107 protein-coding genes and 1 tRNA gene (1 of these 108 only partly in view) are annotated in these 114,378 nt (G+C 61.7%); 35 read left to right on the forward strand and 73 right to left on the reverse strand.

The annotated features are described in order from the left end of the window. Nucleotides 1–50: 50 nt before the first annotated feature. The gene (locus DXH78_RS00005) at nt 51–494 is read right to left on the reverse strand and encodes an NUDIX domain-containing protein (RefSeq protein WP_347337750.1); all 444 of its coding nucleotides are present in this window, start codon (nt 492–494) and stop codon (nt 51–53) included. Between the two features lie 162 nt (nt 495–656). Here DXH78_RS00005 and mbfA point away from each other — a divergent pair, with 162 nt between their 5' ends. Both mbfA and DXH78_RS00015 read left to right on the forward strand, forming a co-directional pair. Next, the gene (gene mbfA / locus DXH78_RS00010; protein ID WP_115515137.1) at nt 657–1,616 is read left to right on the forward strand and encodes an iron exporter MbfA; all 960 of its coding nucleotides are present in this window, start codon (nt 657–659) and stop codon (nt 1,614–1,616) included. A 128-nt stretch (nt 1,617–1,744) separates the two neighbouring features. Continuing rightward, a complete protein-coding gene (locus tag DXH78_RS00015) occupies nt 1,745–2,623 on the forward strand; it encodes a metallophosphoesterase family protein (protein ID WP_115515138.1) in 879 nt (292 codons plus the stop codon). Here the strand turns inward: DXH78_RS00015 and DXH78_RS00020 are convergent. Together DXH78_RS00020 and DXH78_RS00025 are read right to left on the reverse strand one after the other, a co-directional pair. Then, nucleotides 2,620–3,195: a hypothetical protein gene (locus DXH78_RS00020; protein ID WP_115515139.1), complete on the reverse strand. Its 576-nt coding sequence runs from the start codon at nt 3,193–3,195 to the stop codon at nt 2,620–2,622. The two genes, DXH78_RS00015 and DXH78_RS00020, sit on opposite strands and share 4 nt — an antisense overlap. A gap of 81 nt (nt 3,196–3,276) precedes the next feature. Next, nucleotides 3,277–4,065 (reverse strand): hydroxypyruvate isomerase family protein, encoded by a 789-nt coding sequence (locus DXH78_RS00025; RefSeq protein ID WP_115515140.1) that lies wholly within the window; start codon nt 4,063–4,065, stop codon nt 3,277–3,279. A gap of 96 nt (nt 4,066–4,161) precedes the next feature. Here DXH78_RS00025 and DXH78_RS00030 point away from each other — a divergent pair, with 96 nt between their 5' ends. Further along, nucleotides 4,162–5,247 carry an isocitrate/isopropylmalate dehydrogenase family protein gene (locus DXH78_RS00030; RefSeq protein ID WP_115515141.1) on the forward strand — a complete coding sequence of 362 codons (1,086 nt, stop codon included), beginning with the start codon at nt 4,162–4,164 and terminating at the stop codon, nt 5,245–5,247. Between the two features lie 134 nt (nt 5,248–5,381). Here the strand turns inward: DXH78_RS00030 and DXH78_RS00035 are convergent, their stop codons facing one another. After that, the gene (locus DXH78_RS00035; RefSeq protein WP_115515142.1) at nt 5,382–6,551 is read right to left on the reverse strand and encodes an MFS transporter; all 1,170 of its coding nucleotides are present in this window, start codon (nt 6,549–6,551) and stop codon (nt 5,382–5,384) included. Between the two features lie 102 nt (nt 6,552–6,653). Between DXH78_RS00035 and DXH78_RS00040 the strand changes: the two genes are divergently transcribed. The 3 genes from DXH78_RS00040 (at nt 6,654) to DXH78_RS00050 (ending at nt 10,663) form a co-directional block, all read left to right on the forward strand. After that, the gene (locus DXH78_RS00040; protein WP_210209482.1) at nt 6,654–7,550 is read left to right on the forward strand and encodes a LysR family transcriptional regulator; all 897 of its coding nucleotides are present in this window, start codon (nt 6,654–6,656) and stop codon (nt 7,548–7,550) included. Between the two features lie 193 nt (nt 7,551–7,743). Next, entirely contained in the window at nt 7,744–8,703 is a 960-nt protein-coding gene (locus DXH78_RS00045; protein WP_168192653.1) for a TAXI family TRAP transporter solute-binding subunit, read from the forward strand. Nucleotides 8,704–8,707: 4 nt separating this feature from the next. Next, entirely contained in the window at nt 8,708–10,663 is a 1,956-nt protein-coding gene (locus DXH78_RS00050) for a TRAP transporter permease (protein WP_115515145.1), read from the forward strand. A gap of 142 nt (nt 10,664–10,805) precedes the next feature. Here the strand turns inward: DXH78_RS00050 and gtdA are convergent, their stop codons facing one another. The 6 genes from gtdA to egtB form a co-directional block, all read right to left on the reverse strand. Beyond that, nucleotides 10,806–11,870, reverse strand: coding sequence for a gentisate 1,2-dioxygenase (gene gtdA, locus DXH78_RS00055; protein WP_115515146.1), 1,065 nt, complete (start codon nt 11,868–11,870; stop codon nt 10,806–10,808). 131 nt (nt 11,871–12,001) lie between these two features. After that, on the reverse strand, nt 12,002–12,760 hold the full coding sequence (locus tag DXH78_RS00060) for an SDR family NAD(P)-dependent oxidoreductase (RefSeq protein WP_115515147.1): 759 nt from the start codon (nt 12,758–12,760) through the stop codon (nt 12,002–12,004). 18 nt (nt 12,761–12,778) lie between these two features. After that, the gene (locus DXH78_RS00065) at nt 12,779–13,345 is read right to left on the reverse strand and encodes an NADPH-dependent FMN reductase (protein ID WP_115517642.1); all 567 of its coding nucleotides are present in this window, start codon (nt 13,343–13,345) and stop codon (nt 12,779–12,781) included. 126 nt (nt 13,346–13,471) lie between these two features. Next, entirely contained in the window at nt 13,472–14,344 is an 873-nt protein-coding gene (locus DXH78_RS00070; RefSeq protein ID WP_115515148.1) for a fumarylacetoacetate hydrolase family protein, read from the reverse strand. A 147-nt stretch (nt 14,345–14,491) separates the two neighbouring features. Further along, nucleotides 14,492–15,478, reverse strand: coding sequence for an L-histidine N(alpha)-methyltransferase (gene egtD / locus DXH78_RS00075; RefSeq protein WP_115515149.1), 987 nt, complete (start codon nt 15,476–15,478; stop codon nt 14,492–14,494). Between the two features lie 44 nt (nt 15,479–15,522). After that, complete coding sequence (egtB, locus tag DXH78_RS00080; RefSeq protein WP_115515150.1) at nt 15,523–16,776, reverse strand: ergothioneine biosynthesis protein EgtB; 1,254 nt, start codon at nt 16,774–16,776, stop codon at nt 15,523–15,525. A gap of 264 nt (nt 16,777–17,040) precedes the next feature. Here egtB and mtnA point away from each other — a divergent pair, with 264 nt between their 5' ends. The 5 genes from mtnA to DXH78_RS00105 all read left to right on the forward strand — a co-directional run bounded on the left by mtnA (nt 17,041) and on the right by DXH78_RS00105 (nt 24,117). Then, nucleotides 17,041–18,150 (forward strand): S-methyl-5-thioribose-1-phosphate isomerase, encoded by a 1,110-nt coding sequence (mtnA, locus tag DXH78_RS00085; protein WP_115515151.1) that lies wholly within the window; start codon nt 17,041–17,043, stop codon nt 18,148–18,150. A 3-nt stretch (nt 18,151–18,153) separates the two neighbouring features. Continuing rightward, nucleotides 18,154–20,208 carry a bifunctional aldolase/short-chain dehydrogenase gene (locus DXH78_RS00090; RefSeq protein ID WP_115515152.1) on the forward strand — a complete coding sequence of 685 codons (2,055 nt, stop codon included), beginning with the start codon at nt 18,154–18,156 and terminating at the stop codon, nt 20,206–20,208. A gap of 14 nt (nt 20,209–20,222) precedes the next feature. Continuing rightward, nucleotides 20,223–20,810 (forward strand): D-sedoheptulose 7-phosphate isomerase, encoded by a 588-nt coding sequence (locus DXH78_RS00095; protein ID WP_115515153.1) that lies wholly within the window; start codon nt 20,223–20,225, stop codon nt 20,808–20,810. Further along, nucleotides 20,811–22,766, forward strand: a complete 1,956-nt coding sequence (asnB, locus tag DXH78_RS00100; RefSeq protein WP_115515154.1) for an asparagine synthase (glutamine-hydrolyzing) — start codon at nt 20,811–20,813, stop codon at nt 22,764–22,766. It abuts the gene before it with no gap. A 151-nt stretch (nt 22,767–22,917) separates the two neighbouring features. Continuing rightward, the gene (locus DXH78_RS00105) at nt 22,918–24,117 is read left to right on the forward strand and encodes an O-antigen ligase family protein (RefSeq protein ID WP_115515155.1); all 1,200 of its coding nucleotides are present in this window, start codon (nt 22,918–22,920) and stop codon (nt 24,115–24,117) included. Between the two features lie 14 nt (nt 24,118–24,131). Here the strand turns inward: DXH78_RS00105 and DXH78_RS00110 are convergent, their stop codons facing one another. The 54 genes from DXH78_RS00110 to DXH78_RS00375 form a co-directional block, all read right to left on the reverse strand. Further along, nucleotides 24,132–25,415 (reverse strand): nucleotide sugar dehydrogenase, encoded by a 1,284-nt coding sequence (locus tag DXH78_RS00110; RefSeq protein ID WP_115515156.1) that lies wholly within the window; start codon nt 25,413–25,415, stop codon nt 24,132–24,134. 49 nt (nt 25,416–25,464) lie between these two features. Then, the gene (gene fcl / locus DXH78_RS00115) at nt 25,465–26,433 is read right to left on the reverse strand and encodes a GDP-L-fucose synthase (RefSeq protein ID WP_115515157.1); all 969 of its coding nucleotides are present in this window, start codon (nt 26,431–26,433) and stop codon (nt 25,465–25,467) included. Further along, the gene (gmd, locus tag DXH78_RS00120; RefSeq protein WP_115515158.1) at nt 26,426–27,493 is read right to left on the reverse strand and encodes a GDP-mannose 4,6-dehydratase; all 1,068 of its coding nucleotides are present in this window, start codon (nt 27,491–27,493) and stop codon (nt 26,426–26,428) included. Before gmd ends, fcl begins: the two co-directional genes overlap by 8 nt. A gap of 12 nt (nt 27,494–27,505) precedes the next feature. Beyond that, nucleotides 27,506–28,675 carry a glycosyltransferase gene (locus DXH78_RS00125; RefSeq protein WP_115515159.1) on the reverse strand — a complete coding sequence of 390 codons (1,170 nt, stop codon included), beginning with the start codon at nt 28,673–28,675 and terminating at the stop codon, nt 27,506–27,508. Then, nucleotides 28,676–29,791, reverse strand: a complete 1,116-nt coding sequence (wecB, locus tag DXH78_RS00130) for a non-hydrolyzing UDP-N-acetylglucosamine 2-epimerase (RefSeq protein WP_115515160.1) — start codon at nt 29,789–29,791, stop codon at nt 28,676–28,678. Further along, nucleotides 29,788–30,984 (reverse strand): hypothetical protein, encoded by a 1,197-nt coding sequence (locus tag DXH78_RS00135; protein ID WP_115515161.1) that lies wholly within the window; start codon nt 30,982–30,984, stop codon nt 29,788–29,790. The genes wecB and DXH78_RS00135 overlap by 4 nt, the downstream gene beginning before the upstream one ends. Then, nucleotides 30,984–33,113: a heparinase II/III family protein gene (locus DXH78_RS00140; protein ID WP_115515162.1), complete on the reverse strand. Its 2,130-nt coding sequence runs from the start codon at nt 33,111–33,113 to the stop codon at nt 30,984–30,986. Before DXH78_RS00140 ends, DXH78_RS00135 begins: the two co-directional genes overlap by 1 nt. Nucleotides 33,114–33,145: 32 nt before the next feature. Beyond that, a complete protein-coding gene (locus DXH78_RS00145; protein ID WP_168192654.1) occupies nt 33,146–33,946 on the reverse strand; it encodes a class I SAM-dependent methyltransferase in 801 nt (266 codons plus the stop codon). Beyond that, entirely contained in the window at nt 33,943–36,093 is a 2,151-nt protein-coding gene (locus DXH78_RS00150; RefSeq protein WP_115517643.1) for a bi-domain-containing oxidoreductase, read from the reverse strand. The genes DXH78_RS00145 and DXH78_RS00150 overlap by 4 nt, the downstream gene beginning before the upstream one ends. Next, complete coding sequence (locus DXH78_RS00155) at nt 36,093–37,418, reverse strand: glycosyltransferase family 4 protein (RefSeq protein ID WP_115515164.1); 1,326 nt, start codon at nt 37,416–37,418, stop codon at nt 36,093–36,095. Before DXH78_RS00155 ends, DXH78_RS00150 begins: the two co-directional genes overlap by 1 nt. Next, a complete protein-coding gene (gene asnB, locus DXH78_RS00160; protein ID WP_115515165.1) occupies nt 37,334–39,163 on the reverse strand; it encodes an asparagine synthase (glutamine-hydrolyzing) in 1,830 nt (609 codons plus the stop codon). The genes DXH78_RS00155 and asnB (DXH78_RS00160) overlap by 85 nt, the downstream gene beginning before the upstream one ends. A 37-nt stretch (nt 39,164–39,200) precedes the next feature. Beyond that, nucleotides 39,201–39,923 (reverse strand): class I SAM-dependent methyltransferase, encoded by a 723-nt coding sequence (locus DXH78_RS00165; RefSeq protein WP_115515166.1) that lies wholly within the window; start codon nt 39,921–39,923, stop codon nt 39,201–39,203. Between the two features lie 20 nt (nt 39,924–39,943). Further along, on the reverse strand, nt 39,944–40,885 hold the full coding sequence (locus DXH78_RS00170) for a class I SAM-dependent methyltransferase (RefSeq protein ID WP_115515167.1): 942 nt from the start codon (nt 40,883–40,885) through the stop codon (nt 39,944–39,946). A gap of 24 nt (nt 40,886–40,909) precedes the next feature. Continuing rightward, nucleotides 40,910–42,541: a hypothetical protein gene (locus DXH78_RS00175; RefSeq protein ID WP_115515168.1), complete on the reverse strand. Its 1,632-nt coding sequence runs from the start codon at nt 42,539–42,541 to the stop codon at nt 40,910–40,912. Next, nucleotides 42,538–43,227, reverse strand: a complete 690-nt coding sequence (locus DXH78_RS00180; RefSeq protein WP_115515169.1) for an acylneuraminate cytidylyltransferase family protein — start codon at nt 43,225–43,227, stop codon at nt 42,538–42,540. Before DXH78_RS00180 ends, DXH78_RS00175 begins: the two co-directional genes overlap by 4 nt. Nucleotides 43,228–43,237: 10 nt before the next feature. Then, the gene (neuC, locus tag DXH78_RS00185) at nt 43,238–44,392 is read right to left on the reverse strand and encodes a UDP-N-acetylglucosamine 2-epimerase (protein ID WP_115515170.1); all 1,155 of its coding nucleotides are present in this window, start codon (nt 44,390–44,392) and stop codon (nt 43,238–43,240) included. 16 nt (nt 44,393–44,408) lie between these two features. Beyond that, nucleotides 44,409–45,410 carry an N-acetylneuraminate synthase family protein gene (locus DXH78_RS00190; RefSeq protein WP_115515171.1) on the reverse strand — a complete coding sequence of 334 codons (1,002 nt, stop codon included), beginning with the start codon at nt 45,408–45,410 and terminating at the stop codon, nt 44,409–44,411. An 18-nt stretch (nt 45,411–45,428) separates the two neighbouring features. Further along, nucleotides 45,429–46,664 carry a glycosyltransferase gene (locus tag DXH78_RS00195; RefSeq protein ID WP_115515172.1) on the reverse strand — a complete coding sequence of 412 codons (1,236 nt, stop codon included), beginning with the start codon at nt 46,662–46,664 and terminating at the stop codon, nt 45,429–45,431. Next, nucleotides 46,657–47,676 carry a DUF288 domain-containing protein gene (locus DXH78_RS00200; RefSeq protein WP_147292546.1) on the reverse strand — a complete coding sequence of 340 codons (1,020 nt, stop codon included), beginning with the start codon at nt 47,674–47,676 and terminating at the stop codon, nt 46,657–46,659. The genes DXH78_RS00195 and DXH78_RS00200 overlap by 8 nt, the downstream gene beginning before the upstream one ends. A 10-nt stretch (nt 47,677–47,686) precedes the next feature. Then, on the reverse strand, nt 47,687–48,727 hold the full coding sequence (locus DXH78_RS20330; RefSeq protein WP_115515174.1) for an FkbM family methyltransferase: 1,041 nt from the start codon (nt 48,725–48,727) through the stop codon (nt 47,687–47,689). Nucleotides 48,728–48,731: 4 nt separating this feature from the next. Then, the gene (locus DXH78_RS00210) at nt 48,732–50,531 is read right to left on the reverse strand and encodes an ABC transporter ATP-binding protein (protein ID WP_168192655.1); all 1,800 of its coding nucleotides are present in this window, start codon (nt 50,529–50,531) and stop codon (nt 48,732–48,734) included. Further along, complete coding sequence (locus tag DXH78_RS00215) at nt 50,528–51,886, reverse strand: TIGR04372 family glycosyltransferase (RefSeq protein WP_115515176.1); 1,359 nt, start codon at nt 51,884–51,886, stop codon at nt 50,528–50,530. The genes DXH78_RS00210 and DXH78_RS00215 overlap by 4 nt, the downstream gene beginning before the upstream one ends. Nucleotide 51,887: 1 nt before the next feature. Then, on the reverse strand, nt 51,888–52,961 hold the full coding sequence (locus tag DXH78_RS00220) for a glycosyltransferase (RefSeq protein WP_115515177.1): 1,074 nt from the start codon (nt 52,959–52,961) through the stop codon (nt 51,888–51,890). Continuing rightward, the gene (locus DXH78_RS00225) at nt 52,961–53,842 is read right to left on the reverse strand and encodes an NAD-dependent epimerase/dehydratase family protein (protein ID WP_115515178.1); all 882 of its coding nucleotides are present in this window, start codon (nt 53,840–53,842) and stop codon (nt 52,961–52,963) included. Before DXH78_RS00225 ends, DXH78_RS00220 begins: the two co-directional genes overlap by 1 nt. Beyond that, a complete protein-coding gene (locus tag DXH78_RS00230; RefSeq protein ID WP_115515179.1) occupies nt 53,842–54,570 on the reverse strand; it encodes an O-methyltransferase in 729 nt (242 codons plus the stop codon). The genes DXH78_RS00225 and DXH78_RS00230 overlap by 1 nt, the downstream gene beginning before the upstream one ends. A gap of 20 nt (nt 54,571–54,590) precedes the next feature. Then, nucleotides 54,591–55,628: an alpha-ketoacid dehydrogenase subunit beta gene (locus tag DXH78_RS00235; RefSeq protein ID WP_115515180.1), complete on the reverse strand. Its 1,038-nt coding sequence runs from the start codon at nt 55,626–55,628 to the stop codon at nt 54,591–54,593. Next, a complete protein-coding gene (locus DXH78_RS00240) occupies nt 55,625–56,608 on the reverse strand; it encodes a thiamine pyrophosphate-dependent dehydrogenase E1 component subunit alpha (RefSeq protein ID WP_115515181.1) in 984 nt (327 codons plus the stop codon). Before DXH78_RS00240 ends, DXH78_RS00235 begins: the two co-directional genes overlap by 4 nt. Continuing rightward, nucleotides 56,605–57,264, reverse strand: a complete 660-nt coding sequence (locus DXH78_RS00245) for a class I SAM-dependent methyltransferase (RefSeq protein ID WP_115515182.1) — start codon at nt 57,262–57,264, stop codon at nt 56,605–56,607. The genes DXH78_RS00240 and DXH78_RS00245 overlap by 4 nt, the downstream gene beginning before the upstream one ends. Next, nucleotides 57,257–58,132: an NAD-dependent epimerase/dehydratase family protein gene (locus DXH78_RS00250; RefSeq protein WP_115515183.1), complete on the reverse strand. Its 876-nt coding sequence runs from the start codon at nt 58,130–58,132 to the stop codon at nt 57,257–57,259. The genes DXH78_RS00245 and DXH78_RS00250 overlap by 8 nt, the downstream gene beginning before the upstream one ends. A gap of 2 nt (nt 58,133–58,134) precedes the next feature. Further along, nucleotides 58,135–59,421, reverse strand: a complete 1,287-nt coding sequence (locus DXH78_RS00255; RefSeq protein WP_115515184.1) for a UDP binding domain-containing protein — start codon at nt 59,419–59,421, stop codon at nt 58,135–58,137. Further along, on the reverse strand, nt 59,418–60,362 hold the full coding sequence (locus tag DXH78_RS00260) for a Gfo/Idh/MocA family protein (RefSeq protein WP_115515185.1): 945 nt from the start codon (nt 60,360–60,362) through the stop codon (nt 59,418–59,420). The genes DXH78_RS00255 and DXH78_RS00260 overlap by 4 nt, the downstream gene beginning before the upstream one ends. 19 nt (nt 60,363–60,381) lie before the next feature. Continuing rightward, nucleotides 60,382–61,953: a PfkB family carbohydrate kinase gene (locus DXH78_RS00265; protein WP_115515186.1), complete on the reverse strand. Its 1,572-nt coding sequence runs from the start codon at nt 61,951–61,953 to the stop codon at nt 60,382–60,384. Continuing rightward, entirely contained in the window at nt 61,946–62,971 is a 1,026-nt protein-coding gene (locus tag DXH78_RS00270; RefSeq protein WP_115515187.1) for an NAD-dependent epimerase/dehydratase family protein, read from the reverse strand. Before DXH78_RS00270 ends, DXH78_RS00265 begins: the two co-directional genes overlap by 8 nt. Nucleotides 62,972–62,989: 18 nt before the next feature. Further along, nucleotides 62,990–63,730, reverse strand: a complete 741-nt coding sequence (locus tag DXH78_RS00275) for a transaldolase (RefSeq protein WP_115515188.1) — start codon at nt 63,728–63,730, stop codon at nt 62,990–62,992. Continuing rightward, a complete protein-coding gene (locus tag DXH78_RS00280; protein WP_168192657.1) occupies nt 63,727–64,299 on the reverse strand; it encodes a D-glycero-alpha-D-manno-heptose-1,7-bisphosphate 7-phosphatase in 573 nt (190 codons plus the stop codon). The genes DXH78_RS00275 and DXH78_RS00280 overlap by 4 nt, the downstream gene beginning before the upstream one ends. Next, nucleotides 64,296–64,901: an SIS domain-containing protein gene (locus DXH78_RS00285; RefSeq protein WP_115515190.1), complete on the reverse strand. Its 606-nt coding sequence runs from the start codon at nt 64,899–64,901 to the stop codon at nt 64,296–64,298. The genes DXH78_RS00280 and DXH78_RS00285 overlap by 4 nt, the downstream gene beginning before the upstream one ends. Before the next feature lie 7 nt (nt 64,902–64,908). Continuing rightward, entirely contained in the window at nt 64,909–65,925 is a 1,017-nt protein-coding gene (locus DXH78_RS00290) for an NAD-dependent epimerase/dehydratase family protein (protein WP_115515191.1), read from the reverse strand. A 78-nt stretch (nt 65,926–66,003) separates the two neighbouring features. Continuing rightward, on the reverse strand, nt 66,004–67,470 hold the full coding sequence (locus DXH78_RS00295) for a glycosyltransferase family protein (protein ID WP_147292547.1): 1,467 nt from the start codon (nt 67,468–67,470) through the stop codon (nt 66,004–66,006). A 22-nt stretch (nt 67,471–67,492) separates the two neighbouring features. After that, nucleotides 67,493–68,386 carry a class I SAM-dependent methyltransferase gene (locus tag DXH78_RS00300; protein ID WP_115515193.1) on the reverse strand — a complete coding sequence of 298 codons (894 nt, stop codon included), beginning with the start codon at nt 68,384–68,386 and terminating at the stop codon, nt 67,493–67,495. Nucleotides 68,387–68,388: 2 nt separating this feature from the next. Beyond that, nucleotides 68,389–68,769: a hypothetical protein gene (locus tag DXH78_RS00305; RefSeq protein WP_115515194.1), complete on the reverse strand. Its 381-nt coding sequence runs from the start codon at nt 68,767–68,769 to the stop codon at nt 68,389–68,391. Continuing rightward, the gene (locus DXH78_RS00310; protein WP_115515195.1) at nt 68,766–69,884 is read right to left on the reverse strand and encodes an N-acetyl sugar amidotransferase; all 1,119 of its coding nucleotides are present in this window, start codon (nt 69,882–69,884) and stop codon (nt 68,766–68,768) included. The genes DXH78_RS00305 and DXH78_RS00310 overlap by 4 nt, the downstream gene beginning before the upstream one ends. 10 nt (nt 69,885–69,894) lie before the next feature. Then, on the reverse strand, nt 69,895–71,724 hold the full coding sequence (gene asnB / locus DXH78_RS00315; protein ID WP_115515196.1) for an asparagine synthase (glutamine-hydrolyzing): 1,830 nt from the start codon (nt 71,722–71,724) through the stop codon (nt 69,895–69,897). Between the two features lie 35 nt (nt 71,725–71,759). Continuing rightward, nucleotides 71,760–72,707, reverse strand: coding sequence for an NAD-dependent epimerase/dehydratase family protein (locus DXH78_RS00320; RefSeq protein WP_115515197.1), 948 nt, complete (start codon nt 72,705–72,707; stop codon nt 71,760–71,762). Then, nucleotides 72,704–73,843: a DegT/DnrJ/EryC1/StrS family aminotransferase gene (locus tag DXH78_RS00325; protein WP_168192658.1), complete on the reverse strand. Its 1,140-nt coding sequence runs from the start codon at nt 73,841–73,843 to the stop codon at nt 72,704–72,706. The genes DXH78_RS00320 and DXH78_RS00325 overlap by 4 nt, the downstream gene beginning before the upstream one ends. Next, nucleotides 73,843–74,562, reverse strand: coding sequence for a WbqC family protein (locus DXH78_RS00330; protein ID WP_115515199.1), 720 nt, complete (start codon nt 74,560–74,562; stop codon nt 73,843–73,845). The genes DXH78_RS00325 and DXH78_RS00330 overlap by 1 nt, the downstream gene beginning before the upstream one ends. Continuing rightward, complete coding sequence (locus DXH78_RS00335) at nt 74,559–75,461, reverse strand: class I SAM-dependent methyltransferase (RefSeq protein ID WP_115515200.1); 903 nt, start codon at nt 75,459–75,461, stop codon at nt 74,559–74,561. Before DXH78_RS00335 ends, DXH78_RS00330 begins: the two co-directional genes overlap by 4 nt. Before the next feature lie 4 nt (nt 75,462–75,465). Beyond that, nucleotides 75,466–76,473 carry a Gfo/Idh/MocA family protein gene (locus tag DXH78_RS00340; protein WP_115515201.1) on the reverse strand — a complete coding sequence of 336 codons (1,008 nt, stop codon included), beginning with the start codon at nt 76,471–76,473 and terminating at the stop codon, nt 75,466–75,468. Between the two features lie 16 nt (nt 76,474–76,489). Further along, on the reverse strand, nt 76,490–77,512 hold the full coding sequence (locus DXH78_RS00345) for an N-acetylneuraminate synthase family protein (RefSeq protein ID WP_168192659.1): 1,023 nt from the start codon (nt 77,510–77,512) through the stop codon (nt 76,490–76,492). A 16-nt stretch (nt 77,513–77,528) separates the two neighbouring features. Continuing rightward, nucleotides 77,529–78,215 carry a cytidylyltransferase domain-containing protein gene (locus DXH78_RS00350; protein ID WP_147292548.1) on the reverse strand — a complete coding sequence of 229 codons (687 nt, stop codon included), beginning with the start codon at nt 78,213–78,215 and terminating at the stop codon, nt 77,529–77,531. A gap of 9 nt (nt 78,216–78,224) precedes the next feature. Beyond that, on the reverse strand, nt 78,225–79,277 hold the full coding sequence (locus DXH78_RS00355; RefSeq protein WP_115517644.1) for an NAD-dependent epimerase/dehydratase family protein: 1,053 nt from the start codon (nt 79,275–79,277) through the stop codon (nt 78,225–78,227). Continuing rightward, a complete protein-coding gene (locus tag DXH78_RS00360) occupies nt 79,274–80,419 on the reverse strand; it encodes a DegT/DnrJ/EryC1/StrS family aminotransferase (RefSeq protein ID WP_115515204.1) in 1,146 nt (381 codons plus the stop codon). The genes DXH78_RS00355 and DXH78_RS00360 overlap by 4 nt, the downstream gene beginning before the upstream one ends. A 221-nt stretch (nt 80,420–80,640) precedes the next feature. Next, nucleotides 80,641–82,197, reverse strand: a complete 1,557-nt coding sequence (locus DXH78_RS00365; RefSeq protein WP_115515205.1) for a B12-binding domain-containing radical SAM protein — start codon at nt 82,195–82,197, stop codon at nt 80,641–80,643. Between the two features lie 250 nt (nt 82,198–82,447). Then, nucleotides 82,448–82,948, reverse strand: coding sequence for a transcription termination/antitermination protein NusG (gene nusG / locus DXH78_RS00370; protein ID WP_115515206.1), 501 nt, complete (start codon nt 82,946–82,948; stop codon nt 82,448–82,450). Further along, entirely contained in the window at nt 82,948–83,568 is a 621-nt protein-coding gene (locus DXH78_RS00375; protein WP_115515207.1) for a helix-turn-helix domain-containing protein, read from the reverse strand. Before DXH78_RS00375 ends, nusG begins: the two co-directional genes overlap by 1 nt. Nucleotides 83,569–83,715: 147 nt before the next feature. Between DXH78_RS00375 and DXH78_RS00380 the strand changes: the two genes are divergently transcribed. From DXH78_RS00380 to DXH78_RS00390, 3 genes are all read left to right on the forward strand, one after another. Beyond that, complete coding sequence (locus DXH78_RS00380; RefSeq protein ID WP_115515208.1) at nt 83,716–85,020, forward strand: glycosyltransferase family protein; 1,305 nt, start codon at nt 83,716–83,718, stop codon at nt 85,018–85,020. Nucleotides 85,021–85,046: 26 nt separating this feature from the next. Beyond that, nucleotides 85,047–85,739 carry a class I SAM-dependent methyltransferase gene (locus tag DXH78_RS00385; protein WP_168192660.1) on the forward strand — a complete coding sequence of 231 codons (693 nt, stop codon included), beginning with the start codon at nt 85,047–85,049 and terminating at the stop codon, nt 85,737–85,739. Between the two features lie 62 nt (nt 85,740–85,801). Continuing rightward, on the forward strand, nt 85,802–87,967 hold the full coding sequence (locus DXH78_RS00390) for a lysylphosphatidylglycerol synthase transmembrane domain-containing protein (RefSeq protein WP_115515210.1): 2,166 nt from the start codon (nt 85,802–85,804) through the stop codon (nt 87,965–87,967). Nucleotides 87,968–88,055: 88 nt separating this feature from the next. Here the strand turns inward: DXH78_RS00390 and DXH78_RS00395 are convergent. The 4 genes from DXH78_RS00395 to mnmA all read right to left on the reverse strand — a co-directional run bounded on the left by DXH78_RS00395 (nt 88,056) and on the right by mnmA (nt 90,659). Continuing rightward, nucleotides 88,056–88,132, reverse strand: a tRNA-Met gene (locus DXH78_RS00395). A 211-nt stretch (nt 88,133–88,343) separates the two neighbouring features. After that, on the reverse strand, nt 88,344–88,709 hold the full coding sequence (locus tag DXH78_RS00400; protein ID WP_115515211.1) for a hypothetical protein: 366 nt from the start codon (nt 88,707–88,709) through the stop codon (nt 88,344–88,346). A 75-nt stretch (nt 88,710–88,784) separates the two neighbouring features. After that, a complete protein-coding gene (locus tag DXH78_RS00405) occupies nt 88,785–89,453 on the reverse strand; it encodes a class I SAM-dependent methyltransferase (RefSeq protein WP_115515212.1) in 669 nt (222 codons plus the stop codon). A 21-nt stretch (nt 89,454–89,474) separates the two neighbouring features. Beyond that, a complete protein-coding gene (mnmA, locus tag DXH78_RS00410) occupies nt 89,475–90,659 on the reverse strand; it encodes a tRNA 2-thiouridine(34) synthase MnmA (RefSeq protein WP_115515213.1) in 1,185 nt (394 codons plus the stop codon). Nucleotides 90,660–90,926: 267 nt separating this feature from the next. Here mnmA and DXH78_RS00415 point away from each other — a divergent pair, with 267 nt between their 5' ends. The 10 genes from DXH78_RS00415 to DXH78_RS00460 all read left to right on the forward strand — a co-directional run bounded on the left by DXH78_RS00415 (nt 90,927) and on the right by DXH78_RS00460 (nt 101,197). Continuing rightward, on the forward strand, nt 90,927–92,438 hold the full coding sequence (locus tag DXH78_RS00415) for a flagellar hook-length control protein FliK (protein WP_115515214.1): 1,512 nt from the start codon (nt 90,927–90,929) through the stop codon (nt 92,436–92,438). Nucleotides 92,439–92,454: 16 nt separating this feature from the next. Next, a complete protein-coding gene (locus DXH78_RS00420) occupies nt 92,455–93,180 on the forward strand; it encodes a flagellar hook assembly protein FlgD (RefSeq protein ID WP_115515215.1) in 726 nt (241 codons plus the stop codon). A gap of 347 nt (nt 93,181–93,527) precedes the next feature. Next, nucleotides 93,528–93,803: a CtrA inhibitor SciP gene (gene sciP / locus DXH78_RS00425; protein ID WP_056912129.1), complete on the forward strand. Its 276-nt coding sequence runs from the start codon at nt 93,528–93,530 to the stop codon at nt 93,801–93,803. Nucleotides 93,804–94,019: 216 nt separating this feature from the next. Then, nucleotides 94,020–95,753 carry a flagellar basal-body MS-ring/collar protein FliF gene (gene fliF / locus DXH78_RS00430; RefSeq protein WP_115515216.1) on the forward strand — a complete coding sequence of 578 codons (1,734 nt, stop codon included), beginning with the start codon at nt 94,020–94,022 and terminating at the stop codon, nt 95,751–95,753. Further along, nucleotides 95,753–96,850 (forward strand): flagellar motor switch protein FliG, encoded by a 1,098-nt coding sequence (gene fliG, locus DXH78_RS00435; protein ID WP_115515217.1) that lies wholly within the window; start codon nt 95,753–95,755, stop codon nt 96,848–96,850. Before fliF ends, fliG begins: the two co-directional genes overlap by 1 nt. 12 nt (nt 96,851–96,862) lie before the next feature. Next, complete coding sequence (locus DXH78_RS00440; protein WP_115515218.1) at nt 96,863–97,480, forward strand: FliH/SctL family protein; 618 nt, start codon at nt 96,863–96,865, stop codon at nt 97,478–97,480. Between the two features lie 24 nt (nt 97,481–97,504). Next, complete coding sequence (gene fliN, locus DXH78_RS00445) at nt 97,505–97,864, forward strand: flagellar motor switch protein FliN (protein WP_115515219.1); 360 nt, start codon at nt 97,505–97,507, stop codon at nt 97,862–97,864. A gap of 52 nt (nt 97,865–97,916) precedes the next feature. After that, nucleotides 97,917–99,287, forward strand: coding sequence for a sigma-54-dependent transcriptional regulator FlbD (flbD, locus tag DXH78_RS00450; RefSeq protein ID WP_115515220.1), 1,371 nt, complete (start codon nt 97,917–97,919; stop codon nt 99,285–99,287). A gap of 102 nt (nt 99,288–99,389) precedes the next feature. Beyond that, nucleotides 99,390–100,307: a diacylglycerol/lipid kinase family protein gene (locus DXH78_RS00455; protein ID WP_168192661.1), complete on the forward strand. Its 918-nt coding sequence runs from the start codon at nt 99,390–99,392 to the stop codon at nt 100,305–100,307. Further along, nucleotides 100,304–101,197, forward strand: coding sequence for an inositol monophosphatase family protein (locus DXH78_RS00460; protein WP_245416686.1), 894 nt, complete (start codon nt 100,304–100,306; stop codon nt 101,195–101,197). Before DXH78_RS00455 ends, DXH78_RS00460 begins: the two co-directional genes overlap by 4 nt. 72 nt (nt 101,198–101,269) lie before the next feature. Here DXH78_RS00460 and DXH78_RS00465 read toward each other — a convergent pair whose 3' ends face one another. Further along, nucleotides 101,270–101,458, reverse strand: coding sequence for a hypothetical protein (locus DXH78_RS00465; protein WP_115515223.1), 189 nt, complete (start codon nt 101,456–101,458; stop codon nt 101,270–101,272). A 135-nt stretch (nt 101,459–101,593) separates the two neighbouring features. Between DXH78_RS00465 and DXH78_RS00470 the strand changes: the two genes are divergently transcribed. The 7 genes from DXH78_RS00470 to DXH78_RS00500 all read left to right on the forward strand — a co-directional run bounded on the left by DXH78_RS00470 (nt 101,594) and on the right by DXH78_RS00500 (nt 108,100). Continuing rightward, the gene (locus DXH78_RS00470) at nt 101,594–101,935 is read left to right on the forward strand and encodes a DUF952 domain-containing protein (RefSeq protein ID WP_115515224.1); all 342 of its coding nucleotides are present in this window, start codon (nt 101,594–101,596) and stop codon (nt 101,933–101,935) included. 86 nt (nt 101,936–102,021) lie between these two features. After that, entirely contained in the window at nt 102,022–102,288 is a 267-nt protein-coding gene (locus tag DXH78_RS00475) for a hypothetical protein (RefSeq protein ID WP_115515225.1), read from the forward strand. A 134-nt stretch (nt 102,289–102,422) separates the two neighbouring features. Further along, nucleotides 102,423–102,992: a sigma-70 family RNA polymerase sigma factor gene (locus tag DXH78_RS00480; protein ID WP_115515226.1), complete on the forward strand. Its 570-nt coding sequence runs from the start codon at nt 102,423–102,425 to the stop codon at nt 102,990–102,992. Then, nucleotides 102,989–103,705 carry an anti-sigma factor gene (locus tag DXH78_RS00485; protein WP_115515227.1) on the forward strand — a complete coding sequence of 239 codons (717 nt, stop codon included), beginning with the start codon at nt 102,989–102,991 and terminating at the stop codon, nt 103,703–103,705. The genes DXH78_RS00480 and DXH78_RS00485 overlap by 4 nt, the downstream gene beginning before the upstream one ends. Before the next feature lie 96 nt (nt 103,706–103,801). Beyond that, nucleotides 103,802–104,380 carry a fasciclin domain-containing protein gene (locus tag DXH78_RS00490; RefSeq protein WP_115515228.1) on the forward strand — a complete coding sequence of 193 codons (579 nt, stop codon included), beginning with the start codon at nt 103,802–103,804 and terminating at the stop codon, nt 104,378–104,380. 193 nt (nt 104,381–104,573) lie between these two features. Continuing rightward, nucleotides 104,574–106,694 (forward strand): flagellar biosynthesis protein FlhA, encoded by a 2,121-nt coding sequence (flhA, locus tag DXH78_RS00495; RefSeq protein WP_115517645.1) that lies wholly within the window; start codon nt 104,574–104,576, stop codon nt 106,692–106,694. 203 nt (nt 106,695–106,897) lie between these two features. After that, nucleotides 106,898–108,100, forward strand: a complete 1,203-nt coding sequence (locus DXH78_RS00500) for an MFS transporter (RefSeq protein WP_115515229.1) — start codon at nt 106,898–106,900, stop codon at nt 108,098–108,100. On the opposite strand, the gene DXH78_RS00505 is transcribed toward DXH78_RS00500, so the two are convergent. After that, nucleotides 108,082–108,315 (reverse strand): tautomerase family protein, encoded by a 234-nt coding sequence (locus DXH78_RS00505; RefSeq protein WP_115515230.1) that lies wholly within the window; start codon nt 108,313–108,315, stop codon nt 108,082–108,084. The two genes, DXH78_RS00500 and DXH78_RS00505, sit on opposite strands and share 19 nt — an antisense overlap. A 197-nt stretch (nt 108,316–108,512) precedes the next feature. On the opposite strand from DXH78_RS00505, the gene DXH78_RS00510 reads away from it, so the two are divergent. From DXH78_RS00510 to DXH78_RS00520, 3 genes are all read left to right on the forward strand, one after another. Then, on the forward strand, nt 108,513–108,761 hold the full coding sequence (locus tag DXH78_RS00510) for a hypothetical protein (RefSeq protein WP_115515231.1): 249 nt from the start codon (nt 108,513–108,515) through the stop codon (nt 108,759–108,761). 290 nt (nt 108,762–109,051) lie between these two features. Further along, nucleotides 109,052–109,261: a hypothetical protein gene (locus DXH78_RS00515; protein ID WP_115515232.1), complete on the forward strand. Its 210-nt coding sequence runs from the start codon at nt 109,052–109,054 to the stop codon at nt 109,259–109,261. Nucleotides 109,262–109,493: 232 nt separating this feature from the next. Beyond that, nucleotides 109,494–110,648, forward strand: coding sequence for a hypothetical protein (locus tag DXH78_RS00520; RefSeq protein WP_115515233.1), 1,155 nt, complete (start codon nt 109,494–109,496; stop codon nt 110,646–110,648). 42 nt (nt 110,649–110,690) lie between these two features. Here DXH78_RS00520 and DXH78_RS00525 read toward each other — a convergent pair whose 3' ends face one another. The 3 genes from DXH78_RS00525 to DXH78_RS00535 all read right to left on the reverse strand — a co-directional run bounded on the left by DXH78_RS00525 (nt 110,691) and on the right by DXH78_RS00535 (nt 113,571). Next, entirely contained in the window at nt 110,691–111,974 is a 1,284-nt protein-coding gene (locus DXH78_RS00525) for a TRAP transporter large permease (RefSeq protein ID WP_115515234.1), read from the reverse strand. A gap of 11 nt (nt 111,975–111,985) precedes the next feature. After that, entirely contained in the window at nt 111,986–112,504 is a 519-nt protein-coding gene (locus DXH78_RS00530; RefSeq protein ID WP_168192662.1) for a TRAP transporter small permease, read from the reverse strand. Between the two features lie 77 nt (nt 112,505–112,581). Then, a complete protein-coding gene (locus DXH78_RS00535) occupies nt 112,582–113,571 on the reverse strand; it encodes a TRAP transporter substrate-binding protein (RefSeq protein ID WP_115515236.1) in 990 nt (329 codons plus the stop codon). Between the two features lie 147 nt (nt 113,572–113,718). Here DXH78_RS00535 and DXH78_RS00540 point away from each other — a divergent pair, with 147 nt between their 5' ends. Then, nucleotides 113,719–114,378: the 5' portion of a FadR/GntR family transcriptional regulator gene (locus DXH78_RS00540; RefSeq protein WP_245416687.1), read on the forward strand. 78 nt of this gene lie beyond the right edge of the window; only the first 660 of its 738 coding nucleotides appear in the window; the start codon lies at nt 113,719–113,721; its stop codon lies beyond the right edge, outside the window.

A 114,378-nucleotide genomic window follows, 5' to 3' on the forward strand; every position in this document is an offset into this window, starting at 1 on the left:
GGGTTAAGCGGGAGTGCGCCCCGGAATGACGGGGTTCGGGCTGACGACGCTCACCACACCTCGCTCACGGCCTGCCCGTTGAACACCTCGGCGATACGGGCGCGGGTGGCGCGGCCGGTGTCTTCCGGCAGTTCGTCGATGGCGAAGAAACCGTGCGCCACGATCTCACGGTCCGGCACCGGCGCGCGCTCCTGCACGAAATCGCGCACGACATAGAGCATCACATGGTCGCGCCGGGAAACGCGGTGATTGTGAAACACGCCGTGCAGCACCGGCTCGCCGGTGAGCTTGATATTGCCTTCCTCGATCAGTTCGCGCGCCAGCGCCGTCTTCACGGTCTCGCCGGTCTCGACACCGCCGCCGGGCAAATGCCAGCCGCTGATGTAGGAATGGCGGATCAGGAACACCCGCCCCTGCCCGTCGATCACCAGGCCAAAGGCCCCAAGGGTCGCACCGCGGGCAAAGCGCCAGTAGAAATGGAACACGCGTCGCAACAGCGGCTCGAACCTGCGGCGTAGCTCTGACAAGCGCGATTCCCCCTGAAAACGCCCATAGTCGTAACAGCCGAACAGTCAAAAGTTAGGCGACAGCGGGCCTTTATTCTTTAGAATGGTTCCAATATATGGGGTCCCAGCGACCGACCGAAGGACCGTTCCGTGAAGCAATTTTCCGACCTGACCGAGCAGGAAGTGCTGGCGCTCGCCATCACCAATGAGGAGGAGGACAGCCGCATCTACCGCGGCTTCGCCGAGGGCCTGCGCGAGCAGTTTCCGTCCTCTGCCCAGGTTTTCGAGGAAATGGCCGAGGAGGAAGTGCATCACCGCGCGATGCTCTACGACCTCTACCGTCAGAGGTTCGGCGAATACCTGCCGCTGATCCGCCGGCAGGATGTGAAGGGCTTTCTGCATCCCAAGAAGCCACTGTGGCTGATGCGGCCGCTCGGGCTCGAGGAGGTGCGCAAATTTGCCGAGAACATGGAATTCGAGGCCGAGCGCTTCTACCGCAAGGCTGCCGAGAATGCGCGCGATGCGTCGGTGCGCGAACTGCTGATCACTTTGGCCGAGGCGGAGGCCGGGCACGAGTCGCTGGCGCACAAGCTGACCGCGAAAATTCTCACCGAAAACGCGCGCGCCGAAGAACACGAAACGGCGCGGCGCATGTTCCTGCTGCAATATGTGCAGCCGGGCCTCGTTGGCCTGATGGACGGTTCGGTGTCGACTCTGGCGCCGCTGTTCGCCGCGGCCTTCGCCACGCACAATACGTGGGAAACGTTTCTGGTCGGCATGGCGGCGTCGGTCGGCGCCGGCATCTCGATGGGTTTTGCCGAGGCTTTGTCGGACGACGGCTCGCTGACCGGCCGCGGCGCGCCGTGGCTGCGTGGCCTGGTGTCGGGCCTGATGACGACCATTGGCGGTGTCGGCCATGCGTTGCCTTATCTGATCCCGGATTTCTATATTGCGACCATCGTTGCGGTCATCGTGGTCGTGATCGAACTCGGGGTGATTTCCTGGATCCGCTACAAATACATGGACACGCCGTTCCTCAAGGCGGCGTTCCAGATCGTGGTCGGCGGCGTGCTGGTGTTCATCTCCGGCATCTTGATCGGGAGTTCGTGAGCTCACTCTGTCATCACCGGGCTTGACCCGGTGATCCCGCTTAGGGACGCACCGTGCCCACCTAAGCGGGATGGCCGGGGCAAGCCCCGCCATGACATCCCTAGTCGTGGCGTGCTTTACATACCGGCATGCCCTTTACCCTCGCCCATCTCTCCGACATTCACCTCGCACCGCTGCCGCCGGCGCATGCGCTCGACCTGTGCAGCAAGCGCATCACCGGCTATCTGAACTGGCAGCGCAAGCGCCGCTTCATCCATGACCCGGCGGTGCTGGGCACGATCGTCGCCGATATGAAGGCGCAAGCGCCCGACCACATCGCCGTCACCGGCGACATCGCCAATATCGGGCTGGAAGCCGAATATGCCGCCGGCCGCGGCTTTCTCGACATCCTGGGCAAGCCCGACACCGTGAGCTTCGTGCTCGGCAATCATGACATCTATGTCGCCGAATGCGCCGGCTTTGCCGCGCGCGCCTGGGGCCCATTCATGCTGGGCGATGACGGCGAGACCTTTCCTTACGTGCGGAGGCGCGGGCCGCTCGCGATCATCGGCCTCTCGACCGGCGTGCCGACGGCGCCGTTCCAGGCGACCGGCGAACTCGGTGACGGCCAACTGGGCGCGCTCGGGGCCCTGCTCCACCGCATGCACGACGAGAAACTGTTTCGCGTCGTGCTCATTCATCATCCGCCCGTGAGCGACGCGCCGGCCTACAAGCGCCTCACCGACGCCGGCGCCTTCATGCGCGTGATCGCGCGGCACGGCGCCGAGCTGGTGCTGCACGGCCACGACCACCGCGACATGCTCAACTATATTGACGGACCAAACGGCGCGCGTGTGCCGGCCGTTGGCGTGCCGTCGGCTTCGGTGCGGCCGGGCATGGACAAGGACAATGCCGGCTATCACCTCTACCGCATCGAGGGTGTGCCCGGCGCGTGGCGGTGCGAGATGGTGGTGCGGCAGATGAGTGAGGATGGGGACGTTAGGGAAGTGAAGCGCGAGGCGCTTTAGGGCACCGGCGCCGTCAGCAGCGCCCAGGTGAACAGCGCGGCCACCGCGACCACCGCACCGTAAACGAACATGCGCAGGCCACGCAGACGGCCGCGGCGCTGTTCATCCTCGATGGATTTCAGCGTCGCCGCCTGGCCGAACGGCACGTCATCGGCCAAAGCGCGGTCGCGCTCGAGCAGGCGCCGCGCTACATAGCGCGTCACCGCCGACACCATTTCCGGCACGTCATAGCTCTCGGTCAGCACGGCGCGGCCATAGCGCGTGTCCTGCACGAAACGGTACTGCCGCTTGTCGCGGCCCATTTCGACATGAGAGACGACGTCGACCCAGAGCCGCGGCGTCTCGCCCCGGCTGACGCCGCGGTCGAACAGCTCCACGTCTTTCGGGATTTCGGCAAACAGCGGATCGAGCGCTTCGTTCAGCAGTTCCAGCCGCGCCACTTCAGCATCGCGCAGATCAACGATAACCGCCGAACGCTCGGCGGCCTCGATGCGCGCCTCGCGCATAGCCTCCTTGAGCGGCGTCGGCGGCTGCGGCGTCTCGGAATCAGATTTCTTGCGGCGTCCCCACATGGCGCCCTTTTAGCAGGCCCCGAAAGCCCGGAAAAGGGAGAATCGTGAGGTTTTTCAGTCAGTTTGACGGTTAACCAGAGCTTACTGGCGGGGAACCACCCCATAGGAGCGAATCCAGCCCAGGCTGTCCTCGGTCCGCGGCGTCGAGGGGATGTATTCGCAGCCGACCCAGAACGGATAGCCGAGCCGGTCGATCTCGGCAAAGACGTAAGGGTAGTTGATCTCGCCATCCTCGTTGGGCTCGTGGCGCACCGGCACCTGCGAGCACTGGATGTGGGCGATCAGCGGCTGATACGTCCTGAAGCGCTCGATAATGTCGCCGCCGACGATCTGCACGTGAAAGAAATCGTACTGCATGAAGACATTGTCGCTGCCGACCTTGGCGATGATGTCCGCGGCGTGCTCGACCTGATAGAGAAAATAGTTCGGCACGCTGCGCTGGTTGATCGGCTCGATGTAGAGCTTGATGTTCTTCGCCGCGGCCTGATCGGCGGCGCGCTTGAGGTTGTCGACGAACACCGCTTCCGCTTCGCAGCGCTGCCCGGCGCCAACCATGCCGGCGAGGCAATGAATGGCGAGGCCGTTCACCGCCTCGACGTAATCGAGCGTCTGCGCGAAAGAGGCGCGCCACTCGTCCTGCCGGCCGGGCAGCGCGCCAAGGCCGAACTCGCCCTCGCGGCCCTGCGGCGTGTTGATGCCGAGTACCTTGAGATTGTTGCGCATGGCGGCGCGCCTGTAGTCGGCGGCGGCAACGCCATCGGGAAAGCGGCCCTCGATCGCGGTGAAGCCGGCCGCCGCCGCCGCATCGATGCGCTCGATGAGCGGGCGCTCCTTGAACAGATAATCGATGTGAGCGGAAAACCGCGGCATGCTTCTCCCCTTGCGCCCGTCCCTGCAGCCGTATTCATTAGCAGGCAAACCTAGCGCTCAAGTGCCGCAAAGGCCACCTGCATCGAGGAACGCCGCATGTCCGCCAACTCCGCCTTTCATATCTGCGTGCTGCCGGGTGACGGCATCGGACATGAAGTGATGAAACCGGCGCTCGACGTGCTGCGCCGCATCGAGGACACGACGCCGAGCCTCAAATTCCGGTTCTCGCAAGCGCCGGCCGGCGCCGAGGAATACAAGGCGACCGGCAAGTCGATGTCGGAGGCGACCATCAAGCTCGCCGGCGAGGCCGATGCCATTCTGCTGGGCGCCTGCGGCATGCCGAGCATCCGCTATCCCGACGGCACCGAGATCATGCCGCAGGTCGAACTGCGCTTCATCTACGACCTCTATGCCGGCGTTCGCCCGGCGCGGCTGGTGCCCGGCGTGCCCTCGCCGATCGTCGGTGCCCATGAGCACGGCATCGACTTCGTGCTGGTGCGGGAATCGACCGAAGGCCTGTTCGCCTCAATGGGCAAGGGCGTCACGACGCACGACGAAGCGCGCGAGACCCTGGTCGTGACGCGCAAGACTACCGAGCGGCTGTTCGACTTCTGCCTGCGCCTGGCCCAGCGGCGCAAGACGCGCGGCAAGCCGGGACGCCTGACGCTGGTCGACAAGGCCAATGTGTTCAAGGCGTTCAACTGGCAGCGCGAGATCTTTGACGTGCGCAAGGCGAAGTTTCCCGATGTCGCCACCGACAAGCTCTATGTCGATGCCTGCGCCGCCATGATGGTGAAGAAGCCCTGGGACTTCGACGTCATGGTGATGGAGAACATGTTCGGCGACATCCTCTCCGATCTGGCCGCCGGCCTCATCGGCGGCCTCGGCATGGCGCCGTCGGCCGATATCGGCGACACGCATGCGGTGTTTCAGCCCTGCCACGGCACCGCGCCGGACATCATGGGCCAGGGCAAGGCCAATCCGACGGCCATGATCCTCTCGACCGCGATGATGCTGGACTGGCTCGCCGACAAGCACGACCATCAGCCTGCGGCGGAAGCCGCGCTGCGCATCGAGAAGGCGGTGGACGACGCCTATCGCACCGGCCTCAAGCCGATGGAATATGGCGGCAGTGACGGAACGGCGACGATCTCGAAAGCTGTGATGACGGCGCTGGGGTAACTTCGCTTGTCCCGGACGCGATGCAGCACGCGAGTGGTGCATCGCAGATCCGGGACCGCGACAAAGCTGTGATGTGACGGTCCCGGTTCTGCGGCGCGTCATTTCATGCCGCGCCGCGCACGGGACAAGGCGCCTCAACACACCTGCGGCACGACCGCAGGCTTTCGCGCCCGCCGCACCAGCAGCAACATGACGAGACCGATGGCCGACATCGCCGCACCGGCGATCGACACCATCGGATAGCCCAGGTCCGCATCGATCACCACGCCGCCGAGCGCGGCGCCGACCGCATTGCCGAGATTGAAGGCGCCGATGTTCATGGCGGAGGCGAGGTTCGGCGCTTCGCGCGCTTCCTGCATCACGCGCATCTGCAGCGGCGGCACCACCGCGAAGCTGGCAATACCCCACAGGAAGATGAGAACGGCCGCGCTCGCCTCCCAACGCATGCCAACGGCGAAGGCCGCCAGCAGCACGACGAGGCCAATCAGCGAAGCGATCAAGGTGCCATCGACCGAACGATCGGCGAAGCGGCCGCCGATGATATTGCCGACCGTCAAGCCCACGCCATAGACGACGAGCATTGCCGTCACGAACAATGTGCCGACACCGGTCTCGTTGTTCAGGATCGGCACGATATAGGTGAAGACCGTGAACATCGCGCTGGCGCCGACCACCGTGAGCGCCAGCGCCAGCAGCACAGGACCGCGGGCGAGCACACGCAACTCAGCCTTCATGTCGGCGCCCTTCCCGACCGGCAATGGCGGCAGCGCGAGCCGCAACGCAACCATCACCACGGCGCCGATCGCAGCGATGCCCCAGAACGTCGCGCGCCAGCCCAGCACTTCGCCGAGCCATGCCGCGAGCGGCACGCCGCCGATGGTCGCAATCGTCAGCCCCGAGAACATCGCCGCGACCGCGGACGCTCGCCGCTCCGGCGCCACGACACTGGCCGCCACCACCGAGCCGACGCCGAAGAAGGCGCCATGATTGAACGAGGTAATGATGCGAGCCGCGAGCAGCATGCCGTAACTGTCGGACAGCGCCGAGAGGATATTGCCGAGCGTGAAAATGCCCATCAGGCCGATCAGCAGCGTCCGCCGCGGTACCCGGGCGAAGGCCAGCGTCATCACCGGCGCGCCGACCAGCACGCCCAGCGCATAAGCGCTGACCAGCAGGCCGGCGGCTGGAATCGAGACGCCGAGGCCGTCGGCGATCAGCGGCAGCATGCCCATGGGCGTAAATTCGGTGACGCCGATGCCGAAGGCGCCGAGCGCGAGGGCAAAAAGAGGCGGATTGAGCTTCATGGTGGGACGGCGCTCCTGATTATTGCGTCAGCATACATAGTGCATCGCAACAAACATGATTAGACGCTTTCGTGGTTCGGCATCTTTGCGTATGATTCACAAATGGATCGAACCGATCACTCCGGGGAGATGGCCGCCTTTGTCGAGGTCGCCCGCCAGGGCAGCCTGTCCGGCGCAGCGCGGGTGCTGGGGCTGACGCCCTCCGCCGTCAGCCGCATCATCGGCCGTATCGAGGCCCGGCTCGGCGTGCGCCTTATGGTGCGCACCACGCGCTCGCTACGGCTGACCGCCGAAGGCCAGAGTTATGTCCATGCCGCCTGCCGCATCCTTGCCGACATCGCCGAGACCGAGAGCGCCATCGCCGATCAGGCCTCGCCGCGCGGAAAGGTGCGCCTCAGCATGGCCTCGGCGCATGGCCGCATGTCGATCGTACCGCTGCTCGGCGAGTTCACCGCGCGCTATCCCGGCATTGCGCTCGATCTCGATCTGAGCGACGAGGTCGCCGACATTATCGGGGGCCGCGCCGACGTCGCGGTGCGATTCGGGCCGCTCGCCGACAGCGCGCTCACCGTCCGGCGCCTCGGCGAGACCGGCCGCACCGTGATCGCCTCGCCCGCTTATCTCAAGCGCCACGGCACGCCACGTCGGCCGGCCGACCTCATCAACCACAATTGCCTCGACTTCAGCTTCCGGCGCATCGAGCCGGGCTGGCCGTTTCGCGAGGACGGTCGCGACTACATTTTGCCCGTCAGCGGCAACATGGTCGCCAACAATGGCGAGACGCTGGTGCAGCTCGCGCGTGACGGCCTCGGCATCACCCGCGTCGGCAATTTTCACATCGAGGATGAGCTCGCGAACGGCCGCCTCGTGCCATTGCTCGAAGAGTTCAACCCGCAGGATCGCGAAGCCATTCACGCGGTCTTCATCGGCGGCGCCAACATGCCGGCGCGCGTGCGCGTGCTGGTTGATTTTCTGGCCGAGAAATTGCGCCCCGCGTAACGGCGCATGCACCATTCTGCGCCGATGGGCCGCCGCCCGCATGCACCGTATATTTTCCGGTCATCCGAAAGCCGTTTGCCAGGATTGGCTTTGCACTGACGCACGCCAGCGCCTACGCTGCCGCCACAGAAAACACGATCCGGCAGCGTTCACACCTGCGCGACAGACCGGATCGGCAGGGAGGAGAAAAACCATGTCATTCGAGACACGCGTCGCCCGTGCTGCGCGCAACACGCTCGGCGCCATTGCTGCGCTGACGCTCGCCGCCACGGCGGCGCAGGCCCAGACCTACGGCATCGCCACCATGCCGCCGGGCACACTCAGTCACACCACCGCCTCGGCGATCGCGAAGGTGCTCAAGGAAAAAGGCGGCATGAACGTGCTGGTGCAGCCGACGGCCGGCGAAACCACGCTGATCCCGCTGGTCGCGCGCGGTGAAGCCGATCTCGGCATCGCCAACATCTTCGAAACCGAAGCGGCCGTGAAGGCCAATCCCGATTTGCGCCTTGTCGGCTCGCTGCATTCGCTGCGCGGCGCCTTCTGGGTGCGCAAGGATTCGCCGATGAAGACCGTCGCCGATCTCAAGGGCAAGCGCGTCGTGCTCGGCTTCTCGGCGATGCGCACCATCGATCCGATGGTCAAGGCGATCCTCGCCGCCGGCGGGCTCAATGAAGGCGACATCAAGCCGGTGCTGGTGCCGAACGTGGTGCGCGGCGCCGACGATTTCGCCAACGGCGCGGCCGACATGTTCTTCTTTGCCTTCGGAGGCGCCAAGGTGCGCGAAGTCGACGCCACCGTCGGCGGCATTCGCGCCCTGACCATTCCGAAGGACGGCATGGCCGCCGCGCAGAAGATCGTGCCGGAAGGCTACCTCACGCCGGCCGTACCCTCGCCGTTCTTCGTCGGCGTCGAACAGCCGATGGAGGTCTACACCTGGGACAACATGCTGCTGACCAACGCCAAGGTGAAAGACGAGGTCGTCATCAAGATGATCGAAACGCTACAGGCCAACAAGGCCGACCTCGTCGCCGTGCAACCGGCGCTGCGCGATTTCGACGACAAGAAGCTCTACAAGACCTATAACCTGCCCTATCACCCCGGCGCCTTGAAGTACTTCAAGGACCACAAGCTTGAAGCCGTAAAGGTCCAGTAAGCCCGTGAGTGAAGTTCACGCCATTGACGAAACGGCCGGCCCCGCGCCGTCCGTTTCCCGCAGCGTTGCCGTCGCCACCGACATCCTCCAGGCCCTTCTGCTGATCTGCGTTGTCGGCTGGGTCATCGACCTGCCGCGCCGCCTGTTCGGCCTGTCGTTTTACACCGAGCAGCTGCTGGCCGTGTGCCTCGGTCTGGCGCTCGCCCTCTCCTTCATCAATGCCCGCTACCAGCGTCCGGTCATCGGCTGGATCGGCGCGGCGCTGGCGCTGATCATTTGCGGCTACATCGCCTATCGTTACGAAGACCTGACCCTGTCGATCGCCATGTTGCCGACGGAAGGCGTCATCGGCAGCGCCATCATCGTGCTGCTGGTGCTGGAAGCGACGCGGCGCTCCGCCGGCGGCGTCCTGGTTGCCATTATCCTCGTCATATCCGCTTACGTCTTCATCGGCCCGCACATGCCGGGCGACTTCGCCACGCGGACGGTGTCGCCGGAGCGCCTGCTGGTCTATTACGGGCTCGACACCAACGCGATCATCGGCAGCATCCTGTCGGTAGCGGTGCTCATCGTCGTGCCCTTTACACTGATGGGCCAGGTGCTCGGCCGCACCGGTGGCGCCGCTTATTTCGCCGACCTCGCAATGTCCGGCATGGGCAGCTTCCGTGGCGGCGCGGCCAAGATCGCCGTGGTCGGCTCCGGCCTGTTCGGCCTCATCTCAGGCGCCGCCGTCAGCAACGTCATGGCGGTCGGCATCGTCACCATTCCGTTGATGGCGCGCTCCGGCTTTACGCGCACGCGCGCGGCGGCGATCGAGGCGGTCGGCTCGACCGGCGGGCAGCTGATGCCGCCGGTGATGGGCGCCGCCGCCTTCATCATGGCCGAGTTCCTGCAGGTGTCCTATGGCGCGGTCTGCATCGCCGCCGCGATCCCGGCGTTGCTCTATTACGCGGCGCTGTTCTTCCACGTCGATCTCGAAGCCGCCAAACACAAGATCGGGGCGGCGCAGGTCGAGGACATGCCGCGTTTCTCCGAGGTGGTGAAATCGGGCTGGCATTTCCCGATCCCGCTCATCTTCCTCATTGCGACGCTTGCCTGGCCCGAAGTCTTCCAGATCCCGATCGAGCGCGCCGCCGTCTACGCGACCGCGATCATGATCGTGCTCTGCCTCGTCTTCGGCTATCGCGGCAAGCGCGTGACGCCGCGCGAAATGCTGCGCGCCATCCTCGACACCGGCAAAGCCGCGCTGGACATTATCCTGATCGGCGCTGCGGCCGGCATGGTAGTCGGCGCGCTCAACATCTCCGGCATTTCCTTCGGGCTGACGCTGCAGCTCATCTCGCTGGCCGGCGAGAACCTGTTCGTGCTTCTGCTGCTCACCGCGATCATCTCGATCATCCTCGGCATGGGCATGCCGACGGTGAGCGTCTATGTGCTCACCGCTTCGCTGCTGGCGCCGTCGATCATCAAGCTCGGCGTGTCGCCGATGGCGGCGCATATGTTCGTGATGTATTTCGGCATGCTGTCGATGATCACGCCGCCGGTGGCGATCGCCGCTTATGCCGCGGCCAACATCGCGCGCGTGCCGGGCTGGAATGCCGGCTGGACCGCGGTGGTGGTCGGCTGGAGCACATTCTTCATCCCGTTCCTGTTCGTCACCGAGCCATCGATGCTGATGAACGACACCTGGCCGGCGATCATCTGGAATCTGGCGCGCAACCTGCTCGGCATCTTCATCGGCACCGCCGGCATTGTCGGCTTCGCCGTGGCGCCGCTGTCGACGCCGCTGCGCCTCGGCTTCGTTGCGGCCGCCGTCGCCATCCTGATCCCGCCGCACGTTTTTGCCGGCGCGCAATGGCTCGACTGGGCCGGACTGACCGGCGCCGTGGCGCTGCTGGCATTTAACTGGATGCAGAGCCGCGCCCAAAAGCAAACGGCGCCGCAGGTGGCGGCGCCGTAAAAGCCTGACCCGGACGCGATGCAGCGCGAAGCGTCAGCGTAGCGATGCATCGCAAAGCCGGGACCGTCAAAAACTCCGATACGCAAAGGCCCCGGTTCTGCGGCGCGTCATTTCATGCCGCGCCGCGCCCGGGACAAGTGTCTCAATTCCCTTCGCGCCAGATGCCGAGCGCTTCCTGCGCCGGACGATCGGAGATCGAGAACAGCACGGCGTCCTCGGACCCTTTGACCTCATGATGGTAACGCTTCCACGGCGGGATGACGAAGACGTCGTTGACGGCCCACTCCAGCGGCTTGCCGTCAACGACTGTGACGCCTGAGCCCTCGGCGACACAGAACACCGTGCCGTCGGTCGAGCGGTAAGGCTCGCCCGTGAAGCCCTTGGGCAACAGCGACAGATGCGCGCCCATGGTCGGCAGCACCGGCCCGCCATTGATCGGGTTGGCGTAGCGCACGCGGGCGCCGAAGCGCTTGTCGATGTCGCCGGTCTTGCGCAGACGCTCGAGCACCGGCTTCATCTTGCGATACGGGTAATTGATGACAGGCGAGCGGTTGGTCACCGTCGGCATGCCGTCCGGCAGGACGCCGGTGGCATAGCGCTCGAACGAGTCGCCGTCCTCGTGATTCACGTTCTGCATCTTCTCGTCGAAGTGCTTGGCGAACGACGCCTGGAAATGATTGATCGTCGGCATGTCGAGCACGTCGAGCCACATCACCGGCTCCTTGCCGGTGTTGCCGTGGTCGTGCGGCGCCCAGTTGGCGGTGATGATGAAGTCGCCATGCTCCATGTTCGACTTCTCGCCCTCGACCGCCGTATAGGCGCCCTCACCCTTGAGCACGAAGCGGATGGCGGAAGCGACATGCTGATGCACGTCGGCGATTTCGCCGGGCATGATGAGCTGGATGCCAGCGAACAGCGAATTGGTGATCTTGGACTTGCCGGGATCGCCGGGGTTCTCGAGCACGAGCACGCGGCGCTCGGCCTCCTCGGCCGTGATGACCTCGCCGGCTTCGAGCATCAGCTTCTCGACCTGCGGGAACTTCCACACCGCCGGCACCATCTGGGTCTTCGGCTCCGGCGTCACCAGGCCCTTGAGCACCTCCCAGAGCGGCGCGAGGTTGTAGCCCTTGATCTTCTCGTAATAGGCCTGCCGCGAAGCCTGAATGTTGTGCTTGGAGCCAGGATTGGCTTCGGTCGCCATCGACATGCGCGCACTCCCTGGGGCGGTTTGGTTCGCCCGATCGTTCCGTTTGTAACCATTGTATAGCGCAAATCGATACCGGGCGAAACAACCCCACGTTACGGCGCTGTCCCGCGCCGGCCGATGGGCCGGCCCACTCAGTTATTCGCCGAGCCGCCGTCAACCACCAGGGACTGGCCGGAAACGAAATTGCTGTCGTCGGAGGCCAGGAACAGCAGCGCGCCGGTTAGGTCTTCCGGGTAAGCGTCACGCTTGAGGGCGCGGGACGCCCTCGCCTTCTCGCTTTCCTCCTCGACATGGACGGTGTTGGCGAGGCCGGTGTCCGACAAGGTGAAGCCGGGCGACAGCGTGTTGACGTTGATGTTGTGGACGCCCAGTTCGCGCGACAGCGCCCGGGTGAAGGCGATGATGGCGCCCTTCGAGGTCACGTAAGGCAACATGCGCGGGATGCCCTTGTAGGGTGCGCCGGAGGCAATGTTGATGATCTTGCCGGCCTTCTTCGCGATCATGTGCGGGGCGACGTGGCGACACGGCAGATAGGTGCCCTTGATGTTGATCGCCATCACCTTGTCCCACAAATCGGCGTCCCACTCGTCGAACGGGCGCGGCTTGAGCGTGGCGTAGAGCGCCGCGTTGTTGACCAGGATGTCGATGCCGCCGAACTGCTTGAGCGTTTCGGCGACCATCGCCTTCACCGAAGCTTCGTCTGCAACGTCGCAGATCGTGCTCGACGCGCTGCCGCCGGCCTTGGCGATTTCGGCGACGACCTCCTTGCCGTCGGCGATGTCGGCAATCATCACTCTCGCGCCGTTGGCGGCCAATGCCAGCGAATAATGCCGGCCGATGCCCTTGGCGCCGCCGGTGACGATGGCGACCTTACCCTGAAGCCGGGACATGGCTTCCTCCCTTCCCGTTCAGGCTTTCACGCGCTGGATGAAGCCGCCGAAGGCCGCCAGCTGCGTCTTGACGATGTCGCGGGTCGGCTGGTCGGTCAGTTCGAGCGTGTCCTTGTCGAACTTGTTCTGGGCGAAAGACACGAAAATCTCCGGCGTGCCGAACAGGAAGACGTTGAGATAAGTGAGCGACTGTCGCATGTGATATTGCATCCGCGAGCCGCCCAGCGGGCCGCCGCTGGCCGATTGCAGCGCCACCGGCTTGTCCTTGAAAGGCTGGTCCTTCAGGCGCGAGACCCAGTCGAACGCATTCTTCAGCGCGCCCGGAATGGTCCAGTTATATTCCGGCGTGACGATGATGACGCCATCGGCGGCGCGCACCGCGTCGGCAAATGTCACCACCGGAGCTGGGAAACCGGACGCGTCCTGGATATCCTGGTTGTAGAACGGAAAGCCGTCGAACGGCGGCGCTTCGGTGAAGGTCATGCCCGCGGGCGCCAGCGCCGGCAGCGCGCGCACCAGCGCGTGATTGTACGAATTCTTGCGCAGCGATCCGCAGATCGTCAGCACCTTGAGCTGGTCGGCCATTGCAATCTCCGTCACGTCGTCGCCCCGCAGCGCCCGCTTCATATGCGAGGAGGCGCGCCCCGCGGATTTCGCGGGACGCGCACTCTGTCAAATTCAGGGTGACAACGCCAGAGGAAGGCTCTTCGTTCACTTCTCGTCGGCGATCGTGTTCTTGAGGACGCCGATGCCGCCGATCTCGCACTCGATGGTGTCGCCGGCCTTCATCCACACCGGCTCCGGCTTGCGGGCATGGCCCACGCCCGACGGCGTGCCGGTGAACAGCACGTCACCCGGCTCCAGCGTCATGCCTTCGGTGAGATAAACCAGCGACTCCGCGACCGGGAACATGAAGTGGTCGGTGTTCGACGACTGCATCACATTGCCATTGAGGCGGCTCTCGATCTTGAGGCCCTTGCCGCCGCGCGGCAGCTCGTCCGCGGTGACGACCCACGGGCCGTAGCTGCCGGTCTCGTCGAAGTTCTTGCCCATGCCCCACTGCGTGGTGTGGCGCTGATATTCGCGGATCGAGCCTTCCATGCCGCAGGTGTAGCCGGCGACGCAATCGGCCGCGTTCTCCAGCGTGAGGTGCTTGGCGCGTTTGCCGATGATGACGACGAGCTCGCCCTCGTAGTCGAACTGGATCGACGTCTTCGGCCGGATCAACGGCGCACCGGGCGCCGTGAAAGACGACATCATACGGAAGAAGATCGATTGGAATTTCGGGATGTTGTCCTTCTGCGGACCTTCCTTGACGTGGTCCAGATAATTGAGGCCGAGGCAGATCACCTTGCCCGGGCTCGTCACCGGCAACGCGTATTTGATGCCGGCGAGCGGCACGCGCGCCGAGGCCGGCGCCTTCTTCACCACATCGGCCAGCGCCTTGACGTCGCCGCCGGCGCGCAGGAACGCGCCATATTCGGAGGGCAGCTTGTTGTCGGCCGCGTTCACGTCGACGACGCTGTCGCCATCGACCACGCCCATCCGCACGCCATTATTAGATTGGAAATTGACGATCTTCATCGCGTGCCTCACCCGAATTTGTCGCGCGCCGCGCGCGATTGCGCGGGCTGTCGGGGGAGGCTTAGCGCAGACCAAGGCTGTCGTTCAACAGCCAGAGTGCGCGGCCATTTTCGGATTGCGGGAGGGCGTGGGCTCAAGCCCCTCCGCTCAGGCCTTGGTCTTTTCGGGTAACGAAAACGCCTGGATCGAGAAACGGCAATCCGCATCGGTCCACACGCCGGCCGGCTCCCAGCCAACGCCGCGCGCCAAGGCCGCCAGCGAGTCCGCCGTGTACTTGTAGCTGCTCTCGGTGTGGATGGTCTCGCCGGCGCGGAAGTCGAAGGTCTCGCCCGCCGCCTTGACCTTCTGCCGCCTGGTGCTGGCCAGATGCATTTCGATGCGCTGACGCTCCCGGTTGTAGAAGGCATGATGCTCGAAGGTCGACAGATCGAAATTGCCGCCGAGCTCGCGGTTGATGCGCATCAGCAGATTGAGGTTGAATTTCTCGGTAAAGCCCGCCGCATCGTTATACGCGGCGTTGAGGACCTCGGCATCCTTCACCAGATCGGCGCCGATAATCATCTTGGCGCCGGGGCCGAGCGTCTTGGCCGCGTTGCGCAGGAAACTCGCCGCTTCATGCGGCTCGAGATTGCCGATGGTCGAACCGGGAAAGAAGCCGACGCGCGCGGTGGCGTCCCGCGCCTCCTGCGGCAATTCAAAGGCTTGCGTGAAGTCGGCCTCGACCGGCCGCACCTTGAGCGCGGGAAAGTCAGGCACCAGTTCGGCGGCTTCCTGCTCCAGCATCGGGCCGCAGATATCGACCGGCACATAGACCGCCAGATCCTTTACGGCGGCCAGCAGAATGCGCGCCTTCTGGTTCGAGCCCGAACCGAACTCGACCAGCGCCGCGCCGGGCGCGATCAGCTTGCCGATCTCCGCGCCCTGCTCGCGCAGGATGCTCATCTCACAACGCGTCGGATAATACTCGGGCTGCTCGGTGATGCGCTCGAACAGTTCCGAGCCAACGGCATCATAGAAATATTTGGGCGGCACACGCTTGCGCTGCGCGGACAGGCCCTTGACGACATCGGCAGCGAACGCCGAGGTTTCGGCGTCATCCGCGATAAAAGATTGAGTTCGTGCCAACGCGACCATAGGGCCTCACGATCCGATCATGTGTCTTCCGAGTGCCGTCCCGTTCAGGGAAATTCGGCAAGGCGCAGGCTTGAGAACTGCCAACGCGCCGACGGATAAAAGAAGTTGCGGTAGGTTAAACGCTCATGGCCGTCGGGAGTTGCCAGCGACGAGCCGCGCAACACCATTTGTCCGCTCATGAACTTGCCGTTATATTCTCCCAGCGCTCCTTCGGCAGCGCGGTAACCCGGATAGGACAAATAAGCGCTGCGCGTCCATTGCCAAGCCATGCCGAAGCCATCGGCGATCAGGCCGGCGCGCGCCGAAACTTCCCATTCCTGCTCGCTGGGCAGGTGTTTACCGGCAAAACGGGCAAAAGCGTCAGCTTCGTAATAGCTGACATGCAAAACCGGCGAGGCCGGATCCACGGGCCGAAGCCCGCCCAAGGTCATGACGTGCCAGGTTCCATCGACCTGCCGCCAGTATCCCGGTGCCTCCCAGCCGTCCGTCTGCACCGCCGCCCAGCCGTCCGACAGCCACAGCGACGGCGTGCGGTAACCGTCCGTCTCGATAAAGGCCAACCACTGCGCATTGGTCACGAGGTGGCGCGCGATGCGCATCCTCGGGATGAGCGCTTCGTGTCGTGGCAATTCGTTGTCGTAACAGAAGCCCGCATTGTCATGGCCGATCGGCTGGATGCCCGACGGCACATCGACGAAGTCGTTCACCTCCCGCGGTCCCGTGACGCCGCGCGGCATCTGCCAGTTGGAATCGTAAGACGGATTCGTCGGGTTCTGCGCGAAGGCGTGCAGGATGTCGGTGAGCAGCAATTCCTGATGCTGCTGTTCGTGATTGAGGCCGATCTCGAGAATTTCGAAAAAGCGCGGCGCCATGTCCTCCGGCACATTCTCAATCAGCCGCTCGACCGCAGCATCGACATGCGCGCGGTAGCGCATCACCTCTTCGCTGTTCGGCCGCGTGATCAGACCGCGCTGCGGCCGCGCGTGCCGCGGGCCGGCGGCGACATAGTAAGAGTTGAACAGGAACGGAAAGCGCTCGTCGAAAGGCACATAGGACTTTTCGTGTTCGCGGACGAGGAAGGTTTCGTAGAACCACGTCACATGCGCGCGGTGCCACTTGGTGGGCGACGCATCCGCCATCGACTGCACGATCTGGTCTTCCGCCGACAGGAAGGAAGCGCGCCGTTCGGTCTCCGCGCGCACGGTGCGAAACGCCGCCAGCCAGTGGCGGCGCCGTTCTTCGATCGTTTGATGTCGAGACAAGGCGCCGGAGACCGACGACATTGCGGTTGGGGCCATACGGGCCTCCGTAATGGTCTTCAAAGACAACGCGCCCCGGCGGGGAGCCAATCCATACATAGATAAGATCGGCGGCCGCAATTGTTCCATTGTCCCAACACACAGACAATCGCCCGGACTTCACTTTTGGGCGAGGCCCGCGAATGTGTCCATAGCTGGCACATTTACGCCTCCGGCAAGTTCGGATTCGCCCGCCAAAGCAATATGATAGCCGTCGATTGAAACCTCCTGGGCGCAACTCTATAAGGGCACATCGGGGGGCAGATGCGCGTCAGCGGCAAATCCTATCGTACGATCTGGGTTGCAAATGACGGCCGGTCCGTCGACATCATCGACCAGACCCGGCTGCCGCATCGCTTCGCCACTGTCTCACTGCGGACGCTGCAGGACGTCGCCCATGCCATCAAAACGATGCAGGTTCGCGGCGCGCCATTGATCGGCGCCGCGGCGGCCTATGGTATTTGCCTTGCTATGGCATCGGACGCTTCCGACGAAACGCTCGATTGCGCATATGGCATCCTTCTCGCCACCCGGCCGACGGCCATCAACCTTCGCTGGGCGCTCGACGAGATGCGCGCCCACTTGCGCAACCAGCCGCGCGAGGCGCGCGTCGCCGCCGCTTGGAAGCGCGCTGGAGACATCGCCAACGAAGATGTCACGCTCAACGCGTCGATCGGCGAGCACGGCCTGACGATCCTCCGCGATATAGCGGCCAGCAAGAAGGGGGAGCGGATCAATGTGCTCACCCACTGCAATGCCGGGTGGCTGGCCACCGTCGACTGGGGCACCGCGCTGGCGCCGATCTACAAGGCGCATGACGCCGGACTTGCGATCCATGTCTGGGTCGACGAGACGCGGCCGCGCAATCAGGGCATGAACCTCACCGCGTGGGAGCTCGGCCAGCACGGCGTACCGCACACCGTCATCGCCGACAATGTCGGCGGCCATCTGATGCAGCACGACATGGTCGATATCGCCATTGTCGGCACCGACCGCACCACGGCGCGCGGCGACGTCTGCAACAAGATCGGCACGTACCTCAAGGCGCTGGCGGCAAGGGACAACGATGTGCCGTTCTATGTCGCCCTGCCCTCGCCGACCATCGACTGGACGCTGAACGATGGCATCAAGGAAATCCCGATCGAGGAACGCGGCGGCGAGGAGCTGTCGCACATGAGCGGCCGCCTGCCCGACGGCTCGGTGGTCGAAATCAATATCGCCCCCGACGGCAGCGCTATGGCGAACTATGCTTTCGATGTGACGCCGTCACACCTTGTCACCGGCCTCATCACCGAGCGTGGCGTCTGCGCGGCTTCGGCACAAGGCTTGCGCGGACTGTTTCCCGAACGCGCGCCGAAGGGCCTGGGGACTTAAGCCATGGAAAATCTCTGGTCCGATGAGGCGGCGCGCGCGGCGGTGACGAAATACGCCGCTCAGGGCGTCAACGAGGATCTGGCGCTGCGCACCTATACGACACGCCTGCTCGGCGGCGAGCCCCGGCTCGTGCAGCACGGCGGCGGCAATACCTCGGTCAAGACCAAGGTGACCGACAGTCTCGGCCGGAAAGTCGATGTGCTTTGCGTCAAGGGCTCGGGCTGGGACATGGGCATCATCGAGCCACCCGGCCTGCCGGCGGTAAAGCTAACGCCGTTGCTCGAACTGGCCGCGCTTGATGCGCTGAGCGACGAGGACATGGTCAACCTTCAGCGGACCAATTTGATCGACGCAGGGTCGCCGACACCATCGGTCGAGACGCTGCTGCACGCCTTCATCCCGCACAAATTCGTCGACCACACCCATGCCAACGCCACCTTGTCGCTATGCGACCGGCCGGACGGCATGGCGCTGTGCCGAAAAGTGTTCGGCCCGAAAGTGCCTGTCATTGATTTCGTGCCACCGGGCTTCGCGCTGGCCAAGAAAGCCAAGGAAACCTTTAACGCCCATCCCGATTGCATCGGCCTGATGCTGCATAAGCACGGCATCTTCTCGTTCGGCGCGACGGCACGCGAAGCCTATGAGCGGATGATCGGGCTGGTCAGCCTCGCCGAGCAGGAACTGGCGAAGGGCGCGGACAGGAAACTGGTGCAGGTGAAGCTTCCGGCGAGCCTCGCCAGCGTCGGCGACGTTGCACCGATCTTGCGCGGTCTGCTCGCCTCGCCGATCGACAAGGATGAAGGCCGTTTCGCGCGCGTCATACTCGAGCATCGCGCCACGCCCGCGGTGCTGGACTATGTGAATGGCGCGGAGCTTGCCCGCTACAGCCAACTAGGCCCGGTGACGCCTGATCACGTCATTCGCACGAAGCCGAAACCGCTAATCCTGCCGGCGCCGGAGACTGGCAAGCTAGAGGATTTCGCCACAGCCGCGCGCGACGCAGTCAACAAATTCCGTGCCGGCTATCGCGCCTACTTCGAGCAGCACAACGCCAAGGCCAATCCGAAAAAGAAGCCGCTCGACGACACGCCGCGCGTCGCGCTGGTGCCGGGCCTTGGCCTGTTCGGTATCGGACCGACGGCGAAAGACGCCGCCGTAACCGCTGACATTGCAGAAACCTGCGCCGCGGTGGTGCTCGATGCCGAGAGGACCGGCCGCTTCGAGACCATCGACGAGGCCGCCCAGTTCGACATGGAATACTGGTCGCTCGAGCAGGCCAAACTCGGCAAGACGCAGCCCAAAGCCCTGCAGGGACAGGTCGCCATCGTCACTGGCGGCGCTGGCACTATCGGCAAAGCGACCGCCGCAGCCCTCAAGCGTGAAGGTGCCGAGGTCGTGCTCCTCGATCTCAATGAAGAGCAAGTCAAGGCGACGGCGAAATCGCTGGGCGCGCTGGGACTAGCCTGCGACGTCACCGATCGAGCTTCGGTCGATGCAGCCTTCAAGGCTGTCGCCACGACGTTCGGCGGCGTCGACATTCTCGTCGCCAATGCCGGCGCGGCGTGGCAAGGCCGCATTGGCGAGGTCGATGACGCTGTCCTGCGCAAGAGTTTCGAACTCAACTTTTTCGGCGCGCAGAATGTGGCGCAGGCCGCCGTGAAGCTCATGCTGACGCAGGCGACCGGCGGCACGCTGCTGTTCAACGTGTCGAAGCAGGCGGTCAATCCGGGCCCGAATTTTGGCCCCTACGGCTTGCCCAAGGCAGCGGCCATGGCGCTGATGCGGCAATATGCTATCGACTACGGCGCCGACGGCATCACGGCCAATGCCGTGAACGCCGACCGCATTCGCTCGGGACTGCTGACGGACGACATGGTCAAGGCGCGCTCCACCGCGCGCGGCGTCTCGGAGCGCGATTACATGAGCGGCAATCTTCTTGGCCGCGAAGTGCGCGCCGAGGATGTCGCCGAGGCTTTCGTGTCGTTGGCGCTGGCGCGCAAGACCACCGGCGCGGTGCTGACGGTCGATGGCGGCAATGTTGCCGCGGCGTTGCGCTAAAAGGAACGGTGCACATGTCCTTCGATGTTACCGCCTTCTACAAGGCCGAGTTCGCCGAGCAGCGCGCCGTCGCGCAGGCGACTGAAGCGGCATTGCAAAAGCCCTTCGCCGGCCTGCTCACAGCCTGCGTCACGTCGGTCCGGAACGGCGGCAAGATCATGCTGTTCGGCAATGGCGGCAGCGCCGCCGATGCCCAGCATCTCGCGACCGAACTCACCGTCCGCTACAAGAAGGACCGCCCTGCCATTGCGGCGATCGCCCTGACCACGGACTCCTCAGCGCTGACCGCGGGCGGCAACGATCTCGGCTTCGACCACATCTTCGCCCGCCAGATCGAGGCGCTCGGCCGGCCCGGCGACATCGCGCTCGGCATTTCAACCTCGGGCAAGAGCCCGAATGTCGTGCTCGCCCTGAAGCAGGCAAAGAAAATGGGCCTCATCACAGCGGCCTTCAGCGGCAAAGGCGGCGGCGACCTGCCCGGCCTTGCCGAGCATCTTCTCGTGGTGCCGTCCGACACCACGGCGCGTATTCAGGAGATGCACATCACGCTGGGCCAGATGCTGTGCGGCGCGATCGAGATCGAGCTGGGATACGTCAAATAGATGTGCGGCATTGCAGGGCTGCTGAACGCTTCGGCACGGGGCGCCAATTCGCTGGAGCGGCTGGCGAAGGCGATGGGCGATGCCGTGGCGCATCGCGGACCCGACGATTACGGCGTCTGGAGCGATCCGGATACCGGTGTCGCCATGACGCAGCGGCGGCTCTCGATTGTCGATCTCTCGCCCGCCGGGCACCAGCCGATGATTTCGGCCAACGGCCGTTACGTCATCGTCTACAATGGCGAGATCTATAATTTTCTTGAGCTGCGCGCCGAGCTCGAGGCGCGCGGCGTTGCCTTCCGCGGCCATTCCGATACCGAAGTCATGCTGGAGGCCTTTGCGGCCTACGGCATCGAGGCCACCGTGAAGCGGCTGATCGGCATGTTCGCCATCGCCGTGTGGGACAAGGGCGAGCGCACGCTGACTTTGGTGCGTGACCGGCTCGGCATCAAGCCGCTCTATTGGGCGAAGTTCGGCGGCCTCTTCATTTACGGCTCGGAGTTGAAAGCGCTGCGCGTCTGTCCCGGCTGGGAGCCGCGCGTCGACCGCCGCGCCGTCGCCTCCTATTTGCGACACGATTACGTGCCGGCACCACACACCATCTATGAAGGCGTGCAGCAGCTTGAGCCCGGCACGATCCTGACTTTGCCGTGGGGCGGAGAACCGAAGATCGCGCGCTTCTGGAATGCGCGGGAGATCGCGCGCAACGGCATTAGTAATACCCTCGCCGGCAGCGACGCGGAACTGACCGACCGCCTCGAAGCGCTGCTCACCGACGCGGTGCAGCGCCGCATGATCGCCGATGTGCCCCTCGGCGCCTTTCTCTCGGGCGGCGTCGACTCGTCAACCGTCGTTGCCTTGATGCAGAAGGTCAATGCGAGCCCGGTGAAGACCTTTTCGATCGGCTTCGACATTCCCGATTACAACGAGGCGCAATACGCGGCCTCGGTGGCGCGTCACCTCAAGACCGATCACACCGAGCTGACCGTTACATCGCAGCAGGCGCGCGATGTGATTCCAAAGCTCGCCGACATGTATGACGAGCCTTTCGCCGACTCGTCGCAAATCCCGACTTATCTGGTCTCCGCGCTGACGCGGCAGCATGTCACCGTGGCGCTGTCAGGCGATGGCGGCGACGAATTGTTCGCCGGCTATACCCGCTATCAGCTTGCCGAACGCATGTGGCGTGGCCTGTCGCTGATGCCACTGCCGGCGCGCCGCGGCCTAGCCGCGTCGATCCGCACACTATCGCCCGATCGCTGGACGCGGCTGCTGGCAGGCTTGCCGGCGCGCCTGCGCCAGGTCGCCATTGGCGACAGGCTGCACAAGTTTGCCGAGGTTCTCGACCAGCCGGACAGCCAGGCGGTTTACCGGCGTCTTGTCACCCATTGGGAGCCCGGCTCCGTGATGCCGAACGCCGACGAGTACAACACCGTCCTGGCGGACCCGGCAGTGACGGCCGAGTTTCCGGACCTGCTCAACCGGATGCAGTTTCTCGATCTGGTGACTTACCTGCCGAATGACATTCTCACCAAGGTCGATCGCGCCAGCATGGCGGTGGCGCTGGAAGCGCGCGTGCCGCTGATCGATCATCGCGTGGTGGAGTTCGCGTGGCAGTTGCCGCGCCATGCCAAGATCCGCAACGGCACCAGCAAATGGCTGCTGCGCGAGGTGCTCTACCGTCATGTGCCGAAAGAGCTGATCGAACGCCCGAAGATGGGCTTCGGCATTCCGCTCGGCGACTGGCTGCGCGGGCCGCTGCGCGACTGGGCGGAAAACCTTCTCGACGAGCGCCGCCTCACCGATACGGGGCTACTCGATGCCCGCCGTGTTCGTGAGGTGTGGCAGGAGCACCTCAGCGGCAAGCGCAACTGGCAGTATCTGATCTGGAACGTGCTGATGCTGGAAGCGTGGCGTGACCGGTGGATGACCGGCAACGCGGCGCCGGTGGAGCAATAGCGCCGCAAAGGGCGGTGCGTCGGCTCACCGAATTGCGCGGTGTCAGGGCCTGTGGCATGGTCGCCCGCAGGTCAAAACGTGGTCGCCGCGCGCCACCCTTCCCGAGAAACATGCTGTGACAATTTGGCAGTCTTACCGCCATAGCCTGCCAATGCTGGCCGACTGGCTGGTCGTTTGCCTCGCTGCCTCGCTGCCGTGGTCGACGTCCTTGACCGGAATATTTGCGGGGCTGTGGCTGCTCACGGTGTTGCAGACCTTGACGCGCGAGGACTACCGGCAGGCCTTCTCGCGACCGGCGGGCTATTTGATCATCGCCCTCGTTGGCGTTGCCGCGCTTGGCACGCTGTGGGCGACGGTGCCGTGGCACGAACGTCTCGACGGGCTCGATACGTTTGTCCGGCTGCTCTGCATCCCGCTGCTGTTTGCGCAATTCAGCCGCTCCGACCGCGCCGGCACCGTCATGATCGGCTTTGCGATCTCCTGCGCGGTGCTGCTCGCCGTGTCGTGGGCTGGTTACTTTGGCCTCGATCTTTCCCCGGTCCTCAGGGCGGGCGGCATTCCGGTGAAGGATTACATCGCGCAAAGCGCGGTGCTGACCGTGGCGCTGCTGTTCTTCGTTCGGCTGAGCACCGACAAATGGGCCGCCGGCCAGCGCCGTATCCCGGTTGCGCTGGCGCTGCTTGCGGCGCTGTGCCTTCTCAACATCTTCTATGTCGCCACCAGCCGCACCGCACTGGTCGTCACAACATCGCTGCTGCTGTTGTTCGGATTCCGGCAATTCGGCTGGCGCGGCGCGGCCGCGATGCTCGCGGCGGTCGTCATCCTCATCGGCGCCGCCTGGCCGACCGCAGACTTCCTGCGGACCCGGACGGTCGGATTTGTCGAGGAGGTTCAGACATTTAGCCCGGAAGGTCGGGCCACGCCGGCGGGCGAGCGCCTGGAGTTCTGGCGCAAGTCGCTCGGATTCATGACCGAGGCTCCGGTTTTGGGCCACGGCACCGGCTCCATCCGCGCCCAATTCAAAAAGGCCGCGGAGGGACAGACGGGAATGGCGGCAACGATCGCGGCCAACCCGCACAATCAATTATTTGCAGTCGGAATTCAGATCGGCGTGGTCGGCATCGCGATTCTGATCGCGATGTGGCTATCCCACCTGGCCTTGTTCGCGTCGCGGAGTGTCGCGGGCTGGATGGGGCTGGCCATCGTCCTGCAGAACATCGCCGGCTCGATGTTCAATTCCCACCTGTTCGATTTCACGCATGCGTGGCTGTATGTGGTTGGCGTCGGTGTGGCTGGGGGGGCGGTACTGAGGGAAGCGGCGCGCGTTGCGCACAGCAACTCAGAGTCTTAAAAGCGTTTACGTACTCAAAGGCGCCAAAGATCAATGCCGCTGGGACATTGGGCGCGATCGAGCCGCGACTTGACGTCGATCACGGTGCCCCTGCCGCCCTTGAGCAGGCGCGTCATCAGAGCCCAGCCCTCGCGAAGATAATCGTTGTGCGCGACGGCGAAAACAACAGCGTCGGCGGGCTTGAGCTTGTCCATCGCCGTCAATTCGATGCCGTATTCATGCTGGGTCTCGTCGGCCTGGGCCAGGGGATCGTGAACCTGGACGACGACGCCGAAATTTTCCAATTCGCGCACGATGTCGACGATGCGCGAGTTGCGGATGTCAGGCACGTTCTCCTTGAAGCTCATGCCGAGCACGGTGACGACAGGATCGGCGCATTTGCGCCGCATCAGACTGCGGATGGTTTCGGTGGCGATCCACTGCCCCATCTCGTCGTTGATGCGCCGGCCGGCGAGGATGACCTTGGGATGATAGCCCGACTTCTCGGCCCGGTAGGTCAGGTAATAGGGATCGACGCCGATGCAGTGACCGCCGACGAGACCAGGCTGATACTTGAGGAAATTCCACTTGGTGCCGGCCGCCGCCAGAACGTCGGCGGTGTCGATGTCGAGCCGGTGGAAAATCGCCGATAGTTCGTTCATGAACGCGATGTTGAGGTCACGCTGTGTGTTCTCGATCACCTTGGCGGCTTCCGCGACCTTGATCGATGGCGCGCGATGAATGCCGGCGGTGACGACCGAGCCGTAGACGTCGGCGACGATGTCGAGCGTCTTGGCGTCCTGGCCGGCGACCACCTTGATGATGGTCTCGAAGCGATGCTCCTTGTCGCCGGGATTGATGCGCTCCGGCGAATAGCCGATCGAGAAATCCTTGCCAGCCTTGAGGCCAGATCCGGCCTCGAGCACCGGCAGGCAATCTTCCTCGCAGGCGCCCGGATACACGGTCGATTCGTAAACGACGATATCGCCTCGCTTGAGTCGCTTCGCCACGGTTCGTGAAGCCGCCAGCATCGCGCCGAGATCGGGCCGGTTGGCCATATCGATCGGTGTCGGCACGGTGACGATGAAGAAGTCGGCGCCGGCCAGCGTCTCGTCCTTGTCCGAATAGACCAGCGTCGGGTGCAGGAGATCGGAACGCTCGACCTCCAGGGTGCGATCGACGCCGGATTTCAGCTCGGCGATGCGCTCGGCGTTGATGTCGAAGCCGACCACCGACGCGCCCGCCCGGGCGAAAGCGACAGCGACCGGCAGGCCGACATATCCCAGGCCTATGACGGCTATTTTTCTCGTATATGCCATTTTGCTTCGATTTTCAATTCTACAGGCGAAAGCCGCCGATCCGTCTAAGTTATCGTTCCCGCAGCGCATTTTCGTGCGCAACGAAATCCCCGTAGGCCATATTCAGGCCATCGCGCAAGTGGGTCTTCGCCTTCCAGCCGAGCGCCGAAAGCCGCGATACATCGAGCAGCTTGCGCGGCGCCCCGTCCGGCCGGCGCGTGTCGAATGTCATCTTGCCGTTGTAGCCGACGACATCCGCGACCGCTTCCGCGAATTCCCGGATACTCACATCGGCACCGGTGCCGACATTGATGAACAGGTCTTCGGAATAGTGCTTCATCACAAAGATGCAGGCGTCGGCCAGATCGTCAACGGCAAGAAACTCACGCTTCGGATTGCCGGTGCCCCAAACTTCGACCTCAGGCGCGTTCTTCATTTTGGCCTCGTGGAAGCGGCGGATGAGCGCTGCCGGCACATGGCTGTTCTCGGGGTGATAATTGTCGCCTGGTCCGTAGAGGTTAGTCGGCATGACCGAGATGAAATCGACGCCGTACTGGCGCCGATAGGCTTCGGCCAGCTTGATGCCGGCGATCTTGGCAACCGCATACCACTCGTTGGTCGGCTCAAGCGGCCCCGTCAACAACATCTGTTCGGTCATCGGCTGCGGCGCGTTGCGCGGGAAAATGCAGGACGATCCGAGAAACAACAGCTTCTGCACTTTTGCGGCAACAGCCGCGCGCATTACGTTCAAGGCGATAGCGATATTGTCGGCGATGAAGCTTGCCGGGAAAGTGTTGTTGGCGTGAATACCGCCAACGCGCCCCGCCGCGAGAAACACGGCATCGGGCCGCTCCCGCATCATCCAGGCTTCGGTTTCTCCCTGATGGGTCAGATCGACGGTTTGATGGTCGACCGTCAGGAGTTCACAATCCTCGATCGCCAGACGACGCATCAGCGCCGAGCCCGCCATCCCCGAATGACCCGACACATAGATCTTCTTGCCACGAAGATCGAACAGCGGTTTCACCGTGTCAGTCATGCCGGTTTTTTCTATTCTGCTCTTCGGCGACGACCGCAAGATCGCTGCGGACCATGTCGCGCACAAGTTCGGGAAAGCCGATACGATGCTTCCATCCGAGAACCCGGCGCGCCTTGGCAGGATCGCCAAGCAGGTACTCGACCTCGGTGGGACGATAGTAACGAGGATCGACTTCGACCAGTACTTTGCCGCTCGCGGCGTCGATACCCTTCTCGGCTTCGTCCGATCCTTCCCAACGGATCTTCATCCCGATCTCTGCGAATGCAAGATCGACGAATTCGCGCACTGAATGCGCCTCGCCGGTTGCGAGAACGAAATCGTCGGGCTTGTCGTGCTGGAGTATCTGCCACATGCCTTCGATATAATCCCGGGCGTGGCCCCAGTCGCGCTTGGCGTCCAGATTGCCGAGGTAAATCTTGTCCTGAAGTCCGTACTTGATGGCGGCCACAGCCCGGCTGATCTTGCGGGTCACGAAGGTTTCGCCGCGGGTCGGGCCTTCATGATTGAACAAAATACCGTTCGAAGCATACATACCGTAGGCCTCTCTGTAGTTCACGGTGATCCAGTAGGCGTAGAGCTTGGCCGCCGCATAAGGGCTGCAAGGCTCGAAAGCCGTACTCTCGCTCTGTGGCGGCGGCGAACTGCCGTAAAGCTCCGATGTCGAGGCCTGATAGAAGCGCACGTCGCGCTCCATCTTCAGGATGCGGATCGCCTCGAGAAGGCGCAGCGTACCGAGGCCGTCGGCATTCGCCGTGTATTCCGGCGTCTCGAAGCTCACCTGCACATGGCTCTGCGCGGCGAGATTGTAAATCTCGCTCGGCCGCGTTTCCTGGATCAACCGGATCAGGTTTGTCGCATCGGTCATGTCACCATAGTGCATGTGAAACCTGGTCGCGGTCTCGTGCGGATCGGCATAAAGGTGATCGACACGCGCACTGTTGAATGACGAAGACCGGCGTTTGACGCCATGCACCGTGTAGCCTTTGCCGAGAAGAAATTCGGCCAGATAAGCACCGTCCTGCCCGGTAATCCCGGTAATCAATGCAACTTTCTTCGACATCACTAGCGTCCTTTAAGAATGAGCAGGTTCGTTAGGGCCGGGATAAACCACAACGTCCGCAGGTCGGCGTCCCTCGTCCAGCGCCATGTAAACGGCGCGATGCAAGCTCACGAACCGGTCGACGCCGAATTCTTCGAGCGCCCGTTTTCGGGCCGCAGCGCCGAATGTGGCCCGCAAGGCCCTATCCGCCGCGAGCCGGACGATTGCCGCCGAGAGGCCCGCACTATCACGGGCCGGGACTACAATTCCAGTGCTGCCGTCGACGACCGCCTCGGCATTGCCGCCGACCCGGGTCACGACCATGGGCAGGCCTGCGGCCATGCCTTCCAGCACGGCGTTGGAAAAGCCTTCCTCGTGAGAGCAGAGCATTCCGATATCGCTCGCGGCGAGGATCACCTCGACATCGCTGCGCGAACCCATGAAGACGATATTGTCGGCCAGGCCCAAGTCGTTTGCCTGGCGCTTCAAATCGGCACCAATCCCGTCGTCACGCCCCACTGCGAGCAGCCGCCAGCCGGGCGGTAAACGCGGCCCCGCCAGCGCCAACGCCTGGATCAGGTCCGCATGCCCTTTGTAGGGGATGAGATTGGCGACAAGGCTCATCACCAGCGCATCCGGCGCCAGCGAGAGCCGTGCCCGCGCGTCGTCCCGGCTGACAGACGCCGGCTCCGGCACGCCGTTATAGATCAGTGCCACGCGCGACGCCGCCATGCCCTCCTCGAGCAATTGGGTCACGACGCTTCGGGAATTGCCCAGCGCGGCATGGACCGTGCCGAGGCATAGCCTCTCGGCAATTCGGTAAAAGGCATGGCGCTGGTAGTAATTGAGGCTGCGACGGCTCATGACGCGGATCGGCACCCCGGCCAACAACGCCGCTGGCGCTCCGATCAGGAATGCCGCCGGCAGGAAAAAGTGAGCAAGACGCGGGCGCAGTCGGCGTATCGCGGCATAGAGCGCCGACGCGGCGCGGATGGAGCTCCATACGCCTGTGGGGCGCGCCACCGGGCAAATCATGACCTCAATGCCGGATGCTTCCAGCTGCTGGCGCATCGGACCGTCCGCCATCGCATAGATCGCAACCCTCATGCCAACCCGCGACAGCGATGTTGCCAGCAAAGCAAGCTGACGCTCGCTGCCACCGACACCAAGCCCGCTGATGACATAGAGAATGTCGAGCGCCATTCAGCCCTGTCGCAACGGAGCGCCGGCCGACAGATACATCTCGAACAGGTCGGCGACGCGCACAGCCGTCTTGCCGTCCCAGAGCGGCAGCGGCTTGGCCTGTGCACCGTGCGCTGCGTCGACTGGCAAACCCGCGATATCGGCGACCGCGATCAGGCGGTTGGTGCCGAGCGTCACTGTGATCGGTCGCTCAGTCGATGTCCGCGCCGTGAAACAGGGAATGCCGAGATAAGTCGTTTCTTCCTGCACACCGCCGGAATCGGTGACGACAAGCGCGGCGCCGAAGACGCAGCGCATGAAGTCGGTGTACCCGAGCGGCTCGCACAGCGTCATCCCGGCTGTTGCCTCAAGCCCGGCAAGCAGGCCGGCTGCCTGCAGGCGCGCACGCGTGCGCGGGTGCAAAGGCAGGATGAGCGGCAAGCGCGCGGCAAGCGCCGTGAGCCCTTCCACCAGCACCTTCAGCATCGCGCCGTCATCGACATTGGCCGGTCGATGAAAGGTCGCAACGCCATAACGGCGGCCATCGAGCTGCGGAAACGGATGCGGCTGCGCCTTGATGGCCGGCTGCATCGCCACCAGGCTGTCGATCATGATATTGCCGACGAAGTGGATGCAGGACGCCGGCACGCCCTCGGCCAGCAGATTCTCGTCGGCATCCTGCGACGGCGTCAGATGCAGGTCGCAGATCGAGTCCGTGACCAGACGGTTGATTTCCTCGGGCATGGTGCGATCGCGCGAGCGCAATCCGGCTTCGACATGGGCGACCGGCAGATTGAGCTTCTTGGCGGCGAGCGTGCAGGCCGCGGTCGCATTGACATCGCCGACGACGGTGACGAGCGCAGGCGGCGCATCCGTCAACGCCTTTTCGTAAGCCATCACGACCTTACCGAGCTGCTCGCCATGGGTGCCACCGCCTATGCCGAGCGCCAGATCGGGCGCCGGCAGCCCGAAATCACGAAAGAACACATCCGACATGCCTTGGTCGTAGTGCTGACCGGTGTGAACCAGAACGGGATCGCACCACGACCGGCGTTTCAGCTCGTGATAGAGCGGCGCGATCTTCATGAAATTCGGCCGAGCGGCGCCGATGAGATGGATCGTCTGCTTTTTCGTCATGCTTCAGCCGATGCCGTATTTCGCGCCGGCATGGTCAATGCCGCGCGCGCCAGCCCTTCGTAAATCGATGCGTAAGTCGGCAGCGCGGCGCGCCGGCCAAGACGCTCGGCCGCACGCTTCGCGTTCGACGCACGCTCGGCGGCACTCGCGATCGCCAGGAATTGACCAACTGACAAACGCGTGCCGAGTTCGCGCGCGACGGTCACGCAAGCCGGCGGCGCATCTTTCATCACGATCTGCAATCCAGTCATCGCGTATTCGGCAAATTTGGTCGGAAAGGCGACGGTGTTTACGGGCGTCGAATCGCGCAGCAACATGCCTCCATCGGACGCGTTGAGATAGCCGTTGACGTCCGCATGAGGAACGGCCCGCGCAATCACGCTGCCCGCCGGCAGATCCGCGCAGGCAGCGACGGCCTTGTCGACGTCCGGTGTCAGGACGATCAGCCGCGCTTTCGCGCCCGACGCCAAGGCGCCGCGGAATGCCGCGACCGTCTCATCGAACAACTGATAGCCGGTCAGGCTGCCCGAATAGATGTAGACGATTTCGTCAGTGGCGATGCCAAGGCCGCTGCGGACCCGTTCGCGCAAGGCAGCGTCGAAGAAGAACTCACCTTCCGGGGCAAGGCAGGGGATGACCCAACTCGGCTGGCCTGAAAGATAAGGTGTCATCAAATCGCGAAGCTGGGTGGTCACAAACAGGGCCCCGGCGCAGGTCGCCCCGGCCGTGCGGTACTCCCGCTCCAGGAACCAAGACCGGTAGCGGCCGGACAGCGTATCGCCACGCCGCTCCACGAGTTCGGCGCGGGAGTCGCCCCGGCAGTCCCACAGCATCGGCACGCTTTGCTGGCGCGCCCAGGGCCCGGCGGTGGCGGCGGCATAATCCGCACGCGCCTGGACGAAAGCCAAAGGCCCAAGCGCGGCGAGCGCTCTGCCGAGCAGCAACCGGTTGACCAACTGCGAACCCGGCATGGCCGGACGCACGCCGCGCAACAGGACGACCTCGCCGCCCGCAATGTCCTTAGCACGCGCGAGCCGCGCGTTCGATTGTTCGAACAGCCCCTGCGAACAGGCCACCGCGACGACCGTGATGTCGATGCCGAGTACCTCGCGCACCAGCCGAACATGCGCAAGCACCTGCGAGTCGATCACCGTCGGCGGCAGGCCTTCGAACAGAACGAGCGCGGCGCGCATCAGATCAATCCGTAGCCTCGGGCAACAGGAAGGACCGGCCCGACATCAGCGATCGGCCCTGGCGTGACGCAATCGTAAATGCGCACGTCTTGATGGCTGAACTTGATGACGCGCAAGGCTGAACCGCCTGCCCAGAGAAGCTCTCCGGCCACAGTGTCGGGTCTCCAGCACAGGCAATGCGCAAACCCACTCTCATCGAGATCGAAGAGGCCCGCTTTCATCGTCGCGATGGTTAAGCCAAGCGGGCGCGGAGCATCGTGAGCTACTGCCGCGCGGTACGCATTTCGTCGCGCGACACTCGGCGTATAGACGAAGGATCCAGGGTCGCGCCGTTGATAGTCGCCAAGGCGCAACTCGACGCCGAGATTGTCGTCATGGCGATGACCGCGCGGCGCACCTTCGACGGGCGCGCCGGCGCAACGAAACGTGACCATCAGATCGCCACTTCGGTAAACATACAGGCCAAAATCCGGAAAGGCCTCGCGCGTCCACGTTGACGGATCGACAGGACGCGGCAGCTCAATATGCCTCAGGCGCTTTGATCCATCCGGCGCTTCATTCCATTGCTTCAAGGCAGCGTCGGGCTCGCCGAAATCCGCGAGTGACACCGTCCGTTCAGGCACCGCAAATGCGCAGTCCGACAAAAGCGAGCGCACCACTGCTCCTTCCACCGTCTCGTTTTGTGCGCCTCCCGAAAGCGCATCCACCATATCGGGGAAGGCGCGGTGGTCGAGTGTATTTTCAATCGGCTCACTGGCTGAATCGCCAAACAATGTCGGGGTAAGTTTGAAGAACCGGCCGGAGTCGGTGTCGCCGATCTGAACGACCATCGCGTCGTCCCCCTGAATTGCGCGCGTCAGGCGTGCTGCGTCCGCAAGCTTGCGGAGAACATGTGGTCCCACGAGAGCCATGCCGCCCTCGCCTCGCCCAGGACGCGGCAACGGCAGCTGCGGATACAGGGCGCGCCAGGCCCGCTCCGGGGCCATTGCACCATCGAGACGCGCTACGTCATTGGCGTCGAGCGATCCAATCAAGGCAAGCCCGAAGGCAACGATCTCGCCCGACAGGCGATGGTAGTTGGTCGACCCTTCGTAGTTGCCGCCGTCGGGCAGGAATTGATGCTCGGCTTCGGCGAGCAGTTCGGCGGTGGCGAATGTGAGCCAGCGCGTCGCCGCTTCGCCTTCCAAAGTCCAGCCGATCCACAACAAACCGCCGAGATCCGCGAGATAGTGATTGCTGCGGCCAACTTCCGAATACTCGAGATGCTCGGCGATGAAGTCGCCGTGGTCTCCCAGAGTCTGCGCGACCAAGCCGTCGATATTCGGCGGCAGCGACAATCCTGCGCCGGCCAATATTGCGCGCGTCAGGGCGATGTTTGCGGCCCGGATCGCGACATCCATGGTGCCGACCCAGTTGACGCCGAAACGCGGCGGGTTGGTCGCGGTGAAATCGGCGATCTGATCGCCGATTTCGTCGATGTACCGCTGCAGCGTCTCAAACCCTTCGGCACCGGCTTTAGCAAGTAAGGCGCACAAGGCGAGTTGCGGCAGATGCTGCAGCCGCGCCAGTTCCCACGGCACTTTGATGTCCGCCCCGATATCGACCGGTATGCCGAAGCTCATGCTCGGGCGCTGCCCGTCCCACCGATAACCGGAGCGGACGTCGACCTGCCAGTCGATCGGCACGTAGCTGGATTGCTCGATCATCCCCCAAATCGCACTCGCAATCGCGAGGTTCGACCGGTTGACGACGGTTTCAAGCCCCTCGCCGTTCCGGAGCGGCGCCGCGAGCCCATTCGGCTCATAACGATGACCGAGAAAGCCTTTCGCCGAAAAGCCATAGACCGGCGACACCCAGCCCGAACCGAGCAGATCGAACCGATGTTCGAGATATCGCGCACTCAGGGCGAGCAAGGTCCGGCAAAGATCAGACGGAACATCCGCCGCCGCAAGAACGATGCGGGCCGCCGGATTGAAGTTCGGCTGCCTGCCGCCGTAGCTGCCGGAAACGATGTCGGCTGCCAGCTTCATTCTTGCGCGCGCCGTGCGCGCGGCCAGCCGCGCCGCCTTGCGCATCGTCATGTCGAGCGGCAGCGACCGCACCTGACGAATGTACCCGCGGATATCCATCGATGAATGACGTTGCGATGACGGCCGAGCGGTCACGGACGCTGCAGCACGAAGTACCAGGTCGAGACCACCCAGGACGGCAGTCGATCAGCGGCACGGATATTCCATGCCACGAAGCGCCGGCTGGCGAAGATGGTATTGCCGGTGAGATCGGCGCCGACGAAACCGCCATGAGCGAAGCGCACGATGCGAAGGCCAGCGTCAGCGACCATGCGCTTCAGGCTGCCCATCGTAAAGAAGATGATGTGGCCGGAATCGTGATTGTAGGGAATGCCGGCGTCCGCCTTCGGTGGCCGTCCCATAAGCCGCAGCGCCGCGCGCTTGAAAAACCGCACGACTTGATAGAGCCGCAAATGCCGATCGATGAACTTCTCGGTCTCGCAAGGCCCGTAACCGTTCGGCACCGAACCGATCATGATGCCGTCGGGCGCAAGCGACTTGAGATGGGCCGTGACGATGCCGAGCGGATCGGGGACATGCTCGAGCACATCGGCATAGACCACGACGTCAAACTGGTGGCCGGCCGGCACTTCGGTAACGAACTCGGCCCGCAGGCCGCCGAAATGCTGACGCGCATATGATAGCGACGGCTCGTGAAAATCGACGCCGGTATAAATCACGCCATCGCCGATCAAATACTGACCAACCGCAGCGGCGTTGCCGCAGCCGAAATCGAGAATGCTCACATCCCGTCCGAGTCTCGCGCGATGACCCTCGATCGTACGCAGGATGAAGCGCAGCTTCTTCGTATTGCCGAAAATATCCTCCGGCGGCAGCGGTGGCCGCCCGGGCCAGGACGCATCGGAAAACTGATCCATGGCGACATGCTTCATGGCGTGTTGCCCCTTGGTGCGATGCGCTTTTCGACCTCGAAGGCCATGCGCATGGCCTCGACCTGCTGCCACAGCGGAATGGGCCATGCCCCGCCCTTGCGAATGGCGTCGGCGAAAGCGATGAGCTCCTCGCGATGGCCCTTGTCCGGCGTCGAGGACGTCAAAGTCGGGCCGTTCGCACCGGCCGCCGACAAACGTTTGAAATCGTTGAGGCTGTAGACCCGACCATCTGCATAAACGTCACATTGTTCCTTTGGAAAATCCGACGCACCCAACGCCGTATAGGTGAGCTTCGCTATGGAGCCGTCGGCGAAACCGAAGCTGGCGACGAAATTGTCGGTGTAACCGTAATAGGAAGTGCGCGGCCGCAATGCGGTCGCGTCGACGGTCAATGCTTTGGCGCCGGTCAGCATGACGAACAGATCGTAGAAGTGGCAGGCCTCTCCAATATTGCGGCCGCCGCCTTCCAGCCCGTGGACCCAGGAGTCCGGCGGCAGGTATCCGGCATTGACGCGATAGTCGATGATCATCGGATTGCTGCGTGCCGCGGTGACCCCGGCGAGCGCGGCGGCGTATTTGGAGAAACGCCGGTTGAAACCCGTCATCACGAGCGGCTTGCCGGCCGTCTCTGTGCCGTAGAAGTCGGCGATGGTGTCGAGCTCCGCTTGCGTCAGACACAAAGGCTTCTCAACGAACACATGCTTGCCCGCCTGCAAAGCCTTTAGCACCAGATCCGCGTGCTGGTGATGGCGCGTGGCGATCATCACGGCGTCGATTTCGGAATCGGCCAGCACGCCAGCGATATCGGTGGTCGCGGTGGCCGCGCCGAATTGTTTGGCGACCGAAGCCGCACCGTGGCCCTGTCGCGAGCAGACGGTACGGAGCGTAAAGCGGCCGGCCTCATCCTTCACGATCGGCAGCAGCGTACCCTTGGCAAAGCCGCCAGCGCCGATCACCGCGAGCCGCAGCGCTTCAGGTCGGCCCGCCGCGATCGCCGGATTGGCAATACGCAAGACCGGCGCGGCGTCGCTCGCGGTCGGATAAGTCAGAATGGCACTGAGCGGCTTGTCGCCGCCGTCGCCCTGCAAAGCCGCGTAAGCCGCCGCAGCTTCGCTAATGTCAAAGCGCGGTGTGGTCAGGTCGTCGATCCGTACCGCGCCTTGCGCGAGAAGGTCGAGATAGGCCGCCATGTTGCGGTTCTCGGTCCACCGCACATAGCCGAGCGGATAATCGACACCACCCTCTTCGTAATCGCGATCATAACGTCCCGGTCCGTAGGAGCTCGAAATCCGGAAGTCGATTTCCTTGGCGTAGACATCGGCGCGGTCGAAGGCGATCGGCACATCGCCTACCAGTACGACGCGGCCCTTGCGGCGGCAAATCCGCAGCGCGGCCCCGAGCAAATCCTCCGACGTGGATGCCGCTGTGACGATCACGGCATCGGCGCCGACGCCGCCGGTCAGCCGAGCGACCTGCTGCTCGGCGTCATCGCCCGCTTCAAGCGCAAGATCGAGCCCGTTCACCCGCGCCAAAGCGACACGCGACGCATCGAGGTCTGCGCCCACAGTACGAACGCCAGAGGCCTTGAGGAGCCGCGCAGTGAGCTGGCCCAACATGCCGAGGCCAATGACAACAAAGGTCTCGCCCAAAGTCGGCTCGGCGCGGCGAATGCCGTGCAGCGCGATGGCCCCGAGCGCCACGGTCGCTGCCGCCTTATCGGTCACAGCATCGGGTGTCGCGACGACGAGATTGCGTGGCACGCTGACATATTCTGCGTGGAAGGCGGCTTGCGAACCGGCACATGCCACCCGGTCGCCCGGAAAAATGTCATCGACGCCATCGCCGACGGCAATCACGGTGCCAGCCAACGAATAGCCGAGTGGCTGCGCCTGACCGAGATGCGACCGCACCAATTGTTGGGTTTTCGCGAAGCCCTGGGTGCGCACCATATCAATCACGCGGCGCACCTGATCCGGGCGCTTAAGCGCGCGCTTCCAGAGCGGCATGTCGCTCGCCTTCACGCCGGCCATTTCGGTACCAACCGAAATACAAGACGCAGCCGCACGCACAAGCACCTCGCCCCGCCCGACCTGCGGCGCAGGAACATCCATTACGCGAATGCCACCCTGGAGGAAGACCTGTTTCATCAAGCGGCCCATTTCTCGCGCAATGAAGCGTACAGCGATTCGAATCGGCTGATCTCGGTATCGGCCGAGAATTCACGCTTCGCCAGTGTCAATGCCCGTTCGCCCATGCCTTGCCGCGCCTCCGCGTCGCCGGCCATGCGAATGATCGCAGCGGCCAGCAGATCAACATCGAACCCCGGCACCAACAGTCCCGTCTCGCCGTCGCGCACGGCATCGCGCATGCCGCCAGCGTCAAACGCGATCACGGGTCGTTCGCAGGCAAAGGCCTCAATCACGCCATTTGGCAGGTTCTCAACTGCCGAGGGCACGACCACGAAATCGGCCGCGGCGTTGGCCATCGCCATCAGTGTCTCACCGCGCAAAAAGCCGAGTGGCACCACACGCTGCGGCACGCGCCCAACCCACCATTCGGAATTGTTGCCGGCGACGAGAAGCACGATGTCGTCTCGCGGCCCGATTTTACGCAAGGCGGCTTCAAGCAGATCACCACCCTTGCGTTTGTTGTCGCCAGCAACATGAGGCGCGAACAGAATCGCGGTTGCTCCCGGCGGCACACCGAAATGTTCACGGGCGACCGCCCTTGCTGGCGGCCGGAACTCTTTCATATCAAGTCCATTGGGAATAAGCCGGACATCGGCACCGGCGAACAACGGTGACTTGCGGGCAATGGCTTCGATCCAGCTCGATGGCGCAACCACAGTCAGGCTCGTGCCATCATAGAGCCAGCGCTTTTGCCGCCAGAGAATGGCGGTGAAGTCGACGCCGATGGCCGGATATGTGCCGAGATCCGGACATGATCCGCAACCGCTTTGCCAGCGCTCGCACGGACCGGCATAGGCGCAATGCCCGGTCATCGGCCACATATCCGACAGCCGCCACACCAGCGGTGCGCGGCGCGCCAAAGTCGGGATAATCCAAGGCGTAAAATAGCCGCCATGCGTGTTGTAGAGCTGGATGATGTCCGGGCTCTGCGTCCAGGGGTGCCGTAACACGCGCAGCGCGGAAGGCACGACCTGATACTGCAATCCGAGGCGCCACGTGACACGATTGGCAAGATCGTCACAGCGGCGCAAAAATCGATTGCCCGAAACAGTGTCGATATCAGGATCATCCAGGGCCCTGTCTCGCACCAACATACGCGACTGATGACCGCGCTGGCGTAACCCGGAATGAATCCGATAGGCCGAGCGTGCCGAGCCGCCTTCGTTATCGGCGGTCGAGAAATGCAGGATGGACGAGGTCAAGAGACGGCTGACCTTGCAGCGCCACTCAGCGGCGCCTCGACGAAGCGCTGGTGCCACAGCTGAAACATGATGGCCGCCCAAATGCGATGGGTATGATCGGCCCGCCCCCCGAGATGCGGCATTACATAGTTATCGTAGAAACTTCTGCTGAAGAACCCTTGCCGGGTCAAACGATCCGGCGCCAGCAGATCCTCGACCATCGGCCGCAAGGGACCGCGCAGCCATTTACCGAATGGAATGGTAAAGCCCCGCTTCGGTGCGGTCAGTAGCGACTCTGGCAACAACGGCGCGACAGCTTTACGTAAGAGATATTTAAGACCATTACGACGCGTGCGAATGCCCGCAGGGATACGGCTCACGAGATCGACTAGCTCATTGTCGAGGAACGGCGTGCGGGCTTCAATTGAATGCGCCATCGAAAACCGGTCCGTCATGAACAGAAATTCTTCAGGCAACTGCGTCCCGATATCGAGACCCGCAACGCGGTCGCGCGTCGTGGAAGAGGATCCATCCGCAAATCGCTGATAGAGCATGTCTACTGTATCGCGGCAGCCATCGCCGCCGTCAGCCAGTACAGCGCGTTTGCCTGCGTCAGGAAAATAATAATACCGCTCGAAGAATTCGCGTCTGAAGGAGGCCTGATCGATCGGACGATTGTCTCTGCTCAACAGGCGCGTCAAAGGTCCGCCTTCGAGTGGCAGCCATTTGCCGTAATTGCCGAACAGCTCGTCGCCGCCAGTTCCGGTCAGCGCCACTTTGACCTTGCCGGCCATCTGCGCAAACACAAACCAGGACGGCAGGCCGCCGCCATAGGGCTCATCGAGCGCCTCCACCATCTGCGGCAAGGCATCGAGCGTCACTTCCGGGCGCAGCACCAACTCGTGATGCGGGATGCCCCACTTGCGCGCAACGTCGCGGGCCAGCGACAGTTCGTTCCACGCCTCCTCGCCTTCGCCGGAAAAACCAAGCGAATAGGCACTGACCGAGAGCCCGGATTGCGCTGCAATGCCCGCAATGGCCGATGAATCAAGCCCGCCGGACAACGAGACCGCGATTGGCACATCGGACAGGGTCCAGCGCCGGGTCGCGGCGCGCAATGTCTCCCGCACCATCTCCGGCCAGTCGGCCTCCCGGACGCCGTGATCCGGCGTATAGCGCATCTGCCACCAGCGCCGGACATCAAGCTTTCCGGTATCGAGGGAATAGGTCAGAAGATGACCGGCCGGCAGCCGCTTCACCGATGACAGGATCGACTGCTCTTCGGGCACGTAAAGGAGGCTGAGATAATCGAACAAGGCCTGCCGATCGATATCACGCGACACGAACGGCAATTCGATCAGCGCCTTCAGCTCTGAGGCGAAGGCGAAGCGCCGCGAGCCGGCCGTATAATAGAACGGCTTGATGCCCATCCGGTCCCGTGCGCACAACAGCGTCCGCTTCACCGAATCGTAAAATGCGAAGGCGAACATGCCGTTGAGGCGGTTGAGACACGCCTCGCCGTCCCGGCACAGCAAGCGCAGCAAAACCTCGGTGTCGGAGTGATCGGTAGCGAAACGTTCGCCAGCGCCTTCAAGTTCGGCCCGCAATTCCGGCGAGTTATAGATTTCACCGTTGTAGACGATCACATAGCGCCCGTCGGGCGAGCGCATTGGCTGCATGCCGCCAGCCGCGTCGAGGATCGCGAGACGGCGCATCGCCAGCGACAATTCGACCGCCCGATCGACGAAGACGCCATCGTCGTCGGGGCCACGATGGGCGATGGACCGATTCATGGCCCCGATCCAGGACGGGTCCTGGGGGCCATGTATGCCGACGATGCCGCACATAGGAGGTGTTTGGTGCTGTAACCGTTAACCGCTGCCGTTAGCGCTGCAGGCTGACAACGCAGCCGAGATGCGGCGTCTTCGGCGGTTTGAACAGAAATTGCTTCAGGAGACGCTTGAGCAGACCAAGCGGCGACTTCGTTACGGCCACCGACATGTTGGTTTCGATCACCTTGTCGACCGAAAAGCCCGCCGCGCGAAGGCGCGCCGGCAGGCTCTCGCGATTCCAATTACGCACATGCTGCCAGCGATGAAACACCTCACCACTCGCTGGGCAGAGGATCATGTTCTTCGACAGGTTCTCGTCATTGGGCGTGGTAAAGATGGCAACGCCACTGGGAGCCAGCAGCCCGCGGACATCGGCGAGCACCGCATCCAGCGCGGCATCGTCGAGATGCTCGACAACCTCGATGCAAACGATGGCATCGAACTTCATGTCACGAATGACGGGATCGCTGGTGAGAAACGCGCCCTTGAAGGATGCAATTCCGGAGACCCGCTCATTGGTACGCGCCACACTCTCCTCGGAAGGATCGGTGCCGTAGACCTCCGGTGCGTAGGCACAGAGATGCGGCAGGAGGTAGCCGACGCCGCAACCGTAATCGAGCACACGCCTGCGCCCCGCCAGGAAACCCTGTAGCGACGCCGCGATGTTCTTGCCGAATTGGAATGTAAAATAGACCTCAGGGTACTGCGATTGCCAGTCCCAGAAGCGCGATACGCGCTCCGGTGTCCATTGCATCTGCGGATAATTTGGCGACATCGGAAAATCCTGACTTTACTTCAAACGGGACGACGGCCGTTGCCGACGACGCCATTGCCGCCGGGACGCGCCTCGAAATCGCTCCAGCCGAGCTCGATGAACCATTGCCGCACGTCCTCAAGGCGCATTGGAATATCGTAAGTCGGCGCCAAGGCGTCGAACGTATCCATGATCGCCCAGGCCACCTTCTGCTCGCGCGAAAGATCGGTCTGGAAATAGTTCCAGCACGGCACAAACGACCCAAGGTAAGTGCCAACCCGGGGAATACGCTTGATGGCCGTATCCAGTGGCAACCATTTTGGAATGAACCATTGCAGGAAGGCCAGCAGGGTCTCCGGCTTCATCCTGGTCGTCAGCGGCCGCCAGATATATTTCGATTTCCAAGGCCGGATCAGTCCATCCTTGCGATAGACATCGATCGAGATGCGGCCGCCCGGCGCGACGAGCGATGCCAGTGCCATGAAAGCGGCTTTGGGATCAGGCGTATGCTGCAAAACGCCATGGCAGAATACATAGTCAAACGACCCTGCCTTGAAGGGCATCGCGAAGATATCGCACTGCATGAGTGTCAGATTATCGAAGTGACTGTTATTCTCCGCGCAGGCGTCGACCGCGGCGGAATAGTCGAAGCTGACCAACCGCGCGCCAGATTCGGCGAGAATTCGTGTGAAGCGGCCTGCGCCGCAGCCCGCTTCGAGAACTTTCCGCCTGCGCAGATCGTCGATCGTCCATCCGGTTTCGCTGAACCGGATATGCGACAGTTTCGTACCGTTCACCGCATCGATCTGATTGGTCTTGAAACGATTCCATTGCAGCGCGAACGATTCGTTGTAGCCGCTGTCCTCGCGCAGGCGGATAACACCGCCGCGCACTGGCACATCGCGCCCGGTCATCGTCAGGCCAGATTCCATGGCCGTAACCGGGCCTTCGATGACATCGGCCAAAAGTGAATAATCGATCATTACGGTTCCAGGAATCGATAAATGTTATCGCGTCGGCGTTTCCGCCAGAAGCTCGGCAGTTCGCTCATCGTTGATCCAATTGACCAACCGGCCAAGATCGGGAGTCTGCAGGAGCGACCGATCCGCAGACTGGGCCAATGTGACCTGCTCTTCGTCGTGATCGAGCAAGGACTCGTAACGTAGCGTGAACGACTGCATCGGGATGGGTCGCAGTTTTAACGCGCCGTAGTAATGAAGCCGCGCGCTCCTGACAGCGTCGGCGTCAAGCCGTGGGACGTCCTGTAGGCGCGACAAAAGCGCCACATAGTCGTCTCGCGTGGCCGGATCAATGGTGAATCCCCGGCCGGAATAACGGCCCGTTCCGGCCGTGACGACCGGAATGCCAAAGCACGGCAACTCCATGCCGATCGTGCCGCGCACCGTCAGTCCATAATCGGCGACATCGAACAACGAGAACGTATTGATGGAGGTGTCCGCCGGCATGATCTTCACGTGCGGCGGCAACACGCCGAAAGCCTTGCGCAAGGTCTCGGCTTCGAGCTGGACGAGCGGTCTGCCATCCATTTTCGAGCGCCAGACATTGACCGGATGCACCTTCACGATCCAGTTCAAATTCGGGTTGGCAATCGCCGCACGGACGGTTTCTACCGTCCACTGTTCGTAATCCTCAAACAGGCTCTCGCCGTAGAAGAACGTCGCATCGTAAAGAATGTGGCAAAAGATAATTGCGGTCTTCTTCGCCGGGTCGAGGCCGAGCGTGCGCCGAACTTCGCCCACCGCGAGGAGATCCTTGTCGAGCTGCAACTGCTGCCGGTTGTACCAGGCCCCCGAACGATAGTTGCCCGCTATCGTGTTGACCATGGCTTCGTCGTTTTCCGCTGTCCATGGCATCGACTCTATTAGGCGCCAGGTTTCGTCGGACAAGGACAAGGGATGGGCGCCACGGCTCATTGCGTCATAGCGCTTGTAGATCAGACAATCGGACTGCGGCGCGCCAAGCCATTGGATGATGTCAACGCCCGCCAGCGCACAGCCGTCGAATACTTCGCCAGCCGGCGTATAGCCGCGCTCGATGAAGATCGCAGTGTCTGGTCGATGTTCATTCAGCAAGCGCTGCACGAACGCCTTGGTAGCCAGCGATTGAACAAGGGTGTCCAGTGTGATCGCCCGGTGTTCGGGGCTGTTGTTGTCGAGTCGACCGACGCGCAGCTTTCTGAGCGCCCAGGACTGAACATTGCGGCCGATGCGAAAGCCATCGATCTCAAGCTCTACAATCGCCTGCAGGTCGGCATGGCTCGCCATGATCGCCTCGGCGTTGCGCCGCGCCTCGTCGAGATCTGCCGCGCCGATGCCGGTCGAACGGTAGACGAACGTCACGTCCGGCACCGCGGCCCGAAAAATCGCTTCGATCGGCCAATCCGGCTTCTCGAGCAGCACGATCGCGCGATAACCTTTCAGGCGCAACAGTCCGGCGAACAGCGACTCGACCTTGGCGGTCGCCGTCATCGTCAACAGATCGCAGAAGAGAACCGTCTTCCGCGGCGCCGGAGCGGAACTGCCGCGCAAATGCGCCAGCGTACGCCGCCAACGCCGCACCAGGCGCCCGACGGCGAAGCGGCTGCGCACCCGGCCGATGAATTTCGCGGCGGCGTTCATCGTCTGCTTTGAAGTATCCGTTCCGCGGCATCGAAGTCGTCCAGCGTGTCGATGTCGATCGATGCCTCGGCATCCATCATGAAACCGAGCAACTTGCCGCCGAACACGTAATCGCGAAGCTTGTCCGTTCGGGTGATGTAGATGGCCGCGCCGTTACGCGCGAAGACGGGCTCCTTGTCCTGACGGCGCGTCGGCTGAACGGCGTCGAGGAAAGGCGTCATATAATCGTTCTCGTCGCGGCGCATGACCGATCGCGGGTGAAAGACATGCGGCACGTCGATGCAGCTCACAAGGCTGTCGGCTTGCGGATCGGCCGCAAATTGCGCTGCCGCTTCGTCGATGTGACGCGACAGACGTAGAGGCGATGTCGGTTGCAAGGTCAGCACGGCATCGGGCCGGTAACCTTCAGCGGCCAATTCATTGACGACATGCTCAAGCACATCCCGCGTCGGCGTTTTGTCCTCGGCCAATACCGCCGGGCGCATGCGCACATCCGCGCCAAGGGCTCGGCTGATTTCCGCGATCTCCGCATCGTCTGTCGATACCACGACACGATCTACGCTTCTGGCGCCCCGCGCGGCATCGATCGAATACGCAATCAGCGGCCGACCGGCGAGCGGACGGATGTTCTTGCGCGGCACACCCTTGGAGCCGCCGCGGGCCGGGATGATAGCGAGAAGGCGCATCAGCACCGAGTCAATAAGTGATCAGCTTCTGTACTTCGACAGCGCCAAGACCGGCCAATACGTCGGCGATCTTCACGCCAGCTGTGCCGTCGCCATAGATATCTTGCATCTGGTAACGGCCATGCGCCTTCTGTTGCATGATCGCGTCAGCAATCGCGCCCTCTTCATGCGCGGCGTCAATCACGTTATCGCCGCGCTCGCGCGCCGTCTGCCGTGAGCCAATATTGACCACGGGCGTGCCAATGAAGGCGCCTTCGCGAATCCCACTCGACGAATTACCAATCAGGCAGGCGGCGCGGCGCATCAGGCGGACATACGTGTCGATCGGAAGATTTTTGAAGAAATGCATTTCCTCGGCCGATCCATGCTCTCGCCACTTGCGGATGCCGCGCGCAATGTCTTCGGACCCGGCATCGGCGTTCGGCCACAACACAACCGCGGGCAGATTGCATTTCCGCACGGCCTTTAGCGTCGCCGTGATCTGGCGTTCGCCCTCGCCATATTCCGTCGTGACGGGGTGCTGACTGACGATCGCGAAGGGCTTTGTAAGATCAATCGACGATCCGACGCCGAGCGCAAAGATGTCCTTGTCCCTCCCGTTCTCGTCTTCTTTCAGAATATCTGCGACGAGATCGATACGCGGGCAACCGACGCGGAACACCATCTCGGGCAATTCACCCAGCTTGAGAATGCGTTCCGCCGCATCGCGGCTGGCGGGGAAGTGAATGTGCGCGAACTTGGTCACCGCATGACGAATGCTTTCGTCAATGGTGCCGGACACCTCGCCGCCCATCGTATGGGCAACCGGTATGTTCATGTACGCGGCGGCAAGCGTCGTCGCCATCGTCTCAAACCGATCGCCGACAGTGATAACGACGTCCGGCTCGAGCCGATCGAAAACCGACGACAGTTCGATCAGCCCCATACCGGTTGACTTCACCATCGTTGCTGGCGTCTCGCCTTCGACGAGGATGTGGAGCTTTTCGTCCACCTTGAAGCCGTCACGCTCGATCAGGTTCACAACCTGGCCGTAGCGATCGAGCAGCGCAGACGCGACGCAGACCAGCTGCAGCTCGAGATCGGGGTGCGCCTGAATCGCGCGCATGGCCGATTTGATCGAGCTGTAATTGGCCCGCGAGCCGATGACGGTGCATATTTTCTTCACGAATAAACCGTTCGTTTTAGGCGAGATCGTCGAGGCTTAGTTTGGTATCGGCGGCCAGCGCTCGCCGGAGCGGCCGACCGAGAAGTTCGCGCCACCGCGCGGATGGAATGCCGTCGCCAGGCTTTTTGAAAGCGAGATCGCCCTCCGTCAGCACGTGACCCACGCCTAGCGCGCGCGCCGTCACCACGCTCTTTTCAAATATGCGCTTCATCTCGCTGAAGGGCTCGAGATTATCCTTGTCCACCGGACTCCCGGTCATCGTCCAGATATCCCGGAGCCCCTTCGTGAAAGCCCGGAAGTCGTCAGGTTCCATCCCATTGGCTGCGTCACTGCCATACATCAGGCGCGAGAATGTGAAATGCTTTTCTATCGCCACCGCGCCGAGAGCCGCCGCCGCGAAGGCAGCCGCGCAGCCGTGGGTGTGGTCGGAAAAACCGACGGGTAACCCGTAACGCGCGCTCATCGCACCGAGTACATTGAGGCCGACTTCTTCCGGAGGACATGGATAAGCCGACGTGCATTGCAGGATCGTGACCGGACCGCCCTTTTTCAGCGCCTCTACCGCGGCGTCCAGTTCCTTCCAATTGCTCATGCCCGACGACAGAAGGACCGGCTTGCCGGTGGCGGCAATCTTCTCCAGAAGCGGCAGGTTGCTCACCTCGCCGGACGGCACCTTATATGCACCCACACCGATCGCCTCCAGCAAATCAACCGCCTCGAGACTGAATGGCGACGACAAAAACGTGACACCGACCCGCGCGCAGGCATCGCGCAAGGCGATCCATTGTTCGTTGCTGAAGCCCGTGCGCCTAAAATAGGCCATACGTGGCTCGCCGGTGAAATAGGACGGCATCGGCGCATCCGCCAGCGTCTCGGCTTCGGCAATATGGGTCTGGAATTTGACCGTATCGGCGCCACAGGCCGCCGAGGCTTCAATCAGCTTGATCGCATTCCCGAACGAACCGTCGTGAACGGAGCCGATTTCGGCGATGATGCTGTGGTTGAAAAGATCCGTCACGTTTGCTCCCGATCGAGCTTAGGCTCGCTGACCAACAAGATGCGACTGGATCGCCTTGACGAAGACATCTGCCGCAGCGGCCGGCGAATACTCCAACTCCCAAGATTTTCTCCCGCGCTCGGCCATCCTGCGGGCTTCTTCCGGCTTTTCGAAGCTCCAGCGCAACGCCGCGGCAAACTCTCCCGCACCCCGCGCCAGTCTGCAAGTATCGCCATCCACCAGCGAGGGATTGCCAAGCGCCACGGATTCATGAGCAACGACAGGCAAGACCCCGGCTTGCGCGGTCAGAATTCGAGTCCGGTTGCCAATAGGTACGTCGATCGGGACGACCATGGCATGATAATGCCGCATCTGGGAGTCCAGGTTCGCGACGAAACCGAGAAAGCGGAATTCCGGCTTGCCGGTGATCGCACGTTCAACCCAATCCGGCAGGCCTTGCATCCCACAAATGTCGATGACAAATCCGCCGCGGCCCCAGATCGACACCAGCTTCGGATAGAGGCGTTCCAGCAAGAAGTGAAACGACGAACGTGATCCAAGGCCGCCAAGTTTACCAAAGAATATGAAACTCGGCTTGTCCGGCTTCTTCGGCAATTCATCTTCGTGATTTGCCGCGGCTGGCCAAGGATACGGCGCAAATCGAGTAGTCAAACCGAGCCGCGAGAGGTCCGCGACGCTTCGATGAGCGCACACGATGACGTCGCTAAATCTACTCAAAGAACGGCGGTAGATGTCTTTCCACAGCGCGATGCGTCGCAAAATCCAAACGGTGGAGAGAGCATTCTTTAAACTCTCCTGCACGCTATACAGGAAATGATACCAGGCAGTCTGATAATGAAGGTCTCCAATCCATGCGAACTTGGCCGCGTCGATCGGCGCGGCGATAAGCGCGCACTCGATATCAAAGCAAACGATGGCATCAGGTGATAAAGACTTCAGATAATCCCTGACTTTGCTGAGCCGCGGGTGTTCCGTTAGCGCCATCCGCGAGGCGGAAACAACCGGAACTGCCGAGAACCTTTTCAGCGAAAAATTAGCCGCCGCACCGATATCGTTACGGTACGCCTTCTCGGTTTCAACGCTCCAGTCCGCCTCGGCCACAACGACATGATCGATCTTGTATCGGGCCGCGCAAAGCGCCTTCATGTAATAATTGAAGACGACCGTGCTAGCGCCGGTCGCGGGATACGGCAGCCCGACGCTTATGACCGCGACGCGCAACGGCGCCTCGCTGACAGGGCCGACGTCAGCCATTCACGGACCAGTGCGCCGACAAATCGTCGATCCATGCGTTCAACAAAGGAAGCTCCGCCTCGGTGAGAAGCCCCAGCCTAATAAAGGTTGTATAGCAGGCTTTCATATCGTCGAAGATATTGTCGAGACCGCCCTTCAGCGGCAGTTCATCGAAGGCTTTCTGGATCGCGTGATAATTGAGATAGCCGTCAATTTCCTGACGGAAGTCCTGCATAAAATCGTGCACATTGCGATCCTGGAAGACCGTCGGTGCATGAAACAGCATCGGCCAGCCGTTAGCCCAGGCCACCCGCTGCGCCACATAACCCCGATAGATATCGGTCATCCGCATGGAGCAGGTGAACGGCAGATAAAGTAGCGGAAACGCCTCGTAGAACCACGTCGTGTTTTGGCTGTTGAACGGACACCAGGACGACGCGCCGGCCAGAACCGCACGGTCATGCCGAAAATGCTGCGGCAGGGGCAGGACAAGCCGATAGACCGCGTCAACATCGGGGTCACCGTCAGCGAGACCCTGCTGAATGGGCGCATCAGCGAGCTTTAGCGGCAGCCCTTCGTAAGCGGGCGGCGCCGTCTTGATCCGATCGAGAGGATAACCACGCGGCCAGATATTCTGTTCGCTGAAGTAGGCGTAAATATTGGTCCAACCGCTGTCGGATACGTAACGCGCCTCGACCGACTTACTTCGCGGCGTCCAAAAACCCTCGATCGGCGCGTTGTCATCATCGGTCTCAACGATAATACGGTGACCGGCCCTGATCGAACTCAGATAGCCTATAGCCTTGCGCGCGTAGCTTTTGACTGGAGCCAGCGATCCAAGTGCGAAGCCGGCTTGCTGTTGGTCGGCCACGCTCAGAAAGAGTGAGCCCGCAAGGTCATAGACAGGCGGGCTTTTTTCATCGCCGACGACAACAAGTGCGTGTCCGTGCCTGACAGCGCCTTCCGCGAGTTGGCGCATCGCCTCGGTCGGTGCGTTTATACTCGTAACGACAATTGAAAAACCGTCTACCATGCCAACACTATCATTTCCGCAACCGCGCAGTCATCCGATCGACGGCAAAGGGCACCGCGTTCCAGAGATTCACCAATTGGCGGCGCCTCCCGAGCGGACGCATCCTGATTTCATTTTCAATATTGGAAATCTGCTGCTCCGCGAGTAAACCCGCCTGCCGCAACAGACTGAGGCCCCAGGACGCAAAGCCAAGGGCCAGCGATAGCGCCGCCACACGGTGCAAGTCAAGCGGTTGAAGCGCCGGCTCATTGTCCGGATCCAAACAGAGATATGCGTCGCCTGCTGCCATAGGCACGCGATCATTATGAGCTGGCAACGTGGAGCGGCCACGACGCTGCCGAGCATGGTTGAGTTGCAAATCCAACAAGCGAAAGCCTCGGTCCGCGAGAAATGCATGCTGATGTCCAAGCAGAGGATGCTCGGCATAGTAGGCGAATGTCTGAAATTCGGTTTCGACAAATAGCACAGCACGGCGACGCAGTAATTCCGCCGCGCCGGCCAGGACGCGCATCTCCGCTCCCTCGACGTCCAGTTTAAGGAAGTCGATCTTGTCGCCGACCGGTATCAACGAATCGAGCGTCCGGCACGCCAGCGCCTCGGTCGATTCGATTTGATAATGCGTATCGTAGACGCTGCGAGTGGAGGCGCCGCCCTCATGAACCTGGAAATGATCTTTCATTTTGGGATGGACGTCGCCCATCAACGTCGCCGCGCCGGCACCTTTCGTAATGTAAAGGGGTCGCTGTTCCTCCCGGTCCCATAACGCATAGGGATGATATACTTCCTTCTTGAAAACCGGACGCGCCTGTCCGCGCGACGCGAGGTAAATCTCGGCGTCGCTACGGCCGGCATTGAGCTTTTCGAATTCGACAGGGTTCGGCTCGAAGCCGATCAGGCAGGCATGGCGCGTATAGGATTCTGGAAACGTCCACATGCCATTGCGCGCGCCGACGTCCACGACCGTCGGCATGATCCCGGCATCGAGCACTGGCGCGAGAATGATGTCTGCCAAGGAACGCCCATCGGATTTCAGATCGAGCAAAGGAGTCATGGATTTATTTGCCGGGCAATTGCGCCTCAAACAGGCGCTGATAGAGGGGGCTTTTCTGCATCAATTCATCATGCGGTCCCGATGCGACTAACTTGCCTCCGTCGAGCACATAGATGAGATCTGCGTTGCGGATTGTCGATAAGCGATGTGCGACGATTACGATCGTGGTTGAGCCGTGAAGTTCATCGAGCGCGCGGCGGACCTCCTCTTCGGATTCGGAATCGAGGGCCGACGTCGGCTCGTCGAGAATAAGCAGATCCGGCTGCTGAGCGAGACCTCGCGCCAGTGCGAGACGCTGCCGCTGCCCGCCGGACAATCGCGTTCCCCGCTCGGCCAAAGGCGTATCGACACCGTGCGGCATTTGGCTCACAAACTGCCAAGCGTGCGCGCGCTTCAACGCCGATTCCAGGGTCGCGTCACTGATTGCGTCGCTTTTGCCGAACAGAATGTTTTCGCGGATCGTCGCGTCGAACATGAAGCTGTCCTGCGACACCAATGCGATGCGGCTGCGCAGGTCGGAAAGCCTGTATTCGGTCAGGACCTTGCCATCCAGCAAGATGGCGCCCGCGCTCGGATCATAAAGACGCGCGAGAAGATCGACCAGGGTCGACTTGCCGGCGCCCGACCGGCCAACCAAGGCTATCGTCTTTCGCGCCGGGATATCGAGAGACACGCTTTCCAGCCCGCGAACGGCCGGCTCCCCAACGGGATTATAGTCGAAGCTTACATTGTCGAAGCGAATGCTCGTCGTGATGCCAGGCAACGGACTGTCGCCGCCCCTCAGGACACGGCCCACCTTCGCAGCGCGCACCGAACGCTCATAAATTTCCATCGACGGCAAAAGCGTGAAGAGATTGGCACGAATGATGTTCAAGGTCGCAATAACGGGGAGCAACCGAAGCATTGCGACCGCGAAAACACCGAGCTGCGCCAGCCCGGCGCCGCTCCACCGAACCATGGCGTAGATCATGATGACGCCCGCAATCACCAGCAGCGGATTGATCGTCGACGACACGACCAGATTGATGCGGCGGCTGATGAAATAAAGGTCAAGGTTCCGCCGCGAGGCGGCGGCAAATCGATCGCCGTAAAGCTGCTCCCGGAAATGGAGCTTGATAATCCGTAGACCCTGAAACTGCTGCGTAACCTCGACGGTGAGCCGGCTGGAATCATCGTTAAATTTTCGGCCGGCGTCGGTCGCCGCGGTCATCAGGCCCCGGTAGAACAACATGATGATCGCAATGATCGGCGCGACGACGAACGCGAGGGTCGGCGACAGATAAAGCAAAACCGCGGCGTAGCCTGCGACAAGGAGCACGTGCACGGCGAAGTCTGCGACCGCCTGGACGCCGTTGCCGACCTGCTGCGGATAGGTCAGCACCTGGGTCAGCAACGCGCCGCTATTCTGACTGGTCAAGAAACCGAGGTCGCTCCTGAGCAGCGCATTGTGAAGACGCTCCCGCAGGCGCTGCGTCACATCATTCGCGGAGCCGAGCATGAGGCTCTGCTGCAGATACATCAGTCCATAACGAGCGATCATCGGCAATGAGGCGGCAGCGAGCAGAATTTCGAGTGCCCATGTCGGGCTGGACGACGTAAGCCAGACGCTCACAGCGTCCAGCGGCCAAGGCGCCTGCCTCACCACCGCGGCCATGCCGCCGTTTATATAGGCGAGCAACGGCAGGAACATCGAGATGCCGAGCGCGTCGAGCGTCACCGCACCCAGCGATAGCACAACCAGCAGCAGCCATTGCCGACGAGGCACACCGGCAAGCTGTACGAGTTTGATAAGGCTAGCGATCATTGGGCCGCGATTCGTTCTGCGAAATTGGTATTCGCGGTTGCGTAACGCGAACCGCATATGCGTGCGAAGGCGTCCCACGGCAATATGCCCGCATCTGCCGCCTGTCCCGCCGCTTGCTTTGCTTCGGCGGCATCCAGAAATTCCGCCACAGCATCGGATATTTCTTCCGGCGAATTTGTCGATACGTGCAAGCCGTCACACCGATGGTCGTAGAGATGTTCGCTCAGCATGGTCTGGAATGGGATGCGACGCCCGGACGGATCGGTAACAGGTTTGAACAACAGCACAGTGTGCTCACGCCCCATGTAGTAGGGAAATGAATTGATCATCAGGCTTGGAATGCCACACATCGTGGGCAGCCAGAATCCTCCGCCGGGCTCACCCACGGAGGCGGTACATTCTGTTGCCGCAAACAGCGAAAACAAACCCTTGTCGAGCCCGCACGAGGCCGCATCAAGGACACGGCCTTTCCAGCGGTCGCGCAAATCGGTGGGAATCCGCACATCGCCGTTGATGAAGATTCGCCATCCGCGCCGTAAGGCCAATTCGATTGCCGGCACATAATCGGTAAATCCACCGCCATTACGCAGATTGCTCATCACGTCGACGGTACTCTTCTGTCGCAAATAAAAATTAAGTGTGCCGCCAAAGCTTGACGACGACGCGGCCTCAATCGCAGTCGCCGCACGGCGGCGCGCGGCTTGCGACAGCCGCACTGGCCACACCGGGCGTTGCATCCGCAACATCGCGTATCCGACATGAAATCCATAATGCTCGTTGCCAGCGGACAGTTTCTTGGCGGGAAGAAGTCGATCGGCTGCGAACCAGAAGGCTTCCACGTCGGTTTCCGGCAATGCGCGAGCAAGGACCGGCAAAAACCACGACTGGAATTTCTTGTGGGCTTCGACAGGCCAGTGGACGATGCGCAAGGGACGATAGATGTTGAACCCCTGCACGGACGGGTACAGAAAGATTGCGAACCCGCCCTCCAGCTCGGCGAGCCATGGATTGACATCATTGCGCCGGCGCACGCTCAGGATCGGACGGGGCGCAATTACGCCGGTGCGCGCCTGCCAAAGGCGGCGTCCGGCATCCATACCTTCCAGAATGATGCCAAACGAATAAGACTGCATCGGGATCAGATGAGCGAGCCCGCTCAGGGCGGCCCGATGGCGCAGCAGCCACAGGCGTGCGATGAGCATATTGAGCCCATAAATCAGGAAATAGCCGCAAACCGACAAGGTCAGCGCCACCAGGCGCTTCGGCTCGGTATCGCCGCCCTGCGTAATCTCGTCCCGAATGACGCGAACGATATGGGCGTGGCTAACCGGGATGGTCCGGGGCATTTTCACCATGTCACCGCCGGACCTCGAGCAACCGCCGGAACCGCGATGCGATCCCTAGATTGGGCGCGAGAAAACGCAGCGCCAAGACAAACGGCGAAAATGGGTAGCTCGTCCACCACACCCACAGAAAGCCCGGATGGTGCGGCCTCAAGGCAGAAACAATGCATCGCCACAGGTTGGCGCTCGGCAGCTGTCCGGCAGGAAAAGCCGCGTCGAGATATTGAAGGGGAACCTCGCGATGCCGCCTTATAGCGCTCCACCAGTCCAGGTCCGGCGCCGTCACGCAATATGGCACCAAGGTCGGCAGGCGCGTGCGAACCCATTCCTCCATGACAGGCATACGATCGCTCGCTCGCTGCCGTAACGCCGCCGTGACAGCTGAGGACAAAGGCTCAAAGTACCGTCCGCCGACTGGACGTTGTTCGCGACCCCTCAACCGACCGGCGCGGCGCGTCACCGGCCAGGCGATGGCGGCAAACATCGGATGTCGCGCCAAATAGGCCTGCAATTGCGCAGACTCCAGATGCCCCGGCAGTTGGTTCTCGCGGTTGACGTATCGAAATCCGGTGCGGCGGATAAAATCGGTCAGCATCAGGCCGTGGTCGATGACGCGCGCACCTTCCAGCTTATAGATGAGCGGGCTTGATTCCGCTTCGTACCCATCTGTACGTCCAGTGAGGCGCGGAAACAGCAAGCACACGATACTGCGCCGCTCATCGGCCGCAAGGAAGTCCAACAGCGATGCTACATATTCCGCGGAATACCAAAGCAACTCAAAATCGTCGTTGAGAAAATTGATCGCGTCGTAGCCGCGCTCGAGTGCGTAATCGATGCCGTAATTATAGGCCTCATAAAGTGAGCCGACTTTACGCCCGACGTCGTTTTCCCGTCGCCGCGTCACGACGATATTATCGTAGCGGGAGATCAGCCGATTCAGCGCGACATCCATTTCCGGACGCGTGCTGCCGTTGTCCACGATCAAAATATCGCTGCCCGGCCACAGATCGGCGATCGAGCTCGCAAGCGCCTCAACATAGTGCGGCAGATCGCACGAAGCGATGAGGTGAAGCACTCTCTTCTGCATCACTGCAGTTTCCGCGCCCCGGCCGCGAGTTCCTGGATGGCGGCGGCCGCAGGCTTCACGAAGACATGCGGCAGCATTTTGCGCCGCAAGGCTGTGTCATAGATTCGCGCGCTAGCGGGCTGAGACCGCGGCACTGATTGCATACGAACCGGAAGACCCAGCGCAGCAAAACAGATCTCCGCAGCACGGCGCGCCGGCAACGGTTCACCGCTTGCCACATTCAGCGTGCCATGGCCGGCACAAGCAACGACTGCGCCGACCACCGCCGCGAAGTCCTCCGCACTGACATAGTCACGTACATCGTCGCCCTCGCCGAACAACGTGACTAGACCGCCTGCCAGTGCATCGCGCACGAATCTGTTCGGGCCGTAAGCATTGTGAGGATCATCGGCACCCAGCACCATGACCGGACGCAGAATCGCAACATTCCCTTCCAATGCCTCAAACAGGCGTTCCCGCGCCAGGTGCATAGCGCCGTAGGTGTCGGGCGGCAAGGGCGTCGCCGATTCATCGACTGCGCCACCCGCACCTGCTGTACCGTAGACCGCTTCGCTTGAGACGTAAGTGACATGAGCCACGGGTCTCAGCTTCACGGCGGTGACGACGGCATTTGCCATCCGCAGGTTGGCATCATAGGCCTCTTCCGCAACCGCCCTGCCGGATGCCACGCTTAACATCACCACCGCGTCGTCGGCTTTCAGATTATCCGCCAGAACGTCCGCGTTGCCCGCTGCAAGATCGAGGTCGCGGCGCCCCAACGACACGCAAGTAACGTCGCGGCCGCGAAAATAGTGCCCCACATGACGACCGAGGAAGCCACCGCCCCCGAGCAGAACAACGCGGCGGGGTTTGAGCGGGGCCGTCGGAGAAAAAGGCACCACTACTTCTTTAACATCAACAGAAGCCCGTTACCGATCGGCAGCAGGCTGCGGTGAAACTCGTTGTGCCGGCCGGCCTCGTCGAGCATGGCCTTCACGCCGCTGCCCTTCGGATCGACCGGCGCATCGTTGAGAACATCACCGTGATAGGTGGCGTCGTCAAAGATCATAATGCCGCCGCGGCGGATCGACGGCTCGATCAGGCGGAAGTAGTCAAGATAGCGCTCCTTGTTGCCGTCAATAAAGGCAAGGTCCACCTGCATTCCGCGCAGGAGACCTGGCAGCACGTCGATGGCATCGCCAAGATGCAGCTCAATGCGATCGGCGAGACCGTTGGCCGCGAAATTGCGGTTGGCGACGGCAGCGAATTCGTCGAACTTTTCGATGGTGTGAACTTTGCCACCCGGCGGCAGCGCTGTCGCCATAGACATTGCCGAAAGGCCAATGAAACAGCCGATCTCGAGGCACACCTTGGCGTTCGTCAGGCGGACGAACAATTCGAGCAGGCTGAGCGGCATCGGGTTCGAGCCCATCACCTCGACCGGAAAACGCGGCGACTGTTCGAGATCGAAGCGCTTTTGCGGCTCCTGCAAAGCGCAGCTCGTCATGATGGCCTTATAAAGCCGCGGGAAATACTCTGCATCACTTTCGCGATAGAGCGAATTATGAAACGGCTGGGTGACGAGCAGTCGCTCGTGAAATTCGATTTTCTGTTGGTTGCTTGCGGTCATGGGTTCGACAGTCTCGTTCCTTAATAGGGTCCCTTGAAGGTGTCGACATGCGCGCTGAACGTCATTCCTTCTTCGCTCTCGCCACACAGCGCGAGCGAAGCTTTCGTGATCGACGAAGCCTTGGGGTAAAATGCTTCTTCGAGCGGCGCAGACACGGGCGCCGGACAATCGGCAAAGCCGAGGCGGCACACCGGCGCTTTCAATTGCTTCAGGCAGCGTTCGGCCGCGAGGGCCGCGATCTCGGCAGCCAGGCCGCAAAATTCCCAGTCGGTATCGACGACGACAAGACGGCCGGTCTTGCGGATCGATGCGGTGATCGTATCGACGTCAAGCGGGCGCACTGTGGCGATGTCCACGACTTCGGCGGCAATGCCTTTCTGCTGAAGGTCCTGCGCGGCGACGAGTGCCTCCTGCACCATGATCGAACAACCGACGATGGTGATATCCGACCCTTCACGGCGCACAAAGGCCCGCCCAAGCGGAGTGGGGTTAGGCTCAATGTCGACTGGCCCCTTGATGTCGTACAGGCGGCGGTTCTCGATGATGACAATCGGCCTGTCGGCTTGTAATGCGGCAATAGTCATGCCCTTCGCGTCAGCGGGCGTGGCTGGCGCAAGCACGGTCAGGCCCGGGAAGTGCCCCAGCACCCCATGCAATGACTGCGAGTGAGTGGCGCCCTGCCCCCAGCCGCGACCGACGATGCCACGCACAACGAGCGGCATCGGAACGGCATTCGGACCATACATGTACTTCCACTTCGCGGCCAAATTAATCATCTGGTCGAAGGCCAGAAACATAAAGTCGTTGCGCAGGTGAACGATGAGCGGTCGCTTTCCCATCGCCGCCGCGCCGATGGCGATGCCTGTAAGCGCATTCTCCATCGCCGGCGCATCAAAAATGCGTTCCTTGCCAAACTTTCTGACCGCCTCGGTCGTCGAGCCGAACACCGCCGACGAATAATCCACGCCAATACCGGTGACGAAAATGCTCTCGTCACGCTCCATTGCCTGCACCAGGCCCTCGGAAAGCGCCTGACAGTACGTCAAAGTGCGGCTCATAGCACACCCTCAAGGATCAACCGGACCTCTGGCCACGGCGCAGCCTTCGCCGCTTCGATCGCGCTTGCAACTTCGGCGTCGATGTCGGCGAGCCAAGCCTCATACTCGGCATCGCCGAGCGCGCTTGCGTTCATGAGGCGCTTTTTGCTCACCGCGAGAGGATCGCGCCGCATCCAGTCCTCGAGCTCGTCGCGCGTGCGATATGTCCGGTTGGCTTCATAGTCGAAAAGCGGGCCAACATGCTCGCGCCAGCGGTAAGTGAGGCATTCGATATAGGCTGGCCCCTCGCCGCGTCGCAATCGCGCAACGGCGTTGGCGACCGCCTCACGCACGACGCCGACGTCGTTGCCGTCAATCACTTCGCCTGGCACACCAAACGAGCGCACGCGATCGATGAATTCGCTACCAGACTTGCGCCGTAGCGACAGCGGCGTTTCAGTGGAATACAGATTGTTTTCGCAGCAGAATAGGACCGGAAGGCCGTTCACTGCCGCATAATTTAAACTTTCATAGATCACGCCTTCCTCGAACACCGCATCGCCGAAGAAAGTAACCGCAACGCGTTTGCCGCCGTCCATCTTGAACGCGAGCGCGCTGCCAACTGCCACAGGTACGGTTTCGCCGAGGATGGCAGACGTTGCGACAACGCCGACCTTGCGGTCCGCCAGATGTACCGAACCACCGCGGCCGCCCGAGCATCCCGTCGCGCGGCCGTAAAGTTCGGCGACAAGGCCAGCGAGATCGCCGCCTTTAGCAAGATAATGCGTATGGCAACGGTGGTGACTGAAGATCACGTCGTCCTGTTGCAAGGCGCCACAGACGCCTACGGCGACTGCCTCTTGTCCGATACCGAAATGCGTAGGCGTGCGCATCTGCTGCTCGGTCTTGTAATGATGGGCGATAATTTCTTCCGCACGACGGATTCGCAGCATCGACCGAAGCAGCCGCTTTTCTTCTGTTGGATCGAGAAGATTACTCATTCTGTTATCGTCCAATAATAGTCGCCTTCATAACCCGCCTCGTCGAACAAGGCCTTCCAGCCGTCCGGATTCCGATGGGTTTTTGCTGTCAGCACCCACTCCAGGAACAACGCCTTTTCCGCATCATCACGATAGGCATCAACCTGCACGTAGGCACGTGAATTTCGCGTCACACGCATGATCTCCCTTAGAGCCTTGATCAGGCGATCATGTTCAAGGTTATGCAGCGTGTTAATTGAAACGACCGTGTCGAAGCTGTGGTCCGGGAACGGCAGGTTATCCGCCTCTCCCAGATGCAGGCGCCCGACAACCTCAGCCTCGCAATTCATCAAAGCATAGGAAGAGATATCGATGCCGAACGCCTCGAGACCAGGACATTCCAGCGCAAGGTCCTTGACGAGAAAGCCCTTGGCCGCGCCGACGTCGAGCACCCGCATACCCGGGCGCAGCGCGAAATGCCGGATCATGTCAGCAGCGATGGGCCGCCAGCGCCCATCATAGCGATAGCCTCCATAGCCATACTCTCGCGGCCCGTCGAAATACATCTGCCCGTACTCGCGCGAGATACGAATGTGCTCATCGGTACGGGCGTTGCGACGCTGTGCGATATTGCGTTTCGTGCGCGGATAGCGCGCCAGGAGATCGATTTCAGCCATGGCGAACCAGCTGGTTCATCTCGTCAAATCCGGTTTCGAACGGCGTAAAGCGGAATTGCGGGAACGCCACCGTGACTGCGGCGACCCCAAAAGGTCGGTAGCCGTTGTGAGGCATAGGCCCGCTGCGCGGCGTCGTTGAGATCGCGACACTGCCGAATCTGGCAGCGGCCTGCGCGATCGCGTTGAAGCTTCGAACCTCGCCCGTCGCGGCATTGAGGATGCCTGCGCTACGATGCCACACCATCAGACGCACAAGCTCGGCGACGTCATCGACAAGAATATGGTCGCGGCGCTCTTCACCATTTCCGAACAGTGTTATCGGTACGCCTCGGGCCGCCTGACGGACGAAGCGATTTGGGCCATAGCCATTATGCGGATCGGCTGCGCCATAAACCAGTGTGGGCCGGATCACGCCAAATCCGGCGCCTACGACATCGCGAAGCATCGCTTCCCGGGTCATATGCATGATGCCATGCAGCGAGTTCGGCGCGACCAGCGATTCTTCCGTGAGCGGCGCATCGCTATCGGCATAAACTGCGTCCGAACTGGCATAGAGAACATAAGCCGGCTTTCGCGAAGCAATTGCAGCACAGACTGCACCCATCATTCGCACATTGCGAGCCAGCATCGCAGCCGACTTGCAAGGGGCCTCCGCTGCGGTGACGACAAGAGCATCGTCCTCGCGCAACAGCGAGGCGAGCCTCGTATCGGCACCATCGGCGAGAAGATCGACGGCCTCGCGCCCCAGCAACAGCGTCTCTGCGCCGGCAGCGGACATTCGCGCGCCGGCAGCGTTGCCAATAAAGCCAGGGCCTAAAACAACGGCGCGCCGCGGCGGCGCCGCGTGCGCAAGACCATGAGACAGCATCGCTATGAGCTTCCCGCGGCTGCACCCGCCCCGAGTGTCATATACCGAAGCCCGGCCGCAACGGCCGCCTTTTCGTCGAGGACCCGGTAAGGATCAAGCACCAGCTTGCCGCGCATGACAGCGGCCAGCGAGGACGGCGCGATCGAACGATATTCCGGCCAGGGCGTCATTATGCAAAGCGCGTCAACGCCGGAGGCGCAGGCAATCGGGTCATCGGCGGCAATCGCGCCTGGCGCGACGTCTCGCGCAGTAACGACCGGATCATGGACGCGAACCGCGCGCGTCTGCATGCGTTCGACGAGTGCGAGCGCTGGCGAATTCTTCGTGCTCTTCGTGTTTTCCTTATAGGCCAAACCCAGCACGCCGATGACGGCCGCTGGGTTTCGGCTGAAAACATGTTCTTCCAGCATGCGGGCGGGCCAGCCTTTGCGATGGGCGCTGTTCGACACCGCCGCTGCGACAAAGGACGTATCCGTTCCATGCCGTTCGCCGTAACGGATGACGGTTGCGAGGTCCCGCTCCAAATTGCCGCCCGCGATGCCGAGGCCCGGCTGAAGGTAGGCATATTGGCCGATACGCCGGTCTAGCCGAAGCGATCCGCTGATTTCAGACCAGTCAGCCCCAATGTGCTCGCACAATTCGGCGAGGGTGTTGGCGACACTGACCGACGCAACCAGGCACAGATTGATGCTGATCTTCGCCAGTTCGGCGCTTTCCATCCGCATCGGCAAGATCGGGCAGGAAAACGCCGACAGGAACTCCAGGAACGGCGCCGGCAGCGCCGCCGCAGGATCGAAGCAGCCGACAATAAAGCGCTCGGGATAAAGCGCGCGTTCCACCGCCCTGCCGAAAACGAGCGTCTCGACCTGATAGAAAAGCGGCCCCGACACCTTGGGCGCAATGCTGCGCGTGAAACCGGGAGGCACCTGGCTAAGCACAACGAGGACCGACGACCCGCCAACAGCAGATACGACGATCTCGAGCAGCGCCATCACCGGGCTGAGATCGGATTCGCCGCGATCATTCGTCGGAACATCCGGCGCAAGATAAACCACGTCTGCACGTCCCAGCACCTTGACGTCGCTCGTCACCGTGATCTGCGACCGGTGTGTTTCGAACAGCATGTCAAGATCGGGTTCAACCACGGGCATGACGCCGTCCGCCACTGGGCCGACGCGAGCCGGATCAGGATCGAACAGGATGACGTCAAAGCCTTTGGCAGCGGCCGCGACACCCGAGCAGATGCACAGATGGGTGAGGCCACAAAAAGCGACGGTCGGCCGGGTCATGCGCCGAGCACCTTAGCGCCAGCTTCTGCCGCCAGACTGTGCAGCGTGCGATTGATCCAGCGATCATTGGCCAAATTGCCATCGCCGGAGGCCTTACAAAGCGCAATGAAATACACGTATTCCGCGGCCCATGTCGGATCGGCCTGGACAAGTTCAACCTTATCCTCTGGCGGCCGCCCGCTCGGCAATACGCGTTTGCGATGGACGAACGTCGTCGGGCCCCACTTGCAGAGGCTCTCAATGTGCGCGCTGCCCTTTTCCGCGAGGACATCGCAGGTGAAGTGATTGCGCCACATCAGCAAGGTCATTTCCAATTGTACAAGCGGTGAATGCTGCGTCTTGGCAACGTCGATGCCGACGTGGTCAAAACAACGGTTCTCGTGCGCCGCCGCCCAGCGGATTCGGTAATCCCATTCGCGCGCCTGCGGGAACCAGAACAATAAGGTGTCGAGCAAGTGGCTTCCGAGGTCCGGCAGCACCCCCGCGCCCGTGTCTCGCCACGCGCTATCGCGCACGAGCCGAGCGGTGCCGTTGCCGTAAAACATGCGCACGCCGTAGATGTTGCCTAAAACGCCGCTGGCGATGAGATCGCGCATCCTCATGAAATGCGGCTCAAACCTATGATTATAAGCCGTATAGCAGACGACACGATTGGCTTGGGCGAGCCGCTCCAGCTCGGCCAGACGCGCATCGTTCGGCGCAAGCAAGGGCTTCTCGACCAAGACATGCTTGCCGTTCGATAGAAGGTAAGTGATCAGGTCGATTTTCGGTTCATCGGGTATGCACAGCAACGCTGCGTCGTAGCGGTCGAGCGGCACCTGCTCGATGGACCGGAAATCCGCGTCGGCCGACACAGGGTCGACAACCGCAGCGCAATCGGCGCCACTGGCGGCTTTCCGCTTGTGGCCCTGAACACCGTAACCGACGACGATAACCCGCATGCGAGAACCGCAACGCGCCTTATGCGGCAGAGTGCTGGAAACCCGCCCGCGACTCATAGCGAGAAATCTTGTCCCGCACATCGTCTGGCGTTACCGGAATATTACCGTCACGTTCGCATTCCACCGCGGCGGCCATCGCGCCAAGGATCGAGGCGATGACAATGTTTTGTGAGCTCTTCAGCGTCAGCGTCGCGTAGGCAAGCAAGGCGTCGCCTGCGCCGACGGCATCGACGATATGGTCGGCGAACGGATCGACTGTAAAAAAGCTCCGCGGCTCATTCGGGGCATCCGATGGGCGGAACGCGATAAGGCCACGATCGCCCATTTTCAGGATCAGATGTTTGCAGCCGGCCGCTTCGTACAGCTTCGTGCCGAGCGGGCGCACCACCGTGTCCTGATCGCCGAGCGCAAAACGCGCTTCCTTTTCATTTGGCGTGATTAGATCGAAATTCTGGAAGTCCAGAATGTTGCCCCAGCGGCTTGCTACCTGACTGTCTCCCACGCGGAATACGCCCGCTGGAAGGGCCTCGATCAATGCATCGATCGTGCGGGCATTGAAAATACCGTGCCTAAAGTCCGAGAAGATGACAATATCTGCATCTACCGCCTTCAATTGCTGACGCAACTGCTCCAGAACGCGATCCGAAATTCCACGATTGTCGAGCGTATCGATCTTCAGCAAGCGGTAACCGTCGGCAACGACCGCATTCTTCACCGTCGTGGGCCGCGTGCGATCGATAATCGCCTTGGTGTCAATTCCAGCCGCGACAAGATCGGCAAGGACAAAATCCTTGGGCGCATCGTCGCCAAGGACAGTCGAAAAGGTGACTTTGGCGCCGGCCGACGCAAGATGCTTGGCGACGATACCGGCACCGCCAACGTAGTCCCTTTCGCCTTCGTAACGAACACTGAAAGTCGGCGTCTTACCGGCAGCACCTATCAGCGAAGTTTGCGTTAGTCTGTCGACGATGGTGTCGCCGACAATGTGGACACGAATGCCGCCAGTCCGATCGAGCGCCTGGCGCAGGTCGGAAAATGTGATCTTCTCCGCCTCCATCAGGGCAACGAGCTTCTCCATCGACAAGTTCGGTGGCCCGCCATCGATGATGGCTGATGACGAATAAACGATATCGCCCGGCGTAAAGATCATTTCGCCGCCGTAGGATTCGACGGCTTCCTTCTCTTCGTAAGTCTTTGGATTGAGACTACCTGCCTGATACTCGTAGCCCTTGACGAAATAGTCTGGACACACGATCGCGATATTAGCGATCGGGGTCGGCTGGCGGTCGATGATGACGTAATCGACCATTTCAAGAGCCGCGAGATTCATCGCGCGAAGATCTTCCGGCACATAAGGCCGGTGATTGGCTTTTGTGATGTGAGCGTCGCAAGTCAGCGACACGACGAGGACATCACCCTTCGACTTGGCGTAAAGCAGGTGGCGGATATGACCCGGATGCACCAGATCGAATGTGCCATGGCACATGACCACTGCCTCGGCGCGCGGCGCACCATTCGCCGGACGCGCCCCGATGAGGCCAGCAACCTCCGCCGCGTCTTTGATTTTACGCTTGAAATTGCCTTCAATCACGCTCGCTTACCTCTTTGGTGCGATCCGGATCCATATACGCAAACCAGGTCTTGGTCGCACTGGCGATCGATGACACATCCCACAACGGCGCGTCCCGCCAGTAATCGATATCGGCCAGAACATTTGCGACGCCCTGCTCGAAGCTGACCTTTGGCTTCCACCCGAGGTCGCGCGAGATTTTGCCGATATCCGCCCAGGTGCAGTCCGGCTCTCCGGGACGTTTCGGGATATTGATAACCGCGCCGCCGAGCAGCTCGACCAGACGATTGACCGTCTGCGGATTTCCCGCCCCAAGATTCCATACCTGTCCGCTGATCTGCGCTTCCGCAGCCGCGACAAACGCCTCGGCGACATCGGTCACATAAAGGAAGTCGCGGCTTTGGGTGCCGTCGCCAACGACCGTGAACGGCTTGCCGGCGATTTTCTGCTTGAGAAAAACCCCGAACACCGCCCCATAGGCGCCGGATGTGCGCGAGCGTGTACCGTAGGCGTTGAAAATGCGGATGACATTGACCGACAGGCCGTAGACCCCGAACCAATGCAGCGCTGACAGCTCGCCGAGATATTTCGACAAGGCATAGGGGTACTTCGTGTTGATCGGATGATCCTCGCGCGTGGGCACGTTGGCCAGTCCGTAGCACGAGGATGAGGCAGCGTAGACAAAGCGCTTGATCTTGGCTTGTCGCGCGGCCTCAAGCACCTGAACGGTCCCTTGCACATTGACCGACATATATTCCGACGGCCGTTCGATCGACGGAACGATATCGCCAATACCTGCGAAATGCAGAACGATCGAAGCGTCGCGAAAGGCGGCATCGTCCGGAGCGATATCGCGGATATCACGCCATTCAGCTGTGACATCGGGATTGGTGGCTTGAGATCGAAGATTGGCCTCGCGCCCACCGGAGAGATTGTCGATGACGCGCACGGCGTAACCGCGCGACACTAGAACATCCACTGCGTGGCTGCCGATGAAGCCGGCCCCGCCAGTTACGACAGCAATCGCCTTGTTTGGCATTGTCGTCCCGACTCTCTATCAGGCCGCCGACGCGCCGGGCACCCGGATGCTGTAACCCGCCGCCTGGGCGTCGCGGTAGAACATGGACACGGTTTCCAGCGAGAACGTCGAGAGATCCTTTCCGAGCCCGGCGACCTTAGCCAGCAGGTCGTTGGTCATGGTGATGATATCGCAACCGCAATCGTTCGCCTGAACAAGATTGAGGATTTCACGCGGGCTCGCCCACAACAATTCGGCTTTCGGTCGGGATTGCAGGATCCGCTTGCACTCAAGCATGATCGCCACGGGATCGACGCCTGTATCGGCGATACGGCCGGCAAAGACCGAAACAATGGCCGGGGTGGCCGGCGACAAAGCCTCGGCGACCTGGCGCACCTGATCCGTCGTCAGGATGGCCGTGACATTGAGGACTACGCCTTCCTTCGACAGGCGCGAGATGACCTCTCCCATGAACTCGCCCTTGGTGTTGGTGACCGGCACCTTCACATTAACGTTCTTGCCCCACGACCCGATGACGCGGCCTTGCGCGATCATCTCATTCGCACTGTCGGCGAAGACCTCGAAAGACACCGGCCTGTCCTGAATGCGCGCCAGCACCTGACGGGCAAATTCCTCGTAGTCCTGAATGCCAGCCTTGCGCATCAGGGTCGGGTTCGTGGTGAATCCCTTGATGAAGGGCTTCTCCGCCATCGTCAGCATCCCTTGCAGATCGGCGCCGTCGGCGAAGATCTTGATCTTGAAGTCGCGGATGGCGTTCATGTGTTCTCCTGTCCAAACCCGGCGAGGATCGCGTCGGCGGCCTCGCCAACGTCAAAAACTGTTAGGTCGGGGGTCGAAACCTTCTCGGGCCACCCCCGGTCCACGAGGATCGTGCGGCAGCCGGCAGCGCGCCCTGCCTCGATATCGCGCCAGCGATCGCCGATCATGAAACTGCGCGACAAGTCTATTCCAAGTCTATCCGCGGCGCGGGTCAGCATACCAGGCAGCGGCTTGCGGCAATCGCAGCCATCGGCATCGACATGCGCACAAACTTCAATGGCGTCGATTGCCAGTTCGTCTTGCAAACGCCGGTGCATGGCTTCGACGACCGCCGGGGAAACGTCGCCCGTCCGAATATCCGGTTGATTGGTCGCCACAACGATCAACCAGCCCGCTTCCTTGAGGGCTCGGCAGGCCGCTGGCGCTGTCGGGTAAATCTCAAAATCGTCACTGTTCCGCGGCGCGCGCGGCTTGCCGGCGAAAAACAGGGATTTGCTAAGTACGCCGTCGCGGTCCAGAAAAACCGCCCGCGCCGAACGCGCCGATCCATTGGCGGAAGCCCCGATCATCGGGAAACAGTGCTCTCCCATTTATTGCCCTGAAGCATCAGCTTGGGATGACAGGACAGCGAATGCCAAACCACCGCCTGGAATGCCTCGGCATGCGGTGTGACATGATCGGCATTTACGGTAGGCACTACGACGACGGCATCGCCGACTGTCTTTGTGTAACCGCCGTCACGGCCGACCACGCCGAGAATCTTGCAGCCGATCCGCCGCGCCTCGTCCAAAGCGCGCACCAGATTGACACTGATGTTCCGCTCAACACTGCCGCCGCCGACCGACAGCACGAAGATCGCGTCGTTCGGCGTGGCCCGACTGCCTTTGAGCCAGCCGGTAAAGACCGTTTCCCAACCCTCGTCATTGGTCCGCGCCGTGAGTTCGGCGACGTTGTCCGTCGGTGCATAGGCCTCGAGCCCGCAGAGTTTTCGGAAATCGTTGACTGCGTGGCTACAGTTTGCGGCGCTCCCGCCGACGCCGAGCAGAAAAAGTCTTCCGCCGCGATTGCGCAGGGCCACCAGTTCGTCGGCCAGCTTCTCAATCAACCCATGATCCAGCGCCTGGCAGATCGCCGCTGCTTCTTTGAGATAATTCTGGGCATGCGTCGTCATAAGCGCCTCAAGCTATTTTTTGATTCTTCATGGTACGGACGTTGTAGTAGCGCTCGTCCGACATGCTGTTTGGAAGGCGACCGGCCTTGAAAGCCGCGCAAACGTCCCGGATGGCATCCTCGACGGTCCGCTTTGGCGCGTAGCCGAGTACACGGCGAATCTTGTCCGAGTTGACGTGATAGGAGCGCAGGTCGTCAGACGGCGTCGTAACGATATCGACCGAGCCCTGATTGGGAAATTCGCTTTCGACCACCTGCTTCGCAATCTGCGCGATCTGCATGATCGACAGATTTTGGTAGCCGGCATTGAAAATTTCGCCGGCAATCTTGTCGTTCGGCGCCTCGAGCAGCAGGGAATAGACATCGGCCATATCATTGATATGCAGATTGGGCCGCATCTGACTGCCACCGAACACGGTAATCTTGCGGTTCATCACCGCATGCGCCGTCAGAATATTGACGGAAAGGTCGAGCCTCATGCGTGGGCCATAGCCGCAGATGGTCGCGGGCCGGATCGCCACGCAGGTGAAATCGGTTGACTGGTGCTTGAAGAGGATCGGTTCGCACATGCCTTTGAATTTATTGTAGAGCGTCAGCGGCACCAGAGGGTGCTCCTCGGTCACATCGGGAGCGTCGGACACGCCATAAACCGAGCTCGACGACGCGTAGATGAAGCGCTTGGCCCCCGCCGCCTTTGTAGCGAGCACAAGATCCTCGAAACAGTCGAAATTGATCGATTTGGAGAGACCTTCATTCAGTTCAAAGCTTGGATCGTTGGAGATGCAGGCCATGTGAATGACGGCATCGCACCCATTTGCCGCCTCGCGAACGTGCGCCGCGTCACGAATATCGCCTTCGATCACTGTCAGCGCCGGGTTCTTGGGCAAACCGTCGCCGCCAAAATACATCGTGTCGTAAACGACGACTTCATAACCTTGGCTGAGAAGCTGCGGCACCAGCACCGAGCCGACATAGCCAGCCCCCCCGGTGACCAGTACACGTTTAAAGCGCTTCTGAAGGGTCATGATATCCTCTACGAGATTGAAGTCTTGGCTGATCGGGAAGCGGTGGTGAACGGCATTCTTTTAGTTACTCATAACGTATTACGAGACATTTCCTTGGGCTGTCGTTGCGGTCATAACGACGGCGTCCTTTACGATGCCGGCGCCGGCCGGGGCATAGGCCGAATAATAGGACCCAGCGTCGTGTTCGTTGTTGGCGGTTTCGGCCAACAGCCGATCAACGGCCTGTGCCAGCTCTTCCGGTGGAACCAGCATGATGTTGGGATGGATTTCCTCCGGAGCAATCATGTTGAGGTTTTCGAAGCGCAAATTTAGATAGTCGATATCGATCACTTTTTTGCCAGCAAGAGCACCCTGGTGATTGGTCGTACAGGAATGCGAGACAATGAAACGGCAGAACGGCTGCAGATAGTAGATCTGGTAGTTGCGCGAGATCGTGAAGCCATAGCGCATCGCGTGGCTATTGTAGGTATCGAAGTCGCAAAGCGGGTGCAGCGAAAGGATGATCTTCTGACCGGTAGCTTTGAGCACGTCGCAAATCGCGAAAAACTGCCGGAAGTGAACGTCCTCGGACGTGTTCTTGTGCTCGGCGGACGGGGCGACGTTGAACAGAATGAAGGATTCGTCAAACGTGAAGCCGAGTTCTTCTTGCATGCGGCTGACAAAACCCGGATCAGCACATTGCCGAGCGACCTGATCGATGCTGGGTTTTCCTAACATACCGACGCGATTATGCGCATAACCGTTTCGATACAGCAGCTCGGCGGAGAACTGGTACGGGACGTATATCCGGTCGTAAATATCGTAGGGCTTCTTCCAAGGATCGTGATAGAGCAGGCCCTGAAACCAAGCTGCCAGCATTTCTATCGGATCCTTCGCGAATTGTTGCTTTCCATTATAGCTACGGATCCAATGCGGAAAGATCTTAGCCAACTGCCGATTTACGATATCCACGTCGGCACGAAGGTAGTTGGTCCACATACCCATATCGACATTCTGGAAGCGCCGGCGGATATAGACGTCCTCCCCGTAGCAGGGATAGGTTGGATAGCAGAAAAGTTTTGCTCCGGCCTGACGCGCAATCTTGGCCAGATGGTTCTCGACGCCGATTATCGAGCCAAACGATGCCGAGAAGTAGATGTCCGGTCGAGACCATGCCCAGGTCTTCCGGGCGATTTCCCTCGCGGCGATCGACGCGTGTAAATAATTTGGCAGTGAGATAAAGCGGCGCAGCGGCGAAGAGCGCGGCAAAAAGCGCGAGAGGACCGCGCGGATCCGACTGCTGAGAAATTTGTGAATGCCAGGCCGGTCCGCCGGGATTATGGCTAGCCTGCCGGCCTCAGTCCCGAAGCCAAGTTGAGTACTGTAGTTTCGCACCTGCAGACCCTGGGCGCGACATTTGTCTTCATAAGCCTGAGCCACGCTGTCATTCCAGTACAATGCGACGTAAACCTCGTGCCCCTGGGCGGCAGCTTCGAAGGGCAGGCTCCCAGATTCGATAACGAATTGCTGAGCTTGGAACGTAAAGAGAATAGAATGCTTTTGCATGATGGTATTCAACGAACAGAGGCTAGTATTGGATAGGACGTTTGCGGCCGGCGGGTAGACGCCGCGCAAAACCTCGCAAGGTGTATTTCGCGCTCGGTTCCTGCAACCTTTCGCAGGCTATTAGGTCGAAGCCCGCTCGTGCGATCAGCAGTGCATAAGACGCAAAACTGAAAACGTGCATATGGCCGAGGAGATATTCTTCGCGTTCCTGACCTTCGATTTCGGCCGCCTCTGCATCGGGCAGTTCGACATAGACAAGGCCGTCCGGCTTCAGCAGTCTATCGACGCTGGCTAGCAGTCGGACAGGGTCGACAACATGCTCAAGCACCCGGTTGAAAGAGATTAGGTCGAACTGACCTAGATGCTCCACAGTGGCGACATCGGCAACCTCAGCCGCAATACCGACTTGGTCCCGAACATGGGCAATTAGCGTCGCATCCACGTCGATGCCGACGCAATCCCATCCAGCCTGCTTCATCCGGTAGGGGAAGACGCCAAGACCTGTGCCGACATCGAGCAGGCGCGGCGCTGCCTTCAGGCGGCCCTCAGGCCAGCATCGCGAGAGATAAACATGGATATTGGCGACACGCCCTGCGTTGTCCGAGCGGTCGGCGGGTAAGCTATTGATCCGATCGAACGTGCTCTTAATGCGATCGCGATCGCCCCAAACCTTATCGACATAATCAGCAAGGTAGAGCCGACTAAGGTCCGCATTGATCCATTCCAGCAGATGTCCGCATCGATCGCAGCGGTGAAGCTCGCGGCGATAGACCATGTCCTTGATCGCATCAAATTTGAATTCGAGCGGAGGCTGTTTGTCATACACGAAATGGACGTGCATTTCGGCGCCGTCGCACATTGGGCAGATGCGGGAAATCTTGTCTCCGGGCGGGCGCTTGGTATCAGGCTGGTACATAATCACTCTTGGAAGGCGGCGCTAAGGCGCGCCAAGTCTTTTTCATCGTCCAGCCAGCAAACCAACGCCTGCTTGTCGGCGGTGAGATATGCTAGAAAGGATTCGATCTTATCGGTTTCAACCAGCATCACGAAGAAGCGGCCGGTAGAGGCGCGGACAAGAGCGGTCCGAAAGTTAAAGCTCTTGAGCCGGCCGTTCGTCGATGGAGTTGCGTAATAGCCCCAAGATTTCCGCGCGACATCATATTCCGCACCGTTTGGCGTAATGAAGGTGACCTGTTCGTTGGGTTCTAACCGTATATGGGCGCAGTCGCACAAGACATCCTCGAGCCCCGCGCCTTTGACAGTGAAGCAGCGGGGTGGAGTTTTAGCGTCGATCTTCATGTCCAAGTCCAGTCAGGCAGGATGAAATCTTTCATCTTCCAGGTGCCATCTTCCTTCGACCATATCTCCCTGTTGCGGAATTGCTCGGCGATGGAGAAGAATTCATCTTCGGAAATCTTGGTGAAGCGGCAAAATGCTTTGATATCATTAAGCGGAAGCTGGTCGCCAGTTGCACGAATGACCTCTAGAGCTGCATCGCGCGTCATCCGGCCATTGCGGATTTCGATGGATAGATTGTCGAAGAGGCGCGTGAATCCGAACTTGTACCATTTCATCCAGTGGTGGACGGCGATGAACTCGTCATCGAGGTCGGCATAATTGTAGAAGCCAGTACGCGCGCCATCTTCTTTGATCTTCATGCCGTTCTCAACGGCAACGCGACGACTCTCTTCAGGATCCCACTTGAAGAAGTAGCCTAAGAAAATCGAGGCCGTTCCACTTTGAGTAAGCTCTTCGTCGCTAGCGCCAACATAGGGCGTCATCATCTTGGCGGTAAGGTCGGCGTCGACCCAATCGGCCGCGCTGGTTCCGTGCGAGACGCCGAATTTATTTAGCCAAGCCTTGTCGAGCTCAAATTCGGCATCGCTATCTTTCTTGCCGCCGTACTCTGTTGATGAATCCTCACCCCAGATGATTAGCGGGATACGGAACCTGTTCGCCAGCATTCGAGAGATACTGAAGATCGCGGTATGCATCGGCGTACCGCAATTGCCAAAACGTCGGAACGATTTCAGCAGGAAAACAGCTTCGGCCTTCGGATTTATTCGGTAGTCAATATGGTCGACACCAAGGTCGATTAGATTGTCCAGGTTGTTGCGGCCCAATTCTGTACGCAACGGCGGTGCATAGGTGAACGTCAGAGGGTTCAGGCCGTATTCCAAACACTTCACAGTCTGCCAGGTACTGTCCTTGCCGCCACTAACCGGGATAAGACAGTCATAGCCCGAGCTCCGGCGTTGCGCTTCCTCGACAATTTTTCGGAAGGTCTTTTGACGTTCCGGCCAGTCAATATGTGGTTTGTTGCGGTGATTCATACAGGCATTGCAGACGCCATCTCTTCCAATAACCAGATTTGGGCGCGTATCCGGAAGGACGCAGGAAGCACAGTATTTCATTAGTGAAGGCCTAGCTGGAGAATTCTTCGAGGAAAAGCTTGGTGTTTAGGAAGTTAAACAGGAACTTGCTTTCGCTGTTTTGCAGATCGCCCTTGCTCAAGATTTCGGGCATGCGGTCGCGGCGGATCACATCGAAGACCGGGCTGTCTGCGAGGAGCTCATCTCGAACAGCGGGGTCCTGGGTGTCGAGCAGAGAAAGTATCGGCGTGTTGAAGCCGATCTTGCGTCTTTGATCGAGCACTAGATCGGGCACGATGCCACGCATAGAGTCGCGCAGCACTGCTTTGTTGAACCCATTCTGTATCAAGTGACGATTCGGAATCGAGTAGCAGAATTCGAACAAATTCCGGTCGAGATACGGCGAACGGTTCTCGATCGAAAAATACATCGCATTCAGATCGTCCTCGTGCAGAATGACGCGAACGCCTTCGAAGAATATCTCGTTCATCATGCGGTTGCGCAGCAACGAGTCAGTATAGTGAACTTCCGCGAATTCTTCGGCAATGGGATTAGTGAGGAAATCGGCCCAGACGTGGTTGTTAAGATAGATGTGATCGCGGAATCCCCAGTTTCCAACAAAAAGGTCGGGGTTCGATAGCAATGGATTGCGGACTTCGAGTTTGACATGCTTGGTCCAGGCAGCTACGGCCGCGTCATAGCCAGGCTCGCCCTTCATCTCGGCCAAATACATCAGGTGATGGTCATAGTAGCCCGAAACCAGTTCGTCGGCGCCGGTGCCGCTAAATGACACCTTGTAGCCGGCCTTGGCCACTTCCTGCATCAGTAGCCACTGCACATAATACGTGATCGTGTAGATCGGCGCGTCGTGATATTTCACCAGCTCGCGCATTTCGGCCATGATGTTGCCCGGACGAAGATGCAGTGGCGTATGACGAATTCCTAGCGTGGCAACGGAAGATGCCACGATGGCACTCTCATCGTAGCGAACGTCGTCGTTCATGATGGTGAAGCCATGGACGTCGTAATTGAAGATCCGTTTGGCGATGCTGATGATCGCACTAGAATCGACGCCACCGCTCATCATAAAGGCCATAGGCACATCACTGCGCAGGCGCAAGCGGACGGCCTCAATGAGCCGCTCCCGGCAACCGTCGACGGCCTGCTTATACGACATGTCGTCACGTGGCTGAAAGCGTGGATGCCAATACGGCCGCTGTTCGGTCTTCCCAGTCGCACCGATGAACAGGTTGTGGGAGGGCGGCAATTCGGACAGACCTTCGAAGAAGGTCTCGCCGCCCTTGTAAAGCGACTTGTAGCCATTCACCAGGAAGCGTGAAATCTGCGCCTTGTTGATCGGCAATTTCCGGCCAAGCAAGGCGAAGATAAATTTCGCCTCGGAACCGAAATAGATGCCGTCTTCGCTCTGGTGAATATAGAGTGGCTTTTCGCCGAAGCGGTCGCGCGACAGGGTGAGGCTACCGCGTACGGTGTCATAAACCGCGAGTGCCCACATGCCTTCGCACTGGTCCAGAATGTCCCAGCCTTCGCGCGCTATAGCGGTGATCAGCACTTCCGTATCCGACTGGGTACGAAACTGTGCGCCGCCGAACTGGAGCTTCTGGCGCAGTTCTACATAGTTGTAGAGCTCGCCATTATACACGGCGGCAAGATCGTCGACCTCGAAGGGCTGGTTCGCTCTTTCACCTATATCGATGATCGAGAGGCGGGAGTGAAGTAGATACGTCCGACGGCCGGCGGAATTGGCAAAGGACTTATAGCCGGCATGGTCGGGGCCGCGGCGCCCCATCAGGACGCGACAAGCTTCAAGCCGCTCCGGTGAGAGCGAGGCCGTTCCAAAATAACCGGCAATTCCGCACATTTTCTGAATTTAGTCGTTTCGTGTTTTGGTCGGCATTACGCCGGTATGGTCCGCAGTATCGCGGGTGGCGGGTTACAGAGATGGGCAACCATTGCTTCCAATCCGCGATCAAGGTCGTAGGTCGGTTCCCAATTGAGCAGCTGTTTGGCATGCGCGATGGAAATCTGCCGGCGGGCGCCTTCGTTGGGATCGGGGTCGCCGCTGAATTTGATGCTGGCGTCGGCATTGCCCACCGCCTTTATGACGGACTGGGCCAGTTGGGCCATCGTGACCGGCCCCGGGCCGGCGATGTTGCATATACCAGACGCCTCGAACGTAACGGCGCTGAAGCAGGCGCGAGCAATATCACCGACATAGGTAAAGACCTGCTCGCGCTTGCCGCTGCCCTGCAGTTCGAGCGCTTCGCCGGCGAAAGCGCGTTGCACGAAAGTCGGGATCACAGCCTTGATGTTAAAGGCGGCACCGTAAGGCGCGCTGATCCGAAGGCCAATAAAGCGCGTCTTCGACGACCGGCCGAACATCTTTGCCGCTTCCTCGCAAGCAAGCTTGGAAAGCATATAGGAATCCGTCGGCGTCGCGATCATTGATTCTTCGATCTGAATCGTCGCGGAGCCGTACAGATTGGCTGTCGATATATAAACGAATTGGCGGACATCGTTGCACACGGCCATCTGCATCAAATTGTAGCTGCCCAGGCTGTTGAGATCGTACAGCTGCCGGGCTCCCGCGCTCGTTCGCAGCAAGCCGCCTGATGGCAGTAAAGCGGCACAATGCACCACGGCGGTTACTTTCCGCATCGCCGCTTCAAGGGCAGTATTTTCCGCCACGGCGGAAAGATCGAAAGGAATGACCTCGACAGCATCGTCGCAGGTCTCCACACGCCCGCTGCAAGCAACGATGGCGCGCCAGCCCCGCATCCGGAAATAGCGCAGTACCTCGCTTCCGACCATCCCTCTTCCACCGGTAAGAAGAAGCGTGTTCATGCGTGGCGCGCCAGACCGGCCACGCAGTCGTACAGCGTGTGGGCAATGTCAGTCGCGCCCTGTTCGTCGATATAGGAATGCGTTGGCAGATTGATGAGGCGCCCTACCACGCTTTCGGCCACAGGCAGCGACACGGCATTCTCGGCCTGGTGGGCATATAAGGGTTGCTGATGGCAAAGCGGCTCATACATCCACGTCACGCGCGCATTGATCTGGTCGAGCAGCACCCGCTGGACCGTTTGGCGGTCTATGCCTTTGTCCAGAAGAATCGCGTAGCGCCAGTAGCTGTGCTCGTCATGTGGCACGGGATCCACCAAGTACATGTAAGGCGCATTGTGCAGAATATTGCGGTAGACAGCGGCGATGCGGCGTCGGTGCGCCACGATCTCTGCAAGTCGCCGCTGCTGAACCACACCGATGGCGGCCGGTATTTCAGCTAGGCGGAAATTGTTGCCGGCATAGTCGAAAACGCTTCCGCCGGTTTGTCGGCCATGATCGCGGATGCGGCGCACCTGCTCGGCCAAACGGTCATCGCTGGTGGTAATTACGCCGCCTTCGCCAGTTGTGAGCACTTTCGTCGCGTAGTAGCTGAAACAGCCGATCTGGCCCAGGCTGCCGGCGGGACGGCCGCAGAAGCTGGCGCCATGTGCATGCGCTGCATCCTCGATCAGCACCAGGCCTTCCTTGCGGCAATAGTCCTGGATGGCCGCAATCTCGGACGACATCAGGCCAAACATATGCACGATGATGACAGCGGCGGTATTCGGTGTCTTCACCGCGGCAATGGTGCTTTCACTAATGGCAAGATCGTTCAGCCGCAGATCAGCGAAGATGGGGCGGCCGCCGGCGCGAACCACTGAATTCGCCGTGGCGACGAAGGTCTCTGTTGGGACGATGACGTCCTTGCCCTTCACATTCACCGCTTCCAAGGCGATCTCTAGCGCAGTACCTCCGGAATTCACGCCTAGGGCATAGCGTGTGCCGGCCATTTCGGCAGCTGCGGCCTCAAATCGCTTCAGGTACGGACCCTGGGTCATGCTGCCGCTAACGAGGATATCCTCGACCGCGGCCATGATTTCAGCGCGATCCTCATCCGGGAAATACGGTTGCGCTCCCGAGTAGCTGCGCGTTGCCATCAGGATGCCCCTTGGGTCATGGCACATGTCGCAGAAAATGGCGGGCGTCCGGGGCCGCAATTCAGCAGGTAATCTAGAGCGCTGAGCATCGGCTCGAAAGCGCCATGCAGTTGGGGATAGGTAAATTTTGAATATGACAGAAAGGTCAGACGGATGCCTTCCTGCTCAAACTCACTCGGGGGGTGATAGGCTTCCGTACCAGGCTTCACGATGAAATGCGTGCCATCGAGCATGCGACAAATCTTGATCAGTTTGCCGTTGCGACTTCCCTCGGCTGCGAGATCGCTGGACAGATGGAAAGGCGTGCTTATGCAGAACGCCTCGCGCATTATGTGAATCAGCGGCAGGACGATCTCCATGAGCCGTTCGCAGGGGCGCGAATACAGATCAGCAAGCTGGTCGCGATACTGCGGCCAGAAAGCGGCGCGACTATATGCCTGTTCGATGGCGCGCCAGTGCTTCACGCGCCACCTGACGGCATTGTTCACCTGGATGTCGCAAATTAAGGTCTTCGAGTTTCCGCTGTAAAGTACGGGGACAGTCAACAGTTGCCTGCCTTGGGCCGTCTTGACCGAGTTGCGATTAAAGAAGTTGTTCTTCGAATATTCCACGTCGTCCAGCAGCACGAAGGCATCCGAAGCGGCCATCCGCTCAAAGAATGGCATCCAGGGCAGATAGGTCGGTTGCACGGCGCCGATGATGCGCGGGGCGGATTTCACCGGCTGGCCTCTTTCGCGCCGAGAATCATCGTGAAAGCGCGGCCGACGCCGCAGCCAGCATAGGCGCGGCTCAAGGTCAGATAGGCATCCATACCGCTTTCCGCACAGATCAGGCTCATAATCATGCGCGCTTTATGAGCATCGGGTCCTGCGCAACGCTGACGCACGTAGTTTGACCCGGGATGGAACAGATAGGCCTCGATTGGAAAATCGGCGAAAGTATCAAGCACCGCGAGGCCGCGGCTGGCGGCGAGCGCAGCAGCGGCGGCGATGGTGAAGTAGTGCAGATGCTGCGGAGGGCTGAACCAGTATTCGGTTTCTATTGCGCCGGTGTCCATCGCCACCTGCTGGACTCTGCTGTAGTCATTCGGAAGAGTGATGAGGAGGCGCCCGCTGGGTGTGAGCAGCTGACGAAGCCTATCGAGCAGGCCACGAGGGTCAATGACGTGTTCAAGCACATTCTGCAGCACGCAGGCATCGAAACGACGCCCGGATTCCATCATATTATCTAGCAGCGCGAAGGCATCGCCGATTTCAATCGTCTTGCGCAATTCAGGGTGGAAGCGTTCGATCGCATGGGCGCTGAAATCGATACCGCTGACATCCAGGTTTTGCCGTGCGGCCTCGGCCAGCAGGAAGCCCTCGCCGCAGCCAACGTCAAGCAGCGTGCCCGCCCTTTCGCCCGATTGGTCGATCGCGTGCAACATCAGGCGCGCCTGCATACGCTTGTAGTCGAGTTCGAGGTCGGAATAGGCTTGCTGGTAAGAGGCAGATGCGGATTGCTGGTAATACTGCTGAGCATAAAAAGCCTGCAGCTCAGGAAGGCTTGGCAGAGGAAAAACGGATACAAATCCCTCCTCCTGCCGAACCTTAGTCCATGATGCCGTGATGCTGGTCATGCGGTCAGATCAGCTTTCGCGGCTTGACGAACTGGCCACTGGCGCGCGACTCCTGCGCGGCGAGGCAGATTTCCATCACCTGGAAGACTTCAGCAACGGTAACCTTCATTGGCGCGCCGGTGCGAATCGCCTGGACGAAATCGGGAAGTAGGTCACCCTTTTCCACGGCAGGATATGGGGCGGTCATTGGCTGCCGGCCGGCGGGATCCTCGCCAGTATACCAATCGGCGTCGCCCAAGGCATTTACGAAGCTTGCTTTCGTTCCAAACACGCGCAAGGCATGGAATTTCGGATGCTGCGGCACCAACGTCACCAAGACCTTAGCCAGGCTGCCGTCGGCGAACCGCATCAAGATGACGTCGGTATCGTCGAATCGATAACCCGTTGGCGCCGTGGTTTTCTGGCTGCCCATGGCGCAGACCTCGACGACCTCACTCTTATTCAGCCAGGTAATCAGGTCGATCAAGTGAATCCCGCCACCGAAGATGGGCGAATAGAAAGAGATATTGGCGCGCCAGCCATTGACGATCTTGTACTCAATCTGATGTATGTAATCGCCCTCAAGATAGAAGAGTTCACCCATTTCGCCTGCATCGATACGTTGCTTCAAGACTCGGAAGCGCGGGCTGCTGCGCAGGATCAGGTTCGAGGTGATCAGTCGGTTGCTGTCTTTATAAGCCGCGAAAATGGCATCAGCCTGATCCTTGGTAATGGCCAGCGGCTTTTCAACCATTACATGCTGTCCGTGACGCAGCGCCGAGACGGTCTGCTCGGCGTGATCATCATCGAACGTGCAGATCGAAACGACATCAATAGATGTATCTTCGGTGATGCGGCGGTAGTCGGTGTATCGGGTGGCAACGCTATTTCGGTCAGCAACGACTTTCAGCTTCTCTTCATCGACATCGCAGATCGCAACCACTTCGCAGCCCGGAATCTTAGCGTAGGAAAGAACATGCTGCTCACCGACGCCAAGGCCGATAACGGCAGCCCTAATTCGCTGATGTGACATACGCGATCTATGTGGGTCAATTACCGGCCGGCGCCACGCCGGCGGCGGGAATCAATTCGCCTTGGTGCAGCGAGACTATCAACTGGCGCCCGACCAAGCCGTCAACGTCGGACCAATTGAATTCGGTGGCTGGTCTCGCATAGGCCATATCGCCGGCGGCGAGAACAGTGCCCGCGGGAAGGTCCCGGGCGGCGACCACACCCTTTCGCATTAACGGGCGCAACGCGACCTCGCTGGGCAGGACCGGGCGTCCATATTGCCCGCATGCGGCGCGCACTGCACGGATGCCGGTGATCAGCTTCCGCATTTCTTCCGGCTCGAAGGACAGCGAGTGATCGTGGAACGTGCGACCGGCGCGTCGGTCGGTGAAATGGACCTCGATGACCTGCGCACCTAGTGCGGTGGCGGCGATCACAGCCTCAGGCTCGACGGCATGGTTGGAATAGCCGGTCGGCAAGCCGTAGCGCTCTTTGAGGAACGGAATGCTGAGCAGGTTCAAGTCGTGCATGGGAGCGGGATAGGAGGCCACGCAATGCAGCAGCACCAGCCGGTCGGACAGATTCTGCTGCCCAGAGGCGTCGCGGCACCAGGACAGGGCAGTGTCGATTTCGTCCAGGGTACTGTTTCCGGTCGACAGGATCACCGCTTTGCCGGTCCTCATCGCGGCTTCCAGGACGGGACGAAAATTTAAATCGCCGCTGGCGATCTTTACCGCGGGGCCAAGGGTGGCGACGAAGTCCACGACGTCTTCGGTCACTGCGGTGGAAAACAGGCTCACGCCGAGTTCGGCCGCTTCGTCCCGAAGGCGCAGATGGTCCTGACGCGACAGTGCAAAGCGGGTCACGCGCTCGAAGCGCTGCTGATTCGAAGTCGTGACGAAGCGGGACGGAGTGTAGGTCTGCAGCTTAACGGCGTCGGCGCCGGCTTCCGCCGCGAGGCGCAACAGAGTTGAGGCGGATTCGACGCTGCCTTCGTGATTAACACCGATCTCAGCAATCACGGCCACATCGTTATCGAGATATCTCCCAAATAGATTCATGGCTGCGTCCTCCCCGTCACCGGTGATTAGCTTGCAGAAGCTGCAACACGTCGTCGAGGCTGTATTCGGTATGCGGCCGCTCCATGGCATTCAGAATGGCATGAAATTCCGCCAGATCCTCGGGCGTGTCGACGGAAAGCTGGATGTCACTCGCGTCGCGGCCGTACGAAAAATTCCGGATTCGGAAACGGTCCGGGTGATCGTAGAAGAACATCGCCACGTGTTCGCGATAGGCGACGCTATCGGTTTGAGCCGCAACCGCCTGCAGAGCCGAAACGGAAATTACCTCAACGCCCTGCCCTTTCGGATATGAACGGGGAAAGGCATTGCTGACCAGATCGACCGGTGCGGCTTCATATTCCGCAATGCCGCGGTCGATAAGACGATGGTCAAGCAGCGGGCTGTCGCCGTTTATGCGGACGAAAGCGCTCGCCTGTATCCGCGTCGCCGCATCGATGAAGCGGCCCATGACATCGTCAAGCGGGCCCCGTAGGACGCGTATTCCCTCCGCTTCGCCGAATGCCGCCAGAGCGTCATCCTCACGATCCGTCGAGGTGACGAGATTGACGCTGTCGGCATTCTTGCAGTAGCGCAAGCGTTCGATCAAATATGCGATCAGTGGCTTGCCTCGGGCTACTTGCAGGACCTTGCCCGGCAGCCGTTTGGACGACATGCGGGCCTGTATGAAAACCGGAAGCGCCACAGTCCGAGTTCAGGCCACTTTGAAGAGATCGGGGTGCTTTTTGGCCAGCGTCTTATACCATTTGATGTACTCGACGAAGCCCTTTTCCAGCGGATAGGCCGGCTCATAACCGATGAGCTTGCGCGCCTTTTCGACCGAAAGCGTACCACGTTCCGGCATCAAGGCGTCTCGCGGATTGTGCCTCACTTCGACGCCAGGGAATTCGGCACGCATGATGTCGACCATCTGGTTTAGCGTGCGGGCGCTGCCATAGGTTAGGTTGAATATCTGATTATGGGCGGCCGGATGAGCAATGCAAAGTAGCAGACCTTGCACCAAGTCACCAATATAGGTGAAATCCAGCCCGTCGGTGCCGTCGCCATTAATGGTCAGCGGCTGACCACGCAGGGCGTTCTCGATGAAAGCTTGGCCAACGCGGCGGCTGACGCATCGCTGGCCATACAGAGCAGAAGGGCGCACAATCGTGTACGGAAGGTTGAAGACTTGATTGTAGGCCATCACGAGCCGCTCGCCGCCGTATTTCAGGGCGCCATAGATGCCCACCGGTTCGCAGCGACGGTCTTCCTGCACGGCGTCGCCGTCGAAATTTCCGTAGGCCATAGACGACGAGAAATAGATAAAGCGTGAGACATTCAGCCCCTCTCCGCGGGAGAAATCGAGGGCATTCTCCAATGTGCGGAAGCTGTGGTCGAAGGTGCTGAACGGATCCTTGTTCGATCGGTTGGCATGCGCGATGGCCGCCAGCTGCACCACCACCCCGGGACGGATATCGCTGAGCGTCCGGGTCAGCAGATGATAGTCTCGGCAATCCACTACATGTAGCGGCACACGGTTTTCATTCAGCAACCGGATACGTTCGTTGATCAGATGCAGATACAATGTCTTGTTTGGGTCGCCGACAGTATTGGAGAAGGCGCCGAGGTTGTTGACTTGCAGGCTGTCGATCACATGGACATCGGCCTTGAGCTCGCGCAGGCGAAGGGCCAAATTGTGCCCAATGAAGCCAGCGCCGCCGATCAAGGCGACCCGTTTGCCAGCGAGGGTGGAAAGATAATCGGTCACGAGCGGCACTCCAGGATGGCGGCCTTGACGGCTTGAGCGACGGTCTTCATGTCGTCGGGATTGAGATGCGGTCCAACAGGAAGAGCAATGGACTGCTGGCTAATACGCAAGGCATTGGGGAAGGCCTCCGGCACATTGGCAAGATCGTTTTTGTACAGCGCGGTCAGCGGTACCGGTACCGGATAGTAAATGGAGGTGCCGACGCCCTTGCCGTTGATCGAACCAATTATCTCGCGGCGCTTAGACGCGATGCGGTCAGCAAGCACGATAGCCAAGCAATAGTGGCTGCCCTTCCGGACGGCATCGCCGTCTGAAGCGAGGATGCGAAGCTCAGCGACATCGACCAAGGCAGCCTTCAGGGCGGCGTAATTTTGCGCGCGCTGCTCGAGAAAACGCGGCAACTTTTTCATCTGCTCAACACCAATGGCGCAGGCGATTTCCGACAGCCGGTAATTGTAGCCGAGCAGGTTAACATCGTAGTGGCCCGGCACGGTCCGTTCGCCAACCTGCTTATCGTAGCCGAAGGATTTTAGCTTCTCGATGCGGCTTATGATGTCTTGATGGCGGCTTACGAACATACCGCCTTCGGACGTCGTGATGTGCTTGACGGGATAGAAGGAGAAGCAGCCGGCATCGCCAATCAAGCCGGTATGGACGCCGTTATAGGTCGCGCCCAGTGACAGGGCGGCATCTTCCACCACGAACAGATTGCGACTGCGGGCGAGTTCCATAATCGGGGCCATGTCAACCGGCAGGCCGAGATAATGCACGACGCTGATCGCCTTGGTGCGCGGCGTTAGAACCTTGGCGATGCGGGCAGCGCTGATATTACCGGTCTCGGGATCGCAGTCGACGAAAACCGGCGTGGCGCCGGTATGGGCCACCACATGCGCCGTAGCGACGTGGGTCTGTGCCGGCACGATCACTTCGTCGCCGGGGACGATGCCGAGATGTACGTAGGCAAGATGAAGGCCGGTGGTGCAGGAGCTGACGCTGGTGGCATGGCCGCCGGTATAGCTTCCGAAATCGGCTTCGAATTGCTTGGCAGCGGGGCCATGCACCAACTGTGGTCCAGCCATTACCTTGAGAACGGCGGCGCGCTCCGCCTCGCCCAGGATCGGACGGCCGAATGGAATTTTCATTGCGGGAGAAGACGGAGCCACGGTGTCACCAATCTATGAAATGCAAGAATCCGGATACGGTTTTCCTTTCGCGACCGGAGCTGCGCAGAAAACTGTATGGATTGTTTGATGTCCGTCGCCGCTTACGGTGGTGACGGAGTTCTGGACGTATACGGCAGTGCCACCTGTCTATACCGGGCCACTACAGCGAAGGGTATCGCCTGGGCCGTCAGGCTAGTTTTTTAGACGGCGCCAGTCACTACGGCCATGTTCAGGGACTCGTTCGACAGGCGATTGCGCATCACAAGCATCTCTTTATCGAGATGCTCATTGTGCTTTGCGTAGCCACCGGTCTTGATAAGTTCCTCTTCCTTGAGAAGATTACCGAACTTGCTATTGAGATGGCTAAGCGAATTTTTCACCAGACCGAGCAACTCGTCGTCTTTCATCGAGGTCATGTTCAGAACCAGATCCTGACGCTCGGTCATTTCCACGAGATAACGGTCAATGTCGGTAATGAAACCGTTCTCGAGCGCATGCGTCCACATTCCGGTGGCGGGCAAGGGCAGCAGGAAACCGACTGACGGGTAAATGCGGTTTTGTTCGCACATATCCATCGTTTTCTTGATCGTCTCCGGCGTTTCCTGCGGATAGCCGATCACGAGGCTGGTGTCGGCCACGAGACCCACCTGGCGCAAAATGCGAACCTGCTCATTGAAGAAGCTCGACTTCACACGCTTGTTCATCGCTTCGAGAATCTCGTCGTCGCCGGACTCCAGCGAGAAACCGAGCGCTATTGCGCCGGCTTCCTTGAACTTGTTGGCGACCCGCACACGGTCTTCGAGCGGCAGATCATCGCGGCCCAGAAGGTCCGAACGCACCGCGCAGTTGAAGTGAATATTGAGGTCGGCGGCGATTACTTCGTCGAGGAACTTCTCTGTCGGCCCGATCTTGTGGAACGAAAGCTCATCCCAGAATTCGATATAGTTGGCGCCGTATTTCTGCTGGTTGCGGCGGATCTCGCCGATCACCGATTGCGCCGAGCGGTGGCGATAGGGGTCGTTCCAGAACACGTAATGGCAGAACGTGCATTTGAAAACGCAGCCGCGCGCGGTGTTGACCGGAAACACGACCGCCTTTTCCTTCGGAAAGCGGGTCGTGTGGCGCGCCAGATAATGGCTCGCGTCGATGTATTTCTGGACGTCAAACAGATCCCAATCCGGGAACGCCAGCGTGTTGATGTCTTTCACCGCCTTGCGCGGACCATTGTTCAACAGCCGGCCATTCGGGCCGCGGAACATGATGCCTTCGACGCCTGTAGATTTGAACGTCGGCGGCAAATCGCCGTTGGTATGCGGCACCGGCGTCGGCGGCTCGACCATCTCGCCGATCGATTTGCCGTCGCGCAGATGCTCCAGCAATTCGACGATCGTGACGTCGGCCTCGCCCTTGATGATGATGTCGGCCTTGGTGTGGGCGAAGATCACTTCCGAGATCGACCCGCCGACCGAATTGCCAACGATCACCTTGCATTCAGGCTGATAAGACTTGGTGAGGTTGATGAACCATTTGACCCACTTGTAGTGGGTCACGATCGAACCAATGCAGACCACATCGTAGTGATGCGTTTGCATGTATTTTTCGACGTAAGCATCGTCGTAACGCGCGATATCGACGTCCAGGAGATCGAACTTGAACCCGCCGTCCCGCACGGCCGTGACGACATAGCCCAGACCGACCGGGATATATCGGTGCGGAGCGCCGGGACGAAGGCTCGGATTGACGAAAAGGATTCTCATTTATTTTCCCAGATCGTGATTTGCTGGCGTCGGGTCAGACAAATATCTCTAATTCCTAGCGTTTTCCGCCCAGCCTCGCAATCCGCGTTCCAAGGCGGCGCCGGCCAAAAGACGTCTACCAGCGGTATCGATAGCATCTTTTGCAGGGCTTTTCGCAAGCTACCGCACTTCGGGGTGAAAACCCCAAAGTCATGAAACGTTCGAATTTTCCCAGCGAAATCCGCTGGTTAGACGCGCCGAACCGGCGGATTTATGCGGCCTCGATGGCCTCCGCCGGAACCTGCAGGCGCACCTTTCGCCCCAGCAAGGACACCAGCAGAATGACGCGACTCTCATCGCGGATGTCCTGAAAGAGCCCCTCGATATTCACCATCGGACCTTCGGTGACGCGCACGGCCTGCCCGCGAACGAAGGTCGCGGCAGCCAAATCAATCACGCCGGATTCATCTTCACGCGCCTTGATCTCCGCGACGATCTTTTCGTCGAGGTAGCGCGGCCGCTCGCCGTCGCTCAGGATCTGGCGGACGCCAACCGTTCCGTTGATGCTGCGCCACCGGCTGACCTCGGGGTCGAACAACACGAACAGATAGCCCGGGAAGAGCGGCCGGGTGACGACGCTGGTGCGCCCGGCATGGCGGATGCGCCGCCGGTAGACCGGCAAATAGGTCTCGAACCCCTGATTGACGAGGTGCCGCTTGGCCTTCACCTCACAGTGAGGCTGCGTCTGGACGACAAACCAGTTGCCCTGCATCACGGCTTATCCACGCTTGACGGAAACGAAACACGCAGAAACGGCGGCACCAGAATTCTTTGAGGACCGATCGCCGCGATCAGCCAGTCACAGGTCGCCTGCGGCTGACGGCCGTCGGTGATAACCACGACTTCGTCCGGCTGCAAATTCGCCAGCGAGCGCAACACCGGAAGGCCAGCGACCTGCCCCTGGTTGGTCTCATGGTCGAGTACGCCGACAATGTCGATACCGAGCCCGTTAACCGCGAGCGTGGCGATCTCGGCGAGTTCGCCGGCGCCGCACAGCACGACGCGCTTGTGGCCGGCGACCGCACAGCGCTCGAAGATGTCGTGATATTCCTGCCGTGCCGCCCGGAAGAAAGTCAGCGAATAATCGAGATACTCGGCGACCAGCTTGCTCTTTTCGGCAAAGCCCTTCGGCGTCAGGTAATAGGCATAGCGCTTGGTCGGCGCTTCCTTTACCTTGATCAGACCTTTGCGCACCGCCCGGTGCACAAGCGCGTTAACCAGACCGACTGAAATGCCAATCTTGCGCGCCAGCGCACGCTGATTCGGCGCGTCCTGGCCGGCCACGTTGTCAAGCAATTGAACGGTCTCAGCGAGATTACCGTCGCGGGGCATCGAAATCGCCTTCCCACACCCGGTTTCCCGGGGATTCCATGTCTATCCCGGCGCAAACCCAGCGCATGTTCATTGTGTGAGCATATCCGTTCATGGTATGAACAGTCAACGACCGGCCGGGATCACCGCACCACCCCAGATGATTGAATGGTTGATTTTCCCCGCCTGCTTTTCATCACCCCCGTGGCCTTTAACCCTTATTCCGGAGGCGGCGCTACTTTTGCCTCCTTGTTGCAAGGCTGGCCGAAGAGCGCCCTCGCGACCATCCACAACGACCGGGCACCGTCGCCTACTGATACCTGCGAGCAATACTTCGTTTTGGGGCCAGACGAGCTCGATTTTGTTTTCCCGTTCAACACGTTACGAGGGATCGCCTCCGCAAGGACAGAGACCCGCAGGGAGGCGGGCTTCGAAGCACCTGACGGGGCCCTACGCCGCCCACGCTGGATGGATGCCGGGCGTAAGATCCTGCTGGGCGACAGCATTCCCGAGCGCGCCCACCTCACCTCGCGGCTGACCCGTTGGATCAATGATTTCCGGCCCGACCTGATCTACACGATCCTCGGCTCGAACGGCATGATGTCGCTGATCGAACAGGTGCGCGCGCGATTCAATATTCCGCTCGTCGTCCACATCATGGATGATTGGGTGAGCGTCAATCATCGCGACGGCCTTTTTGCTCCTATCGAGCGGGCTCGCATGACGCGCGCTGTCGAACACGCTTTCAAGGCTGCACGTACCTGCCTGGGCATTTCCCCAGCCATGTGTGCAGCCTATTCCGAGCGCTACGGACGGGATTTCATTCCGTTCCAGTATTCACTGGATCGCACACGATGGGGTGAGATCCGCAAAAGCGATCTGGCCGTTTCGCAACCACCAGAATTGCTCTATGCCGGATCAATTTTTCGCAATGCACAACTCGATTCTCTGATCGACTGCGCGCACGCGGTCGCCAAACTGAATGAGGCCGGCTTTCCCTTGAAACTCCGGGTCGCCACGTCGCCGGCAAATGGTGCGAATTTCGGCGCGCAACTCAAGGTCCACCCGAACATCATCGTTGACACCGCAGCAGTGGACGACGACGCCTTCTTTCGCCGCCTTGCCGCCGCCGACGCGCTCGTGCTGCCGGTCAATTTCGATCGCGCCAGTGTCGACTTCATCCGATATTCGATGCCAACCAAGGTGCCGGCCTATCTCAATTCGGGTACACCCATCTTCGCCTATGGCTCCCTTGATACCGCTCAAATTCAGTATGCGCGCGATGCCCGCTGGGGGCTTACCGTGACCGAACGATCGACAGACAAACTGCAGGCCGCGCTCAGGCGGATCACGGCCGATATGGACCTGCGACGTTTGCTGTCTCATACCGCGCGCAAGGTGGCCGAAAACCACGACGCGCACCGTGTGCGCGACGCCTTTCAGGACCTACTGCGTCGAAGCGCCGCGCTATAGCTTTAGCGCACCGAACGGGGATTAATGTGGACGAGGCCAAACATACCCTGCAGACGCGCCAATTTTTTGACGCTGTCGCTCCAGGCTGGACTGCCCGCTATACTCAGGATGCCGCCGTCGCGGCACGTATCGCGCGTTTCCACGATGCCGTTCAGACACGGCTTTCGCCGCCCGCCAGCATCCTTGATTTTGGCTGCGGTTCCGGCGACATCGCCTTGAGCCTTGCCGCCACCGGCTATACATTGACCGGATTCGATCTGTCTACGCAGATGATTGAGCAGGCTCAGCGCGCAGATACTGAGCAGCGCGTGGCCTGGATCGCACGCGGCAAACAGGGTGACAACCTGCCGTTTGAAGACGCAAGCTTCGATGCCATCGTCACGTCCAGCGTGCTCGAATATTTGCCCGCACTCAACGTAACACTCGGAGAATTTGTGCGCGTTCTGCGGCCGGGCGGCTGGCTCATCGCCACGGTTCCGGACATGCGCGATCCGCATCGGCGACGCGAGCACTGGTTCCGGACCGTTCTGACGCTGCCCGGCGTTGCGACGCTAGCGCGGCATTCACGCTGGCGCGAAGGCGCGCATTATCTGCAGATTTCGATAAACCGAATGGCGGCGGCCGCATGGCAGGAACGCCTGCAAGCGAGCGGCATGACGCCAGAAGCCTGGCCGGAATTCACGGGACCACTGTTGATGCTCGTGGCACAAAGGCCCTGACGACATAGGATTCGACAAAGATTCTACCGGCTCTACATTTTTCGGTGTGAACGGCCCGATCTATGAAATACGTTCGCCTTTTAATATCTTTGCTTCTACTTGCTGTGGCGACGTGGGTCGTTGCCCGCGAGACCGACTGGACTCTTGTCAGCTCAACCTTCACGCGCGTTTCGTGGGCAGCTTTCGTTCTGACGATCCTGGCGCTTCTGGCCGGCGCGCTGCTCGCGACGCTTCGTCTGCAATGGATCGCCCGCGACCTCGGTTACCGGCTGTCATTTCGGGACGCCCTGGCCGGCTTCACTTATGGGCAGGTGCTGGGCGCCGTGTTTTTTCAGCTTGCAGGACAATTGCTAGCTCGCAGCACTGTTCTGGCACGCCGGCAGGTGCCACCTGCTGCGACGATCCTCATCACCGGCTACGAGCGCCTCGCTGCTCTCTTTATATCGCTTCTGTTGGCGACCCTAGCTGCGAGTTACCTGTTCGGTGCCATCTCGCTCGACTATCGGCAGGGCGGATCTGCCTTCATCAGAATTGTCGCAGGTGGAACGCTGGTCCTGATCGGCGGCGCAGTGTTTGTCTGGGGCAAAGCGCTGATCTCGCAATCGTTGCCGATCACACGTCACACAGTCGGCGGACTGGCCCGGAACGCCGCCCTCTCTCTCGCCATTCAGCTTTTCACGATGATCGCTTACGTGGCTCTAGCGCGCGCCCTTGCGCCCAACATTCCGATCGTGCAACTCGCCGCCGCTTCCGCCCTCGTCATGCTCGCCGCGAGCGTGCCGATCAGCCTGGCTGGATGGGGCATCCGGGAGATGAGCGCCATTTATGTGCTGGGCACGCTCGGGGTGTCGGCCAATGCGTCGTTCATGATCGCCTTCTCTATCGGCATCTTGTCTCTTGCAGTCGTGGGCACCCTGGCGCTGATCGGTCTTCGCGAGACCGCCGCGACAGCAAAGCCGTCTGCTCCGTCCGCTCACTCGGCCGATTATTCGACGCTGCTCGATACAGCCTTACCGATTGCCGCAGCGACGGCCGTGTTCTTCCAGCTTTTCTTGCCCGTAAAAAGCGGGCTGATATCGGTCAATCTTGCCGATCCTGTCGTTATCATCGGCGGTTGCCTCTTTGTCTATAACCATTTCCGCCGACCGCCGCCGCGCTGGCGATTGCCGTATTTCAACGTCCTGATTTGCCTGGCAACCGTCGCAGTCGCCGCCGCCTATCTCCATGGATATAGTCAGATCGGCTGGACGCAGTGGGCGTTTGCGAACAAACTAACCGGATGGCCGATATTGCTCTGCTACGGCGCCACGGGGGCGCTTATCGTGTATCGCTTGCGCAACGTCGGCCTCGAATTGCTGTTGCAAACTTTTGTCGTGACAAGCTTGATCATCTTTGTATTCGACTATGCAATCTCCATCGCTTACTGGTCGGGCCTGCAATCCCTGAAGCCTCTGGTTCAATTTCCGATAGAAGGGTTTTCCCAAAATCGGAATGCGTTCGCATTTCAATTGCTTCTATCGATCTGCGTCATCCTCGCAACCCGGTGGCCGGCTAAAGCACTTTGGCTTGGCGCTGCAATTGCCGGAGTGATTATCACCGGTTCCCGCGCCGGTTATCTAGCCCTTTGCGCCGTTCTGGTCGTCGCCATATACGTCTCATCGACAGATTGGCGACAAATCCTGGTTGCTGCCGTGGCTGCGACACTGGTCGTTGCTATCAGCGAACTCGTTCCCGACCTCGTGCAGCTTATTAGAAACTTGATGGCTTCCCAGTCTGGCCCACCAATACCGAGTTACATGGCTGGCACGATATCCGGAGCGTCATCAGACACCGAACGACTACAGAGTCTGGTTGGCGCTTGGCGGTTGTTCTTGGCCCATCCCGTCTTCGGCGCGGGACTAGGCGTTTTCATGGAAGAGCAAGTTCAGCGCGGTTCGATGCTTGTCATACATTCCACTCCGCTGTGGCTCCTTGCAGAGTTCGGCACCGTCGGTTTCGTTGCGCTCGTTGTCCCCGTGGTCATGATTTTCCGGACAGAAATTTTGCGTGCGCGGGCACTCGATACGGCTGGTCGTCTTTTGATCCTGACGATCGCCGGCTTCTCCGTCATGTCGCTAGTCCACGAACTGCTTTACCAGCGGACATTTTGGATTCTTTTGGGTGCGGCGATGGCGATGCCATACCTGATAACGGCGCCTGACCGGGACGCTCGATCCAAAGACACTTGATGGTGCTGTTGCCCGACCGGCGGCAACACCGCCGCTCGTACCGCATGGGAATGCAGGCACCGAAATCCGACTATGGCTTTCATGAATTTGGTAGCGGGAGAGGGACTTGAACCCCCGACCTACGGATTATGATTCCGCCGCTCTAACCAGCTGAGCTACCCCGCCACACCGTTGATCCACGGTCTGAACACCGCCGATCAAGGGCGCGATATAGGGAGGCGCGGCGAAGCCTGTCAAGCAAGCTTGCCGCAAAACCCTGATCCACCTGTCACTTCGGGGACATCTCGCCCCCGGCGTCACGCCAGGGAAATTCAGCCCGCAGCTTCGAGGACATTCCGCACGGGCGTTGCACGTTCACAGGCGTCCTGTCCGCCGTCTATTTCGGCTGCACCTGCGGATTGCCGCCCGGCGAGCCCGGCGGCGGGATCACCGGGGTCCGCCCGGCCTCCGGCGTCGGCGCCCTGATCTCCGGATCGACCGCCGGCGGACAGATCACCCCGCCCGATTGGGCCAGCTTGCTGCTGAGCGTTTCGTCATTCGGCTTGCGGACGACCATGTCGCCGCCCTGCCCGACCGTGGCATGCGTCCCGTCCGGACCGCAGGCCTTGCCGTCGGTCGGCTGTGTTTTGGGCGGCTCCGCCGGCTGGTCGGAGGGCGGCGCCTGCGCCGCCGCGAGCCCCGCCGACGCGGCCAGAAGGGCCGCAGCCAAGATCGAATGTCTGATTGCGCGTTGGATCGCCATGGCGTCCTCCATTCGGAGAGACAACCGCCGGCCCCGCAGGCCAGTTCCGCGGCCTTCCGCCCCAGGCGCCCGGTCTCAGGCCGCCTTCGGTTCCGCCTCAGTGCGGGCAAACCGGATCATCGCGAAATGCCCGAGCGGCGGCAAAGGCCGCCTTTCGACGATGCGCATACCGCCGTGCCGGGCCGCCCAATTGGCCAGCCGCGCAAACGGAAACTCCGGCCGCCAGCCGAGCCGGCGCGCCAAGGGCGCAAAACAGGCCTCGAACACGCGCCGCAGGCCGCTTTCGGCGCCAATGTGATTGACCAGGATGATCTCGCCGCCCGGCTTCAGCACGCGCGCGAACTCGTCGAGCGTCGCTTCGGGGTCCGGCACCGCCGTGATGACGTATTGCGCCACGATGACGTCAAAGGAATGATCCGGCACCGCCATGCGCTGCGCATCCATCACCGACAGCGTTTCCACATGGGAGAGCTTCTGCGTCACCACACGCTCATGCGCCTTGCGCAGCATGGGCTCCGACAGATCGACGCCGACAATGCGGATATTCGAAGGATAGCTCGGCAGCGAAATCCCGGTGCCGACGCCGACCTCGAGCAGCCGGCCGCCCTGCGGGCAAGCCCTGCCCGCCGCCTCGATGGCGGCGTTGCGTCCCGCTTCGAACACCTTGCCGAAAACGAAGTCGTAAATCGGCGCCCAGCGCGCATACGCTTTCTCGACGCCGTCCTTGCTGATGTCTCCGCCCATGCTGTCTTTTTTGTTTGTTGTTTAAGCGACCGATGCCCGCGCCTCTTCGGCCACGCGCGGCCGCTCGCCGGCCGCCACCGCGCCGCGGATGAAGCCGCCGCCGAGCACGCGCGCCTGCCCGTCCGCCGCATCGTAGAACACGCAGGCCTGTCCCGGCGACACGCCATGCTCGCCATCGACCAGATCGACTTCGTAGCCGCCCGCGCCGCGGCGCAGCCAGGCTGCCTGCGGCGGCCGCGACGAGCGCACCTTCACATGAACCTCGAGCCGGCCATGGCCGAGCACGTCGTCGATATCGCCGTCGCCGATCCAGTTGACGTCGCGCAAGGTGATGCTCTGCGTTCTGAGCGCCTCACGCGCGCCGACAATGACGCGCCGGCTCTCTGCATCGAGCCGCACCACATAAAGCGGCGCGCCCGACGCAATGCCAAGACCGCGGCGCTGGCCGACGGTGAAATGAATGATGCCGTTATGTTTGCCGAGCACCTGGCCGTTGATGTCGACGATCTCGCCGGGCTCCGCCGCGCCGGGCTTCAGGCGCGCAATGATATCGGCATAGCTGCCCGTCGGCACGAAGCAGATGTCCTGACTGTCGTGCTTGTCGGCGACCGACAGCTCGAACTGGCGCGCCAGTTCGCGCGTCTCCGCCTTTGACTTGTCGCCGAGCGGAAAGCGCAGGATGTCGAGCTGATCCGACGTGGTGCCGAACAGGAAGTAGCTCTGGTCCTTGTCATCCTCGCGCGCGCGGAACAGGCCGCGACGGCCGGACGACAACTGACGCGACGACACGTAATGACCGGTCGCCATGATGTCGGCGTTAAGATCGCGCGCGGTGTGCAGCAGATCGTGAAACTTGATCGACATGTTGCAGGCGATGCACGGCACCGGCGTCTCGCCGGCGATGTAGCTTTCGGCAAAACGGTCGATCACCGCTTCCTTGAAGCGGCTTTCGTAGTCGAGCACGTAATGCGGAATGCCGATGCGCTCGGCCACGGCGCGGGCGTCGTAGATATCCTGCCCGGCGCAGCAGGCGCCTTTGCGATGAACCGCGGCGCCGTGGTCGTACAGCTGCAGCGTGACGCCAACGACGTCGTAACCCTCGGCCTTGAGCAAGGCAGCCGTCACCGACGAGTCAACGCCGCCGGACATGGCGACGACGACACGGGTATCTTCCGGCCGCTTGGGCAATTCGAGCGAGTTCATCATGGCGTTTGTCTTACACCATATGGCGGCCACAGGCGCAGATTGAAAGCAGGCACGGCCTAGGGCCTTGCGGCGGCCTGATACCGCGATTTCCGGGCCAATTCGACGTTAAACCGGCAAAAGCTGCCGCTTCGCCAGCAGAGCCTGCCGGGCCACGACCTGGCCAGCGCCAGCTCTACTCTTTATGCTATTGATTATATTGAATAATTTTTACGGCGCGGGCTGGCCTGCCGATTGCAAACGCGAGGGGGTCATTAGCGGAGGTGCGTCTTGTCCCAGGTTGCGACCGATTTTCAGACCCAGGCGTCGAACGTGCTGCCAAAAGCCGGCCGGCCGAGCTTTGCGTCGCAAAAAGCGCCGTCGAGCCAGTTTGACGACCTTCTCTCCGCCATTCCCGACGCGCCGCCGGAGCCGCGGGCGCGCGCCAGCGCGGATGAACGCCCCCAGCCGGCCCAGAGCCGCAGCGCCGACCGCCCCGGCCGCGATGACCGCCCCGCACGCACGGACCGCTCCGACCGCACCGCCAAATCCGACACCAAGAGCAGCCCGCGCGCCGAAGACAGCCGGGCCGCGCCGGCGAACGACGCCCCGGCCAAGGATGCCGCCGAAGCGCCAAAGGCCGACGCCGTATCCGAGACGAAGCCCGCGGGCACTGACGACACCGCCAAGGCCGACGATGCCAGCCAGACGACCGAAACCCAGAGCACCGACACCGCGCCGGTGACCGAAGCGGCCGTCGCCGCCGTGGTGCCGCAGGCCGTGGCGATCGACCCGGCGGCTCCGGCTGCCGCGCCGTCGCTCGAAGGCGACACAGTGGCCAAGCCCATCGACGCCAAGACCGAGATCCCGACCGCAGCCACCGCTCCGTCGGCCAAGGCCGCCGAGCAGCAGGCCGCGGCAATGACCGAACAATCGACCGGCCTGAGCGCCGACGACGCCGAAGTGCTGTCGGCGCTCGCAGCCAAGGCCCAGCGCGGGCCGAAACAGGCCCAGGGCGACAAGACAGAAGCGAAAACCGACAAGCCGGCTCACGCCGCGAAATTGAATGCCGAAACGGCGCCGGGCGCCACGGCCGCCCAGCCCGCGGCCACCAATAGCGGCGACGCCAAAACGGCCGAGGCCAAGCCGGTGCAGTCCGATCTCGCCAAGCTCGGTGTCGAGCATCAGCGCAGCCAGGGCGACGGCAACCCCAAGACCGGTGCCGAGACCGCGCCGGCGGCCGCCACGGCCAACGCCGCAGCCGTCAAAACCCCCGACACCTTTGCGATGCATCTGTTGCCGGCGTCGGGCCATTCGGCTCATGCCGCCACGTCGGCCGCCGACAACGCGCCGGGACAATCGGCAGGCAGCGACAAGCCTGTGGCCATCGCCAATGTCGCCGTCGAAGTTTCAGCGAAGATCTCGGCTGGCAAGAACCAGTTCGACATCCGCCTCGATCCGGAAGAACTCGGCCGCATTCATGTGAAGGTGAATGTCGATCGTGACGGCAACGTCACCACCCACATGGTCGCCGACCGTCCCGACACGCTCGATCTCCTGCGCCGCGACACCCAGGGCCTCGAACGCGCCCTGCAGGATGCCGGCCTCAAGACCTCCGACAACAGCCTGCAATTCTCGCTGCGCGACCAGACGCAGCAGCAACAGCAGAACCAGCAGGACGGCCAGGCCAGCCGCCGGCCTCCTGCCGACGACGAACTAACGCCCGCCGTGACCACCACCGTCATCGCCCGCGACTACGGCCGCTATCTGTCGCGGCCGAGCGGCGTCGATATCCGGGTTTGAGAGCGAGAACCGTATCATGACCACGATTGCGGGATCGGCCACAACGGCCAACAACAACACGACATCCGGCAGCTCGTCGACCAACCAGATGGTCGCGAGCAATTTCACGACCTTCCTGCAACTGCTGACGACGCAGTTGAAGAACCAGAACCCGCTCGATCCGCTGGACACCAACCAGTTCACCCAGCAGCTCGTGCAGTTCGCGCAGGTCGAGCAGCAGATGAAGTCGAACGACCAGCTCGCCTCGATCCTGGCGCTGGAGAAGAACGCGCAGCAGACGACGGCGATGGCTTATGTCGGCCATACCGTGGTCGTCGACGGCTCGACCACCACGCTCGGCACTGACGGCGCGACCTGGAGCTTCAACGCGCCGAAGACCGCGACCGCCACCGTAACCATCAAGGACGACGCGACCGGCCAGACCGCCTATTCCGGCACCTTCGGCGTCAATGCGGGCGACCAGAAATTCACCTGGGACGGCAAGGGCAGCGACGGCAAGCAATGGCCGCCCGGCAACTACACGATGTCGGTCACCGCGGTGGATGCCAGCCAGAAGCCCGTGAACATCTCGACCGAAATTCAGGCTGTCGTCACCGCGGCGAACATGGCGGATGACCCGCCGACGCTGACCATCGCCGGCAAGGACTACACCCCCGACAAGATCAAACGCATCGTGATCCCGAACACGACCAAGACCGACACGGGCAGCGGCAACGGCAACGGCAACGGCACGGGCACCTGACGCACCGCAGCGGCCGGGCGCCCGGCCCTCGAAATAACGAAGTTCCCGCCGTCAGCATCGTTGATTACTGATAACGCCGAGACATTAAGAGGCCGACCCGTCGCGCGGCCGTCGTCGCGTCAGGCTGTTTAAAAACGCCGCAAACGCCTTATATTACAGATGACTTTGCCGCCGGGGCCGGCCATCGCCAGGCACCCTGAGCCGCCGCCAACCGTAACCAAAAGGTTAGCGCCGGTTAGGCAAACATTTCCTCATCGTCGCAATAGGCTTAGGCAAATTTTAAGCCGCCCTGTGTAGTTTTTGCGGTGTTGAGTACTTAGTCAGTCCGAGTCTTTGTGAGTAAACCAATGACCGAACCCCACCGCCCGAGGGTCAAATACGTCATCGGGCCCGATGGCAGTCCGCTGACGATCGCCGACTTGCCGCCGCCGACGACGAAGCGCTGGGTCATCCGCCGCAAGGCCGAGGTGGTCGCAGCCGTCCGTGGCGGCCTCCTGTCGCTCGAAGAGGCCTGCGCCCGTTACACGCTGACCGTGGAGGAATTTCTCTCCTGGCAGTATTCGATCGACCAGCACGGTCTGGCGGGCCTGCGCACCACGCGCATCCAGCAGTATCGCCAGTAAGCCGTCCGATATCCGATTTCACGAAAACGCCAGCCCCTGCGGCTGGCGTTTTCATTTTTCGTTCACCGCGGCACCAACAACCGGCCGTTTGCCGGTTGCATCCGCATTCCACAGCGGCGGAAACGGGAACTCGTTAACCGGGCGCTAACCATCTACTGGGCAAAACTTGCCGGGTAGGCGCGTTCCCTCGCGCCGCCCCGGCCGCAGGACAGCCCCGTGCAAGGTTTGCTCGATTTTCTGAAGTCTCTTGGCGCCGCGCGGCTGGCCGCGATGGGCGCCGTGACGATGGCGCTCATCGGCTTCTTCGCCTTTCTGATGATGCAGATGACCTCGCCGGTCATGGTGCCGCTGTTCACCGACCTCACGGTCGAGGACTCCAGCGCTATCCTCAAGGACCTCGAGCGCCAGGCGATCCCGTTCAGCGTCAAGAACGACGGCGCCATCATCATGGTGCCGAAGGACAAGGTCACCCGCCTGCGCATGAAGCTGGCCGAAGGCGGCCTGCCCAAGGGCGGCGGCGTCGGCTACGAGATCTTCGACAAGTCGGACGCGCTGGGCGCCACGTCTTTCATTCAGAACATCAATCACCTGCGGGCGCTGGAGGGCGAACTTGCCCGCACCATCCGCTCCATCGACCGGGTGCAGGCGGCGCGCGTCCATCTGGTGCTGCCGGAGCGACCGCTGTTCTCACGCGACAAGGTCGAGGCCACCGCCTCCATCGTGCTCAAGGTGCGCGGCCAGCTGGAGACGCAGCAGGTCCGCGCCATCCGCCACCTGGTGGCGAGCGCGGTCAACGGCATGAAGCCGGAGCGCGTCTCGGTTATCGACGAAACCGGCCGCCTGCTCGCCGACGGCGCGGCGCAGGACAACCTCGCCGGCGGCGCCACCGCCGACGAGCGCAAGACCGCCTTCGAAGGCCGGATGCGCAGCCAGGTCGAACAGATCGTCGGTTCGGTGGTCGGCCCCGGCAAGGCGCGGGTGCAGATCAGCGCCGACTTCGACATGAACCGCATCACCGAGACCCAGGACAAGTTCGATCCCGACGGCCGCGTGCTGCGCTCCAGCCAGACCCGCGAAGAACAGTCGAACTCGACCGAAGGCAAGGAAAGCGGCCAGGTGTCGGTCGCCGGCGAACTGCCGGGCGCCAACAAGGACGGCACCAACAACAACGGCGGCTCGCGCGACCAGAGCAAGAAGACCGAGGAAATCGTCAATTACGAAATCTCGCGCATCACCAAGACCGAGGTGACCGAGGCCGGCCGCCTCAATCGCCTGTCGGCGGCGGTGCTGGTCGATGGCCGCTACACCAAGAACGACAAGGGCGAGATGGTCTACGAGGCGCGCCCGAAGGAAGAAATCGACCGCATCGCCGCGCTGGTGCGCACCGCGATCGGCTTCGACGCCAAGCGCGGCGACCAGGTGGAGGTCGTCAACCTGCGCTTTGCCGACTCCGTGCCGGTCACGGTCGGCGAGGATGGCGGCTGGATGAGGTTTCTGGCCTTCAGCAAGGACGACATCCTGGGCCTAGCCGAGAAGGGCGTGATGTTCCTGCTGGGCCTCATTGTGCTGCTGATGGTGGTGCGGCCGCTGGTGCGCCGCGTCATCGCGCCCGACGCGGCAGAAAAGGCACGGCTCGCCGGCATGGCGGGCGTTGCCGGCGCGCTCGGCGGCCCGAACATGATCGGCGGCGGCGTACCGGGCGCCATGGAGATCGGTCCCGACGGCAAGCCGGTCTCGACCATTACCGACAAGAGCGGCACCAACATCGCCATCGTCAATTCCGAGGAGCAGGTCGCCATCTCGAACCGCACCTCGGCCATGATCGACGTCGCCAAGGTGCAGGGCCAGGTTCACGCGCAGTCGGTGCAGAAGGTGGGGGAGCTCGCCGAAAAAAACCCTCATGAGGCGGTGTCGATCATTCGCAGCTGGCTGCATGAGGACGCCGCCTGATGGCCAAGACGCAGCCCAAAGACCCCGACGCAATGCGCGACGACATCGGCGGCCTGATGGCCGAACTCGCCAGCCGGCCGGCCAGCAGCAAGCCGCTGCGCAAGCTGACCGGGCCGGAACGCGCCGCCGTGCTGATGCTGGCGCTCGGCGAACAATACGGCGGCAAGATCTTCTCGCTGCTCGACGACGACGAGCTGCGCGAAATCTCCATCGTCATGTCGTCGCTGGGCACCGTCGACGCCGAACAGGTCGAGCAGCTTATGCTCGAATTCGTCGGCCGTCTGTCGGCCTCCGGCGCGCTGCTCGGCAACTATGACGCCACCGAGCGCTTGCTGGCGCAGTTCCTGCCGAAGGACCGCATCGCCGGCATCATGGACGAAATCCGCGGCCCGGCCGGCCGCAACATGTGGGAAAAACTCGCTAACGTTCAGGAAGAGGTGCTGGCGAACTATCTCAAGAACGAATACCCGCAGACCGTCGCGGTGGTGCTGTCCAAGCTGCGTCCCGAACACGCCGCGCGCGTGCTCGGCATCCTGCCGGAAGACATGGCGCTCGACTGCGTCAACCGCATGCTCAAGATGGAAGCGGTGCAAAAGGAAGTCATCGAGCGCGTCGAACAGACGCTGCGCACCGAATTCATGTCCAACATCTCGCAGACGCGCCGCCGTGACGCCCACGAGGTGATGGCCGAAATCTTCAACAACTTCGACCGCCAGACTGAGACCCGCTTCCTGACCGCGCTCGAAGAAGAGAACCGCGACGCATCCGAGCGCATCAAGGCGCTGATGTTCACTTTCGACGATCTGGTCAAGCTCGACTCGGGCTCGGCGCAAACACTGATGCGATCGATCGACAAGGACAAGCTCGCCGTTGCGCTCAAGGGCGCCTCCGAAGGCGTGCGCGAGTTCTTCTTCAAGAACATGTCCTCGCGGGCCGCCAAGATGCTGGTGGACGACATGCAGGCGATGGGCGCGGTGCGCCTGCGCGACGTCGACGAAGCGCAAACTTTGCTCGTGAATATCGCCAAGGACCTCGCGGCCAAGGGCGAAATCCTGATCGCCAAGAGCCGCGGCGGCGACGACGAACTCGTGTACTAAGGTAACTGAAAGATGGCTGCTGCCGCCAAATTCCTGTTCGACGAGGACTTCGCCTCCGGCGAGAAGCCGACCATTACCCTGGTCGAGGCCGAACGCCGCCGCGAGGACGCCGAGTCGATCGCCCATCGCAAGGGCTTCGACGCGGGGCAGACCCAGGCGCGCGCCGAACAGAACGAGCGCATCGCCCGAGCGCTGACCATGCTGGCCGAACAGGCAATGCTGCTGGACGGCCAACTCAAGGACATCGAAGCGCGCCTCGAGAGCGAAGCGGTTCAGGTCGCGTTCGCGGTGGCGAGCAAGCTGGCGCCCGAACTGATCGCCCGCGAACCTTTCGCCGAGATCGAGGTGCTGGCCACCGACTGCTTCCGCCAGCTCATCGCCACGCCGCAAATCTCGATCCATGTCGGCCAGGACATCTACGACGAAGCCAAACAGAAGATCGAAGACATCGCGCGCTCGCGCGGCTTCGACGGCCGCATCGACGTGATGGCCGATGCCGCGCTGGCGCCCGGCAATTGCCGTATCGAATGGGCGGAAGGCGGCATCGTGCGCGACCGCGACGCCACGCTCAAAGTGATCGACGAAGCGGTGCAACGCTACATCGCGGCACGCACCGCCCCGCATAATTAAGCAAAAGGGTTCGGAGAAAAGACCATGAGTGACAATGACAGCAAAGTTCCGCTCCCGGACCTGGAAGGCGGCGCGCCGGAAATCGTCGAGGCCGGCCCGCTGGCGCCGACCGGCGCCGAAGACTCGGTGCATCGCGGCGCCGCCGATCTTGAAGCGGTGTTTGACGTTCCGGTGCAGGTCTCGGCCGTGCTCGGCCGCACCCGCATGGAAGTCGGCGATCTGTTGAAGCTCGGACCCGGCGCCGTGCTCGAGCTCGACCGCAAGGTCGGCGAAGCGATCGATATCTACGTGAACAACCGGCTGGTGGCGCGCGGCGAAGTCGTGCTCGTCGAGGAAAAACTCGGCGTAACCATGACGGAAATCATCAAGGCGGACAAGAACTGACGCGACGCCGCGCCTTTAGGGCGCAGCGACCTGCACGAGAAGGAAGAATGCCATGCGGCTACTCATCGTCGGAACGCTCGGCGGCCAGCTCACCATCGCGAGCAAGATCGCGATGGACAAGGGCGCCTCGGTCACGCACGCCGACTCCATCGACCAGGCCCTCGCTGTCCTGCGCTCCGGGCGCGGCGCCGATCTGCTGATGGTCGATGTCGCGATCGACATCCGCGAACTGGTGGACAAGCTCGAACTCGAGCGCATCCATGTGCCGATCGTGGCCTGCGGCATCACCAACGACGCCCGCGCCGCGGTGCGCGCCATCCACGCCGGCGCCAAAGAATACATCCCGCTGCCGCCCGATCCCGATCTGATCGCCGCCGTGCTCGCCGCCGTCACGCATGACAACCGCGACATGATCTATCGCGACGAGGCCATGGCCGCCGTCGTGAAGCTGGCCCAGCAGGTTGCCGGTTCGGAAGCCTCGGTGCTGATCACCGGCGAAAGCGGCACGGGCAAGGAAGTCCTCGCCCGCTTCGTGCATTCGCGCTCGCAGCGCGCCAAGAAACCGTTCATCTCGGTCAACTGCGCCGCCATTCCCGAGAACCTGCTCGAATCCGAACTGTTCGGCCACGAGAAAGGCGCCTTCACCGGCGCGCTTGCCCGCCGCATCGGCAAGTTCGAGGAAGCCAATGGCGGCACGCTGCTGCTCGACGAAATTTCGGAAATGGATGTGCGCCTCCAGGCCAAGCTGCTGCGCGCCATTCAGGAGCGCGTCATTGACCGCGTCGGTGGCGGCAAGCCGGTGCCGGTCGATATCCGCATCATCGCCACCTCGAACCGCAATCTTGCCGAAGCGGTGCGCGCGGGCCAGTTCCGCGAAGATCTCATGTTCCGCCTCAATGTCGTGAACCTGAAGATCCCGCCGCTGCGCGAGCGCCCGGCCGATATTCCGGAACTCGCCACCTACTTCATCAAGAAGTATTCGGACGCCAACAACCTCCCGGTGCGGCCGCTGTCGGACGAAGCGCGGCGCGCGCTCAACCACACCCGCTGGCCGGGCAACGTGCGCGAGCTGGAAAACACGCTGCATCGCGCCGTCATTCTTTCGACCGGCGCGGAGATCGGCGTTGACGGCATCCTGTCGCCCGACGGCGCGCGCCTCGACTCCTCGCACGGTACCAATGTCGCCGAACAGGCGGCCATGACCGCCGAACAGGTCACCCGCAACCTCGTCGGCCGCACCGTGGCCGAGGTGGAGCGCGACCTGATCCTGGAGACGCTGCGGCACTGCCTCGGCAACCGGACGCACGCTGCCAATATTCTCGGCATCTCGATCCGCACCTTGCGCAACAAGCTCAACGAATATTCGGCCGACGGCCAGCCGATCCCGCCGCCGCACGGTGGCGAAATGAAGGGCGCGGCCTAAAGCTGCACCAAACATCGAAACGGCCGGTGGCTTATCCCCACCGGCCGTTTTGCATTTTGGGCATTCGGGAACTTAGACCCCACCGTTGCGGTTATGCGGGTCATGGTAAAAGTCCTGCTCTGCCACAATCCCAATGCCGGCAATAAAGGCCACGACCGCGACAGCCTCGAGGCCGCGCTCAAACTGGCCGGCTTTGACGTCCGCTATGCGTCGGTGAAGGACGAGAAATTCGCCGACGCCTTCGACAAGTCGGTGGACCTCATCGTCGCCGCCGGCGGTGACGGCACCATTGCGACGGTGCTCACAACCATTCCCGACCGGAGCATTCCGGTCGCTCTCTTGCCGCTCGGCACCGCCAACAATTTCGCGCGCTCGCTCGGCATCGCCGGCACGCCGCAGGAACTGGTGGAGATGTGGGACCCCGAACGCACCTGCCCGGTGTCACTGGGTTCCGTGACTGGCCACTGGGGCACCAGCCTGCTTCTCGAGGCCTACGGCGTCGGCGTCTTTCCGCAGTTCCTGCTCGATGCCAGGAAGGGCAAGAAGCCGGAAGGCGCCGACAATCTGCGCCAGGGCCGCACTTTGCTGCAGAAGGCGCTCAAGCGCGCCAAGCCGATCGAGATCGTCATGACCATCGACGGCAAATCGCACGAGCGCGAGGTACTGGGCATCGAGGTCTGCAACATTGCCTTCACCGGACCCGGCCTGCCGATCGCGGCAACGGCCGATGTCAGCGACGACAAGCTCGACGTCGTCCTGTTCGAAACGGACAATCGCAAGGCGCTGATGGAATGGGTCGAGGCGCCCCAGGACGACAAGCCGCCTGTTACCAACCGCAAGGGTGCGAAGGTCGAGATTACCTTCCGCGACGCACCCACGCGGCTCGACGACGCATCCTATGAAGCCACCGGCGGCAAGCACAGCATCGACGTCACGCTGGAAGAGATACCACTCAACGTCGTCATCCCGGTGAAGCATCCGGCGCAGAAGACTCCGGAAAAGAAGGCGACCGCCGCATGACAATGGCTGCTCCACCAAATGCCGACGCTTCGCCGCCTGATGCGGCATCGCCAACCCTGGTCGATGGCGTGTCGCGCGATTTGCTGCGCGACATCGAGCATCTCGCCGTCGAACTCGCCGGTATCGCCGGCGCGGAGATCGCCAAGGCGCTCGGCGGCCTGCTCGCGGTCAAGTACAAGACCGCCGCCAAGGAAGACGAATGGCGCGATCCGGTGTCCGAGGTGGACAACAAGGTCGAGCGCATGATCCGCGAGCGGCTGGCCGAGAATTTCCCCACGCACGACATCATCGGCGAGGAGATGGACGATCGCCCGGCGCGCGGCGGCGATTTCGTCTGGTCGGTCGACCCGATCGACGGTACTGCCAATTTCGTCAACGGCTTTCCGTTATTTTCGGCATCGATCGGCGTACTGCACAAGGGCGTGCCGGTGGTCGGTGCCTTGTGGTGTCCGGTGTCGCATGCGCTGCGCTCCGGCGTTTATCACTGCACGCGCAGCGGCAAGCTGCGCTTCGACGGCGCCGACGTGACGCCGAAGGTCAATCCCGCCGTACGCCGCCGTCTGGTCGGCGTGCCGGTCGCGACCGTGAGTGACGGCTTCTGGGAGACGCGCAAGACCGGCTCGGCGGCCTTCGAATGCGCCATGGTCGCCGCCGGCCTGATGCAGGCGGCGCGCTTTGCCTCGCCGAATATCTGGGACGTTGCCGGCGGCCTCGCGCTGGTTTTCGCCGGCGGCGGCATCGCACGGCGGCGCGACGGCGACGATTGGGTGCCGATGGAAAAGTTCGCGCCGACCAAAGAAGCGCCGGACCTGCGGTACTGGAAGAATGAACTGATCGTCGGCGAGCCGAGCGCGGTCGAGAAGATGTGCGAGGCGCAGAAGGCCGCGTGATGCGGACAACACAAAGCCCGGCGCAATGGCCGGGCTTTGTGCGACGTCCGATGGCAGGCGTTAAACTCGGGCTCAGCGCTTGGCGGCCCGAACAGACCTTTCATCCTTGTTGAGGCGGTCGCGCGCAGAATCGAGCGCGACCGCTCTTGCCATGAGATCATGCCCCATGGTTTCCAGGCTGTCCGCCAGTTCTCTGCCTGCGCGCGCCAGCCTGGCGCACTCATCGGCCTTGTCGATGAGATATTGTTCGATATCTTGCATCCACGTCCCTTTCGTTTGCCGCCAAGTAGGCGCAAAAGATGACGCATTCAAGGACGCGCATGGGCGGTGCAGATCGTTGTTACGCGTATAGCGGCAATAATCTGACGCTACGCCCGCAATTCGAGATTGTTTATAATGTTCATCTACAAAGTATGTACTGAGACGTTGTGGCGCGAGGCCGAACGCGAAGGCGTCTTCCGAGGCGCGCCGGTCGATTTTCAGGACGGCTACATTCACTTTTCAACGGCAAGCCAGGTCGCTGAAACCCTGGCGAAGCATTTTGCCGGACAGACCGACCTGTTGTTGATCGAAATCGATACCGGCCGTCTCGGCGCGGCGCTGAAGTGGGAGCCGTCGCGCGGCGGCGCTCTATTCCCGCATCTCTATGGCGCGCTCAAGCTTGCGGCGGTGACGCGCGTGGTGCCGCTGCCGCTCGGCGCAGGCGGTATCCACACTCTGCCACCGCTGCCTGCATGATTTGCGGGCATGGCTAGCATTGAGGCAGTAGCTGTCGGAACGCAAGCCCGGCCCCGTGCGTTTCCACTGCGGAACAGGATGCCGTTATGAACCCCGACGAACTCAGCCGGGCGGGCCATTTTCACCCGTCCGTTTTTCATGCCAGCGCCGGTCCGTTGCGTCAGGCCGAAACCGAGCCGCGCGCCTCCGGCGCCATGCGCTATCGCTGCCCGGTCAGCGCCTCCTTCGTCCTGGTGACCGAAGAGCCGATCCTGGAGTCGCTGAGGGACCGCCCGGCCCTGCGCCGCCGCTGTCCGGCCTGCGGCGAAATGCACCTGCTGTGCGTCAGCGACGACGAGGCCGACGACGCTTGACGTTTCTGTCCGTCTCCCTGAACGCGCCGCACTGAGTTACCGTCATCCCGACGATCCGACCTTGTAAGGTCGATCCGTACTTCCAGCGTGCCGCCGATCCGCGCGGAGACGTGCGAGCAGGTTAATCGCCACGAATGGATCTCGACGCCAACCGAAATCTGGTCATCGCCGCCCTGTCGCGGATCGCCGGCGGCGAGAGAACCGCGCTGCAGACCGTCTATCGGCTGACCTCCGCGAAGCTTTTTGCCGTTGTCCTGCGTATCTTGGGCAGCCGCGAGGAAGCGGAGGATGTGTTGCAGGACGTTTATCTGACCGTTTGGCGGCGTGCCGCCGATTTCGACCCGAGCCGCGCCAGCCCCATGACCTGGCTCATCACGATCGCGCGCAACCGCGCCATCGATCGTCTGCGCGCGACACGCGGCACCACGTCGTTCGAGGCCCTCGACGCCGCCAACGCCATCGCCGACGATGCGCCGGGCGCGGAACAATTACTCACGGCGCATGAAGACCAGGCGCGTCTGCGAACCTGTCTCGACAGCCTCGCGACCGAGGAAAGCACCGCGCTGCGCGGCGCATTCTTCGCCGGATCGACCTACGAGGAACTGGCGCGCCGCGGCGGCATACCGGCCGGCACCATGAAAAGCCGGATCCGGCGCGCCCTGATGAAAATGAAGCTGTGCCTGGAGGCAGCCGCAACGCGATGAGCGACATGCGCGACGATAACGGGTTGTCGCCCGACGAATGGCTCGCCGCCGAATATGCACTCGGCGTGCTCGAGCGCGACGATCGTGCGCGCGCCGAAGTCCGCATGGCCCGCGACGCAGCGTTCGGCAGGCTGGTCGAGGACTGGCAATCGCGTCTTGTGCCGATGGCGGCCGATCTAACGGAAGTCGCGCCGCCTGCGGCGCTGTGGGACCGGATCGCCGCATCGCTTCCGGCCGCGGACGAGGCGCCTTCCCGCGCCGGGCTGTGGCAAAGCCTCGCCTTCTGGCGCGGATTGACCGCGGCGAGCGCGGCATTGGCCGTCGCTTGTCTCGGGCTCTTTATCTACGTCGGCGGATTCCCAAGCGGTTCCCGCACGCCGGCGCCGCTTCTGGCGTCGATCGACGGCGGCGGCCATCGCCACTTCATCGCCACCGTCGATCCTGCGCATGGCAATGTCGCTGTCGTGCCGGCCGCTTTTGCCGCCGATGCAACGCGCGTTCCCGAACTCTGGCTCATTCCCGCAGACGGCCGTCCGCGGCCGCTCGGTATCCTGAGCGCCACGCAAGCCGTCACCATCGCAATCCCGGCTGCGCTGATCCCGCATGCGACGGCCGACGCCGTGCTGGCCGTATCGCTGGAGCCGCAAGGCGGCTCACCGACAGGCCAGCCGACCGGCCCGGTCGTTGCCTCCGGCAAGCTCACGCGTCTGTGAAGTCGGCGCCGGCATCCCGCGCCGCAACGCTCCCGTAGCTCCTGTGTCTCCCGCACATCGCCGGAGACGTTGAAGAGAGATAAAGGGAGTTGACTGATGAATCTCGCATGCAAGGCCGCGTTTGCCGGCGCCGCTCTGGCGCTTGGCGTCGCCATCACCGCCGCGTCCTACGTTCCGACCCACGCTGAAGAAACCAAGATGGTCGGCGGCGCTGCGATGTATCCGTCGAAGAACATCGTGCAGAACGCGATGAACTCGAAGGACCACACGACCCTGGTCGCCGCGGTGAAGGCCGCAGGCCTCGTCGATACGCTCTCGGGCAAGGGACCGTTCACGGTCTTCGCGCCGACCAACGCAGCCTTCGCCAAGTTGCCGGCGGGCACCGTCGATACGCTGCTCAAGCCCGAGAACAAGGCGCAGCTCACCAAGATCCTGACGTGTCATGTGGTCGCGGCCGACGCCATGGCGTCCACCATCGGCAAGATGATCAAGGACGACGGCGGCATGCACAAGGTCAAGACCGTCGGCGGCTGCATGCTGACCGCCAAGATGGCCGGCAACAAGCTCCAGCTGGTCGATGAAAAGGGCCAGACCGCGACGGTCACCATCGCGGACGTGAAGCAGTCGAACGGCGTCATCCACGTCATCGACACGGTGCTGCTGCCGGCGATGTAACCCGGCAAACCGGGCCGAGACCCCTTGGCCCCCGGCCCCCTCCCGTCTCCCCGCGGGAGGGGCCAACCGGCCATTCGGGGGGCCGTTAACCACTCGCTAACCATAAACTGGGCAATCTTTGCCGGGTTGCCGGCGCGTGTTCGCCGGCGACCGCATTTTCGCCGTCCGGCCACCCGAGAGCCCAGCGCCCCGCATGACCGACACTACCGCCGCGTCCCCTGCCCCACGCGCCTCGCGCATCCCGAGCCTGGGGGACATCGGCAATATCATCCGGCGCAGCGATCTCGGCCTCGCGATCGGCGTTCTCGTCATTCTCGTCGTCCTGATCCTGCCCTTGCCGGCGGTGCTGCTCGACGCCTTTCTCGCCATTTCGATCATCCTGTCGGTGCTGATCCTGATGACGGCGCTGTTCATCCACACGCCGCTGGAATTCTCCGCCTTCCCGACCGTGCTGCTCGTTTCCACGATGCTGCGGCTGTCGCTCAACCTCGCTTCGACACGCCTGATCCTCGCGCACGGTCATGAAGGCACCGACGCCGCCGGCCACGTCATTCAGGCGTTCGGCAATTTCGTGATGGGCGGCAATTTCGTCATCGGCATCATCGTCTTCGCCATTCTGGTGATCGTGAACTTCGTCGTCATCACCAAGGGCTCGGGCCGCATCGCCGAAGTGGCCGCGCGCTTCCACCTCGACGCCATGCCGGGCAAGCAAATGGCCATCGACGCCGACCTGTCGGCCGGCCTGATCGACGAGAAGGACGCCCGCCGCCGCCGCAAGGATCTGGAGGACGAAGGCGGCTTCTTCGGTGCCATGGACGGCGCCTCGAAATTCGTGCGCGGCGACGCCATCGCCGGCCTGCTTATCGTCTTCATCAATGTCATCGGCGGCATGATCATCGGCATCGCGCAGCAGGGACTGACATTCGCCGACGCCGCGCGCTCCTACACGTTGCTCACCGTCGGTGACGGCCTCGTCACCCAGGTGCCGGCGCTGATCGTTTCGACCGCGGCGGGCTTGCTCGTCTCCAAGGCCGGCATTTCCGGCGCCGCCGACAAGGCGCTGATGAAGCAGCTCTCCGGTTATCCGAAGGCGCTCGGCCTGTCGGGCGGCGTGATGATGTGCATGGCGCTGTTGCCCGGCATCCCATTCCTCCCCTTCATGATGCTCGGCGGCGGCGCCATCGCCCTCGCCACCGTCACCGCCCGCCGCACCAAGGAAATGGCCGCGCGCGAAATCGGACAGCAGCAATCCGAGGCGAAAGCAGCGCAAGCGACCGAAGAGCCGATCTCGACCGCGCTCAAGATCGACGACCTCAAGGTCGAACTCGGCTACGCTTTGCTGCCGCTGGTCAACGCACCGGACGGCACCGACCGCCTGACCGAACAGATCAAGGCGCTGCGCCGTTCGCTCGCCAGCGAAATGGGCTTCGTGATGCCGGCGGTCCGCATTCTCGACAACGTGCATCTCGACGCCAACAGCTACATCATCAAGATCAAGGAAGTGGACGCCGGCACCGGCAAGGTGTGGGCGGGCCAGTACATGGTCATGGACCCGGCCGGCAATCAGGTGCGCCTGCCCGGCAACCACACCACCGAGCCGACCTTCGGCCTGCCCGCCACCTGGGTCGACGCCGCCATCAAGGACGAGGCGGCGATGCAAGGCTACACCGTGGTCGACGCCGCCACCGTGCTGTCGACGCATCTCACCGAGCTGCTCAAGGGCAACATGTCGGAGCTGTTGTCTTACGGCGAGGTTCAGAAGCTGCTCAAGGAACTGCCGAAAGACCAGGCCGAACTGCTCAAGGACATCACGCCGGCGCTCATCACCACCTCGGGCATCCAGCGCGTGCTGCAAATGCTGCTCGCCGAACGGGTCTCGATCCGCGATCTTTCGACCATTCTCGAAGGCATCGCCGAAGGGCTCGCCTCGACGCGCAACCCGGTCATGCTCACCGAGCATGTGCGCATGCGTTTGGCGCGCCAGATCTGCGCGCAATATGCCAATCCGTCGGGCTACCTGCCGCTGATCGCCCTGTCGGCGCATTGGGAGCAGGCCTTCGCGGAATCGCTGGTCGGCACCGGCGAGGAGCGCCAGCTCGCCATGCAGCCTTCCAAACTCACCGAATTCATCACGTTGGTGCGCCATGCTTACGAAGCGGCCGCGCGTGAAGGTGAAGCGCCGGTGCTCGTCACCTCGGCCGGCATCCGGCCTTACGTGCGGGGCATTGTCGAGCGCTTCCGCGCCCAGACGCCGGTGATCTCGCAATCGGAAATCCACCCGCGCGCGCGATTGAAGACGGTGGGTAGCGTTTAACTTGCTAGCCGGTGCGCCGTCGTCTAAGAACTTCCCGGGCGCATTCTTTGCGCCCGGTGCCGCCGGTCCCAACCGGCCGTAAGCGTTCAACGTGAACCAACGCAATCAACCGCTCTCGGTCGTAACGACCGTCGCCGGTCGGATTGCGTTTTTTATTGTTCGCGACGCAGTCCGTTCGGTGACGAGCACCGCAAGGATCTCCGATGACCTCCCTGAAGACTCGTGACCCGGCCGACAGCCGTCTGCTGCTGCTCACCGCCGTCCTGTTTCTCTCCTATCTCTGCATCGCCATGCCGCTGCCTATCGTGCCGGTCTTCGTGACCACGCAACTGGGCTACAGCAATGTTTGGGCCGGCCTCGGCGTCGGCATCGCCTTCGTCGCCACCATCGCCTCGCGCGGCATCACCGGCACTTTCACCGACCGGCGCGGCGCCAAGCTGGCGCTGCGGCGCGGCCTGTTGTTCTACATAGCCGGCGCGCTGGTCGCGCTCGGCGCCGGGCTTTTCTCAAACATGCCACTCGCAGCCTATGGCGCGCTGCTCAGCGGCCGGCTGCTCATCGGCATCGGCGAAAGCCTCGTCACCGTCAGCGTCGTCTCGTGGGGCGTTGGCATCGTCGGTCCGGCACGGTCGTCGCGCGTGCTGGCATTGATGGGTGCGGCGATGTACGGCGCGCTCGCCGTTGGCGGGCCGATCGGCGTCATCATGCTCGACAAACTCGGCTTCGCCGCGGCGATGGCGATCAGCGCGGTATTGCCGGCCATCTCCCTGCTGGTCATCTGGCGCATACCCGGCGTGGCCGCACATCCCGACGCCGACCGGCCATCCTTCGTCAGCGTGATCGGCCGCATCTGGTGGCATGGTTCGATCGTCGGCCTGCAGGGCATCGGCTTTGCCGCCATCGGCGCTTTCTTCGTGCTGTATTTCCGCGACCAGCACTGGACCTATGCCGGGCTCGGCCTCACCGCCTTCGGCGGCGGCTTCGTGCTGGTGCGCATCCTGTTCGGGCACCTGCCGGATCGCTTTGGCGGCGTGCCGGTGGCGATCGTGTCGCTCGGCGTCGAGACGATCGGCCAGGTCCTGATTTGGACCGCGCCGCATCCCGCCTTTGCGTTGGCCGGCGCGTTTCTGACCGGGCTCGGTTGCTCGATGGTGTTTCCGGCCATGGGCCGCGAAGTCATCCGTCTGGTCGATCCGCATTTGCGCAGCACCGCACTGGGCGGCTTCGCGGCATTTCAGGACATCGCCTATGGTCTCACCGGCCCCATCGCCGGCCTGGTCGCCGACCGCGCCGGCTATGGCAGCGTCTACCTGATCGGCGCCATCGGGGCGGCGCTCGGCTTCGTCATGGCCAATGTCCTGTACCGCGACAGCAGGGCCGCGCCGCCTCAGGCCGGCGGGTCGTAGCCCGGAGCCTTGAAGATGGTGTCGAGCTTGGCCGCAATATCCGGCCGGTAGACCTCGGCACCCCAGTTCTCCGGCTTGATGTCCTCAATGCCGACCGAAATCGACTTGTCGGTCGAACCGAGCGTTTCAATAACCGCCCGGGAGAGGGCATCAGCCAGCCGGGCCTTGTCGGCGTCGGAACGCCCGGCGAACATTTTCACGACAATATGGGGCATTATGCTTGTCCTGGTTTCCGGCCGGATGACATCCAAGATAAACTCTTTAGTCGCAGGCGGTTAACTACGCCACCACCGGTACCCGTCAGGGTAGCGATTAGTCCCCCGGGCCACTGGATTGCCGCAGTTATATGACTATATAGAGTGCTCAAATCCTCGCCGGAATGCCTGTTTGGTCCGGCTGCTCTGGAGACATCATGAAGACCATCGATTTTACCGCGCCGGCGGAGCTTTTCCCGTCGCGTAACCGCAAGGTCGCCAGCAAGGTCCGCTACCGCCGGTTCGACAAGGCCTCCGAGGCCATCCGCTTTGCGGTCGAGGAATTGCCGGAAGCCCAGTTGCTCGGCGCCTATATCGAAATCAACGAAGCCCGCCTGAGCCATCAGGACATCAAGGCGCTCTACGAGAGCGAAGCCTATCCGCTCAAGCGCGCAGCCAACGCCTGATCCTGCCGCTGCTAACCTGCCCGTGAAATTGCCCGGCCATCGAGCCGGGCTTTTTCTTTTTGCGCTGCATCCATCAGCGCGGCCGGGGCGGAATAAACAACTGCCGCAGGCCGGCCGCAATTGGCCCCCAACCGGCCGAAACGTCTTCGCGCCCCGATCATCACGCAGTTTCACTGTTCCGTGAAAGGACGGGCGGAACTGCCGGCGCGCCCCCACGTTAACAAAGCGAACGAGATCGCTCCCCGATGCTTTGAAACAAGGCAACCCGGCGGACGTTGGAGGACTGAGAGATGAACTGGTCGATGTACACGGCCGACCGCAGCACCCACCTCAAGATCGTGGTGGTCGGCCTTTTTGCCGCGCTAGTGATCGCTGTGATCGGCATCGCGGCCACGCAACTAAATCTCGGCACCGACGTTATGACGGCGCAGGGACCGCAAGTTTACAAAGCCGGCCAGCCGGTAGTGATGACCGTGCGCGAAGGCACGACCATCCGCTAACGCCTGATCGGTGCTCTGACTGACACTGGACGACGATAACTGACGTGTGATGACTGAGACTATCGATTGAACCTCCCCCAAGACTAAACGCGCCGCTTTGCCGGCGCGTTTTTTTTGCATCATACGCGCGGCGTACGCGGCGAATGATCGCGCCGGCACTCGGCATCCGCCCTTGAAACGTCGGATAAAAGTCGCAGGGTGGAGGCTGACGCGAATCAGCCCGGGACAATTCATGCTGCGCCGCCTCGTCACTGCCGCCCTGCTCTCCCCGCTCGCCGTGATGTTGTCGGCCTGCGCCGGCGGACTGCCCGCAGGGTCGAGTATTGCCGTCGCCGGCGACTACGAGGCGAAGCTTGCCGCTTGGGACGCGGCGCGCCGGCCCTATGAAGCAGCAGCAGCCGCCTACTGGGACGCTGTGAGTGACAAACGCCGCATCCGCAACGCCAAGCGTCGCAGCAACGAAACCATCCTGCTCGACGACTATGTACTCGAGCATCCGCCGGTCTATTCCGGCCCGCCGCGCCCGGTCGATCCCAATGCGCCGCCGGGTCCGCGGCCCGGCGAGGCGCCGCCGATCCCGGTGATCGCCGATTTCCTACGTCACGCCAAAGCCCAGTTCGGCTTCGTTCCCGACCAGCCGGCCAGCGAACTCGACTTCAAGCGCGCCTATGCCCGCGTCGCGCTCGCCTCAGGCCTGACGCGCGAGCAGATCGTCGGCGTCTATGCCTTCGAGACCGGCGGCAACGGCACCTATGACACGCAAGCCGGCGTTTCGCCGAAGCGCGCCACCGCGATCTCACCCGCTGTCGGTTACAACCAGATGCTCTCGACCAATTCGGTGTCGATGCTGGCCGAGCATGCCGACATCGTACTCGCCGCGCTGCGCCGCAAGGAGCAGACCTTGCAGGGCGAAGCCAGGCGCGCCATGGCGCGCAAGATCGAGGCGGTGAAGCGGATGATCGCTTACGCCAAATCGGTGCCCGGCAAATGGAGCGAATACGACAAGCTCGCCAAGCAGACCGCCGGCGGCATGGGCATCCACGCCATCGTGCTCGACATCGATATCGGCCCGGTGGTGCAGACGCAGAAGCTTCTGAACTCGGTGCTGTTCGCGCGCATGAAGGGCTATCGCGCCCCGCTCACCGCGCCCGAACTCGAACTGATGAACCTCACCGGCGATTCCACCGGGCTCGATATGGTGACCATGCCGGTGGAATTCCGCACCCAGGTGCCGACCTCGAACTTCTTTCAGCGGAACGGCTATGAGCGCAATCCGGTGGCGCGGCGCACCGGCGTGGTCGGCAAACTGATCGCCGACATCGACGGGCAGATGCAGCGCGGCGCGCAGGCCGCCGGCTCCAAGGAACTGGCGGCGGCGGCGAACTAAGGACTTGCCCCGGGCGCGGCGCCGCGTCCGGGGGCAGTCGTCTCAGTTCATCAATGTCCGCGGCAGCCAGAGCGACAGCTCCGGAATGTAGGTCACCAGCATCAGAACGATGATCATCGGGATGTAGAAGATCAGGATGCTCTTGGCGACGGCCTCCATACTGACCCTGCCTATCGCACACCCCACCACCATGGTCGGCCCCACCGGCGGCGTCAGAAGGCCGATGCCGAGGTTGAGGATCATGATGATCCCGAAATGCACCGGATCGATGCCGAAAGCCGGCAGGATCGGCAAAAAGATCGGTGTGCAGATCAGCAGCATCGGCGCCAGGTCCATGAACGTGCCAAGCGCCAACAACAGAATGTTGATGTAGAGCAGGAACATGTACTTGTTGTGCGAGATATTGACGAAGAACTCGGTTGCGATCGCCGGGATCCGCAGGATCGCCATCATGTAGCCGAACGAGATCGAGAAACCGATCATGATCATGACCATGCCGACCGTGCGCGTCACGCGCCCAAGCAGCATCGGCAGTTCGGCCCATGTGATGTCTTTGTAGACGAACATCGTCACGAAGAATGCCCAAACGCAGGCGATGGCGCCGGACTCGGTCGGCGTGAACACGCCGGAGGTGATTCCGCCGAGGATGATCGCGACCGTGGTCAGGCCCCAGATCGCATCGACGGCGATCTTAAAAGCCTGGCGCAGCGGGATGGCCTCGCCCTTCGGGAAATTGTCGCGCTTGGCGACATAGAGGACGAGGATGACCAGCGAGGCGCCGAGCAGCAGTGTCGGGATGATGCCCGCCATGAACATGGCGCCAATCGACACCGTGCCGCCGGCGGCGATCGAATAGATCACCATGTTGTGTGAGGGCGGCACCAGTAGCGGCTGCAACGAGCCAGAGATGGTGACGTTCACCGCGAACAGTCTCGGATAACCCGCCTTGATCATCTGCGGGATCATCACCGAACCGACGGCGGCCGTGTCGGCCACCGACGAGCCCGACAGACAACCGAACATCGTCGACGCGACGATATTGACCAACGCCAGACCACCGCGGATCGCACCGACGAAGACTTTGGCAAGATTGACGAGGCGCGTCGCCATGCCGCCAAGCGCCATGATGGCGCCAGCCAGGATGAAGAACGGGATGGCGAGCAGTGAGAACCCGCTCATGCCGCCCGCCACTTTCAGCATGACGGCTTCGAGCGGAATGTCGGTGTAGAGCGCCGCGGCGATCGAAGCGATGCCGAGGGCATAAGCGACCGGCATACCGAGCAGACAGACGACCGTGAAGCCGCCAATGAGAATGAGAATTTCCATGACAGCCGCCTTTACTCGGTCGTCAGCGTGCTGACCGTCTCGGCGTCAGCTTCCTGGAAGAACTGGCCTTTCATCATCCGCTCGATGATGAACAGGATGGTCAGACCGCCGCCGAGCGGAACTGGCAGGTAACTGATGCCCACCGACAGGACCGGGAATTCCGGAATGATCTGGTTATAGGTGGTCGCGACCAGCTTGAGTCCCCACCACAACATGAACAGGTTGGTCAGAAGCATCAGCGCTTCCAGCAACCAGCCGAGGGCGGTCTTGTACGGCTCATTGAGGAAGGCCGGCAGCACGCCGACGCCAATGTGCAGATATTCCCGGTAACAGACGACAGCCGAGATGAACGACATCACGATCATCAGCAGGGTCGCCAGCGGCTCTGGCCAGGATGCGGCGCTATTGAGCACGTAGCGCGTGAAGACGCCGTAGGGGATGATCAGGGTGATGATGAGAAGGCATCCCCCCGCCACGATGAGACAACCGCGATGGACGATGTCCATCAAGCGGGAATACTGCGAGACCATTCCTTCCCCCATGTCAAAAGCGAGGCCGGCCAAATCCGGATGAGGACCTGGCCGGCCCGATTGCTATCCGCGCGAAACTACTTCGTTTCCTGGATCTGCTTGACGAGATCGGCGTACTTGGCGCCGTACTTGTCCCACACCGGCTTCACCGCGTCCTGGAAGGGCTTCTTGTCGGCGATGGTGATGACGTTCACACCGGCGGCCTTGATCTTGTCCATGGCCATCTTCGTGCGCTCGTCCCACAGCTTGCGCTGCTCAAGCTGGGTTTCCTTGCCGAACTTCATGATCAGCGCCTGGTCTTCCTTCGACATGGCGTCGAACGACTTGCGCGAGAACACCAGGATTTCCGGGATGATCAGATGTTCGGTCAGCGAGTAGTGCTTGGCGACCGGAACGTGGCCGAACGAGTCGTAGCTCGGCGGGTTGTTCTCGGCGCCGTCGACGACACCGGTCTGCAGCGCGTTCATCACCTGGTCCATACCCATGGCGACACCGTTGGCGCCGAGCGCGTTGGCGGTGTCGACGAAGATCGGGTTGCCCATCATGCGGAACTTCAGACCCTTGAGATCTTCGACGGACTTGATGTCACGGGTCTTGTTGTAGAAGGAGCGCGCGCCGCTATCCATCCAGGCCAGCCCGATCAGGCCCGACTTCGGGTTGTCGGTGATTTCCTTGAGCAGACGGTCGCCGATCGGGCCGTCGATCACGGCGCGCATATGCGCGGTGTTGCGAAACACGAAAGGCAGATTGAAAACGTTAAGATTGTCGACGACGGCGCCGACCGGACCGACGCTGACGCGGGCGAACTGCAGCGCGCCAACCTGCGCCTGCTCGATCATTTCCTTTTCGCCGCCGAGCTGCATCGACGGATACATCTGGATCGACAGCCGGCCGTTGGTGGCCTGCTCGAGCTTCTTGCCCATCTGCACGACCGCTTCGACGGTCGGATAGCCCAGCGGATGGACGTCGGCGGCTTTCAGCACGGTCTTCTGAGCGAGCGCGGGACCAGCAAGTGTGACCGCGGCGGCGATGAGGCCCGCGGACAGAATCGTTCTGCGTGTTGGCATGATGCGTCTTCCTCCCTTGTATTTCTTTTCGTGCGAGTTAGCGTTCTCGAAGATGCGCCGATTGATCGGCGAGGCCCCCTCGTGCTACTCATCAGGTCATATGATGACCGGACCAACCGGTGCCGGTCAAGGTGGTGGACTGTCCTATTGAATAAAAATCTTTCGCTTCTCAAACCGATCCAGGCCCCGCGCGGCCTCACTGGCGAAATCGTGGCCCGCCTGACTGCCGATATCGTCAGCGGCAAGCTGCTGCCCGGCTCGCGCCTGCCGACCGAACAGGAAATGATCGCCGCCACGGGCGTTTCGCGCACCGTGATCCGAGAGGCGGTTGCAGCGTTGCGTGCTGACAAGCTGGTGGTGAGCCGCCAGGGCATCGGCACCTTCGTCGCCGAAAAGGTTCGCCGGCCTTTCCGTGTGGAATTCGACGAGCACTCTTCGCTGCGCGACGTGCTCAACGTCATGGAGTTGCGCACCGGCGTCGAGGTCGAGGCCGCCGGGCTGGCTGCCGAACGCGCCACGCCCGCGCAGATCCGGAAGATCACCGAGCGCTTCGACGCCATTCAGGCCGCTATCGACGCCGGCGAGAATGCGGTCGATCAGGATTTCGCCTTCCACTGCGAAATCGCCGAGGCGACCAACAATCCGCAGTTCAGGGGCTTCCTCGAATATCTCGGCAGCGTCGTCATTCCGCGCCAGACCGTGTGGGGCCGCAGCGCGCCGCTGCTTCGCCGCAACAACCTCACTTTATTCCAGCGCGAGCACGCCAAGATCCTCTCCGCCATTCGTACCCACGACGTGCCGAAGGCG

The organism is Undibacter mobilis (assembly GCF_003367195.1).
GTDB lineage: Bacteria > Pseudomonadota > Alphaproteobacteria > Rhizobiales > Xanthobacteraceae > Pseudolabrys > Pseudolabrys mobilis.

What these genes read in the sequence shown, in the direction of transcription:
- DXH78_RS00015 (WP_115515138.1), top strand. Translation starts at nt 1,745, where the DNA reads ATGCCCTTTACCCTCGCCCATCTCTCCGACATTCACCTCGCACCGCTG.
- DXH78_RS00020 (WP_115515139.1), bottom strand. Translation starts at nt 3,195, where the DNA reads ATGTGGGGACGCCGCAAGAAATCTGATTCCGAGACGCCGCAGCCGCCG.
- DXH78_RS00025 (WP_115515140.1), bottom strand. Translation starts at nt 4,065, where the DNA reads ATGCCGCGGTTTTCCGCTCACATCGATTATCTGTTCAAGGAGCGCCCG.
- DXH78_RS00030 (WP_115515141.1), top strand. Translation starts at nt 4,162, where the DNA reads ATGTCCGCCAACTCCGCCTTTCATATCTGCGTGCTGCCGGGTGACGGC.
- DXH78_RS00035 (WP_115515142.1), bottom strand. Translation starts at nt 6,551, where the DNA reads ATGAAGCTCAATCCGCCTCTTTTTGCCCTCGCGCTCGGCGCCTTCGGC.
- DXH78_RS00040 (WP_210209482.1), top strand. Translation starts at nt 6,654, where the DNA reads ATGGATCGAACCGATCACTCCGGGGAGATGGCCGCCTTTGTCGAGGTC.
- DXH78_RS00045 (WP_168192653.1), top strand. Translation starts at nt 7,744, where the DNA reads ATGTCATTCGAGACACGCGTCGCCCGTGCTGCGCGCAACACGCTCGGC.
- gtdA (WP_115515146.1), bottom strand. Translation starts at nt 11,870, where the DNA reads ATGTCGATGGCGACCGAAGCCAATCCTGGCTCCAAGCACAACATTCAG.
- DXH78_RS00060 (WP_115515147.1), bottom strand. Translation starts at nt 12,760, where the DNA reads ATGTCCCGGCTTCAGGGTAAGGTCGCCATCGTCACCGGCGGCGCCAAG.
- DXH78_RS00065 (WP_115517642.1), bottom strand. Translation starts at nt 13,345, where the DNA reads ATGGCCGACCAGCTCAAGGTGCTGACGATCTGCGGATCGCTGCGCAAG.
- DXH78_RS00070 (WP_115515148.1), bottom strand. Translation starts at nt 14,344, where the DNA reads ATGAAGATCGTCAATTTCCAATCTAATAATGGCGTGCGGATGGGCGTG.
- egtD (WP_115515149.1), bottom strand. Translation starts at nt 15,478, where the DNA reads ATGGTCGCGTTGGCACGAACTCAATCTTTTATCGCGGATGACGCCGAA.
- egtB (WP_115515150.1), bottom strand. Translation starts at nt 16,776, where the DNA reads ATGGCCCCAACCGCAATGTCGTCGGTCTCCGGCGCCTTGTCTCGACAT.
- mtnA (WP_115515151.1), top strand. Translation starts at nt 17,041, where the DNA reads ATGCGCGTCAGCGGCAAATCCTATCGTACGATCTGGGTTGCAAATGAC.
- DXH78_RS00090 (WP_115515152.1), top strand. Translation starts at nt 18,154, where the DNA reads ATGGAAAATCTCTGGTCCGATGAGGCGGCGCGCGCGGCGGTGACGAAA.
- DXH78_RS00095 (WP_115515153.1), top strand. Translation starts at nt 20,223, where the DNA reads ATGTCCTTCGATGTTACCGCCTTCTACAAGGCCGAGTTCGCCGAGCAG.
- asnB (WP_115515154.1), top strand. Translation starts at nt 20,811, where the DNA reads ATGTGCGGCATTGCAGGGCTGCTGAACGCTTCGGCACGGGGCGCCAAT.
- DXH78_RS00105 (WP_115515155.1), top strand. Translation starts at nt 22,918, where the DNA reads ATGCTGGCCGACTGGCTGGTCGTTTGCCTCGCTGCCTCGCTGCCGTGG.
- DXH78_RS00110 (WP_115515156.1), bottom strand. Translation starts at nt 25,415, where the DNA reads ATGGCATATACGAGAAAAATAGCCGTCATAGGCCTGGGATATGTCGGC.
- fcl (WP_115515157.1), bottom strand. Translation starts at nt 26,433, where the DNA reads ATGACTGACACGGTGAAACCGCTGTTCGATCTTCGTGGCAAGAAGATC.
- gmd (WP_115515158.1), bottom strand. Translation starts at nt 27,493, where the DNA reads ATGTCGAAGAAAGTTGCATTGATTACCGGGATTACCGGGCAGGACGGT.
- DXH78_RS00125 (WP_115515159.1), bottom strand. Translation starts at nt 28,675, where the DNA reads ATGGCGCTCGACATTCTCTATGTCATCAGCGGGCTTGGTGTCGGTGGC.
- wecB (WP_115515160.1), bottom strand. Translation starts at nt 29,791, where the DNA reads ATGACGAAAAAGCAGACGATCCATCTCATCGGCGCCGCTCGGCCGAAT.
- DXH78_RS00135 (WP_115515161.1), bottom strand. Translation starts at nt 30,984, where the DNA reads ATGCGCGCCGCGCTCGTTCTGTTCGAAGGCCTGCCGCCGACGGTGATC.
- DXH78_RS00140 (WP_115515162.1), bottom strand. Translation starts at nt 33,113, where the DNA reads ATGGATATCCGCGGGTACATTCGTCAGGTGCGGTCGCTGCCGCTCGAC.
- DXH78_RS00145 (WP_168192654.1), bottom strand. Translation starts at nt 33,946, where the DNA reads ATGAAGCATGTCGCCATGGATCAGTTTTCCGATGCGTCCTGGCCCGGG.
- DXH78_RS00150 (WP_115517643.1), bottom strand. Translation starts at nt 36,093, where the DNA reads ATGAAACAGGTCTTCCTCCAGGGTGGCATTCGCGTAATGGATGTTCCT.
- asnB (WP_115515165.1), bottom strand. Translation starts at nt 39,163, where the DNA reads ATGTGCGGCATCGTCGGCATACATGGCCCCCAGGACCCGTCCTGGATC.
- DXH78_RS00165 (WP_115515166.1), bottom strand. Translation starts at nt 39,923, where the DNA reads ATGTCGCCAAATTATCCGCAGATGCAATGGACACCGGAGCGCGTATCG.
- DXH78_RS00170 (WP_115515167.1), bottom strand. Translation starts at nt 40,885, where the DNA reads ATGATCGATTATTCACTTTTGGCCGATGTCATCGAAGGCCCGGTTACG.
- DXH78_RS00175 (WP_115515168.1), bottom strand. Translation starts at nt 42,541, where the DNA reads ATGAACGCCGCCGCGAAATTCATCGGCCGGGTGCGCAGCCGCTTCGCC.
- DXH78_RS00180 (WP_115515169.1), bottom strand. Translation starts at nt 43,227, where the DNA reads ATGCGCCTTCTCGCTATCATCCCGGCCCGCGGCGGCTCCAAGGGTGTG.
- DXH78_RS00195 (WP_115515172.1), bottom strand. Translation starts at nt 46,664, where the DNA reads ATGGCTGACGTCGGCCCTGTCAGCGAGGCGCCGTTGCGCGTCGCGGTC.
- DXH78_RS00200 (WP_147292546.1), bottom strand. Translation starts at nt 47,676, where the DNA reads ATGGTAGACGGTTTTTCAATTGTCGTTACGAGTATAAACGCACCGACC.
- DXH78_RS20330 (WP_115515174.1), bottom strand. Translation starts at nt 48,727, where the DNA reads ATGACTCCTTTGCTCGATCTGAAATCCGATGGGCGTTCCTTGGCAGAC.
- DXH78_RS00210 (WP_168192655.1), bottom strand. Translation starts at nt 50,531, where the DNA reads ATGATCGCTAGCCTTATCAAACTCGTACAGCTTGCCGGTGTGCCTCGT.
- DXH78_RS00215 (WP_115515176.1), bottom strand. Translation starts at nt 51,886, where the DNA reads ATGGTGAAAATGCCCCGGACCATCCCGGTTAGCCACGCCCATATCGTT.
- DXH78_RS00220 (WP_115515177.1), bottom strand. Translation starts at nt 52,961, where the DNA reads ATGCAGAAGAGAGTGCTTCACCTCATCGCTTCGTGCGATCTGCCGCAC.
- DXH78_RS00230 (WP_115515179.1), bottom strand. Translation starts at nt 54,570, where the DNA reads ATGACCGCAAGCAACCAACAGAAAATCGAATTTCACGAGCGACTGCTC.
- DXH78_RS00235 (WP_115515180.1), bottom strand. Translation starts at nt 55,628, where the DNA reads ATGAGCCGCACTTTGACGTACTGTCAGGCGCTTTCCGAGGGCCTGGTG.
- DXH78_RS00240 (WP_115515181.1), bottom strand. Translation starts at nt 56,608, where the DNA reads ATGAGTAATCTTCTCGATCCAACAGAAGAAAAGCGGCTGCTTCGGTCG.
- DXH78_RS00245 (WP_115515182.1), bottom strand. Translation starts at nt 57,264, where the DNA reads ATGGCTGAAATCGATCTCCTGGCGCGCTATCCGCGCACGAAACGCAAT.
- DXH78_RS00250 (WP_115515183.1), bottom strand. Translation starts at nt 58,132, where the DNA reads ATGCTGTCTCATGGTCTTGCGCACGCGGCGCCGCCGCGGCGCGCCGTT.
- DXH78_RS00255 (WP_115515184.1), bottom strand. Translation starts at nt 59,421, where the DNA reads ATGACCCGGCCGACCGTCGCTTTTTGTGGCCTCACCCATCTGTGCATC.
- DXH78_RS00260 (WP_115515185.1), bottom strand. Translation starts at nt 60,362, where the DNA reads ATGCGGGTTATCGTCGTCGGTTACGGTGTTCAGGGCCACAAGCGGAAA.
- DXH78_RS00270 (WP_115515187.1), bottom strand. Translation starts at nt 62,971, where the DNA reads ATGCCAAACAAGGCGATTGCTGTCGTAACTGGCGGGGCCGGCTTCATC.
- DXH78_RS00275 (WP_115515188.1), bottom strand. Translation starts at nt 63,730, where the DNA reads ATGAACGCCATCCGCGACTTCAAGATCAAGATCTTCGCCGACGGCGCC.
- DXH78_RS00280 (WP_168192657.1), bottom strand. Translation starts at nt 64,299, where the DNA reads ATGATCGGGGCTTCCGCCAATGGATCGGCGCGTTCGGCGCGGGCGGTT.
- DXH78_RS00285 (WP_115515190.1), bottom strand. Translation starts at nt 64,901, where the DNA reads ATGACGACGCATGCCCAGAATTATCTCAAAGAAGCAGCGGCGATCTGC.
- DXH78_RS00290 (WP_115515191.1), bottom strand. Translation starts at nt 65,925, where the DNA reads ATGACCCTTCAGAAGCGCTTTAAACGTGTACTGGTCACCGGGGGGGCT.
- DXH78_RS00295 (WP_147292547.1), bottom strand. Translation starts at nt 67,470, where the DNA reads ATGCAAAAGCATTCTATTCTCTTTACGTTCCAAGCTCAGCAATTCGTT.
- DXH78_RS00300 (WP_115515193.1), bottom strand. Translation starts at nt 68,386, where the DNA reads ATGTACCAGCCTGATACCAAGCGCCCGCCCGGAGACAAGATTTCCCGC.
- DXH78_RS00305 (WP_115515194.1), bottom strand. Translation starts at nt 68,769, where the DNA reads ATGAAGATCGACGCTAAAACTCCACCCCGCTGCTTCACTGTCAAAGGC.
- DXH78_RS00310 (WP_115515195.1), bottom strand. Translation starts at nt 69,884, where the DNA reads ATGAAATACTGTGCTTCCTGCGTCCTTCCGGATACGCGCCCAAATCTG.
- asnB (WP_115515196.1), bottom strand. Translation starts at nt 71,724, where the DNA reads ATGTGCGGAATTGCCGGTTATTTTGGAACGGCCTCGCTCTCACCGGAG.
- DXH78_RS00320 (WP_115515197.1), bottom strand. Translation starts at nt 72,707, where the DNA reads ATGAACACGCTTCTTCTTACCGGTGGAAGAGGGATGGTCGGAAGCGAG.
- DXH78_RS00325 (WP_168192658.1), bottom strand. Translation starts at nt 73,843, where the DNA reads ATGGCAACGCGCAGCTACTCGGGAGCGCAACCGTATTTCCCGGATGAG.
- DXH78_RS00335 (WP_115515200.1), bottom strand. Translation starts at nt 75,461, where the DNA reads ATGACCAGCATCACGGCATCATGGACTAAGGTTCGGCAGGAGGAGGGA.
- DXH78_RS00340 (WP_115515201.1), bottom strand. Translation starts at nt 76,473, where the DNA reads ATGTCACATCAGCGAATTAGGGCTGCCGTTATCGGCCTTGGCGTCGGT.
- DXH78_RS00345 (WP_168192659.1), bottom strand. Translation starts at nt 77,512, where the DNA reads ATGAATCTATTTGGGAGATATCTCGATAACGATGTGGCCGTGATTGCT.
- DXH78_RS00360 (WP_115515204.1), bottom strand. Translation starts at nt 80,419, where the DNA reads ATGAAAATTCCATTCGGCCGTCCGATCCTGGGCGAGGCGGAGCGCGCC.
- DXH78_RS00365 (WP_115515205.1), bottom strand. Translation starts at nt 82,197, where the DNA reads ATGAGAATCCTTTTCGTCAATCCGAGCCTTCGTCCCGGCGCTCCGCAC.
- nusG (WP_115515206.1), bottom strand. Translation starts at nt 82,948, where the DNA reads ATGCAGGGCAACTGGTTTGTCGTCCAGACGCAGCCTCACTGTGAGGTG.
- DXH78_RS00375 (WP_115515207.1), bottom strand. Translation starts at nt 83,568, where the DNA reads ATGCCCCGCGACGGTAATCTCGCTGAGACCGTTCAATTGCTTGACAAC.
- DXH78_RS00380 (WP_115515208.1), top strand. Translation starts at nt 83,716, where the DNA reads ATGGTTGATTTTCCCCGCCTGCTTTTCATCACCCCCGTGGCCTTTAAC.
- DXH78_RS00390 (WP_115515210.1), top strand. Translation starts at nt 85,802, where the DNA reads ATGAAATACGTTCGCCTTTTAATATCTTTGCTTCTACTTGCTGTGGCG.
- DXH78_RS00400 (WP_115515211.1), bottom strand. Translation starts at nt 88,709, where the DNA reads ATGGCGATCCAACGCGCAATCAGACATTCGATCTTGGCTGCGGCCCTT.
- DXH78_RS00405 (WP_115515212.1), bottom strand. Translation starts at nt 89,453, where the DNA reads ATGGGCGGAGACATCAGCAAGGACGGCGTCGAGAAAGCGTATGCGCGC.
- mnmA (WP_115515213.1), bottom strand. Translation starts at nt 90,659, where the DNA reads ATGATGAACTCGCTCGAATTGCCCAAGCGGCCGGAAGATACCCGTGTC.
- DXH78_RS00420 (WP_115515215.1), top strand. Translation starts at nt 92,455, where the DNA reads ATGACCACGATTGCGGGATCGGCCACAACGGCCAACAACAACACGACA.
- sciP (WP_056912129.1), top strand. Translation starts at nt 93,528, where the DNA reads ATGACCGAACCCCACCGCCCGAGGGTCAAATACGTCATCGGGCCCGAT.
- fliG (WP_115515217.1), top strand. Translation starts at nt 95,753, where the DNA reads ATGGCCAAGACGCAGCCCAAAGACCCCGACGCAATGCGCGACGACATC.
- DXH78_RS00440 (WP_115515218.1), top strand. Translation starts at nt 96,863, where the DNA reads ATGGCTGCTGCCGCCAAATTCCTGTTCGACGAGGACTTCGCCTCCGGC.
- fliN (WP_115515219.1), top strand. Translation starts at nt 97,505, where the DNA reads ATGAGTGACAATGACAGCAAAGTTCCGCTCCCGGACCTGGAAGGCGGC.
- flbD (WP_115515220.1), top strand. Translation starts at nt 97,917, where the DNA reads ATGCGGCTACTCATCGTCGGAACGCTCGGCGGCCAGCTCACCATCGCG.
- DXH78_RS00455 (WP_168192661.1), top strand. Translation starts at nt 99,390, where the DNA reads ATGGTAAAAGTCCTGCTCTGCCACAATCCCAATGCCGGCAATAAAGGC.
- DXH78_RS00460 (WP_245416686.1), top strand. Translation starts at nt 100,304, where the DNA reads ATGACAATGGCTGCTCCACCAAATGCCGACGCTTCGCCGCCTGATGCG.
- DXH78_RS00465 (WP_115515223.1), bottom strand. Translation starts at nt 101,458, where the DNA reads ATGCAAGATATCGAACAATATCTCATCGACAAGGCCGATGAGTGCGCC.
- DXH78_RS00470 (WP_115515224.1), top strand. Translation starts at nt 101,594, where the DNA reads ATGTTCATCTACAAAGTATGTACTGAGACGTTGTGGCGCGAGGCCGAA.
- DXH78_RS00475 (WP_115515225.1), top strand. Translation starts at nt 102,022, where the DNA reads ATGAACCCCGACGAACTCAGCCGGGCGGGCCATTTTCACCCGTCCGTT.
- DXH78_RS00480 (WP_115515226.1), top strand. Translation starts at nt 102,423, where the DNA reads ATGGATCTCGACGCCAACCGAAATCTGGTCATCGCCGCCCTGTCGCGG.
- DXH78_RS00485 (WP_115515227.1), top strand. Translation starts at nt 102,989, where the DNA reads ATGAGCGACATGCGCGACGATAACGGGTTGTCGCCCGACGAATGGCTC.
- DXH78_RS00490 (WP_115515228.1), top strand. Translation starts at nt 103,802, where the DNA reads ATGAATCTCGCATGCAAGGCCGCGTTTGCCGGCGCCGCTCTGGCGCTT.
- flhA (WP_115517645.1), top strand. Translation starts at nt 104,574, where the DNA reads ATGACCGACACTACCGCCGCGTCCCCTGCCCCACGCGCCTCGCGCATC.
- DXH78_RS00500 (WP_115515229.1), top strand. Translation starts at nt 106,898, where the DNA reads ATGACCTCCCTGAAGACTCGTGACCCGGCCGACAGCCGTCTGCTGCTG.
- DXH78_RS00505 (WP_115515230.1), bottom strand. Translation starts at nt 108,315, where the DNA reads ATGCCCCATATTGTCGTGAAAATGTTCGCCGGGCGTTCCGACGCCGAC.
- DXH78_RS00510 (WP_115515231.1), top strand. Translation starts at nt 108,513, where the DNA reads ATGAAGACCATCGATTTTACCGCGCCGGCGGAGCTTTTCCCGTCGCGT.
- DXH78_RS00515 (WP_115515232.1), top strand. Translation starts at nt 109,052, where the DNA reads ATGAACTGGTCGATGTACACGGCCGACCGCAGCACCCACCTCAAGATC.
- DXH78_RS00520 (WP_115515233.1), top strand. Translation starts at nt 109,494, where the DNA reads ATGCTGCGCCGCCTCGTCACTGCCGCCCTGCTCTCCCCGCTCGCCGTG.
- DXH78_RS00525 (WP_115515234.1), bottom strand. Translation starts at nt 111,974, where the DNA reads ATGGAAATTCTCATTCTCATTGGCGGCTTCACGGTCGTCTGTCTGCTC.
- DXH78_RS00530 (WP_168192662.1), bottom strand. Translation starts at nt 112,504, where the DNA reads ATGGTCTCGCAGTATTCCCGCTTGATGGACATCGTCCATCGCGGTTGT.
- DXH78_RS00535 (WP_115515236.1), bottom strand. Translation starts at nt 113,571, where the DNA reads ATGCCAACACGCAGAACGATTCTGTCCGCGGGCCTCATCGCCGCCGCG.